Annotated in this window: 113 protein-coding genes and 1 pseudogene (1 of these 114 cut by a window edge); 53 read left to right on the top strand and 61 right to left on the bottom strand. The window is 67.2% G+C overall.

What is annotated here, in order from left to right:
• The 5 genes from ACXJJ9_RS08410 to ACXJJ9_RS08390 form a co-directional block, all read left to right on the top strand.
• A protein-coding gene (locus ACXJJ9_RS08410; protein WP_457096752.1) for an RNA polymerase sigma factor crosses the window boundary here: on the top strand, window positions 1-136 show its final stretch. 584 nt of this gene lie to the left of the window's left edge; only the last 136 of its 720 coding nucleotides appear in the window; its start codon lies off the left edge, out of view; the stop codon is at window positions 134-136.
• Between the two features lie 81 nt (window positions 137-217).
• The gene (locus tag ACXJJ9_RS08405; RefSeq protein WP_310055386.1) at window positions 218-562 is read left to right on the top strand and encodes a hypothetical protein; all 345 of its coding nucleotides are present in this window, start codon (window positions 218-220) and stop codon (window positions 560-562) included.
• Window positions 559-1,020, top strand: coding sequence for a DUF2231 domain-containing protein (locus ACXJJ9_RS08400; protein WP_457096751.1), 462 nt, complete (start codon window positions 559-561; stop codon window positions 1,018-1,020). The genes ACXJJ9_RS08405 and ACXJJ9_RS08400 overlap by 4 nt, the downstream gene beginning before the upstream one ends.
• A 90-nt stretch (window positions 1,021-1,110) precedes the next feature.
• A complete protein-coding gene (locus tag ACXJJ9_RS08395) occupies window positions 1,111-1,509 on the top strand; it encodes a YciI family protein (RefSeq protein ID WP_457096943.1) in 399 nt (132 codons plus the stop codon).
• A 9-nt stretch (window positions 1,510-1,518) separates the two neighbouring features.
• Window positions 1,519-2,181, top strand: coding sequence for a YceH family protein (locus ACXJJ9_RS08390; RefSeq protein ID WP_457096750.1), 663 nt, complete (start codon window positions 1,519-1,521; stop codon window positions 2,179-2,181).
• A 40-nt stretch (window positions 2,182-2,221) separates the two neighbouring features.
• Here the strand turns inward: ACXJJ9_RS08390 and ACXJJ9_RS08385 are convergent, their stop codons facing one another.
• The 5 genes and pseudogenes from ACXJJ9_RS08385 to cysK all read right to left on the bottom strand — a co-directional run.
• Window positions 2,222-3,199 (bottom strand): quinone oxidoreductase family protein, encoded by a 978-nt coding sequence (locus ACXJJ9_RS08385; protein ID WP_457096749.1) that lies wholly within the window; start codon window positions 3,197-3,199, stop codon window positions 2,222-2,224.
• A gap of 151 nt (window positions 3,200-3,350) precedes the next feature.
• Window positions 3,351-3,713 (bottom strand): hypothetical protein, encoded by a 363-nt coding sequence (locus tag ACXJJ9_RS08380; RefSeq protein WP_457096748.1) that lies wholly within the window; start codon window positions 3,711-3,713, stop codon window positions 3,351-3,353.
• Between the two features lie 154 nt (window positions 3,714-3,867).
• Window positions 3,868-4,620, bottom strand: a complete 753-nt coding sequence (locus ACXJJ9_RS08375) for an alpha/beta hydrolase (protein ID WP_457096747.1) — start codon at window positions 4,618-4,620, stop codon at window positions 3,868-3,870.
• 99 nt (window positions 4,621-4,719) lie between these two features.
• Entirely contained in the window at window positions 4,720-5,157 is a 438-nt protein-coding gene (locus ACXJJ9_RS08370; protein WP_457096942.1) for a glutaredoxin domain-containing protein, read from the bottom strand.
• Window positions 5,158-5,229: 72 nt separating this feature from the next.
• A pseudogene (gene cysK / locus ACXJJ9_RS08365) lies at window positions 5,230-6,252 on the bottom strand (cysteine synthase A); the annotation flags it as partial.
• Window positions 6,253-6,472: 220 nt separating this feature from the next.
• Here cysK and ACXJJ9_RS08360 point away from each other — a divergent pair.
• Window positions 6,473-6,820 (top strand): RcnB family protein, encoded by a 348-nt coding sequence (locus ACXJJ9_RS08360; protein ID WP_457096746.1) that lies wholly within the window; start codon window positions 6,473-6,475, stop codon window positions 6,818-6,820.
• Window positions 6,821-6,930: 110 nt separating this feature from the next.
• On the opposite strand, the gene ACXJJ9_RS08355 is transcribed toward ACXJJ9_RS08360, so the two are convergent.
• The gene (locus tag ACXJJ9_RS08355) at window positions 6,931-7,491 is read right to left on the bottom strand and encodes a YaeQ family protein (protein WP_457096745.1); all 561 of its coding nucleotides are present in this window, start codon (window positions 7,489-7,491) and stop codon (window positions 6,931-6,933) included.
• A 106-nt stretch (window positions 7,492-7,597) separates the two neighbouring features.
• Window positions 7,598-8,344, bottom strand: coding sequence for a glucose 1-dehydrogenase (locus ACXJJ9_RS08350; RefSeq protein WP_457096744.1), 747 nt, complete (start codon window positions 8,342-8,344; stop codon window positions 7,598-7,600).
• Window positions 8,345-8,545: 201 nt separating this feature from the next.
• Between ACXJJ9_RS08350 and ACXJJ9_RS08345 the strand changes: the two genes are divergently transcribed.
• The 5 genes from ACXJJ9_RS08345 to ACXJJ9_RS08325 all read left to right on the top strand — a co-directional run bounded on the left by ACXJJ9_RS08345 (window position 8,546) and on the right by ACXJJ9_RS08325 (window position 11,299).
• Complete coding sequence (locus ACXJJ9_RS08345; protein WP_457096743.1) at window positions 8,546-8,836, top strand: I78 family peptidase inhibitor; 291 nt, start codon at window positions 8,546-8,548, stop codon at window positions 8,834-8,836.
• Between the two features lie 184 nt (window positions 8,837-9,020).
• Window positions 9,021-9,290 carry a hypothetical protein gene (locus ACXJJ9_RS08340; protein WP_310055363.1) on the top strand — a complete coding sequence of 90 codons (270 nt, stop codon included), beginning with the start codon at window positions 9,021-9,023 and terminating at the stop codon, window positions 9,288-9,290.
• A gap of 153 nt (window positions 9,291-9,443) precedes the next feature.
• A complete protein-coding gene (locus ACXJJ9_RS08335) occupies window positions 9,444-9,827 on the top strand; it encodes a hypothetical protein (RefSeq protein WP_457096742.1) in 384 nt (127 codons plus the stop codon).
• Window positions 9,828-9,841: 14 nt separating this feature from the next.
• A complete protein-coding gene (locus tag ACXJJ9_RS08330; protein WP_457096741.1) occupies window positions 9,842-10,438 on the top strand; it encodes a hypothetical protein in 597 nt (198 codons plus the stop codon).
• A gap of 108 nt (window positions 10,439-10,546) precedes the next feature.
• The gene (locus tag ACXJJ9_RS08325; RefSeq protein WP_457096740.1) at window positions 10,547-11,299 is read left to right on the top strand and encodes a hypothetical protein; all 753 of its coding nucleotides are present in this window, start codon (window positions 10,547-10,549) and stop codon (window positions 11,297-11,299) included.
• A gap of 57 nt (window positions 11,300-11,356) precedes the next feature.
• Here ACXJJ9_RS08325 and ACXJJ9_RS08320 read toward each other — a convergent pair whose 3' ends face one another.
• Complete coding sequence (locus ACXJJ9_RS08320; protein ID WP_457096739.1) at window positions 11,357-12,028, bottom strand: SDR family oxidoreductase; 672 nt, start codon at window positions 12,026-12,028, stop codon at window positions 11,357-11,359.
• A gap of 237 nt (window positions 12,029-12,265) precedes the next feature.
• On the opposite strand from ACXJJ9_RS08320, the gene ACXJJ9_RS08315 reads away from it, so the two are divergent.
• The gene (locus tag ACXJJ9_RS08315; protein WP_457096738.1) at window positions 12,266-12,559 is read left to right on the top strand and encodes a GYD domain-containing protein; all 294 of its coding nucleotides are present in this window, start codon (window positions 12,266-12,268) and stop codon (window positions 12,557-12,559) included.
• 34 nt (window positions 12,560-12,593) lie between these two features.
• Here ACXJJ9_RS08315 and ACXJJ9_RS08310 read toward each other — a convergent pair whose 3' ends face one another.
• The 4 genes from ACXJJ9_RS08310 to msrB form a co-directional block, all read right to left on the bottom strand.
• Window positions 12,594-13,073, bottom strand: a complete 480-nt coding sequence (locus tag ACXJJ9_RS08310; RefSeq protein WP_457096737.1) for a GNAT family N-acetyltransferase — start codon at window positions 13,071-13,073, stop codon at window positions 12,594-12,596.
• A 180-nt stretch (window positions 13,074-13,253) separates the two neighbouring features.
• Window positions 13,254-15,794, bottom strand: coding sequence for an NEW3 domain-containing protein (locus ACXJJ9_RS08305; RefSeq protein ID WP_457096736.1), 2,541 nt, complete (start codon window positions 15,792-15,794; stop codon window positions 13,254-13,256).
• Window positions 15,795-16,260: 466 nt separating this feature from the next.
• Window positions 16,261-16,785 (bottom strand): peptide-methionine (S)-S-oxide reductase MsrA, encoded by a 525-nt coding sequence (gene msrA / locus ACXJJ9_RS08300; protein ID WP_457096735.1) that lies wholly within the window; start codon window positions 16,783-16,785, stop codon window positions 16,261-16,263.
• On the bottom strand, window positions 16,782-17,225 hold the full coding sequence (msrB, locus tag ACXJJ9_RS08295; protein ID WP_457096734.1) for a peptide-methionine (R)-S-oxide reductase MsrB: 444 nt from the start codon (window positions 17,223-17,225) through the stop codon (window positions 16,782-16,784). Before msrB ends, msrA begins: the two co-directional genes overlap by 4 nt.
• Window positions 17,226-17,610: 385 nt before the next feature.
• Between msrB and ACXJJ9_RS08290 the strand changes: the two genes are divergently transcribed.
• Genes ACXJJ9_RS08290 through ACXJJ9_RS08280 form a run of 3 tightly spaced genes read left to right on the top strand, consistent with a single transcriptional unit; the run spans window position 17,611 to window position 19,599 of the window.
• Window positions 17,611-17,877: a hypothetical protein gene (locus tag ACXJJ9_RS08290; protein ID WP_457096733.1), complete on the top strand. Its 267-nt coding sequence runs from the start codon at window positions 17,611-17,613 to the stop codon at window positions 17,875-17,877.
• A gap of 48 nt (window positions 17,878-17,925) precedes the next feature.
• Window positions 17,926-19,254 (top strand): DUF6895 family protein, encoded by a 1,329-nt coding sequence (locus ACXJJ9_RS08285; RefSeq protein ID WP_457096732.1) that lies wholly within the window; start codon window positions 17,926-17,928, stop codon window positions 19,252-19,254.
• Between the two features lie 30 nt (window positions 19,255-19,284).
• Window positions 19,285-19,599: a hypothetical protein gene (locus tag ACXJJ9_RS08280; RefSeq protein WP_457096731.1), complete on the top strand. Its 315-nt coding sequence runs from the start codon at window positions 19,285-19,287 to the stop codon at window positions 19,597-19,599.
• 115 nt (window positions 19,600-19,714) lie between these two features.
• Here ACXJJ9_RS08280 and ACXJJ9_RS08275 read toward each other — a convergent pair whose 3' ends face one another.
• On the bottom strand, window positions 19,715-21,037 hold the full coding sequence (locus ACXJJ9_RS08275) for an amidohydrolase family protein (RefSeq protein ID WP_457096730.1): 1,323 nt from the start codon (window positions 21,035-21,037) through the stop codon (window positions 19,715-19,717).
• A gap of 145 nt (window positions 21,038-21,182) precedes the next feature.
• Here ACXJJ9_RS08275 and ACXJJ9_RS08270 point away from each other — a divergent pair, with 145 nt between their 5' ends.
• The 6 genes from ACXJJ9_RS08270 (at window position 21,183) to ACXJJ9_RS08245 (ending at window position 26,914) form a co-directional block, all read left to right on the top strand.
• A complete protein-coding gene (locus tag ACXJJ9_RS08270) occupies window positions 21,183-23,099 on the top strand; it encodes a M14 family zinc carboxypeptidase (protein ID WP_457096729.1) in 1,917 nt (638 codons plus the stop codon).
• A 27-nt stretch (window positions 23,100-23,126) separates the two neighbouring features.
• The gene (locus ACXJJ9_RS08265) at window positions 23,127-23,768 is read left to right on the top strand and encodes a hypothetical protein (RefSeq protein ID WP_457096728.1); all 642 of its coding nucleotides are present in this window, start codon (window positions 23,127-23,129) and stop codon (window positions 23,766-23,768) included.
• A 284-nt stretch (window positions 23,769-24,052) separates the two neighbouring features.
• Window positions 24,053-25,165: a class I SAM-dependent methyltransferase gene (locus ACXJJ9_RS08260; protein WP_457096727.1), complete on the top strand. Its 1,113-nt coding sequence runs from the start codon at window positions 24,053-24,055 to the stop codon at window positions 25,163-25,165.
• Window positions 25,166-25,322: 157 nt separating this feature from the next.
• Window positions 25,323-25,610, top strand: coding sequence for a hypothetical protein (locus tag ACXJJ9_RS08255; RefSeq protein WP_457096726.1), 288 nt, complete (start codon window positions 25,323-25,325; stop codon window positions 25,608-25,610).
• Between the two features lie 201 nt (window positions 25,611-25,811).
• Complete coding sequence (locus ACXJJ9_RS08250) at window positions 25,812-26,237, top strand: DUF1810 domain-containing protein (RefSeq protein ID WP_457096725.1); 426 nt, start codon at window positions 25,812-25,814, stop codon at window positions 26,235-26,237.
• 425 nt (window positions 26,238-26,662) lie between these two features.
• Window positions 26,663-26,914, top strand: a complete 252-nt coding sequence (locus ACXJJ9_RS08245; protein WP_457096724.1) for a UrcA family protein — start codon at window positions 26,663-26,665, stop codon at window positions 26,912-26,914.
• 19 nt (window positions 26,915-26,933) lie between these two features.
• On the opposite strand, the gene ACXJJ9_RS08240 is transcribed toward ACXJJ9_RS08245, so the two are convergent.
• Window positions 26,934-28,025 (bottom strand): DNA glycosylase AlkZ-like family protein, encoded by a 1,092-nt coding sequence (locus ACXJJ9_RS08240; RefSeq protein WP_457096723.1) that lies wholly within the window; start codon window positions 28,023-28,025, stop codon window positions 26,934-26,936.
• Between the two features lie 288 nt (window positions 28,026-28,313).
• Between ACXJJ9_RS08240 and ACXJJ9_RS08235 the strand changes: the two genes are divergently transcribed.
• Window positions 28,314-28,766: a hypothetical protein gene (locus ACXJJ9_RS08235; RefSeq protein WP_457096722.1), complete on the top strand. Its 453-nt coding sequence runs from the start codon at window positions 28,314-28,316 to the stop codon at window positions 28,764-28,766.
• A gap of 152 nt (window positions 28,767-28,918) precedes the next feature.
• Here the strand turns inward: ACXJJ9_RS08235 and ACXJJ9_RS08230 are convergent, their stop codons facing one another.
• Both ACXJJ9_RS08230 and ACXJJ9_RS08225 read right to left on the bottom strand, forming a co-directional pair.
• Window positions 28,919-29,173 (bottom strand): hypothetical protein, encoded by a 255-nt coding sequence (locus tag ACXJJ9_RS08230; protein ID WP_457096721.1) that lies wholly within the window; start codon window positions 29,171-29,173, stop codon window positions 28,919-28,921.
• Entirely contained in the window at window positions 29,170-30,294 is a 1,125-nt protein-coding gene (locus ACXJJ9_RS08225) for an MBL fold metallo-hydrolase (protein ID WP_457096720.1), read from the bottom strand. The genes ACXJJ9_RS08230 and ACXJJ9_RS08225 overlap by 4 nt, the downstream gene beginning before the upstream one ends.
• Window positions 30,295-30,443: 149 nt before the next feature.
• Between ACXJJ9_RS08225 and ACXJJ9_RS08220 the strand changes: the two genes are divergently transcribed.
• Entirely contained in the window at window positions 30,444-31,064 is a 621-nt protein-coding gene (locus tag ACXJJ9_RS08220; RefSeq protein WP_457096719.1) for a TetR/AcrR family transcriptional regulator, read from the top strand.
• A 9-nt stretch (window positions 31,065-31,073) separates the two neighbouring features.
• Here the strand turns inward: ACXJJ9_RS08220 and ACXJJ9_RS08215 are convergent, their stop codons facing one another.
• On the bottom strand, window positions 31,074-31,460 hold the full coding sequence (locus tag ACXJJ9_RS08215; protein WP_457096718.1) for a YajD family HNH nuclease: 387 nt from the start codon (window positions 31,458-31,460) through the stop codon (window positions 31,074-31,076).
• A gap of 107 nt (window positions 31,461-31,567) precedes the next feature.
• Here ACXJJ9_RS08215 and ACXJJ9_RS08210 point away from each other — a divergent pair, with 107 nt between their 5' ends.
• Entirely contained in the window at window positions 31,568-32,266 is a 699-nt protein-coding gene (locus tag ACXJJ9_RS08210) for a glycosyltransferase (RefSeq protein WP_457096717.1), read from the top strand.
• Between the two features lie 76 nt (window positions 32,267-32,342).
• Here the strand turns inward: ACXJJ9_RS08210 and ACXJJ9_RS08205 are convergent, their stop codons facing one another.
• Entirely contained in the window at window positions 32,343-32,624 is a 282-nt protein-coding gene (locus ACXJJ9_RS08205) for a hypothetical protein (protein WP_457096716.1), read from the bottom strand.
• A 690-nt stretch (window positions 32,625-33,314) separates the two neighbouring features.
• Between ACXJJ9_RS08205 and ACXJJ9_RS08200 the strand changes: the two genes are divergently transcribed.
• Window positions 33,315-33,773, top strand: coding sequence for a fasciclin domain-containing protein (locus ACXJJ9_RS08200; RefSeq protein WP_457096715.1), 459 nt, complete (start codon window positions 33,315-33,317; stop codon window positions 33,771-33,773).
• 123 nt (window positions 33,774-33,896) lie between these two features.
• On the opposite strand, the gene ACXJJ9_RS08195 is transcribed toward ACXJJ9_RS08200, so the two are convergent.
• From ACXJJ9_RS08195 to ACXJJ9_RS08125, 15 genes are all read right to left on the bottom strand, one after another.
• Complete coding sequence (locus ACXJJ9_RS08195) at window positions 33,897-35,573, bottom strand: diguanylate cyclase domain-containing protein (protein WP_457096714.1); 1,677 nt, start codon at window positions 35,571-35,573, stop codon at window positions 33,897-33,899.
• 10 nt (window positions 35,574-35,583) lie between these two features.
• Window positions 35,584-37,089, bottom strand: coding sequence for an RAD55 family ATPase (locus ACXJJ9_RS08190; protein WP_457096713.1), 1,506 nt, complete (start codon window positions 37,087-37,089; stop codon window positions 35,584-35,586).
• Window positions 37,086-37,508 (bottom strand): hypothetical protein, encoded by a 423-nt coding sequence (locus ACXJJ9_RS08185; RefSeq protein WP_457096712.1) that lies wholly within the window; start codon window positions 37,506-37,508, stop codon window positions 37,086-37,088. Before ACXJJ9_RS08185 ends, ACXJJ9_RS08190 begins: the two co-directional genes overlap by 4 nt.
• 133 nt (window positions 37,509-37,641) lie before the next feature.
• Window positions 37,642-38,346 (bottom strand): NnrU family protein, encoded by a 705-nt coding sequence (locus ACXJJ9_RS08180; RefSeq protein WP_457096711.1) that lies wholly within the window; start codon window positions 38,344-38,346, stop codon window positions 37,642-37,644.
• A gap of 148 nt (window positions 38,347-38,494) precedes the next feature.
• Window positions 38,495-38,674: a DUF1801 domain-containing protein gene (locus ACXJJ9_RS08175; protein ID WP_457096710.1), complete on the bottom strand. Its 180-nt coding sequence runs from the start codon at window positions 38,672-38,674 to the stop codon at window positions 38,495-38,497.
• Window positions 38,671-38,832: a hypothetical protein gene (locus ACXJJ9_RS08170; protein WP_457096709.1), complete on the bottom strand. Its 162-nt coding sequence runs from the start codon at window positions 38,830-38,832 to the stop codon at window positions 38,671-38,673. Before ACXJJ9_RS08170 ends, ACXJJ9_RS08175 begins: the two co-directional genes overlap by 4 nt.
• Window positions 38,833-38,946: 114 nt before the next feature.
• Entirely contained in the window at window positions 38,947-39,288 is a 342-nt protein-coding gene (locus ACXJJ9_RS08165) for a BON domain-containing protein (protein WP_457096708.1), read from the bottom strand.
• Between the two features lie 212 nt (window positions 39,289-39,500).
• Window positions 39,501-41,273, bottom strand: a complete 1,773-nt coding sequence (locus ACXJJ9_RS08160) for a TIR domain-containing protein (RefSeq protein WP_457096707.1) — start codon at window positions 41,271-41,273, stop codon at window positions 39,501-39,503.
• A 194-nt stretch (window positions 41,274-41,467) separates the two neighbouring features.
• A complete protein-coding gene (locus ACXJJ9_RS08155) occupies window positions 41,468-41,659 on the bottom strand; it encodes a hypothetical protein (RefSeq protein WP_457096706.1) in 192 nt (63 codons plus the stop codon).
• A 117-nt stretch (window positions 41,660-41,776) separates the two neighbouring features.
• Window positions 41,777-42,625 (bottom strand): hypothetical protein, encoded by an 849-nt coding sequence (locus ACXJJ9_RS08150; protein ID WP_457096705.1) that lies wholly within the window; start codon window positions 42,623-42,625, stop codon window positions 41,777-41,779.
• 103 nt (window positions 42,626-42,728) lie between these two features.
• Window positions 42,729-43,184 (bottom strand): hypothetical protein, encoded by a 456-nt coding sequence (locus ACXJJ9_RS08145; RefSeq protein ID WP_457096704.1) that lies wholly within the window; start codon window positions 43,182-43,184, stop codon window positions 42,729-42,731.
• Complete coding sequence (locus ACXJJ9_RS08140) at window positions 43,184-44,053, bottom strand: FAD:protein FMN transferase (protein WP_457096703.1); 870 nt, start codon at window positions 44,051-44,053, stop codon at window positions 43,184-43,186. The genes ACXJJ9_RS08145 and ACXJJ9_RS08140 overlap by 1 nt, the downstream gene beginning before the upstream one ends.
• Window positions 44,054-44,058: 5 nt before the next feature.
• Entirely contained in the window at window positions 44,059-44,598 is a 540-nt protein-coding gene (locus ACXJJ9_RS08135) for an FMN-binding protein (RefSeq protein ID WP_457096702.1), read from the bottom strand.
• 19 nt (window positions 44,599-44,617) lie between these two features.
• Window positions 44,618-45,481 (bottom strand): DUF6662 family protein, encoded by an 864-nt coding sequence (locus tag ACXJJ9_RS08130; RefSeq protein ID WP_457096701.1) that lies wholly within the window; start codon window positions 45,479-45,481, stop codon window positions 44,618-44,620.
• Between the two features lie 167 nt (window positions 45,482-45,648).
• Window positions 45,649-46,869, bottom strand: a complete 1,221-nt coding sequence (locus ACXJJ9_RS08125) for an RCC1 domain-containing protein (RefSeq protein WP_457096700.1) — start codon at window positions 46,867-46,869, stop codon at window positions 45,649-45,651.
• A gap of 639 nt (window positions 46,870-47,508) precedes the next feature.
• Between ACXJJ9_RS08125 and ACXJJ9_RS08120 the strand changes: the two genes are divergently transcribed.
• Window positions 47,509-48,120 (top strand): hypothetical protein, encoded by a 612-nt coding sequence (locus ACXJJ9_RS08120; protein WP_457096699.1) that lies wholly within the window; start codon window positions 47,509-47,511, stop codon window positions 48,118-48,120.
• 102 nt (window positions 48,121-48,222) lie between these two features.
• Here the strand turns inward: ACXJJ9_RS08120 and ACXJJ9_RS08115 are convergent, their stop codons facing one another.
• The 9 genes from ACXJJ9_RS08115 to ACXJJ9_RS08075 all read right to left on the bottom strand — a co-directional run bounded on the left by ACXJJ9_RS08115 (window position 48,223) and on the right by ACXJJ9_RS08075 (window position 55,003).
• Entirely contained in the window at window positions 48,223-49,278 is a 1,056-nt protein-coding gene (locus ACXJJ9_RS08115; protein ID WP_457096698.1) for a serine hydrolase domain-containing protein, read from the bottom strand.
• A gap of 82 nt (window positions 49,279-49,360) precedes the next feature.
• Entirely contained in the window at window positions 49,361-50,206 is an 846-nt protein-coding gene (locus ACXJJ9_RS08110; protein WP_457096697.1) for an AraC family transcriptional regulator, read from the bottom strand.
• A complete protein-coding gene (locus ACXJJ9_RS08105; RefSeq protein WP_457096696.1) occupies window positions 50,203-50,436 on the bottom strand; it encodes a hypothetical protein in 234 nt (77 codons plus the stop codon). Before ACXJJ9_RS08105 ends, ACXJJ9_RS08110 begins: the two co-directional genes overlap by 4 nt.
• Before the next feature lie 170 nt (window positions 50,437-50,606).
• Window positions 50,607-50,933 carry an MmcQ/YjbR family DNA-binding protein gene (locus tag ACXJJ9_RS08100; protein ID WP_457096695.1) on the bottom strand — a complete coding sequence of 109 codons (327 nt, stop codon included), beginning with the start codon at window positions 50,931-50,933 and terminating at the stop codon, window positions 50,607-50,609.
• A 138-nt stretch (window positions 50,934-51,071) separates the two neighbouring features.
• Complete coding sequence (locus tag ACXJJ9_RS08095; RefSeq protein WP_457096694.1) at window positions 51,072-51,752, bottom strand: hypothetical protein; 681 nt, start codon at window positions 51,750-51,752, stop codon at window positions 51,072-51,074.
• Between the two features lie 123 nt (window positions 51,753-51,875).
• Window positions 51,876-52,400 carry a hypothetical protein gene (locus ACXJJ9_RS08090; RefSeq protein WP_457096693.1) on the bottom strand — a complete coding sequence of 175 codons (525 nt, stop codon included), beginning with the start codon at window positions 52,398-52,400 and terminating at the stop codon, window positions 51,876-51,878.
• Window positions 52,401-52,648: 248 nt separating this feature from the next.
• Entirely contained in the window at window positions 52,649-53,638 is a 990-nt protein-coding gene (locus ACXJJ9_RS08085; RefSeq protein WP_457096692.1) for a patatin-like phospholipase family protein, read from the bottom strand.
• A gap of 158 nt (window positions 53,639-53,796) precedes the next feature.
• Window positions 53,797-54,210, bottom strand: coding sequence for an SRPBCC family protein (locus tag ACXJJ9_RS08080; protein WP_457096691.1), 414 nt, complete (start codon window positions 54,208-54,210; stop codon window positions 53,797-53,799).
• Window positions 54,211-54,397: 187 nt separating this feature from the next.
• Complete coding sequence (locus ACXJJ9_RS08075; RefSeq protein ID WP_457096690.1) at window positions 54,398-55,003, bottom strand: dihydrofolate reductase family protein; 606 nt, start codon at window positions 55,001-55,003, stop codon at window positions 54,398-54,400.
• Between the two features lie 324 nt (window positions 55,004-55,327).
• On the opposite strand from ACXJJ9_RS08075, the gene ACXJJ9_RS08070 reads away from it, so the two are divergent.
• The 6 genes from ACXJJ9_RS08070 to ACXJJ9_RS08045 all read left to right on the top strand — a co-directional run bounded on the left by ACXJJ9_RS08070 (window position 55,328) and on the right by ACXJJ9_RS08045 (window position 60,603).
• Complete coding sequence (locus tag ACXJJ9_RS08070) at window positions 55,328-55,795, top strand: hypothetical protein (RefSeq protein WP_457096689.1); 468 nt, start codon at window positions 55,328-55,330, stop codon at window positions 55,793-55,795.
• Between the two features lie 409 nt (window positions 55,796-56,204).
• Window positions 56,205-56,393: a hypothetical protein gene (locus ACXJJ9_RS08065; protein WP_457096688.1), complete on the top strand. Its 189-nt coding sequence runs from the start codon at window positions 56,205-56,207 to the stop codon at window positions 56,391-56,393.
• Complete coding sequence (locus ACXJJ9_RS08060) at window positions 56,390-57,295, top strand: tetratricopeptide repeat protein (protein ID WP_457096687.1); 906 nt, start codon at window positions 56,390-56,392, stop codon at window positions 57,293-57,295. The genes ACXJJ9_RS08065 and ACXJJ9_RS08060 overlap by 4 nt, the downstream gene beginning before the upstream one ends.
• A gap of 260 nt (window positions 57,296-57,555) precedes the next feature.
• Window positions 57,556-58,113: a hypothetical protein gene (locus ACXJJ9_RS08055; RefSeq protein ID WP_457096686.1), complete on the top strand. Its 558-nt coding sequence runs from the start codon at window positions 57,556-57,558 to the stop codon at window positions 58,111-58,113.
• A 126-nt stretch (window positions 58,114-58,239) separates the two neighbouring features.
• On the top strand, window positions 58,240-58,497 hold the full coding sequence (locus ACXJJ9_RS08050; protein WP_457096685.1) for a hypothetical protein: 258 nt from the start codon (window positions 58,240-58,242) through the stop codon (window positions 58,495-58,497).
• Between the two features lie 300 nt (window positions 58,498-58,797).
• Window positions 58,798-60,603, top strand: a complete 1,806-nt coding sequence (locus ACXJJ9_RS08045; protein ID WP_457096941.1) for an FAD-dependent oxidoreductase — start codon at window positions 58,798-58,800, stop codon at window positions 60,601-60,603.
• A gap of 289 nt (window positions 60,604-60,892) precedes the next feature.
• Here the strand turns inward: ACXJJ9_RS08045 and ACXJJ9_RS08040 are convergent, their stop codons facing one another.
• Window positions 60,893-62,062, bottom strand: coding sequence for a restriction endonuclease (locus ACXJJ9_RS08040; RefSeq protein WP_457096684.1), 1,170 nt, complete (start codon window positions 62,060-62,062; stop codon window positions 60,893-60,895).
• A 385-nt stretch (window positions 62,063-62,447) separates the two neighbouring features.
• Window positions 62,448-65,138, bottom strand: a complete 2,691-nt coding sequence (gene aceE / locus ACXJJ9_RS08035; protein WP_457096683.1) for a pyruvate dehydrogenase (acetyl-transferring), homodimeric type — start codon at window positions 65,136-65,138, stop codon at window positions 62,448-62,450.
• Between the two features lie 329 nt (window positions 65,139-65,467).
• Between aceE and ACXJJ9_RS08030 the strand changes: the two genes are divergently transcribed.
• The 4 genes from ACXJJ9_RS08030 to ACXJJ9_RS08015 all read left to right on the top strand — a co-directional run bounded on the left by ACXJJ9_RS08030 (window position 65,468) and on the right by ACXJJ9_RS08015 (window position 70,021).
• The gene (locus ACXJJ9_RS08030; protein WP_457096682.1) at window positions 65,468-66,634 is read left to right on the top strand and encodes an O-antigen ligase family protein; all 1,167 of its coding nucleotides are present in this window, start codon (window positions 65,468-65,470) and stop codon (window positions 66,632-66,634) included.
• Window positions 66,635-67,000: 366 nt separating this feature from the next.
• Window positions 67,001-67,945 carry a UDP-glucuronic acid decarboxylase family protein gene (locus tag ACXJJ9_RS08025; protein WP_457096681.1) on the top strand — a complete coding sequence of 315 codons (945 nt, stop codon included), beginning with the start codon at window positions 67,001-67,003 and terminating at the stop codon, window positions 67,943-67,945.
• Window positions 67,942-68,841 (top strand): glycosyltransferase family 2 protein, encoded by a 900-nt coding sequence (locus ACXJJ9_RS08020; RefSeq protein WP_457096680.1) that lies wholly within the window; start codon window positions 67,942-67,944, stop codon window positions 68,839-68,841. The genes ACXJJ9_RS08025 and ACXJJ9_RS08020 overlap by 4 nt, the downstream gene beginning before the upstream one ends.
• A gap of 43 nt (window positions 68,842-68,884) precedes the next feature.
• On the top strand, window positions 68,885-70,021 hold the full coding sequence (locus ACXJJ9_RS08015; protein WP_457096679.1) for a glycosyltransferase: 1,137 nt from the start codon (window positions 68,885-68,887) through the stop codon (window positions 70,019-70,021).
• A gap of 250 nt (window positions 70,022-70,271) precedes the next feature.
• Here ACXJJ9_RS08015 and ACXJJ9_RS08010 read toward each other — a convergent pair whose 3' ends face one another.
• The 4 genes from ACXJJ9_RS08010 to rsgA all read right to left on the bottom strand — a co-directional run bounded on the left by ACXJJ9_RS08010 (window position 70,272) and on the right by rsgA (window position 76,161).
• Window positions 70,272-71,222 carry a polysaccharide pyruvyl transferase family protein gene (locus ACXJJ9_RS08010; RefSeq protein ID WP_457096678.1) on the bottom strand — a complete coding sequence of 317 codons (951 nt, stop codon included), beginning with the start codon at window positions 71,220-71,222 and terminating at the stop codon, window positions 70,272-70,274.
• Window positions 71,223-71,293: 71 nt separating this feature from the next.
• Window positions 71,294-73,567 carry an NADP-dependent malic enzyme gene (locus ACXJJ9_RS08005; RefSeq protein ID WP_457096677.1) on the bottom strand — a complete coding sequence of 758 codons (2,274 nt, stop codon included), beginning with the start codon at window positions 73,565-73,567 and terminating at the stop codon, window positions 71,294-71,296.
• 107 nt (window positions 73,568-73,674) lie between these two features.
• Window positions 73,675-74,943: a flavohemoglobin expression-modulating QEGLA motif protein gene (locus ACXJJ9_RS08000; protein WP_457096676.1), complete on the bottom strand. Its 1,269-nt coding sequence runs from the start codon at window positions 74,941-74,943 to the stop codon at window positions 73,675-73,677.
• A gap of 84 nt (window positions 74,944-75,027) precedes the next feature.
• Window positions 75,028-76,161, bottom strand: a complete 1,134-nt coding sequence (gene rsgA / locus ACXJJ9_RS07995) for a ribosome small subunit-dependent GTPase A (RefSeq protein ID WP_457096940.1) — start codon at window positions 76,159-76,161, stop codon at window positions 75,028-75,030.
• A 184-nt stretch (window positions 76,162-76,345) separates the two neighbouring features.
• Between rsgA and ACXJJ9_RS07990 the strand changes: the two genes are divergently transcribed.
• The 3 genes from ACXJJ9_RS07990 (at window position 76,346) to ACXJJ9_RS07980 (ending at window position 79,175) form a co-directional block, all read left to right on the top strand.
• Window positions 76,346-77,596 (top strand): pyridoxal phosphate-dependent aminotransferase, encoded by a 1,251-nt coding sequence (locus tag ACXJJ9_RS07990; RefSeq protein ID WP_457096675.1) that lies wholly within the window; start codon window positions 76,346-76,348, stop codon window positions 77,594-77,596.
• A 251-nt stretch (window positions 77,597-77,847) separates the two neighbouring features.
• Window positions 77,848-78,480, top strand: coding sequence for an SGNH/GDSL hydrolase family protein (locus tag ACXJJ9_RS07985; RefSeq protein WP_457096674.1), 633 nt, complete (start codon window positions 77,848-77,850; stop codon window positions 78,478-78,480).
• Entirely contained in the window at window positions 78,477-79,175 is a 699-nt protein-coding gene (locus ACXJJ9_RS07980; protein WP_457096673.1) for a methyltransferase domain-containing protein, read from the top strand. The genes ACXJJ9_RS07985 and ACXJJ9_RS07980 overlap by 4 nt, the downstream gene beginning before the upstream one ends.
• 107 nt (window positions 79,176-79,282) lie before the next feature.
• Here the strand turns inward: ACXJJ9_RS07980 and ACXJJ9_RS07975 are convergent, their stop codons facing one another.
• Window positions 79,283-80,101, bottom strand: coding sequence for a polysaccharide deacetylase family protein (locus ACXJJ9_RS07975; protein WP_457096672.1), 819 nt, complete (start codon window positions 80,099-80,101; stop codon window positions 79,283-79,285).
• A 155-nt stretch (window positions 80,102-80,256) separates the two neighbouring features.
• Here ACXJJ9_RS07975 and grxD point away from each other — a divergent pair, with 155 nt between their 5' ends.
• Window positions 80,257-81,186 carry a Grx4 family monothiol glutaredoxin gene (gene grxD / locus ACXJJ9_RS07970; RefSeq protein ID WP_457096671.1) on the top strand — a complete coding sequence of 310 codons (930 nt, stop codon included), beginning with the start codon at window positions 80,257-80,259 and terminating at the stop codon, window positions 81,184-81,186.
• A gap of 100 nt (window positions 81,187-81,286) precedes the next feature.
• Here grxD and ACXJJ9_RS07965 read toward each other — a convergent pair whose 3' ends face one another.
• The 5 genes from ACXJJ9_RS07965 to ACXJJ9_RS07945 form a co-directional block, all read right to left on the bottom strand.
• Window positions 81,287-82,678 (bottom strand): cryptochrome/photolyase family protein, encoded by a 1,392-nt coding sequence (locus ACXJJ9_RS07965; protein WP_457096670.1) that lies wholly within the window; start codon window positions 82,676-82,678, stop codon window positions 81,287-81,289.
• A gap of 30 nt (window positions 82,679-82,708) precedes the next feature.
• The gene (locus ACXJJ9_RS07960) at window positions 82,709-83,245 is read right to left on the bottom strand and encodes a DUF924 family protein (RefSeq protein WP_457096669.1); all 537 of its coding nucleotides are present in this window, start codon (window positions 83,243-83,245) and stop codon (window positions 82,709-82,711) included.
• Entirely contained in the window at window positions 83,242-83,826 is a 585-nt protein-coding gene (locus ACXJJ9_RS07955) for a lysozyme inhibitor LprI family protein (protein WP_457096668.1), read from the bottom strand. Before ACXJJ9_RS07955 ends, ACXJJ9_RS07960 begins: the two co-directional genes overlap by 4 nt.
• Before the next feature lie 138 nt (window positions 83,827-83,964).
• Window positions 83,965-84,372, bottom strand: coding sequence for a GFA family protein (locus tag ACXJJ9_RS07950; RefSeq protein ID WP_457096667.1), 408 nt, complete (start codon window positions 84,370-84,372; stop codon window positions 83,965-83,967).
• Window positions 84,373-84,434: 62 nt separating this feature from the next.
• The gene (locus tag ACXJJ9_RS07945) at window positions 84,435-85,211 is read right to left on the bottom strand and encodes an AMP nucleosidase (protein ID WP_457096666.1); all 777 of its coding nucleotides are present in this window, start codon (window positions 85,209-85,211) and stop codon (window positions 84,435-84,437) included.
• A gap of 262 nt (window positions 85,212-85,473) precedes the next feature.
• Here ACXJJ9_RS07945 and ACXJJ9_RS07940 point away from each other — a divergent pair, with 262 nt between their 5' ends.
• On the top strand, window positions 85,474-86,913 hold the full coding sequence (locus ACXJJ9_RS07940; protein ID WP_457096939.1) for an amidohydrolase: 1,440 nt from the start codon (window positions 85,474-85,476) through the stop codon (window positions 86,911-86,913).
• Window positions 86,910-88,220, top strand: coding sequence for an amidohydrolase family protein (locus ACXJJ9_RS07935; RefSeq protein ID WP_457096665.1), 1,311 nt, complete (start codon window positions 86,910-86,912; stop codon window positions 88,218-88,220). The genes ACXJJ9_RS07940 and ACXJJ9_RS07935 overlap by 4 nt, the downstream gene beginning before the upstream one ends.
• Before the next feature lie 74 nt (window positions 88,221-88,294).
• Here ACXJJ9_RS07935 and ACXJJ9_RS07930 read toward each other — a convergent pair whose 3' ends face one another.
• Window positions 88,295-89,995, bottom strand: a complete 1,701-nt coding sequence (locus ACXJJ9_RS07930) for a sensor domain-containing diguanylate cyclase (RefSeq protein ID WP_457096664.1) — start codon at window positions 89,993-89,995, stop codon at window positions 88,295-88,297.
• Window positions 89,996-90,101: 106 nt separating this feature from the next.
• On the opposite strand from ACXJJ9_RS07930, the gene ACXJJ9_RS07925 reads away from it, so the two are divergent.
• From ACXJJ9_RS07925 to ACXJJ9_RS07910, 4 genes are all read left to right on the top strand, one after another.
• Complete coding sequence (locus ACXJJ9_RS07925) at window positions 90,102-90,497, top strand: DUF1761 domain-containing protein (RefSeq protein ID WP_310055167.1); 396 nt, start codon at window positions 90,102-90,104, stop codon at window positions 90,495-90,497.
• A 9-nt stretch (window positions 90,498-90,506) separates the two neighbouring features.
• Window positions 90,507-91,133: a DsbA family protein gene (locus ACXJJ9_RS07920; protein WP_457096663.1), complete on the top strand. Its 627-nt coding sequence runs from the start codon at window positions 90,507-90,509 to the stop codon at window positions 91,131-91,133.
• 110 nt (window positions 91,134-91,243) lie between these two features.
• Entirely contained in the window at window positions 91,244-92,191 is a 948-nt protein-coding gene (locus tag ACXJJ9_RS07915; RefSeq protein WP_457096662.1) for a DegV family protein, read from the top strand.
• A gap of 143 nt (window positions 92,192-92,334) precedes the next feature.
• The gene (locus ACXJJ9_RS07910; RefSeq protein WP_457096661.1) at window positions 92,335-92,679 is read left to right on the top strand and encodes a hypothetical protein; all 345 of its coding nucleotides are present in this window, start codon (window positions 92,335-92,337) and stop codon (window positions 92,677-92,679) included.
• Between the two features lie 38 nt (window positions 92,680-92,717).
• On the opposite strand, the gene ACXJJ9_RS07905 is transcribed toward ACXJJ9_RS07910, so the two are convergent.
• Window positions 92,718-93,353, bottom strand: a complete 636-nt coding sequence (locus ACXJJ9_RS07905; protein ID WP_457096660.1) for a LuxR C-terminal-related transcriptional regulator — start codon at window positions 93,351-93,353, stop codon at window positions 92,718-92,720.
• 122 nt (window positions 93,354-93,475) lie between these two features.
• Between ACXJJ9_RS07905 and ACXJJ9_RS07900 the strand changes: the two genes are divergently transcribed.
• Complete coding sequence (locus tag ACXJJ9_RS07900; protein ID WP_457096659.1) at window positions 93,476-94,156, top strand: Dph6-related ATP pyrophosphatase; 681 nt, start codon at window positions 93,476-93,478, stop codon at window positions 94,154-94,156.
• A gap of 29 nt (window positions 94,157-94,185) precedes the next feature.
• On the opposite strand, the gene ACXJJ9_RS07895 is transcribed toward ACXJJ9_RS07900, so the two are convergent.
• On the bottom strand, window positions 94,186-94,602 hold the full coding sequence (locus ACXJJ9_RS07895; RefSeq protein WP_310055159.1) for a hypothetical protein: 417 nt from the start codon (window positions 94,600-94,602) through the stop codon (window positions 94,186-94,188).
• Window positions 94,603-94,721: 119 nt separating this feature from the next.
• Between ACXJJ9_RS07895 and ACXJJ9_RS07890 the strand changes: the two genes are divergently transcribed.
• Both ACXJJ9_RS07890 and ACXJJ9_RS07885 read left to right on the top strand, forming a co-directional pair.
• Window positions 94,722-96,380 carry a tetratricopeptide repeat protein gene (locus ACXJJ9_RS07890; protein ID WP_457096658.1) on the top strand — a complete coding sequence of 553 codons (1,659 nt, stop codon included), beginning with the start codon at window positions 94,722-94,724 and terminating at the stop codon, window positions 96,378-96,380.
• Between the two features lie 148 nt (window positions 96,381-96,528).
• Window positions 96,529-97,284 (top strand): tetratricopeptide repeat protein, encoded by a 756-nt coding sequence (locus ACXJJ9_RS07885; protein WP_457096657.1) that lies wholly within the window; start codon window positions 96,529-96,531, stop codon window positions 97,282-97,284.
• A 71-nt stretch (window positions 97,285-97,355) separates the two neighbouring features.
• Here the strand turns inward: ACXJJ9_RS07885 and ppc are convergent, their stop codons facing one another.
• Window positions 97,356-100,196: a phosphoenolpyruvate carboxylase gene (gene ppc / locus ACXJJ9_RS07880; RefSeq protein WP_457096656.1), complete on the bottom strand. Its 2,841-nt coding sequence runs from the start codon at window positions 100,194-100,196 to the stop codon at window positions 97,356-97,358.
• Window positions 100,197-100,463: 267 nt separating this feature from the next.
• Window positions 100,464-101,828 (bottom strand): glutamate--cysteine ligase, encoded by a 1,365-nt coding sequence (locus ACXJJ9_RS07875; protein WP_457096655.1) that lies wholly within the window; start codon window positions 101,826-101,828, stop codon window positions 100,464-100,466.
• Between the two features lie 94 nt (window positions 101,829-101,922).
• Between ACXJJ9_RS07875 and ACXJJ9_RS07870 the strand changes: the two genes are divergently transcribed.
• The 3 genes from ACXJJ9_RS07870 (at window position 101,923) to ACXJJ9_RS07860 (ending at window position 106,406) form a co-directional block, all read left to right on the top strand.
• Window positions 101,923-103,512: a peptide ABC transporter substrate-binding protein gene (locus ACXJJ9_RS07870; protein WP_457096654.1), complete on the top strand. Its 1,590-nt coding sequence runs from the start codon at window positions 101,923-101,925 to the stop codon at window positions 103,510-103,512.
• Window positions 103,509-104,426 carry an ABC transporter permease subunit gene (locus tag ACXJJ9_RS07865; protein ID WP_457096653.1) on the top strand — a complete coding sequence of 306 codons (918 nt, stop codon included), beginning with the start codon at window positions 103,509-103,511 and terminating at the stop codon, window positions 104,424-104,426. Before ACXJJ9_RS07870 ends, ACXJJ9_RS07865 begins: the two co-directional genes overlap by 4 nt.
• A 132-nt stretch (window positions 104,427-104,558) precedes the next feature.
• Window positions 104,559-106,406: a glycoside hydrolase family 13 protein gene (locus ACXJJ9_RS07860; RefSeq protein ID WP_457096652.1), complete on the top strand. Its 1,848-nt coding sequence runs from the start codon at window positions 104,559-104,561 to the stop codon at window positions 106,404-106,406.
• Between the two features lie 30 nt (window positions 106,407-106,436).
• On the opposite strand, the gene ACXJJ9_RS07855 is transcribed toward ACXJJ9_RS07860, so the two are convergent.
• Entirely contained in the window at window positions 106,437-107,072 is a 636-nt protein-coding gene (locus ACXJJ9_RS07855) for a tetratricopeptide repeat protein (RefSeq protein ID WP_457096651.1), read from the bottom strand.
• A 239-nt stretch (window positions 107,073-107,311) separates the two neighbouring features.
• On the bottom strand, window positions 107,312-107,941 hold the full coding sequence (gene yihA, locus ACXJJ9_RS07850) for a ribosome biogenesis GTP-binding protein YihA/YsxC (RefSeq protein WP_457096650.1): 630 nt from the start codon (window positions 107,939-107,941) through the stop codon (window positions 107,312-107,314).
• A gap of 261 nt (window positions 107,942-108,202) precedes the next feature.
• Here yihA and ACXJJ9_RS07845 point away from each other — a divergent pair, with 261 nt between their 5' ends.
• Window positions 108,203-108,985: a c-type cytochrome gene (locus tag ACXJJ9_RS07845; RefSeq protein WP_457096649.1), complete on the top strand. Its 783-nt coding sequence runs from the start codon at window positions 108,203-108,205 to the stop codon at window positions 108,983-108,985.
• Window positions 108,986-108,988: the final 3 nt, after the last annotated feature.

Below are 108,988 nucleotides of genomic sequence, written 5' to 3'. Positions count from 1 at the left end.
CACCGCGCTGCACGACACTCTGGCGGGCACGCTGACGGATGCGTTTCCGTTCCTGGGGCCGCGCTGCGATCGCATGACCCAGGCCGTGCTGGCGCGCGTCGAAGCGCACCCCTCAAACCCGGCCGAAGGCGCTTGAGGCCTTGGCCACGTCACACCCGCCGAACTCCATCCCCTGCGACATCGTTCCGTCACGTCCCTTCATCCTGAGGAATTCGCCATGTTGACCACTGCCCTTCTGATATTCGCTGTCGCCGCCCTGGGCGGCATGATCCTCGCGACCAATGTGCTGCGCGGCCGACTCGCACCGTGGGCCCTGTCGGTCGCACACGCCCTGCTCGGTGCAACCGGACTGGTGCTGCTGATCATGATCACCCTGCAGGGCGCGGGCACCGCACGCGTCACCGCCGCGCTGGGCGTGCTGGTCGTGGCCGCACTCGGCGGCTTCTACCTGGCCTCCATCCATCTGCGCGGCAAGCTCGCACCCAAGGGAGTGGTGTTCGTCCACGCCGGTGTCGCCGTCGCCGGCTTCCTCACGTTGTTGAGCGCCGTGCTCGCGGCATGAAACACCCCCTGCACCCGGCCCTGGTCCACTTCCCGGTCGCGTGCTGGTCGTTGGCGACGCTGGCCGATCTGGCCAGCCTGCGCTGGGCACCGGCCTGGCACTACGCCGGCCCCCTGATGGCGGCCGGCGTCGTCACCGCCCTCGCGGCTATGGCCGCGGGTTTCGTGGAACTGCTGAAGCTGGGGGACGACCATCCCGCCAATGCCGACGCCAACCGCCACATGCTGTTGGCGATGACCGCCCTCGGCTGCTACGGCGCCAGCCTGTTCCTGCGCCTGGAGGGGATGACATTCACGCGACCCGATGCGATCGGGATCGCAATAGGTGCGGCCAGCTTCATCGCCCTGTGCCTGACGGGCTGGCTGGGTGGAAAGCTCGTGTACGTACACGGCGTGGGCGTGGGCAGGACCCGCGCTCCGGCTAGCAAGGACGGCGACCACCCGCACAGGACCACCTGACTGCGCAGGGGCGGCACCCGCGCGCATTCACGCACGACGCCCGCGGGCCGAGCAGGCATCATGGCGCCCTCCCACATGGAAGGCGCGCACATGCAGTTCCTGATGCTGGTCTACACCGACAACACCCTGATGGACGCCATTCCCGAGGCCGAGTACGCCGCGATGATGCGCGGCTGTTTCGCGCACGCCGACGAACTGCGCGAAGACGGCACGCTGCTGGGTTCGCAGCAGCTCGAACCCGCTCCGACTGCGCGCACCATCCGCACGCGCGATGGCCGCACCAGCATCGTCGACGGGCCGTTCGCCGAGACCAAGGAAATGCTCGCCGGTTTCAACCTGATCGAAGCGGACAGCCTCGAGGAAGCCGTGCGCATCGCGGCGGAGTTTCCGTGGTCGCGCACCGGCAGCATCGAGGTCCGGCCCATCCGCGACATGGACGCAGTGCGCCGGCATGTCGGCGCCGCCATGCCCACGGCCGCCAACGCCTGAAGGGAGCGCATGCGCATGGCCAACACCGTTCCCGTACTCACCGTGGCGCAGGCGCGCGCTCTGGGCTGCCTGATCGAAAAGGAAGCCACCACGCCCGACGCCTATCCGCTGACGATCAATGCCGTGCAGGTGGCCGCGAATCAGAAGACGGCACGCGATCCGGTGCTGGCGCTGGAGCCGGGCGAGGTCCAGCACGCTCTGCGCACGCTGGAAACGCAGCGATTGGCGAAACAGGTGTTCTCCTCACGCGCCGAACGCTACGAGCATTGCGCCGGGCAGTACTTCAGCCTGCCGCAGCCGCAGGTGGCGCTGCTGGGATTGCTGCTGTTGCGCGGCGCGCAGACCGCGCACGAGCTGCTCACGCGCAGCGAGCGGCTGGCGAAGTTCAGTGACGCCGACGACGTGCGCCATCACATGGAACGCCTGATCCAGCGCGAGCCGGCCCTGGCCGTGCTCGTGCCGCGCGGTCCCGGCCAGCGCGAAGACCGCTATGCGCACCTGCTCAGCGGCCCTGTCGACGTGGCGGCGATCGCCGCGCGCATCGGTGTGCAGGCCGGCGAATCGGCAACGCCGCAGACGGCGGCGCTGGAAGCACGCGTGGCCGCACTGGAAGGCGAAGTGGCGGCGCTGCGCGAGGAAATCGCGGCGCTGCGCGGTGATCGCGCTTCATAAGGCCGTTGGGAGCAATCACCGCGATCCCACACGCCTCTCCTCACGGAATCAGCAGCACCTTGCCGGCGCTGCCGCGTCCCTCCAGCAACGCATGGGCGCGCGCGCCTTCGCGCAGCGGCACGCGCGCGGCGATCGCCACCGCGAGTCCGCCGGAGCGGACCGCGGCGAACAGGCGGTCGGCGCGCTGCTGGCGGGCATCCGCGCTGGTCAGCACGTTCCACAGGTCGCCGCCGACCAGCGTGAGCGAGCGGTCCATCAACACGCGCGGATCGACCGGATCGGGATCGCCGGCGGCCATGCCGTAGAAGACCACCGTGCCGCCCGTGCGCGCGAGCGCGAGGCTGTCGCCGAGCGTGCGTCCCACCGAGTCGTAGACGACGTCCACACCGTCGGGGACGAGCGCGCGCACGCGTTCCTGCCAGCCCGCGCCCGCATCCACCGCGTCGGTGGCGCCGGCGGCGAGTGCGGCGTGGCGCTTGGCGTCGCTGGAGGCCAGCGCGATCACGCGGGCGCCCTTGCCGCGTGCCAGTTGCACCAGCAGCTGGCCGACACCGCCGCCCGCGGCATGCACCAGCAGGGTTTCGCCCGCCTGCACCGCATGGCTGTCCTCGAGCAGGAACTGCGCGGTCAAGCCCTGCAGCAGCAGCGCCGCGGCGGTGTCGAAGTCGATGTCATCGGGCAACGCGATCAGCTTGTCCAGCGGCACCGCCACCTGTTCGGCATTGGCGAACGCGCTGTCGGCGAAGGCGACGCGCTGGCCGACGCGGAAGCGCGGCGACGGCTGGGCCGAATCGTCCGCGGCCAACGCGACGATCTCGCCCGCGCCCTCGTAGCCGGCGATCCACGGCGGCGTGCCGGCAAGGTGGTAACGCCCCTGCCGCCGGTATACGTCGGCGAAATTCAGGCCGATCGCGCGCGTGCGCACCACTGCGACGCCCGGCGCCGGCTGCGGATCGGGAAGGGTGGTCCACTCGAGGACCTCGGGGCCGCCGAAGCGGGAGAATGTGAGTGCGTGCATGCGCACCATTGTCAGGCCGCCGCGGTGGCGATGCCACGCGCTGCGACCAACGGCGCAGCAATCCGCTGCTCTGCAGCGCGCGAGGACCCTGCATCGCGCACCGGATCGCACCGATGCACGACGGAGTGCGCGGAACGCGAGCGCTGCGCGGCTACTTGGCCTTCAACTCGATGATCAGCGCTTTCGCCGGAGTCTTGCCGGTGTTGGTGGTGTCGTGCGTGACCGGCCCGCTCCAGAGGGTGTCGCCGGCCTTGGTGTGCCGGGTCTTGGTCGTGCCGTCCGCCATCGTCTGCGATGAATCGCCGTCGGCGAGGAAGTAGACGACGTTGTCGCCATGCGAATGCATGCCGGTCTTGCCGCCCGGGGGAATCACCAGTTCGATCACCCTCACCTTGTCGTTGTCCAGCAACACCTTGGCATTGCTGCCGGCCGTCGTCGCCAGGTCCTGGCTGGCAACCGAGAACGGCACGGCCACGGCCAGCAGGCAGAGGGCCGACGTGATGGATCGCTTCATGGAAATCTCCCGATTGGGTCGCTGAATGGGCGCGGGGCCGCGCCATCGCGTTAGATCACGCCGGAGGCGGGACGGACCATCACCCCGATGGGTGCTGCCAGGCTGCAGCCTGCGCCGCGATGGCAACCCGATCGCGGAACATCCCCACCAGCATTCAGCCGGTGCGCGCCGCGCCCAGGCTTTGCAACGCGTGCACCACCGACGGCCACGCCGCGCTGAGCGGATCGATCAGGGCGAAATGGCCGCAGCCGGCCAGCCGCTGCAACTCGACCTCGCGATGCGTCGAAACGTACGAAGCGGATACCTCGAACGGCACGACGTTGTCCGCGTCTCCGTGCAACAGCCGTGTCGGGACTGCTGGCGCGGGACGCCGGCACGGATCGAGTTGCGGATGCGCGTGCGCATCACCATCCAGGAAATCGGATACCGCATTGCTTCCCAGTCCGAGTTGCTGCGCCAGCACCAGGTCGGCAGCGGGCGCCAACGCCAGCACGCCGCGCAGCGACGGTGGCGCCGCCCCCGTGGCGGCGAGCAGGGCCAGGTGTCCGCCGGCCGAATGGCCCACAACGATGACGTCGCCGCGATGCCTGCGCACGCGTGCCGGGAGCAGCGTCAGCGCGGCGGCGACATCGGCAACACTCGGCTGCGGCGTTCCGGGCACGCGGCGATAGCCGATCGCCGCCACTGTCCAGCCCGCTGCGGCAAGTGCCGCCGACATCGGCCCGGTCTGGTCGCGACCGTACTGCGGTCGCCAGAAGCCGCCGTGGACGATGACGAGCAACGGCCGGGTTCCGGCATTGCCGTGGCCATGGCGGACATCGGCGACTTGATCGACGGCGTCGCCATACGCGACGGTGTCATCCGGCGCGGGCGCCGCGCGGGTCAATACGGATTCGTCTTCGTGCATGCGGAATTGACGGCGGACGTCGCAAGCGGGCGCCGTAGCGTACAAGCGTGCACGCCGTCCATGGAACCGGCCGCTGGAATGCTGCGTGCGATGGACCGATCAACGCGGATGCAGCCACGCCGGCAGCAGGCTCTCGGGCTCGACGCGCGCGGCCTCGTCGAAGGCGACACCGTGCGCGCGCAGCAGTTGCTGCAGGCGGCCATCGCGGAACATGTCGAACGTTTCCGTGCAGCCGCCGATGAACTGTCCGCCGACGAACACCTGCGGGATGGTTCGACTGCCGGTGCGCGCGGCCAGCACGGCGCGGATCTGCCCGCCGCGGTCGTCCCGCTGGTACGCCGTCGAATCGAGGTCGACCGAGCGATAGGGCATTGCGCACTGCGCGAACAGCTTGCGCAGCGACCAGCAGAATTCGCACCACTCCAGGGCGAACAGCACCAGCGGCTGCGCGGGATCGGCGAGCAGTTGCGCGACGAAGGCCTCCACTTCGGCCGACGCCGCGGGCGCCGCGACCTTGTCCTCGCCGCTCGCCGTCATAGTTGCCGCCACCGGTGGCGGCGTTGGCGTCGCCGCATCGAAGCGGCACCCGGGCGTCGAGCGCGACAACGCCCATTCCTCGTCGGACATGTCGACGCTGACGCCTTCGAACAGCGGCGTGCTCAGGTAACGCTCGCCGGTGTCGGGCAGCATGCACAGCACCGTGGCTCCGTCCTCGGCCGCGGCTGCCAGCTGCAGCGCCCCGGCTAGTGTCGCGCCTGCGGAGATGCCGACGAAGATGCCTTCGCGCTGCGCCAGTTCGCGGGCCAGCCGCACCGCATCGGCGCCATTGATCGGCAGGACGCGATCGACGAGCCGTGCGGTCAGCGCGTCCTCGGTGAGCTTGGGGATGAAGTCGGGCGACCAGCCCTGCATGAGGTGCGGGCGGAATGCCGGGTGGCTGTCGCTGGGCGTGCCGTCCGGCCGGCGTGCCTGAGCGATGCCGCTGCCCAGGATCGGCGAGTTGTCCGGCTCGCACACCACGATCTTCGTTTCCGGGCGTTGTGCCTTGAGCACGCGAGCGACGCCCTTGAGCGTGCCGCCGGTGCCGTAGCCGGTGACCCAGTAATCCAGGCGTTCGCCGGCGAAGGCGTCGAGGATCTCCGGCGCCGTCGTGCGCGAGTGCATGTCGGCGTTGGCTTCGTTGTCGAACTGGCGGCACAGGAACCATCCATGCGCCTGCGCCAGTTCCACCGCCTTGGCGAGCATGCCGCTGCCCTTCTGCGCGGCCGGCGTCAGCACGACCTTCGCACCGAGGAACCGCATCATCTTGCGGCGCTCGACGCTGAAGTTTTCCGCCATGGTCACTACCAGCGGATAACCCTTGACCGCACACACCATTGCCAGCCCGATGCCGGTGTTGCCGCTGGTCGCCTCGATCACCGTCTGTCCCGGTTTCAGCGTGCCGCGCTGTTCCGCGTCCTCGATGATGCCGAGCGCGAGCCGGTCCTTGACCGAACCCATCGGGTTGAACGCCTCGACCTTGACGTACACGTTCACGCGTGGCGGCGCGAGCTTGTTCAGACGGACGATCGGCGTGCGCCCGACCGTCTTGAGGATGTCGTCGAACTTCGCGTTTCCGGGCTGGCCTGGCATGGGAGCGACCTCCGCGATAGATGGGCGCGCTCGGCATCGGGGCGCCGCAGGCGCACAGTCGTCCCGTTGCCGGGGACTGTCAAACATCGTGTCCGCGCGAGGCGTGGCCTTCACGCCCTCGCGGCATCGCTGAACCGTTGCGATGCATTCATCGCGGCGCGCCGCCGCATTCATCCCGGTCTGCCTAAGGTGCGCACACCGTACGAGCAAGGAGATCGACATGAGGAAGCTGATCATCGTCACCCTGGCCGCCGGCGCGTTTGCGGCCGCGCCCGTGCTGGCTGGCCATGGCGCCGAACACAAGGACCACGTCGCCACCGCCGGCCACGGTCCGAAGGCCGAGGGTCACCACGACAACGGCCTGCATCGGGGCTGGCAGAAGCAGGCATGGAAGCGCGGCGATCGCATCGCATGGACGGAAGTCGATCCGCGCTATTATGTGAACGACTACCGTGCCTACCGCCTGAGCGCCCCGCCGGCGGGCTATCGCTGGATCCGTCCGATGGATGACCGCTACCTGCTGGTCGACGCGGCAAGCGGCATCGTCGCCCAGGCGCTCGGCTACTGATCCATCTGCAAGCGGCCAGCCGATTCGGCCAGCTGATCCACTGCATCACGCGAAGGCCCCGCAAGCGGGCCTTCCTTTTGGCCGGACTGATTCGCCCGGCCGAAGCCGGGCTACACCGGTGTCGCCGTCGACGACGCCATCCGCACCGTCGGACGCAGCGCGACGGTGTGCTCGGTATTCATCAGCTGCAGTTCGCCGTCCTGGATCATCGCGGTCATGCGCATGCTGCGTTCAAACAACGCGGTGACCGCGGCGACGCTGTCGGCATCGATGTCGATCACGGTGAGGTTCTTCAACCGCGCCAACGATGCCGCGTTCTTGTTCCACCACACGTCGGCGCCGTGGCCGCTGTAGGTGATCACGATCACCTGTTGCGCGCGCCCGCAGGCCTTGCGGATGCGCGACTCGTCGGGCTGGCCGAGTTCGATCCACTGTTCGATCTCGTCGGTGTAATCGCGGCGCCACAGCGCCGGCTCTTCCTCGTCGCTCAGGCCGCGGCCGAATTCCAGCCGCGTATCGGCGTGGAGCGCGAATGCCAGCAGCCGCACCATCAGGCGTTCCTCGGTCTCCGATGGATGCTGGGCCAGGATGAGGTTGTGCGACGCGTAGTAGTGCCGGTCCAGGTCAGTGACCTGCAACTCGGCTTTGATGACGGTGGCCTTGGGTGCCATGGATCTGCCTGGCTGCAAGGCCGGTCGAAAGGGGCTTCATTCTAGGCGCATGCAGCGGAGGAAGACGGCAATCCATCGATTGCCGTCCTCCCGCTTCAGGTCCGTCTCAGCGCAGGCCGCCGCTGGCCAGCACCTGTTCCCCGGTGAGCCAGCGCGAATCGTCGGAGGCCAGGAACACAGCGAGCGCGGCGATGTCGTCGGGCTGGCCGACGCGGCCCAGCGGCGTCTGTGCGACCGTGCCTGCCTCGAACTCGGAACCGACGAAGCCCGCGGTGTGCGTGCCCTCGGTTTCGATCATGCCGGGGTTGATCGCATTGACGCGGATCCGGCGCGGGCCCAGTTCACGCGACAGCACGCCCGTGATCGCGTCCACCGCGCCCTTGGTGCCGGTGTACACCGCGCTGTGCGGCGGCGTGATGCGTGAAACCACCGAACTGATGTTGATGATGCTCGCGCCTTCGCCCAGGTGCGGCGACGCAGCCTGTGTGGTCAGCAGCAGGCCCAGCACGTTGATGTTGAAGTGGCGGTGGAAGTCGTCTTCGGTGATGGCCTCCAGCGGGGCGAAGCCATAGACGCCGGAGTTGTTGACCAGGATGTCGAGCCGGCCGAATTTCTGCACTGCGGTATCGACCAGGGCCTTTGCTTCGACCTGCTTCGAGACGTCGCCGCGCGCGGCGATGGCTTTACCTCCGGCAGCATTGATGCGGGCGACGACCGCTTCGGCGCCCTCCTTGCTGGAGGCATAGTTGACGACGACGGCCGCGCCTTCAGCGGCCAGTGCGGTGGCAATCGCGGCGCCGATGCCTTTGGATGCGCCGGTGACGAGGGCGACTTTGCCGGTGAGCTTGCTCATGGTGGTTCCTGTGAACTGAGGGAGGTCGGGCGACGACGGCGCATGCAGCACGCACGGCCGATCGGTGCACACACGACGTGGAGGTGGCCCGGCCCGGCAAAAGTGCGGAAATCAGGGAAGCAACATCCCGTCGGCGGGACGCGCCGGCCGGCCGGCGAAGTGCGCGTACACTTGCCAGCGAACTCCAGCCCCGGAGGCCGCATGAAAGCTGTCGCAATCACGACCCTGTCCGTGCTGACACTCGCCTCCGGTTGCGCCAGCACCGAGCCCACACCGCATGTAAGCAGTGGTGCCTGCCAGACGGATACTTTGGGCTGGGTCATCGGGCTTCCTGCGAACGAAGAAAATGGCCGTCGCGCCTTTCGCGAAAGCGGGGCCGGGTTGTGGCGCACCGTCTCGCCGACGCAGGCCATGACCAAGGACCGGCGCCCCGATCGCCTCACCGTCCGCGTGGATGATGCCAGCCGGATCATCGACGTGGGCTGCTACTGATCGATTCCTGCTGCCGCTTTCACGCGGCGAGCGGCTGTCCATCGCATTCAACTTGCGCGCGACGCGTGTCGCGCATCGTCCATCCCCCGACCGGGGGAATGACAGCCCGCGGTCGCAACGCCTGAATAGACCCAGCGCACCGTGGTCTGCGCGTGCGCGTCAATGGTTTCCCGTGAGGTGTCTGATGAACCTCATCTATTCGCACAGCTACAACAGTGCGCGCGCCTTCGCCATGCACCACGAGTTCATGCCAGGCGACTGGAAATGGCTCCGCGATCCCGACGTGCTGCTGCACAACCCGCGCTCCGATGTGTTCAAGGTGGAACACTGGGAAGAAAATCCACAGCGAGACAAGATCGACGAGGCCATGGAGCGCTTCCAGCGGGCGCATCGCCTCGGCACCGTTGTCGATGTGGATGCCTTCCGCGGAACACTGGGTGTCTCCGGCACGTAATGGATCGCGGCGCTCGCGCGGATGCGGGCGCCGTGGATGATTTCCGCACGGGCGGCGACGGGTTCGCAGCATCGCGCACCTGTGACAGATGACGTGGATGGCGGTCTGCGATCCATGGAGAATGTGCGCTCCGTTTTCATGGCGCACTCCCCCATGCTCCGAGCTCCTCGCTTCCTGAAGGCTGTCCCCCTGGCCGCGATCATCACGACGATCGCGGCGCTCTCTGCCTGCGCCACCACCACACCGGCGGCAACCCCGCTGGTGGTCGGCGAACAGGCGACGATTGCCGGTGAAGTGATCCGCGTCGACACCGGCCCGTGGTCCTACGACGGCCACGCGGTGGTAAGCGTTGCCACCGCCGCGGGCACCGTCAACGTGCAGCTGCCGGCGCGCTGGAACCTGTGCAAGGCTCCGCCGCCCGGTGACGTGCAGGCCTTGAAGCCCCACGATCGCGTCGAAGCGGTCGGCACCGTGACCGCGGCGGATGCGCTGATGGTCTGCCAGCAGCCGCAGCATCATCTGCGCAAGCTGGACTGATCGTTGCCGAGGCCATGAGCTCCGATGCCGAGTCCCGTCGCCTCGCGCTGTACGCCAAGCGCGAGGCGCTGCGCGCGCAGCAGGCCGGACGCATGGCGCAGCAACAGCGCGCACGGGAAATTGCCGCCTTCCAGCGCCATACCGGCGGCGCACTGCAGGCGGCGGGCGTGCACTACGAGATGCTGTGGCCGGAAGACCCGAGCCGACGCGGCCCGTTACCGACCTATCCCATCGGCCTGGCCAGCATCCACTGGCCGCTGGTGCCGACCGCCGTCAGTGCATACGGCGGTACCGAAAATGCGTTGAAAGCATTGTTCGACGAGGCACTGCGCGCATTGCAGATCGCGCCCGCCTCGGCGGTAATCGCCGACTGGTGCATCGGCGGCATGCCGCGCGTCGCGCTGTCGGCGGCCGACGCATCCACGCAGGCCATCACCCTGATGCACGCATCGTCGGACCTGTGGGTTTACGCCGCCGACGCGACCTGGGTGATCGAGGTCTATCACGAGGGCACGCTGACCTACGCGGATCGACCTGGCTCRCCGGAGCATGCCGGCGACGGCTGGCGGCCGCGCAAGGGCTCGCCGCAGAGTGGCAATGCCGATTGCTGACTGCGTGAACAGCAGGTGAGACGCCTCCGACGGCCGCTTAACCCGCATTTCGCGGGGTCCTAGCAGGCGCGCGCCTACGTTCAAGTCTCCCCGCCCAGAGTCATCTCGATGAACACGATCCAGTGCGCGGCCGCCGCCGTGCTCGTCGCGACTGCCGCCCTTCCCGCGCAGGCGGGCGAACTCATCCTGCCGAGCTTCCACCTCTCGGACTTCCATGCGCCGCTGCGCATCGACAACCCGCTCTCGCAGATGAAGGCGGGCACGTTCACGGTGGCGCACGAACTCGAGGACGGCGAGTGCAAGGTCAACGACGTCATCGTCACCAATCGGGTCAAAAGCGACTTCATCGCCCCCTACGCCGGCCTGTCCGCGCGCGTGGTCCGCGACCTCGTGTACCTGGATGAGGAGTGCAACGGCAAGCGTGGCCTGCTGCTCGAGGACACCTCCGACTTCTACGGACAGGACGACAGCGGCAATGTCTGGTACTTCGGCGAAGAGACGGTCGAGTACGAGTACGACGACAAGGGCAAGCGTATCGGCAGCAGCACCGAAGGTACGTGGGAGGCGGGACGCAACGCCGAGGCCGGCATCGTGATGCTCGCGAACCCGCAGGTGGACATGCGCTATCGCCAGGAATTCTCGCCGGGCGTGGCCGAGGACGCGGCGAAGGTCAAGGCGATCGACATCCACGTGAATACCGCGCTGGGCAGCTTCAAGGGCTGCATCAAGACACGCGAGACGACGGCCCTGTCCCCCGGTGACGTCGAGTTCAAGTACTACTGCCCCAACATCGGCCTGGTGAAGGTGGTGTCGCCCTCGGTGGATGGCGGCGCGGAGACGGTCAGGCTCGGGGTGCACTGATTCGCTGTTTGCTCCGTAATGTCCGCGCGGCCTCTGGTCGCGCGAACGTCATCGCGGCTACCAGGGCAATGCGCTGCCATTGGCGTGCTGGAAGCTGCCGCTCTGCGCGAGCGTGAGTGCGTCCAACCGTGCGATCAGCTGCGACGCGGCCTGCGCCGGACTGACATCGCCATTGCCGCCGACCATGTCGGTGGCGACGTAACCCGGATGCAGGAGCACCACGGCGATACCGCGCGATTCCAGATCCAGCGCCAGCGACTTGCCGATTGCATTCACCGCCGCCTTCGAAGCGCGGTAGCCGTAATAGCCGCCGGAACCGTTGTCCGCGACCGAGCCCATGCGGCTGGTGATGATGCCGATCTTGCCGCCCTCGGCCATGCGGTCGTGCAGCGCCTGGGCCACGCGTAGCGGGCCCAGCGCGTTGACTTCGAACTGGCGGCGCATGCGCTCGAAACCGGCCGCGTCGATCGTGCCCAGCGACTCCTGGCCCAGGATGCCGGCATTGAGCACGAGCGTGTCGATGCGCGTGTCGGCCAGGCGCGTCGCGAGCGCTTCCACTGCCGCACCGTCGCTGACATCGACGCCCGCTTCCACGGTTGCAGCGGTGGCATCCAGCGCCGGACTCGATTGGCGGCACACCGCGATGACGTGGTCGCCGCGAGCCGTGAACTGCTGTGCCAGGGCGAGGCCGATGCCGCGGTTGGCGCCGGTGATCAGGACAGTGCGCATGACAGGCTCCTGTGGGAATGGGGATCGTGGACCGGTGCACGTAATGCGCAGGCGAAACCTCAAGCACCCGGGCGGGGGACCGGTTGCGGAGACCGGCTCCCGCGTGCCGGGGCGTTGATACGAGAGGACCGCAGGCAATGCCTGCCGACGACCAGCGCCACGGACCCGACGCTCGCCCGCTTTCAAAGGGTCCGCCCCAGGGTCCATTCCCAAGGGTCCGCACAGGAGCAACCAACCATGGCGACGTACATCGCACTGTCCACCTTCACCGACCAGGGCATCCGCAACGTCAAGGACACCACCAAGCGCGCCGCCGCCGTCAAGGAAATGGGGAAGAAATTCGGCGCCGACATGACCCAGATCTACTGGACGCTGGGCTCGTACGACCTCGTCGTGATCATCGAGGCACAGGACGAACAGGCGGCGACTGCGTTTGCCATGGCCATCGGTGCGGCAGGCAATGTCCGCACCCAGACCCTGCGCGCCTTCAATGCCGAGGAAATGAACGGGATCATCGGCAAGATGCCCTGAGTGTGATGCGGACTGCGACGCACGGCCGTCGGCGCTAACTGGCGCCCTCGACTCCCGTCGACCCGAGCACCTTCTCGAGACGCACCGCGTCGACAACGCCGCGGTAATAGCCTGGCACCCGGCTTCGCGCGCCATACCCCAGCGCCGCATAGAAACCGATGGCGCCGGGATTGTCGGCCCTGACCTCGACGCCGATTTTTTCCAGTCCGGCCGTCAGCGCGCATTGCTCGAGCCACAGCAGGATGTGCCGGCCCAATCCGCGGCGACGTTGCGCCGGTTGCACCCCGAGAAGGACCAGGTGTGCCGCCGTGTCGCCGTAATCCATGATGCCGACGGCAAGCAGGTCGCCGCGGTCTTCGATCACTGCGACATTGGTGGTCCTGCTGCGGATGGCACGCAGGATCCGTTCCGGCGTGTAGCTCCAGCCAAGGCCGTATTCGATGAAGTCGCGCGACAGTCCGGCAATGGCACGAGCATCGCCCGGGGTCGCGAGCCGAACGGAAGGAATCGCCAACACGAGGATGATCTTACGCTCGCGGCGACGGCGCGGAGCATGCGCACGTTCGCATGGCCATCGCACTGGCGTGCGTGCGCCGCATCCGCTCGGCGCCACTCCCCAAAAAAGAAGCCGGACCGCGTGGGCGGTCCGGCTTGATTCACGCGTCGATCGCTCCTGGAGCGATCCCGCACACGGTTACTTGGCGACGGTGAAGCTGCTGGTTGCCTGCGTGGTGAGGCTGCCGCTGGTCGCCGTGGCGGTCAGCTTGTAGGTGCCGATCGAGCTCTTGCCCGTGCCCGACGTGAACGAGACCTTGGCATAGCCATTGGCATCGGTCGTCCCGGTCAACTTGACCGTGTTGATCCCGTTCGGCTTGAGAGCGTTGAAGCTGACCGTGGCACCGGCAACCGCGACGTTGTTCTTGAGGACGCGCGCGGTCATCGAAACCACCTCGCCCGCCTTGTAGCTGCTCTTGCTCGTGGCCACGGTTTCCGTCAGGACGGGCGGCGCGACGACATAGGTGCCCGCGGCATTCGCGGTATGGGCGCCGCCCACGGTGCTGCTGGTGCCCACGCCGATGGCGTTGCTGCCGGCGGCGGCATCGGCGGACGAGGTCACGGCGAGCGTGGCACTGCCGCTGGTACCCGGGGCAAGCGCGAGCGACGGGGCCGACAGTGCGCCGGTCCAGCCCGAGGGAACGCTCCCGGCCAGGGCGAACGTGGTGGTGCTGCAGCCGCTGCTGTCGTTGTTCTTCACGCTGACGGCATAGCTGTTGGTGGTACCGGCGGCGACCGCGGTGGTCGGGCCGGTCAGGGTCAGCGTCGGCGCGGCGCGGGTGCAGACCGGCGGCAGGACCGCATAGGTGCCCGCGGCATTCGCGGTATGGGTGCTGCCCACGGTGCTGCTGCTACCCACGCCGATGGCATTGCTGCCAGCGACAGCATCGGCAGGCGAGGTCACGGCGAACGTGGCGCTGCCGCTGGCACCCGGGGCGAGCGCGACCGAGGGGGCCGACAGCGTGCCGGTCCAACCCGAGGGAGCGCTGCCGGCCAGGGCGAACGTGGTGTTGCTGCAGGCGCTGCTGTCGTTGTTCTTCACGCTGACGGCGTAGCTGTTGGTGGTACCGGCGGCGACCGCGGCGGTCGGACCGGTCAGGGTCAGCGTCGGCGCGGCGCGGGTGCAGACCGGCGGCGGGACCGGGGCCGGGGCACCGGCGCCGTACTCATACGCACCCACGTCATTGGCGGCACCGGTCGGACGCGCGCCCATGACGAAGTCGGTCGTGACCGCGCTGATCATCGGCGCCTTGTCGATCACCGGGCTGCCGGCGAGCGGCTCGGCATCGAAGCCAGCCAGGGTCGCATTGGTCAACTTCGGGTCGCTCGCGCAGGTGGCGCCGGTCGGGCAGGTACGCACCTTCCAGCCCATGTTGCCGGAGAAGCTCTTGGCCGCGGGAGCACCGCCGCCACTGAACAGCGTCTGCTTGGTCGTGTCGGCGTAGTACGGGAAGCCGACCACCAGGTTGTTCTGGATGTAGATCTTGTCGGTGGACGTGCCTTCGCCATAGGCGATCTGCGCGTCACCTTCGCCGGCGATGGTGTTGTGACGCACGGTCGCGACGTCGTTACCGGTGAGGATCAGCAGCAGCGAGCTGCCATAGGCGCGGCACAGATCGCCGTCGACCATGAAGTCCCTGCCGCGGAAGTAGGTGCAGTTGCCGACCAGCACCGAGTTCTCGATCAGCGAGTTGCCCTTGAGCTTGACCTGGTTGCCGGCATTGGCCACCGAGTAGATGCGACGCAGGGTCACCTTGGTGGTGTCGGCACCGTCCATGTAGCGCAGGTCGATGCCGTCGGAGGTGTTGTGGTGGACGAACGCATCCTCGATCAGCCAGTCACCGCCGGTGTCGGTGGTGCCCATGCCGTCGCCGTAACCGCCGGCCTGCTGCGCCCAGCAAGCCCACGGCTCGCCGGTCGCGACGCGCTCGCCGCAGCCGTTCCACGCGATCTCGATGTCGCGCATGGTCATCTTGCCGGAGTTGGACGCACCGGTACCGATGTTGCCGTCCCAACCGGCAGCGCCGTTCTTGTTGAGCTTGAAGTGCTCCATCGTCCAGTTGCTGAGGCCACCGGCGTTCATGCCGTTCTTGGCCATGCCGTGGATGTTGACGTCGTGCACCCAGACGTTGCTCGAGGCACGGGCGTACAGGCCCACGCGCGCCCACGGCATGCTGCTGGTGCAGGCGGCCGCGGCGTTGGAATGGTTGTAGACGCAGTCGCTGTTGTCGGTGACCTCGAAGTTACCGAGTTCGACATTCGAGCTGCCGTCGAGGTTGAGCACGCGGTGCACGCCGCCGACGCCGATGAGCTTCGGGGTCGTGCCCGGCTTGCCCAGGACCTTGGTCGGGGCCGAGCTGGTGCCGCTCGGGATCGGCTGCATGTAGCCGCCGCTGCCAATCTGGTAGCTGCCGGCACCGATCATGAGGGTGTCGCCACCCGCGATGCGCAGCGCGCCGGAAGGCGGCAGGGCGATGTTCGGATTCTTCCACGCGCAGGCCTGGGCGGTGCCGCTGCCCGGATAGGCAGCATCGGCGCGGCCGTTGCACTGGCTGGCATCGCCACCGTCGGCGCGCACGTAATAGGTTGCCGCCTGGGCGGAGCCGATGGCGGCAAGGCCAGCCGACAGCGAGAAGAGAAGCTTGGGCAGCTTGCGGCTGCGGAAGGGAACAGACTTCACACACGGTCTCCGTAAGACATAAGGGGCAACCAGGAGCTCCCTCAAACTCCTGATGGGCGCGGACTCTAAGAAGGGGGGGGTCGGCGTCGTTGTGCGGTTGGACACAGTTCGTGCCGACCCCACGAATGCGTGCGCCAAGTGCGACGCACGTCGCTTGACGGGCGCGCATTCATGTAAAAGGGACGTTAAAGGCGCGAAGACCTGAACAGGGCTTCGCCTATTCAGGTTTTGCCGACGCTGTCCGATTGCGCGAAATTTCCGGCCTGCGCAGCGGAAAAGGCGCGGTCAGGAAGCGTGGCGCGCATCACGCTTGCAAGGGCGTCGGCTCAAACCGTGCCACCGCATGCACCAGAGGTCGTCACCCGATCTCCTCGCAAGTCGCCCCCGCCCAAACGGAAAACGCCGGCGCGGGGCCGGCGTTTTCTTCGTCGTAACTGTCAGGCGAACGAGGGGTGAGCTGATTCCGCTATGCCTTGGCGCGACGACGCGGCAGTTTCCACTCGGGACGCACGAAGTGGCAGGTATAACCCTCGGGATAGCGCTGCAGGTAATCCTGGTGCTCGGGTTCGGCTTCCCAGAAATCACCGGCCGGCGCGACTTCGGTGACCGCCTTGCCCGGCCACAGGCCGGACGCATCGACGTCTGCGATGGTGTCCAGCGCGATGCGCTCCTGCTCGGGCGTGGTGTAGTAGATCGCCGAGCGGTAGGACGTACCCAGGTCATTGCCCTGGCGGTTGCGCGTGCTCGGGTCGTGGATCTGGAAGAAGAATTCCAGCAGGTCGCGATAGCCGATGCGCGCGGGATCGAACACGATCTCGACCGCCTCGGCATGGGTGCCGTGGTTGCGGTAGGTGGCGTTGCGCACGTCGCCGCCGCTGTAACCCACGCGCGTGCCGACGACACCGTCCATGCGGCGCAACAGGTCCTGCACACCCCAGAAGCAACCGCCGGCGAGGATCGCGCGCTCCAGTCCCGTCATTTCGTTGCTCATCGCACATCCTCCACCTGGTCCAGGTACGCGCCGTAGCCGGCGGCTTCCATCTCCTCGCGCGGGACGAAGCGTAGCGATGCCGAGTTGATGCAGTAGCGCAAGCCGCCGCGATCGGCCGGGCCGTCGTCGAACACATGGCCCAGGTGGCTGTCGCCGTGCGCCGAGCGCACTTCCTTGCGGATCATCCCGTGTGAGGTGTCGCGCAGCTCGCGCACGTTGGCGATCGGCTTGGTGAAGCTGGGCCAGCCGCAGCCGGAGTCGAACTTCGCCGACGAGGCGAACAACGGCTCACCCGAGACGATGTCGACGTAGATGCCGGGGCGGTCGTTGTGCTCGTACTCGCCCGTCCCCGGACGCTCGGTGGCGCCTTCCTGGGTGACGCGGTACTGCTCGGGGGTCAGCCTGGCGAGGGCTTCGGGGGTCTTGCGGTAATCGCTCATGGGGGCTCCTGTGAAGCCGGGTCATCGGCAAGGCATGGAACGGGGTTCCGGATAGATGGGGCCCGGCGGCGGGGACTCCAAGGCAGGGGAGACACCGGGACATGAATCATTTCGTTAGTCCGCCGTAAAAGCGGCCTGTGCATTCCGTGAATCGAGGCCCGTTCGTCTGCCGACTGGCCGACGCACCGCTGTCGAGGCGTTGTGATCGATGAAGCATCCCCGGCAAAACGGAGGCTTCACCGAGCGGAGCACCTGTCCGCTCAACCAAGTGCGCTCGCGCACAAGGAGCCGACGCCCGGCAGTAGATGCCACCGTCGGTTTGGTGTCCTGGTCGCGCGAGATTTTTCATGGAGCATCAACGCAGTTCGACAATCGGAGAACTACCGTGATCAAGGATCAGGGAAAGCTGGCTGGAATGGATCGGGAAGTGGTTCAGGCGCTGCTCGACAGCGGCGCCGTGAATTTCAAGGCCATTGGGGAAGCCGTCGGAAAATTCGGACCCAGCATCGTGCTCAACGGTGATGGAGAGGACAACTTCTGCTGGACGATGCGTCTGTTCATTCGCATCTTCAAGCGTCCGACGCCGTGGGGTGAACTCGATGAGCTCGGTGAACTGCGCAAGCACGCGGCACCGGAGATACGCGGAGGCTGAAACCGTCGCCATCGCTTGAAGGATCTGGACGAAACAAGGACTTTTCGCATGCACTGGAATGCACGGGACCTCCAGCGACGACTGGCCAGGGCCCTCGAGGTGGCAGAGCGGGCCATCGCCTTTCTCGGTGATGCCGGCTGGCGCGCGGGGGAAGCCGACGGCGTACGGCCCGAGAAGGTACTGTCGGAAACGGCCCTCTTCCTGTTGGCAACGCGCGATGCCTGCGAGCGGACGCCGGAGCTTGCCGGCCTCCATCGCAGCATTGCCGTTGCCCTGGTTCCTTTTGGCCGCAACGAACGCAGTGCGGCGCTGATTGCGCTGGAGCCCGTGGTCGCGCTCGACCATGCCCTGATGCATCTGTGCCTGTCACGGATGGGCATGGCCGACACGCGCTTTGACCGCCTGCTCGCCACGGCCCTGTCCAGCCAGGGCGCGGCCGGCCGCGAACGCCTGCCGCATCGCGCCATGGAGCAGCAGTGGCTGCTGCGTATGACGAATGCGTCGCCAGCGCGCTTGGCGCGCACGCGCGACTGCATCCTCGACCACCCGCTAGATGCGATAGCGCCCACGCCCGACGATCTCTACGCCTTCACCCATTGCCTGCTGTTCGGCACCGACCTGGGCTTGCGCGCGGCGCGCTTTGGGCGTTCCGGCGCTGCGCTCGCGACGGATGCGGAAACCGCGCTGGCACGGTGCCTGGACATCCAGGACTTCGATGTCGCCGGCGAACTGTTGATGACCTGGCCGATGCTGCAGCGGCGCTGGAGCAACGGCGCCTCGTTCGGATTCCTGTGCCTGGCGCATGCGGAGGACGAAGCCGGCTTCCTGCCGGCACCCGGCATGTCGCTGCAGCCGCTGGCCTCGTTGAGCGGCATCGATCGGACCCGCCACTTGCTGGCGACGAGCTATCACACGATCTATGTCATGGGGCTGCTGTGCGCGCTGGCATTGCGCACGGGAGTGACACCGCGATCGTCGCTTTCTCCATCCACGCGGCGCGTCCTCCCGCGTCCACGCGAGGTTCTCGATCCCGCACCGGGCGATTCCCGGGTCTGGTGCAAGGTCTTCGATGGCCTGCCCACGGCGGCGCAGGAAGCGCTGACGCCGTTCCTGCTTACCGTGCAGATTCAGCGCGCCGCGGCGCGGCGCGACTTCGCGGGCATCCAGCGCCTGCTCGGCGTCGCTGCAGGCTTCGATCTGCTTGGCATCCCGGCGGCACGCCAGGGCCTCGAGCTGCTACAGCGCGCGGCCATGCTCGGCGCGATGGCCGTCGCGACGGACAGCGACAGCACGGCCATCGGCGCACGTGCGCCTGGCCAGTCACTCCATCGCCGTTCGATTCCTTCGATCGAACCCACGGTGATCGCGCGACCGTGAAGTCGCGCGCCAACTCAAATGGAGGTTTCCATGCACAAGATCATGATCCCGGCCCTGGTTGCCCTCGGCTTCGCCGCTTGCCTGCTGGCGCCACCCGCTCGCGCGGCGCGCGTCGAAGACGTGGTGGCCGCTTGCGACAGGATGGACGCAGCCAAGCCCGGAAGCTGCCGCTATGTGGTCACGGACAAGGGCCTGGGCGGCTGCACGAGAGTCGGCTGCTTCTATTGCCCGGCCGATGGCAGCCGCGATTGTTACGCGATGCGCACGTCAGGGAAGGCCCAGCAGGTCGATGTCGACAAGATCCAGATGAAGTGCAATCGCGGTGCCGAGGGCTGGTGCAAGTAGGCGGCAAACGCGCAAGGTGGGCTGCCCCCCATCTTGTGCATTTGAGGAACGCAGCGTCCGCGCGCTCGCGAGCGAAGCCAGCGCGCTGGTGAGCGAAACCGGAGCGCGGGCGGGCTTACTCCCCGCCACGCACGATCGCGCCCTGCTTCATCACGAACGTCGGGTGCTCGGTCGCACGGATGTGTTCGAGCACGTTGCCGGGCACGGCCACCACGTCGGCGAACTTGCCGGTTTCGAGCGTACCGGTCTCGCCATCGACGCCGAGCAGCTTCGCGGCGCCCTGGCTGCTGGTCATCAGCGCGGCCGCCGGGGCCATGCCGAGATCGACGTAGTCACCGAATTCCTGCGCGTTGAGTCCGTGCGGGAACACGGCCGCGTCGGTGCCGAAGGCGATGGGCACGCCGATCTTCAGCGCGTTGCGGAACATCGCTTCATGCGCGGTGCCGGCCGCGCGCGCCTTGGCACCGATCTTCGGCGGATAGGTATTGGCCTTTTCCAGCACCCACACCTGGGTCATGCGCGTCGGCACCAGGTACACGCCCTTCTGCTTCATCAACTGCAACGTCGCCGGCTGCAGGAAGCTGCCGTGCTCGATCGAATCGACGCCGGCCTCGACCGCCTGCTTCGCGGCGAGATCGCCGTGGGCGTGCGCGGCTACCTTGCGGCCCCAAGCGTGTGCTTCGCTCATGATCGCGCGCAGTTCCTCGGGGGTCAGCTGCGGCACGTCGACCGGATCGGACTCCGACAGCACGCCGCCGGACGCGCAGATCTTGATCACGTCGGCGCCGAACTTCATCTGCTGGCGCACTGCGAGGCGGCACTCTTCCGGACCATTGCACACGCCTTCGAGCGGACCGGACGGCTTCACCCGCTCGGGCGGAAACGGCGAGCTGTCGCAGTGGCCACCGGTCGAGCCGATGGCGTGGCCGGCCACGAGCATGCGCGGCCCCTGCGTGATTCCGGCATTGATCGCGTTGCGCAGGGCGACGTCGACGAAATCGGCCGCACCAACATTGCGCACGGTGGTGAAGCCCGCATCGAGCGTGACCTTGGCATTGCGCCCTGCATGGAAGGACTGCTCCACCGGGAAGCGCAGCATGTTGTCGTAGAAGCCCTGCGCCCAGTTGTCGTCGTGGTCGTCGGCGATGTGCACATGGGCATCGATGAAGCCGGGCAACAGCGTGGCATCGCCGAGATCGATGACGCGACTGCCCGCCGGCACGTTGGCGCCCGCGCCGACGCCGGTGATGCGTCCGCCCTGCACCACCACCAGGCCGGGCTCGCTGAGGCGGCCGCTGCGACCGTCGAACAGGTGCGCGGCCTTGAGCACGATGGCGGCCGGCGCGGGCGCACTGGCCGGTGCCGTGGCGGGCGCCTGCGCATGGCCGGCGAGCGCCAGCACCAGGCCTGCGGACAACGCTGCAATACGAAGCTTCATGCGAACCCCGATCGATGTGGTGCGCCGAGTGTAGTGACGTCCCGCCGAAAAAATGAACCGCCCCCCGTTTTACCGCCCCCGGCATGGCCGCCCCGCTCGGCCGCCGTCGTTGTCACCCAGTGGCTGGCACGCAAGGAGCGCTGCGATGAGCACCCGCGAAGGACCCGCGCCGAGGCATGGCATCCGGGCGGTGCTGCCGGTCTTCCTGCCAATCCTGCTGCTCTGCACCAGCGCCTGCGTGCGCTTCCCCGCCAAGCCCACCGGGAGTGCCTGGGCGGCGGTGACCACCGACGCCAACCGCACGTTCACCCCCGGCGCCGATCGCGACGGTGACGGCATCGGCGACGAGCGCGAGCAAGCACTGCGCAGCAACCCCGATGCACGCGACAGCGATGGCGATGGCTTCGACGACGGCTACGAGGATCGCCTGGCGCCGTTCGGCTTCGACCTGGTACGCGCCGATGCGGATCGCGATCGCGATGGCCTGACCGATGCGCGCGAGGCGCAACTGCACCTCGATGCCGGAAAGGCCGACAGCGACGGCGACGGCTGGAGCGATTTCGACGAAGTGTTCAACGGCGGTTTCGGCTTCGATCCCGCCACGCCCACCGCCGACGCCGATTTCGACGGACTCGCCGACCCGCTCGAGTTACGCCTGGGTTCCTCGCCCGCCAAGGTCGACAGCAACGGCGATGGTGTCAGCGATTTCCAGGCCTATTCCGCCGACCAGCCGCCCAACGGGCCACCGCTCACGGGCGGCCTCGACGAACTGATCGCCACGCCGTACAGCCCGGCCATGGACGCCGCGTTGCAGGGCATGCGCAAGGGCGCGCGTTTTCCGGATGCGCTGGCGGCGGAACTCCCATATCCGCTCGTGACGGCGGCGCTGGCCGCGCAGGGGCTGCAACCGTCGGCCGCACTGATGCAGCGCGCATTGGCCAATCCCCGGCATTCCCCGCCGGTGTACCCGCCGTATCTCGAGATCGAGCAGGCACTGTTCACGCTGGCCCAGCAATACGACGGCAGCCCCGGCGCCGACATCGCGCGCCTGTTCTACTGGACCGGGCAGACGCAGGACAACTGCAACCAGGAAACGCGACCGGGCCGGAAGATCTACGCGATGAAGATTTCCGCCAATCCGGCCGCGAACGACCCGGAGCCGGAAGTCGCCTTCCTCGGCGTACACCACGCGCGCGAGATGATCAGTGGCGTGGCGACCATGCATCTGCTGCGCACGCTGGCCGACGGCTACGCCGCCAACAAACCGCAGATCCGCAAGCTCGTCGACACGCGCGAGGTGTGGGTGATCCCGGTGGTCAATCCCAACGGTTACGACCGCGCCGCCATCGACAACATCGCCTGGCGCAAGAACACGCGCTGGGAGAAGGGCCAGATGAAGTTCTGCGGTGTCGACATCAACCGCAACTACGCCTTCGACCACGTCACCAACTTCCCCGCCGCGCAGCGCGCGCAGCTGCCGAGCGTGGGCAATACCGGCGTCAATGCCGACGGCAGCCTCAACATCGAATCCGAGACCTACCCGGGCAAGGCCGCGTTCTCGGAAGTGGAGTCGCAGGCGGTGCGCGGACTCGCCAGCAGCCAGTTCGCGTCGCGGAAGAAGGAAGTCGACGGCCTGGTCTGTTCGCTGTCGTGGCACGCGTTCTCCGGGCTGGTGATGCATCCGCTGGCGCACGCGCCCATCGCGCCGGACATCGGCGTCGAACCGGCCGACGTCGGCACGCTGGATGCGCTCACCCAGGCGCTGGCCACCGCCACCGGCTACCGCGACCTGCAGGATGATTTCCCGACCACGCCCAACGTCGACGGCTGCGGTCTTGGGGGCTACCACAGTTACGGCGACGCCAGCGACTGGCTGTACAAGAACTACCGCACGCGCGCGCTGTCGATCGAGGCGTACAACGCGACCGAACGCGGCGGCTGCCCAGCGCAGAACAGCTGGAACTACAACTTCGGCCCCATCGATGCCACCAAGCGCGACGCCGTGGCCGACAACAACGTCCAGGCGGCGCTGGCGCTGCTGCGCGACTGCACGGCGCCGTAACGCATTGCAGCCTGCCAGGAGGCAGCCATGAACCCACCGCTGACAGCAAACGACACCCTCGTGCTTTCCTACCTGAGCCTGCGCAAAGCGGTGGGAATGATCGGCATGGCCCTGCCGTTCGTGCTGGCCATCGGCAACCTGCTGGTGGCAGGCCCGGGCCTGCGCGGCTCGATGAGCAGCTACTACTACACAGCGATGGGCGACGTCTTCGTCGGCAGCCTGTGCGCCATCGCCGTGTTCCTCATGTCGTACCGCGGTTACGAACACCGCGACGACCGTGCCGGCAACATCGCCTGCATATCCGCGCTGGGCGTGGCCTTGTTCCCCACCACTCCCGAAGTGGGGGCCCTGCCACGCGACCATCTGGTGGGCACGCTGCATCTGGTCTTCGCCGCGTGTTTCCTGCTGACCCTTGCCTATTTCTCGCTCGCCCTGTTCCGCCTGATGGCTCCGAATCCCACGCCCGAGAAGCTGCAACGCAACAAGGTCTACACCGCGTGCGGTTACACCATCCTGGCCTGCGTCGCGCTGTGCGTGGTGGTGAAGTTGCTGCCAGGCAATGCGCTGCTGTTGAAGTTCTCCCCGCTGTTCTGGCTCGAAGCCGTGGCCGTGTTCGCGTTTGGCGTGTCCTGGTTGACCAAGGGCGAAGCCATCCTGGCGGACAAGTAACCGGCGCAAGCGTGGCGAGAACCACGCGCCGCATGCGCGTGCGATCGCAATCGTCACGCGCAATGAATGAACCGAAGCCCCTGATTCCGGCATCCATCAGCATGGTCGTCGCGCGACCGGGCGCTCGCGCATCTTTCCGCGCCTGTTCCCGGTTGCGTCTTGCGTCGTCAAGGTCGGAGATCCATTCAACGAACAGTGGACGCAATTTGCGAGCAATCGCCTGTTTATGTTCGCAACACGTCGCGATGTTGACAGCGAATGGAGCCGGTTCCATCGCGTGATGAATGCATAACGAGTTGTCACGTGTAAGGCACGTGACCCCTGAGGGTTGGCGCTCGCGTTTGATAGGAATGTGTCGAGTGCAACTCGCACCTGCGCCGTGTTCAGTGGCTTACGTCAGTGAAGGTGCCCCTGCCCAAGGAAAAGGAAAACACGTAGTGATCGAGCGCAACAAGGACGAGACGAGTCGCCGCGAGGCCGGCACTGTCTGTCATGACTTTCCCCTCATTCTTCCCCGGAACGGTTTTCGCCGCTGGCTCAAGGTCACGGTGGGCAGGAGCGTGCTGCACGCGCGGCCGCAGCTGGTGAACCGTTTCGAAGCCGGCGAATTGCCGCGGGGCCACTTCCTGGAACGGGCCGCACTGGCCGCCCTGGCCGATCAATACCGCAAGGCCGGAACCCTGGATCGACTGGCCATCCAGCACGCCCGGTTCTGGTCGCGACAGGACCTGGGCGAACTGTTCTATGACCGCACCGCCGAACGCCTGCAGCGGCAGCTCTTCAGTGGCCGCCATCGACCGGCCCTGGACACGATCGAACACGAGCTGGCAGCGGGGGGCTTTCATACGCTCGTCGAGATCGGCTGCGGAACCGGGGATGTGCTCGCACACCTGCAGGAGCGACTCCCCGGCCTCAAGCGGTGCATCGGCCTGGATCTCAACGGCGTCCAGATCGCACGCAATCGCAGGCGGTTCGCCGCGCGCGCGCAACTTGAGTTCCTGGCCGAGGACGCGGGCGATTGGATCAAGCGCAACGCGCAACCCGGCATCGCCTATTTTTCCTATGGCGGCGTTTTCGAATATTTCACGCAGGAAAAATTCCAGGACCTGCTTGCCGCGATCGCCGACGGACCACCGGTGTTGCTGGCTCTGGTCGAACCGATCGGCATGAACCACGACATGGACTCGGCCATCGCCTCGGTACCCTTCGGGCGCGAGATGTCGCACAGCCATGCCTACCCGATCCTGCTGGAAGCGGCCGGATTCGAGATCGCCTGGCGACAGGAGAGCGCCGACCAGCGCTCGCGCTGGATGATGCTCGTTGCGCAGAAGCGCGCCCGCCTGGTGGCTGCCTGCTCGAGCCTGCTGAGCCCGGGCCTGCTCAGCCTGCTGGTCTAGTCGCGGGGGCTCAATCCACGCCCGTTGGTCCGAAGTTCGCTGGCGACCGCGATTTCCCCAGTCTGTCCACGGCTTATCCACAGGGTTATCTGCAGCCCCTCCGGTCGCAGGGGAGTAGCGTGCACACGCTGCATTCCCCCTCACGAGGTGTGTGCCCATGAATTGGAACGCGACGGCCAGCAAGTACTACCAGGGTCCGATCGACCGGGTGTTCGTGTCCATGCGCGAGGCGCATGACGTCGACTTCTTCATCGACGAATACCTGCGCACGCGCCGGTTCCCGCTGGACGACGCCAACCGGCGGATGGTGGGCGAGAAGCTGGAAGCGTTCCTGGGCCGCGTGCCGTACCTGTGGGGCGACCTGGCGGCCTACCTCGATTTCAGCTGGCGCACCGAGCACGGAAGGGTTCCGGGCATGAGCGGCGCGCGCCAAGGCGGCCGCTGACCGCTGCGGCCGCTGTCACAGGTGGCCCACCCACCGCGCGCTAGATTTCCGCCGCCGGGGAGTGACGCCCCCGGTGCTCAAAAGCCCCGGTGCGGACTCCGCCTTGCCTGCGCCGGGGCTCAATGCAATCGGGACTTGCTCCGCAGGGACCACGTCCACGCGCGCCGAATTGCACGATCCGCAACCAGCCCCGCTCGCGCCATGACCGATCCCTGGAACCTGCAACGCTTCGTCGATGCCCAGGCCGCCGTCTATGACGACGTCGTCGACGAACTGCACCACGGCCGCAAGGCCAGCCACTGGATGTGGTTCGTGTTCCCGCAACTGCGTGGGCTCGGCCACAGCCCGACCGCGCAGCACTACGGCCTGGCGTCGCTGGACGAAGCGCGCGCCTATTTCGCCCACCCGCTGCTGGGCGAGCGCCTGCGCGAATGCACCCGGCTCGCGCTGCGGGCCGGCGACGATGCGCACGCGCTGTTTGGCGCGCCGGACGACCTCAAGTTCCGCTCGTGCATGACGTTGTTCCGGCACGCCGCCCCGGACGAGACACTGTTCGCCGATGCCCTGCGCCAGTACTTCGGCGGCGCCTCTGACCCACGCACGGATGCGCTGCTGCGCGAGGGCTGACGGACTTCCGACCCCTGGCGCGCGGCCAGCGCGCCTGCTGTTTCGCAAGCCTGGCCCCTTTGTTCCGGTTTCGTGAAAGCGGCCTTTGCATTGCCTGGCGCGCGGCCGCGACCGCCCCCCATTTCACGCGGTCAGGGCACCGCTTCAGGCATCGTCTGTCGATCGTCTGTTGCTATCGCACCTTCCGGGAATAGCGTCCCAAGACCATCCCATACGGAGTGGGAGCGTTGGATGGAGGACATGCCGAGGAGAAACGATCATGGCTGACAAGAGCATTGCGGTGAGGGGCCGTTCCGGTCGGGCTATTGCTTGCACTGGCCAGCGGAGGCGTCGCCATCGCCCAGGGAACCACGCCGACCGAGGTCAAGGAAATCACCGTCGTGGCGCCGCGCATCACGTATCAGACGAAACGCTAAGGCGGGTCGGTGATACCGAAGGAAGTGGCCATCGCGAAGAAGACCGCGCTGGTGAGCTACGCCGACCTCGACCTGAGCCGGAGCGCGGACCTGTACGCACTGGAAGACCGTATCGCCAAAGCCGCGGCCACGGTGTGCGAGGAGCTGGCCCAGGAACTCCCTGACGGCGAGCCTGCCACCGCCGTCTGTACCCGTCGCGCAACCGATGACGCCATGGCCCACCTGCGGATGATGACCCGGAGCATGGCGACGCGGCCGTAAGCGCACGCGTGCGAGCGACTCAGTCCAGACCCAGGAACTCGCGCATGCGTGCGAGCTCGAGGTCGAGACCCGCGCGAAAGGCGGCATCGCGCGGCGCGCGGCCGTCGATGTAACCGAAGTCGCTGGCGAGCGCGCCGTCGGCCACGGCCAGGTTGCCCCAGCCGATCACGCGGTCGTGCCAGAGCAACGGCAACGCGTAGTAGCCAAGCTTGCGTTTGGCGGCGGGCGTGTAGGCCTCGAAGCGGTAGCTCCAGTCCCAGAAGAGCGCGAAGCGGCGCCGGTCCCACACTACCGGGTCGAAGGGCGTGAGCAGGCGCACCGCCGCATCGGGTTTCCAGCGCGTCGAGGCCGGTTTCTCGTCGGCGGGCCAGTACCAGTCGACACCTTCCACGCGGGCATGGCCGAGGCGCTGCTTCGCCCGCGCCAATGCCGCCGCGCGCTGTGCCGCCCATTGCGGCGCACCGCCGCGCAGGTAGCTGACGAGCTGCACGAGGCTGGACGCAGGCAGGGGTGCGTATTTGCGCACCACCAGGTCCACTAGGGCGTCCATGCGCGCATTCGCCGTGATCGCATCCGGCGGCGTCGCGTCAACCGCATGGGTCGCATACACGCGCGTGCCGCCCTCGCGGCGCGCGACCCGCAACAGGCCGCGGTAATGCATGCCGTCGAGCAGTCGCGTGCTGGCATTCGACGAGCCACCGAACCAGTTGGTGACCTTGCCGTGCGCGAAGTGGGCGTCGACGTCGCGCGGATGCACCGCGCCGCGCGCGGCGATGAAATCGCGCACGGCGTGCGCCTGCTTCCAGCGCGCCGGCGTCCAGGCCACGCGCGGCGTGCGCGGATGCATCAGGTGATGGTGCGCGCGCGGCAGGAAGCCGTAATTGACGAAGAAATCCTCTTCCAGCGGCAGTTTTGGATAGCGCCGCTCGAGGTCGCCGGCGCGATAACCCACGACGCGGTGGCGCAGAGTCAGATCCTGCGCACGGGCGGGCGCACGGATCGGATCCGCCTGCACGAAGCCGAGCCGCTCGATCGCGCGCGCAAGCGTGGTCGGCTTGAACAGCGAGCGGGCGACGGCGTAGCGGCGCAGTTGGTCGAGGGTGATCGCCATGCGTGAAGTCTAAGGGATCGACTGCTGAGCGCAGACGCATCAGCGGAGCAAGGGTCGGGCTCACTACCAGGCGCCATGCAAAACCTGCTTCTTTTTCGAGCATCCATCTTGCGCGGCGCGATGCGCTCCATTGCGTCCTGCGTGGTCTTCATTTCACGCCACCATGATTTCCCGTGCCCCGACCTGAAGCCGCGGCAGCGATATCAGCTTCGTACCCATGCAGTTCAGTCAGCGGCATCGAGACTGGCGCCGCTTCAACACGAGGCTGCTCAACAACAGGAGGTCGCAATGAACAGGACATCCCTACCGCTGCTCGCCGTACTCGCTTGTGCGCTGGCTACCGCTGGCACATCACCGGCACAGGCCGCCCATCGCGAAGTCGACTGCACGTTGCACTACAGCCTCACAGGCTGGTCGCTGCTCTATAAGCACACCACCGGCAATGGCCGCATTACCTGCGACAACGGCCAGTCGATGCCGGTGAGCGTCAGTGCCAAGGCCCTGGGCGTGACCGCCGGCAAGTGGCACATCGACCATGGCAAGGGCCATTTCACCGACGTGAACAACATCAATGAAACGCTGGGCCGCTATGTACAGGCCAGTGCCAATGCCGGTCTGGTCAAGTCCGGCGAGGCGCAGGTGCTGAGCAAGGGACCGGTAACGCTCGCATTGGCGGGTGCCGGTGCCGGTGTGAACCTGGGCGTGGATGTCGGTGCGTTCAACATCAAACCGGCGCGATGATTGCCTGATTGCCGTGCCTGATTACCTGATAGCGGCGCAGTGAGTCAGACACTCTCAGCCCAACTGCAGTAACAAGGCCCGGCGAGTGCGCCACTCGCCGGGCCTTCTGCATGTTGGTGTTGGCAACCGCGCGTGGGTGGCGATGCCGGGCTTCAGAACGCGAGGACGTCGCGCCGCGCAGGCCGGGACACCGCGTCGCGGAGTGTGCCGTCCACCACCGATGCCACCTGGTAACCGCCGCGCGCGATCGCCGCCTTGGCGTCGGCCAGGGTGTAACGCCCTTCGATGCGCACCAGTTGCGCGTCGAGGTCGAAGTTGACGCGGCCGCCGATATCCACCTGCAGCAGCGCGTGGGTGATGCGGCGGATACCGTCGTGGTCCTGGAGACCTTGCAGGCGCAGCTTCATCGTTCTGGCCCCCAGTCGGCCACGACTACCGTGGCATCCGCGGGTTCGGCGACGCCGTCCATCTCGCGCCACCATCGCGCCGCCGGGTGCGGCGCGGACAGGTCCAGGCGTTCGCCCATGCGCGGCGTGGTCAGCGCGATGCCGCGTTGCGCGCTTAGCGTGGACACGCGCTCGAACGGTTCGGTCCAGGCGTGCATCGCCAGGTCGAAGGTGCCGTTGTGGATCGGCAGCAGCCAGCGGCCACGCAGGTCCAGGTGGGCCTGCACCGTGTGTTCGGGTTGCATGTGCACGTACGGCCATTGCGCGTCGTAGGCGCCGGTCTCCATCAGGGTCACGTCGAAGGGACCGAAGCGGCGGCCGATCTCCTTGAAGCCGTCGAAGTAGCCGCTGTCGCCGCTGAAGAACACCCGCAGCGTATCGGCCGGCGCGTTCGCATCACCAGCGGCGTCCACGATCGTCCACGACGCCCACAGCGTCTTGTTGCCGTCGAACATCCCACGTCCGGAGAAGTGCTGCGCCGGCGTCGCGGTGAACTGCACGCCATCGATGGTCGTGCCCTGCCACCAGTCGAATTGCCGCACCTTGTCCGCGGCCACGCCCCAGGCGATCAGGCGGTCGCCCACGCCGAGCGGAGTGAGGAAGACGTCGGTGGTCCGTGCCAGCTGCACGACCGTGTCGCGGTCGAGGTGGTCATAGTGGTCGTGCGAGAGGATCACGCCGCGCAGCGGCGGCAGGTCCACCAGCGCGATCGGCGGCGCGTGGAAACGCTTCGGCCCCATCCATTGCACCGGCGAGGCGCGCTCGGCGAACACCGGATCGGTGATCCAGAAGCCGCCGCGCAATTTGATCAGCACCGTCGAGTGCCCGAGCCGGAACAGGCTCCGGTCGGGCGCGGCCTCCAGCTGCGCGCGGGTCAAGGCGAGCACCGGCGGTGTGGCCGCCGGCGCCGCATGGGCTGGCTTGTTGAGCAGGACGTTCCAGATGATCCCCAGCGTCTTCAGCAGGCCGTCGGCCGGTTTGGGCACGGGGTTGCGGAACACGCCGTCGGCGAATTGCGGCGAGTCGGCATGCGGGCCGACGGGGGGATGGGGCTTGGCGGCGGACAGCAGGCAGGCACTCATGATCGGGGCAGCTCCGGACAGGGCGACGAGGCGAAGCGGGCGGGTAAAGCGGGCCCGGGCGCCGTGCATTGGGGGCGGTCAAGGAAGTACACGACACAGTGTAGTTTCTATTCCAGCAAAAAGTAAACCCCTCGGTGTAAACTTTCCGCATGAGCAGCCTGCCCGCCCCCGCCCGCCTGACCGACCGCAAGCGCGCGGCCATCCTCGATGCCGCCGTGGCCGAGTTCCGCCAGTCCGGGTACGAGGCCACCAGCATGGATCGCATCGCCGCGAGCGCCGGCGTCTCCAAGCGCACCGTGTACAACCACTTCCCCAGCAAGGAGGCGCTGTTCGCGCAGATCCTCCAGCAGCTGTGGGAGCGCAGCATGGACGGGCTCGACCTCGCCTACCGCAGCGACCGCCCGTTGCGCGCGCAGCTGCTGGAACTGGTGAAGCAGAAACTGAGCCTGCTGCAGGACACCAACTTCTTCGACCTGGCCCGCGTCGCGATCGCCGCCAGCATCCACTCGCCGGAACGCGCGCAGGAGATGGTCGCGCGCATGGGCGACCGCGAAGAAGGCCTCACCACCTGGATCCGCGCCGCTGCCGCCGACGGCCGCCTGAAGACCGACGACCCGCTGTTCGTCTCGATGCAGCTGCAAGGCCTGGTGAAGGGCTTCGCGTTCTGGCCGCAGATCACGCTGGGCCAGCCACCGCTGAGCGCCGCGCAGCAGAAGCGGGTGGCGGAAGCGACGGTGGACATGTTCCTCGCGTATTACGGCCAGGCGTAGCCGGGCCGATCAGTCGTCGCGTTCGCGCTTCAGCAACGCCTTCAGGTTGGCAAACGGATTTCCGGTCGCCGCGGCCGGCGTGTCCTCCGCGGACAACGCCGAACCGGCGGCGTGGTCGATATGGCGCGAGTGCTCGTTGTCGTGGCAGTACACGCACAACAACTCCCAATTGCTGCCGTCGGGCGGGTTGTAGTCGTGGTCGTGGTTGCGGTGATGCACGGTCAGCTCGCGCAGGTTCGCGCGGGTGAATTCGCGCCCGCAGCACCCGCACACCCACGGATACATCTTCAGTGCCCGCTCGCGATAACCCTGCTCGCGCTGCTCGGCATCGCGCCGTGCCTCGGCTACGACGCGATCGAGTCTGGCGCTGTCCAGCGTCGGTTTGCGGGTGGCCATCGGCAGTCTCGTCAGGCGCGGTTGCGCTGCGTCGACACTATCGCAAATCCGCGTCGCGTCGCGCCACAGTGCCATCGCGCCCGCCCTGGTTCTGCGATGATCGTGCGGTGATTTCCTTCATCATTCCCGCCCACGACGAGGCGCGCCTCATTGGCGCCACGCTCGTGTCGATCCAGGCGGCGGCGGATGCGCTGGGGCTCGCCCATGAATGCATCGTGGTCGACGACGCTTCCGGCGATGACACGGCAGCGATTGCCCGCGGCCTGGGCGCGCGCGTGGTCCGTGTCGAGTACCGCCACATCGCGGCCACCCGCAACGCCGGTGCGCGTGCCGCGCGCGGCCAGCGATTGTTCTTTGTCGATGCGGATACGCAGGTCGATGTCGAGCTCGTCCGCGCCGCCTTGCAGGCGCTGGATGCGGGTGCGGTCGGCGGTGGCTGCAGCGTGCGGCTGCACGGTCCGCTGGCGTGGCACGAACGCCTGGCGGCGGCCGCAGCCGTGGCTGCGCTTCGCCTTGCGCGCATCGCGCCGGGTTGCTTCCAGTTCTGCACGCGTGCCGCCTTCGAGGCCACCGGCGGCTACGACGAGCGCTGGTTCGCCGCCGAAGACATCGTGATGAGCCGCGCCCTGGCCCGCGTCGGCCGGTTCGTGCTCCTGCGCAATGCGGTGCACACCTCCAGCCGCAAGCTGCACACCTTCGGCCCGCGCGAACACGGACGCCTGCTCTGGCACTTCCTGCGGCACGGCCGCGCCATGCTGCGCTCACGCGACCGCTTGGCGCTGTGGTACGAGAAACGCCGGCACTGATCCGCAGACGCACCGCGCGAGGGCGAGCCAGGCGCGTACGGGTCTTGTCACGACAGCGAACGTCGCGGGCGGGCTATTAGCTCGCGGCCGCGTGCGCGCCACTGAACGGCGGTGTCAGGGTGCCGTAGCGGTCAAGGGACGCCCCCAGCAACACCAGCCCCAGGTCTTCGGACAGGCTGGCGAAGGAATGCCGCTCCCACTCCGACCAGATGCGCGTCCAGATGTGGGGCGACAGCAGGTGCGAGTGGATCGTGCCTTCGAAGATCAGGTGACCATGGATGGCGGCCGCGTGGTTCGGTCGCACGCGTTGCGGTACGACCACCCAGGAAGCGATGCCGGAATAGAGGGAAATGAGCATTGTCGGGTCCTGCTTTGCAGCGAGCTGCACGGAGGCCCGTAAAGCACGACGAAAGGTGGAAATCGTCGAGTGCGAACTAGTGGCCCGGGGGCATCACCGCGGGCAGAAAGGCGGGGAACAGTGCAATCGCATCCTTGCTGACGTGACGCGTCGCCATGGGCTGTGGCCGTTCCGGAGGCCAGCCCTCATTCTCAGCAGATTCGATGGCTGCACCGCGACGATCACGGCCGCTGGCAACCATGGCTGCGCCCTGGCGAACGATGCGGTGATTCTTGATGGGATGCATCAGAGGGTCACGCTTGAGCGGACACGATCCCGTTTGAAGTGAACACCGCAGCGTTGCCGGTGGTTTTCAACCTAACACTTTTCGAACGGAACGACACAACTTTCGGACCCGTGCCAACTTTGACCCTGCGTAAGAGTCGATCGCCATCGCCATCGGCGAATGCACGCCAGATGACTGGTTGCGGCGATCGTCTGTCAGATTACGAATAAGTAACAATCATTGGCGCACTGTGCGCTGGCACTACGACGCAATGTCGTAACGGCCACTCAGCCGCGCTGCACTTTCCCTTCCTTCTCCGCACTGAGCCCCGCGTCCCCGCTTTCCGCAGGGACCACGGCTTCGGCCGCTTTTCGATTTCGCAAATCCGCGAATCACACCCAAAAGGTACACATTCCATGAACACCATGAGCACCCCGAGCATCAACACCACCCCGAGCAGCAAGAACCTCCTCGACACCGCCGCCGCCAACGGTTCGTTCAAGACCTTTGGCAAAGCCATCGAACGCGCTGGCCTCGGCGAGACCTTGCGCGGCGCAGGACCGTTCACCATCTTCGCCCCGACCGATGCCGCGTTCGACAAGCTGCCGGCCGGCCGCCTGGAAACCCTGTTCAAGCCGGAGAACAAGGAAGAACTCGCTTCCCTGGTGAACTACCACGTCGTCACCGGCCACAAGATGCTGGCTGACATCGGCAAGTGGGAAGCCGCCAGGACCGTCAATGGTCAATCGGCGCCGATCAAGCTGACCGACAGCAAGGTCAGCATCGACGGTGCGATGGTCACCTCGCCCGACATCGATTCGAGCAATGGCGTCCTCCACGGCATCGACAAGGTCAATATTCCGACCAAGCCGACCAAGCAATAACTCGTTAATGAGTTATGGAGCGGCGGGGCTCCGGCCCCGCCGTTTTTTTGTCCGGCGCCCTCGCGCCGCCCTTGCGTGGTGCGTCACCTGTTCCAGCCGCAGAGCATCGCCTTCGACCAGCCGCTAAGTCACGCGCCTGGGAGCTGAGCGCACGCGTGCTGCTGCAGGCCTTCGACGCGCTTTGGATGGCTGCCTGGGTGCAATCAAAGGCAGCGTGACGACGAACCGACTGCCCCGTCCGGTGCCGGCACTGCTCGCGACCACGGTGCCGCCATGCGCTTCGACCAGCTCGCGCACCACCGTGAGCCCGATGCCCAGGCCCGCTCCGCAGAAACCAATGGCATGCGGTTCCTGGACAAACGGCTCGAAGACCCGGGGCAGGGCCTCGACGGTAATCCCGATCCCGCTGTCGGACACGGTCATCACGATGGCATCGCCATGCACCACGACCGAAAGCCCGATCTCGCCACCCTTCGGCGTGTACTTGGATGCGTTGTCGAGCAGATTCCTGAGGATCTGCGCCAGGCGGACCGGGTCTGCGTCCACGGCGAGAGGGCCTGGCGGCACCTGCACGCTGAAGTGCTGCATGCGTGTGTCCATCGCAGGCCGGCAGGCAGCGACCGCCTCGTCAATGATGCTGGTCAGGTCGACCACCTGGCGTTCCAGCCTCAGTTTGCCGGTGTTGACGCGCGAGACGTCGAGCAGGTCGCTCACCAGGCGCACCATGTGCTCTATCTCGTTCTCGATGATGGCTTGATAGCGCGGCATTTCCTCCGAACCCACCCGGCCCAGCATTTCGGCCGCGATGCGGATGGGGGTCAGCGGGTTGCGCAGTTCGTGCGCCACCACCGCGAGGAATTCCTTCTGCTGCTGTTGTGCCTGTTCTGCCGCGGCTTGCAGCTCCTGCGCACCGAGTGCGGCCAACACCAGTTCCCCATTCGCTTCGCGCAACTGCACGTGCCGGCGCTCGTACTCGGCCGCTGCCAATTCGTAATGGGTCAAGGGTTGCGTCAGCGATGCGAGCGCCGGCGCCTGCTCGCTCGCCAGGTCGTCGCCATGGAAGACGAAACTGCCGAGCCCCTGCCGCTTGGCGCGGTACATGGCGGCGTCCGCCCGGTCGATGAGCGCCTCGGCATCTTCGCCATCATCGGGGTAGACGCTGATGCCGATGCTCGCGGTGAGGCGAAGCACGTGATCGCCCACGCGGCTGGGGACACCGAGCGCGGCGATCACCTTGTCCGCGACGAGGCTTGCGTCCGATGCCTGGGATATCTCGGTGAGCAGGATCAGGAACTCGTCGCCACCGTAGCGACTGACCGTGTCCTCTTCACGAACCAGGGACGCGAGGCGTTGCGCCGCGAGCTTGAGCACCTCATCACCGACCGCGTGTCCGAGCGTGTCGTTGATCTGCTTGAAGTTGTTGAGGTCCAGGAACAACAGCGCCATCCGGCCGCCACGACGCCTTGCACGCGCGATGGCGCCCGCGAACCGGTCGAGCAGTCGCACGCGGTTGGGCAATGCGGTCAGCGCGTCGAGTCCGGCCGACCGCAACAGTTCTTCCAGCGCCCGCGAAGCGGCCTCGGTGTCGCTCTGGGCACGCAGCACGGCAAACACCAGCTGTTCGTTGGCCTCGAGCAGCCGGGCCGACTGGCTGCTGTCGAGCAGGCCCTCGGCCTCGACCACGTTCCGGCGCAAGCGCGCCAGCGCCGCGCGCGCCTGCTCGGCTTGCTGCTGCAGCGTGGCGAGTTCGCTCGCCGCCTTCACCGCGGCGCGCCCTTTTCCGCGAGGGGTCCTGGTCATGGCGACATGCTCAACTATCGTCAATACCGCTGGCCGGGATCGACGAATCGGCGGTGCGCTTTCCCGTCGGCCTGCCGCCGAGCAGTCCTTCCTGGTCGGGAAGCATTCCGCCGATGCGGATGCCCTCGTCGTCGATGCTGAACTCGCGCAACTCGTCCGAATGGGCGCTCGCCCGCACCTTGACCACCGCCATTACGCGCCGCAACCGGCTGTCGACCTCGATGTAGCGCTGCACGATGATCGCGTCGGTCAGGAACGCGGTGCCGTACGGGCTGAAGCGCAGATCGGTGTAACGATCCTCGAGCTCGGATGTCATCAACACGGTGACGCCGGCGCCCGCCAGCGCGGTGACCAGGCGCAGCAACGACTCGCGGAAGTCTTCGCGAAAGGTCGGCGCCAGGGCGAGTTCGAAGGCCGAGAGCGAATCGATGACAAGGCGGCTCGCATCGAGCCGTCGGATCTCGGTGAGCAGCAACAGCACGATCTCGTCAATCGACAGGTCCGGCGCCCGACTGTCTACCAGGCCCACGCGGCCGCTTTCGACCAGGTCGGCGAGCACGCGGTTGCGCGAGCGGTTGGGACGCTGCTCGAAGACCGCGATGACGCCGGTCTCGCCACAGCGTGCACCCTCGGCCAGGAAGGCCGCGGCCAGGATGCTCTTTCCCGATCCCGACGGGCCCGCGACGAGCAGCGAATAGCCTCGCGGCAAGCCCCCGCCCATCATGTCGTCCAGGCGCGGCACACCCATCAGCAGACGCGAACCGAGCGGTCCCGGAGTCGGTTCGGTGCTCGCGGGCAGCGCCGCGTGCATGGGTGCGAATACCTCGAGGCCGGCCGTGCCGATGCGGAACGTGTGCAGTCCCGGCAGCGTCGCTTGGCCGCGCATCTTCATGATCTCCATCTTGCGGACCATGGAGTTGCGCTGCACGCTCTGGCGCAGCCAGATCAATCCGTCGGCGACCGTGAGTACCGGGTTGGCATCCGTTTCGGTTTCGGTTTCGGTGAAGTACTCGCCGATCAGGAAGGTCGTGGCCTGCCAGCTCGTCATCAGCATGCCCAGCTGCTGCACGAACTGCTGCAGATTGTTGTGCGGGTTGCCCTCGCCCCGGCTCGCGTGCACCACGGAACGGAAGGAGTCCACGAAGACCAGCGCAGGACGGTGCGCTTCCACCTCGGCGACGATGCGCTGCAGCACCTGGTCGAGATCCCCCGCCGACGCGTCGTCAGACAAGTTGACGAAATGTATCGAGCGGTTGATCAGTTCGCTGTCGAAGAAGTCGAACTGCTGCTGGTAGCGCAGCATCTTCAGGGGCGGCTCGCCCAGTACCGTGAAATAGAGCGCCGGACGCTCGGGCGTCGCCAGCGCGAACATCATCTGGTGCGCCAGCGTGGTCTTGCCGCAACCGGGCGGCCCGGCGATGAGGTTGAACGAGAACTCCGGCAGTCCGCCGCCCAGCACTTCGTCCAGCCCCGGCACGCCGGTCGCCAGGCGGTTGATGGTCACTTTGGTGGTCATGGCGAGATGTCCTGGGCGGGCGGGCCGCTTGAAAAGTGGGCCCATGCGGAACGAAGCAGTCGCTCGGTGAGCGAAGGCCCGACCAGGCTGGACAGCAAGTCGTGGAACGTGTGCAGGAAGGCACCGCCGGCGGCGGCGGCGTTGGCGCTGCTGCTCTGCTGCGCAAATGCAGACTTCAGTGCCGCCAGGTCGACGCTCGCCTGCTTCCCTTCGTGCATGCCCGCCAGCCACGGATGGGCAGGACCGATGAGGTAGAGGCTGCGCTTGTAGAGCATGGCGACACCCAGCTGCCCGATGATCGGGCTCAGGACCGCGTCGATGTCCTGCCATGTCGAGACCATCGTGTCGGCGACTTGCCCGGCAGTCTCTGCCCGGCGCGCCAGGGCCGCTGCGATGCGTTGGCTTTCCTGGCTGTCCACGGGTTCCGCTAATGGCCGACGACGGATCCCGATAGTACTCCCCGGGGATTTCTGCCGCTGGAGCGCCATGATGCACCCAGCTGGCCATTACCCTGCCCTACCCATCGACGTAAGGAATCGGTCTCCGATCCTGTTACGAGAAGTACCGCCACGGATTCACGCCGTAGACCGGCGGATGCAGCGCGATCAGCACGAACCAGAGCAGCATGCCGGCGGCAATGCGCCACCACCCGATCTCGGTGAAGGCGAAGCGGTTGCGGCCTTGACTGATCGCGGCGAACGGCAGGATCGAAGTAGCGCGCGCGAATGCAGCCCATTGCCCGGGTGCGCGCCTCGCGTATTTGGCGTCGAGGCTCAACATGCCGGCGACCGCCACGACGAGGAAGGCACCGGTGAAGATCGCGCCGCCCAGCGTGCCGATGACAATCAGGTGCGCGGCCGCCCATAGCGCGAACGACCACAGCATGGGATAGCGTGTCACGCGCAGGATGCCGATCGCCTGTGCCTTGGACAGCAGTGCGTGGGCACCGGCGACCGACGTGGGATTGAGCACCGTCAGCGAGCCGACCAGCAGGATGCTGGCCGGAGCCAGCAGCAGGATGCACAGCACCGCCAGCCAACCCGGCGCCTGCCACAGCACGCGCACCGGCCCGGCCGCGGCGTAGGCCAGCCCGAGCCAGACGATGTTGGCAACGGACAGCACTGAGAACGCACCGCGAAAGCCGCGCTCCCCCAGCACCCTGACACACCGGTCACGCAGCCGCGTACCGGCGATCCCGATATGCACGAAGACCCACACCACAGCGGCGGCGATTAGCGAGGCGAGTTCCGGTGTCATGGGCGGAGTCCGCGCGGCCTGGTGACTTGCCGGTAATAACGTGCGTGGTTGACGGAGGCGGACGGAGTGTCGGTCCTGGCGCAATCGGGCGGGTTCCAACCCGCCATCTTTGCGCCCGAAACGGCGGCTCAACCCCGGCCTACGAGATCTACTCTGCCGGGATGCGCCGTTTCATGTCGGCGTATGCAATGGGGACGAGCTCTCTCAAGGCCGCATCATCGATCTTCTGGCCGGGCCTGAGCTTGACGTGCCGCATGAACTTACCCGTACCTTCCAGCAAGCCGCTTGCATCAGGGAGCTCGGCACCACGAAAGAATCCGACGTTCACGTGATCCTGAACGCATTGACGTAGCCGAATGCGGCATCTCCGATGCACGCCGTGGGATGACCATCGTGCAACAGCTCCCGTACGTCGTCTCCGCAGGCACGCATGACAGCGAACCAGTACTGGGCGATCTCCCCCAACCCGCCGGCATGCTCATGCATCCAGTCCGCCTGGTGCAGAACCCGTCTGCATGCACTATCGCGCATGAGTGAGCCGGCGGGTAGGCGAACGCAAAAAGGGCGGTTCCACCGCCCTTTTTGCTGACCCAGAGAAAGTCACTTGCGCACGGGTTCAACCTTCAATTTGGACGTCACGTGCTTCACGCCCTTGATGGTCTTGGCGTGGGCCACTGCCTTGTCCGCCTCTGCCTGGGATTTCACGGTGCCGTTCAAGGTGACCGCGCCGTCCTTTGTATCCACGTCGATCGCCATCCCTGGGGTTTCATGTGCGGCGAGCAGATCTGCCTTGATCTTCGACGTGATCCAGGCATCCGAGACAACTTCGGATGCGTCATTGCTGGTTTGATGTTCAGTGGATCCTGCTTGTTGCGCAAACACAGCTCCCGTGGACACGGCGAGGGCAATCGCGACACTCATGGCAACAGGTTTCATGTTCATGTTTCACCTCCGTCGCCAGAACGTACGAGCCAAAGAGGTAATCGTGCGTGAAATGGACGCACCACGGAGCGCAGTTCCATGTTCAGGCTGTGAAGCGTTCAGTCGTTTAGCAAAACATCCACACGGACTGCAGGCGGATGTAACGGCGCGGCGTGCCTGCCATCGCGACCTGCGCGCGGCGCCAGGCGGATCGGGTGAAAGAAAGTTGCCCCCTACTGCTCCGCCGCAAGGCGTGCTTCGGCGGCGGCGACCATGGCCTGGAAGCGTGGATGGTCGTGGAGGGCGGTCAGGTCGGGATCGACCTTGGCGTAGTTGAGGATGCCGACCGTCGCCTTTTCGAACACCGGGGCGAGCAGGTCAAGGGCCGCCTCCAGCTCCTGCAGGAAGATGATCAGCACGCAGGAGAAGTTGTAGCGCATGTTCCAGTTGTCCGGATCGATCAGCAGCGCGCGGTTCATCCGCTCCTTGGCACGCTCGGCCTCGCCCAGCGCGGCATTCGCATAGCCGCTGTAGCCCAGTACCGTGCCGTTGTTCGGATCCTGCGTCAGTACCTTCTCCGAGCGCGCCAGGGTCAGTCGTGCCGCGCGCTGCGTGCCCTGGGCATTGCCGACGGTGTGATAGCAGCTCACCAGCATGGCGGCCGAATTCAGATCCGAGTCCATCAGCGCCGTCGACTTCTCGAAGTAACGGACGGCGTCGTCGAAGCGGTTCTCCCGGTAGCTCAGGTACCCGGCCCAGCGGTTGACTTCGTAGGACTCCGGATCGAGCTCCAGGGCAATATCGATCTCGGCCGTCGCCTCGCCCCGGCGGTCGGTTTCCCCGAGGATCCTGGCTTTCACCGCATGCGCCTCGGCCAGGCTGGGATCCAGCACCAGCGCGCGCTCGGCCGCGGCCAGGCCGTCTTCGCCGCCGCGTCCCAGCACGAAGCGCGAGGTCATCTGCCCGAAGGCCATCAGCGCCCAGGCGCGTGCGTAGCCGGGGTCGAATTCGGTGGCGCGCACGCACAGGCGGATGATCGCTTCGGCCCGGCGCGCGTCGCCTTCGTGGCCAGTGACGTAGAGCTGGCGTGCCATCAGGTAGAGGTTGTACGCCTCGACATTGACGGTGCCGCGCTGTTCGATCGCCTTCTTCTCTTCGGGCAACAGCTTGAGCTTCAGCGCATTGACGATCGCCTGGGAGATCTCGTCCTGCAACGCGAAGATGTCGTTGAGGTCGCGGTCGTAGCGCTCGGCCCAGACATGGTCGTTGCTCGTACCGTCCACCAGCTGGGCGGTGATGCGCACGCGGCCGCCGGCCTTGCGCACGCTGCCTTCCAGCACATGGCTGACATTGAGCTCGCGCACCACCTTCGGCACGTCGACCGGCTTGCCCTTGAACACGAAGGCACTGTTGCGCGAAGTCACCGCCAGCGCCGACACCTTGCTCAGGTCGGTGATGATGTCCTCGGTGATGCCATCGCTGAAATATTCCTGCTCCGCATCGCCGCTCATGTTGACGAACGGCAGGACGCAGATCGAAACCCGCGCATGCGCGGGCGGGCCGGAATGGCTCGTCGCCACCGCGTTCGCGCGCGGCGTCGCCGCGGCAACGCCGCTGCCGGCGATCATCGCCTCCAGCGCGCGCAGCACTTCCTGCAGCTGCGGACTGCGGGCGTCGCCCGCCACCCCGTCCAGGTCGGTGGTATGGAAGGTGCGCACGTCGATGGGCAGGCTGGCCTGCTCGAAGCGCACCGGCACGAGGATGCCGCGCTCGGCCGCTTCACGCGCCTCGCCGCGCACCCAGCGCGATTCCACCGATTTCGGGGTCCACACCACCAGTACCGACTTGGCGAGCTTGAGCTCGGTCGCGATCTGGCGGTCGAAGTCCTGGCCGGTGGCAATGTCCGGGTCCCACCAGACCGACCAGCCCTGCGCCTCGATCGCGGCGACCAGCGGCGCGACGCGCCCTTTGTCGCTGCGGGCGTAGGAAACGAAGACGTCGGCCATACGGGGACCTCATGCCGGAGCGGTCCTGGCGATCTTACGCCTCGATGCGGCGCGGTCGGGCTGCGCGGTTGGGGGTGCTGACAGGTACCGCGCATGACGCATGCATGCGTTGGGAGCGCACCGGCTCGAGATCAGAGGTTCCTCGAAGAAGCCCCGCACTTGGCGGGGCTCTGGTGCTTGTACAGCGGACCTATTCACTCGTGCGCTGACAACAACCTGGTCCGACGCTGCAAAAACACCCCCGCAGCCGTTCCCAGCGCACCAAACACCAAGGATGAGATTGCGAGGGCAACAGCATTCTGGCTCCACCCGGCGGCATATCCAATGATCGACATCAGAGCGAAGAAGCCGCTTGATAGAAAGAATGCGGCACCTACAAGCTTCATGATTCAAGTAAGGACGCAGCGAGACGCTGCGCCCCGAAAGCTAACCGGCGCGAGAACTCGGTGCGCGAGGCAAGACACGAACATGAAGTTGCGATTTTGCGAACGAACGCCCTTCGCTCAGAGGTCAGTCACGCCGGCTTGTCCCGGGCCTTGCGCTCCCGACGCAGTCGCTGGGGCCTGACCGCCCGAGGGCTTGGCGGGAGGCAGGTGCAGGCCCAACAAGGCCTGGCGGGTATCGATGTCGATGCGATTTTCCTCGCCGCCCTGGCGATAGGTGATCGCCACGGTATTCGGCGACGGCATGATCGGGTAGAACAGGTCCAGCATCTTCTCCTCGCCCGGCGCGAGCGTGACCGGCAGCGGCGTGTGCCGGGCGCGGATGCGCTTGTCCATCTTGTGGGCGCGCACCGCACGCACAACGCCGACGGTGCCCAGTACGGGGCCGGTCACCATCAGTCCGGCCGCGGTACCCAGCGCCGCGGAACTCGAACTCGCGCCGCCCATGATGCCCAGGCTCAAGGTGCTGCCGTAGGCGAGGCCCGCGACCGTCGAGCCCATGCCCAGCGCGGTCATGCCTGCGCCACCCAGGCCGGTGTAGACCGCAACGCCCTGCTCCTTGTAACGCTTCGCCGTTTGCTTCGACGCCTTGATCAGGGCGCTGCGCGAATCCATGGTCATCGCCACCTGACCACTCGAGTCCTCCACCATTACGCCGCTGATTTCGACCGGCAGCGACGAGACGTTGCGCACGCGGACGAGGTATTCGTCCCACACCGCTTCCTCGGCCCACGAGCCGGGGCTTTCCGACACCAGCACCCAGGTCACCTGTGCCTGCAGGTGCGGCGAACTGGCTTCGGCCACGACGCGGTCCGTCGGCGGTAGTGGTGCGTTCTTGACGATCTTGGCGCCACAGGCGCTGAGCACCAGCGCCATCAACAGCACGGCGCCGTGCAGACGGATATTCATGGTTGCCCCCCCAGGCAGCGACGCGTCGATACGCGTCGCCCGCATCCTACGTCAGAACCAAGGGCCACCGGCCAGCAACGGCCCCGGCCTCGATGCGCATCTCCTATCCGCGCCTCGCCTTCCGACGCCCTACCCAGATGTGGAACGGCAGCCAGAACGCGGCGAACAGGCCCAGCGACCAATGCGCGAGGCTCACCCAGCCGCGCCACTGCTCATCGCCCAGGTAATAGAGTCCGGCCGCGCTCACGGCGAGCCACAGCATCAGCGCGGCCATGGTGCCGCCGACCCAGCGGTGCCGGGGCTTGCTCCAGCCGCGCCGCACGTGCGGGAACCACACTAGGCCAAGCACCCACAGCAACAGGAGTCCGCACACGCCGTGCATGACCAGGCTCGGGTGCTCGAGCGGCGAGGCTTCCGGACCGAACTGACCTTCGCGACGAACGAAGTGGTGCAGCAGCAACCAGGCGGCACCGCTGAGCGCGCACAGCGCGCCGGCGACGTAGACCCAGGCGCGCACCCATGCAGGCAGGCGCAGGCGTTCGTGTCCGTGGTGTTTCATCACGACAGTGTCCGCACGTGGCCGGTGGAGTCAATCAGCGCCGCGTGCGCGCGCAGGCGCCGCAGCAAGGGGAGCGCGCCGTCGGGGTCGACCAGCACGACCTTGGTCAGCGCATCGGCCCACAGCGCGCGCGGTGCGCAGACGCTGGCCGACATGCCGTGCCCGAGCGTGCTGTCGCTCCGCGTGTCGACCAGCGCGCTGCGGCCGTGGCGGGTGCTGAAGTATCCGGCGCTCGTCGCGACGGCACCCTCGCGCACCTGCAGCAGCGGCAGCGAGCGCGCGGGATCGCGCGGGTCGCGCACGTGTACGGTTTCCTGGGCCGTACCGAAGACGCGCAGATCGCCGCCGGCATTGACGACACCCGAGTGCACCCCGTGCTGGCGCAGCACGGCGACCGCACGATCGACCGCATGACCCTTGGCGATGCCGCCGAAGTCGAGCCACACCGGGCGGTGGAAGCGCACGCGCTGGTGTGGAAGCAGCTCGATGTCGCGCCAGGTGGCGTCCGGGTCGGGCGACGGTGCGTCGGGCCGGGGCAGATGCCCGGAGTGCACCAGGCGCGCCGCGATGGTGGGATCGAAACCGCCATCGCTCGCGCGCGCCAATGCGAGACTCGCGCACAGCACGCGCCACAGGTCGGCACCGACGCGCTGCGGCGAGATGGCCGCTTCGCGGTTGGGGCGTGCGAGTTCCGACGTGGCGTCGTGGAAACTCATCGCACGATGCACCGCCTCGATGCGCGCGAACGCGGCAGCGAAGGACGCGTCCGGATCGCCATCGCAGGCGTCGATGCGGATCGCGACGAACGTGCCGAGCAGTGGCCGGACGCGATGCGTGGCAACCTCACTGCTCGCGCCGTTCGCGCCCACGGCCTCTATGTCCCCGCGACGACGAGTTGGTGCGTTGCCAGCAGGCGACGCACGCCTTCGGTGACGTGCGCGCTCGAGATCGTGGCGCCGGACAGGTTGACGATGTCGACGTCGAGCTTGAGCGGCGCGCCGAACTTCTTGCCGATGAACTGCGCACGCCACTTGGGATTGCGCACCTCGCCGCCGTAGGTTTCGCGGTAGTCGAGGATTTCCAGCCCGGCCACGGCACCACTGGCATCCAACGCCAGCGCGTAGGTAATCATCTCGTGCTTGCCCAGCACCTGGTCGACATAGAACCAGGCGCCGTTGGCCGCGCGCCATACCTGCAGCTTCGGTTCGCGAACGCGCAGTCCGCTGGCCTTCTGCACGGCCTTGGCCTGCGCCGGCGTCAGCGTGATCGCGACCGGTGTCAGCGCCTGTCCGGGAAGCAGCTTCTGCTGCGCCTGTTCGACAGTGAAGTACGTCGTTGCCATTGCCGGCGCCGCGGCGAGCACGGTGGCGGCAGGGAGCAGCCATTGCACGTGGAAGTCGCGGCGCATCGTCATGGCCTCGCTTGATGGCAGATCAGAAGTTGATGCCGGCCTTCAGGCGCACTTCGTTGCGTTCGCGCTCTTCCAGGTGCAAGCGGTCGGAGCGCTCGGCGTCCGTCGGGCCGCCCTTGATCTGCGGCATCCAGGTCAGCGTGGCCCAGTACTTCTGGCCGCCGTAGTGCAGGGTCGGACCGACGTACCAGGCCCAGAATTCGCGCGAGCCGTATTCGGGATAGGCCATGTCCACGCGCGTTTCGAGGCCGGCGAACCAGTTCGACGCGAAGCGATAGGACGCACCTGCGCTGTTTTCGACGTACAGCTCCGACTCCCACGCGCCGTCTTCCTGCTCCCACTCGGGTTCGAGGGTGAGGTTGTAGGCGGTGACGACCTGGCCGTCGAGGAAATTCTTCTGCAGGATCAGCTTGGTTTCGATGCCGACTTCCTTGAAGCGCTCGCCATCGGGACGATGCTGCGTGAGGTATTCGGGCTCGAGGTACAGCGCGAGGCCGTAACCGTTGCGCTCGGGGCTGCGCAGGCTCCACTTCATCGACGCCTTCACGCCGTCGAAGTCGAGGTGGCGATCCAGGGTTTTGGCTTCGCCGGTTTCCTCATCGACGATCGCGCCGCCGGAGTAATCGTAGGCGCGGCCGGTGAGGTAGAACGAGGTCTGGAACGTGTCGGTCCAGCCGTGCTCGTATTCCAGCTGGACGTCGTTGGCGCGGTAGTCGCCTGCGCCCTTGCCGGTGCGCTGGGTCCACCAGAGGTAAGCCTCGTTGCGTCCGGCCGGCAGGGTTTCCGAGCCGTAGGAGTAGCCGAAGTAGTTTTCGTCGGCCTGGGCGGCGCCGGAAAATGCGAAGAGGGACAGCAGGCAGGCTGCAGCAAGGCACCGCGCGCGCATCAGGACACCTGGAGGGGGAAGTTTCAGATGCGAATCATTCGCATTTATTCCGCCAGTGTCAATCGTGATCAGTTCGAGCTTCAAAAAGCATCACGTCAGCGGGGCCAGAGCAGGTTCCTGGAAGGACCGGCACTCTGACCCCTGTTTCCTGTTTTTGCCCTCGACCCTTAAAGGTCGCGCCAATGTCCGCAACCCATCAGGTGAAGGACGTCGCGCGTCTGCGCTATGAGATAGAGCACGCGGTCCGGATAAATAATGACGTCGGGAGCAGCGGCCAGCTCGGCAAACGAGCGCATCGCCGTGCACGCCAGCGGAGTGCGATGGGCGCCCACGGCCCATGCCGCCAGGTCCAGGTAGCCATTGAGTGAGCTGCGGTTCGCGTCCTCGATCGCCAGCAGCGAATCCAGGTCCACGCGCATGTCGGCAACCGCTTCGCCCGGCGTGATCGCACCCGACACCAGCGCGAAGTTGACGGCGAAGCCCATCGACAGCTTCATCACGTTGCCCAGCCCGGGCGGCAGGGACTTGCCTTCCTGGAACCCCCATTCGCGGATCGTGCCGTCGCGCAGCACCACCGCGGCCTGGCGCCATTCGCCGGCACCCAGCGCACGCACCGGCGGCAGGTCCAGCGGCACCGGGCGCGGGTAGTCGAAGATGTCACCCCACGCCACCGCCGTGCCATCGGCCTGCAGCGCCAGGTTGTAGGCGTTGCCGACATCGATGGCGACCACGTTCGCCAACCCGGGGGGAATGTCGAGCTCACCGTCGTTGTTGCTGCCCCACGCCACCACTTGGCCGTCGGATCGAAGCGCGAGCGCGTGGCTGCGGCCGGCCGCGATCGCTATGACGTTGCTCAATCCCGCCGGCACATCGGTCTGACCGGACGTGTTGTCGCCCCAGGCCACGACGTGCCCGTCGGAGGTGAGCGCCAGGCCAAAGTTGGCGCCGGCGGCGATTGCCACCACGCCTGAAAGATCCGCCGGCAACGAAGACTCGCAGGAGGGGTCGTCGCCCTGGGCAGCCACCGTGCCATTGCGGTTTAGGATCAGCAGGCAACGCAAGGAAGCGGCAATGGCCTTGGCGTGCCGCGCCCGCACCACCGGCGGCATGGTGCCGATCTCGATCACTTCGCCATTGGCCCGCAGGACGAACGGCACTGCAATATCGACCGCGTCGTCCAGGGAATAGGGGATATCGAGCTGCCTGTTGCCGACTTCACCGCCCCAGGCGACCACGCGGGTCCTGACGGCGGCGGCGAACGCAGCGGAGGAACACAGCAGCAGGCAGACCGCCAACGCCCCGCACCACGCCCGAAGACGCGTGCGGCCCGGCCCGGCTCGACCGGCGGGGGCGGTGATTGCGATCGTTGAAGTGGCATCCGTCGACATGGCGTCTCCTCCATTGAGGTGGTCCTTGGCACAGGGCCGGCAGTCCTTGCTGTGGATGCTGTCTATCCGACTGCCAGATCGATTCGATTACGCGAAGCGATGCCTGAAATTACGCAGGAATCCGGAGACACCGGTCACTGTGGTGACGATGGAATTCCTGAACCGGCTGGAACACTGGGTCGCAGTGCGAAGTGGCACTGGAGTGCAAAGAAACCTGAAGCCTTCACCAAGTCTGGTAGCGTTGGTCGAAGTCCGAATCGCGTGTTGAACATCGACCTGCTCCCCAGGTCGAGGGCGATGCCGGCGCGGCGGTTTGATTCCCGCACCGATCGATGGTGCAGAACTTGCGCTTGCCGTAGCCGCGCACGAGATCGTCACCGACCCTCTTCGATTTTTCCTTCGGGCTGATCGCGCATGGAACGGGTTGCACAGCGGCGCTCGTGCAAACCCTTGCATCGACTGCAGTGCCTGGCGCCCGCGGGTAGAAGGCGACCGTGCGGGCCAACCCCCATCCGGGCCATATCGAAGCTCTCGCAGCCCGCGTAGAAGAGCGGCACGGCAGGCCTCCGGTCAGACGAGGCCACCGTCCAGAGGGGGCCGACATCACGACAGTCACTCGAACTGTCAAGGGAGACACCCGTGTTTACGATGAACCCTGTCCGCGCCTCGCGGCACGTCTCTGACCGGCTGCGAGCCACGACACTCTCGGCTGCCGTGGCGGCATCGGTGTTTGCAGTCCTGGCGATGCCTGCGAGCGCGGGAACCACGCAGGTCTCCGGAATCGGCGTCTTCAACATCACGTGTCAACCGCCGGCCGGGAGTCCGCCTGCCAACACGGGCGATTACCCACCGATCGATCTCTCCGGGAGCCTGGACGGTTGCTGGTACACCTACGTCTCCGCATCCAAGTTCAACCCGAGCGGCACGTACATCGAGCAAGGGACCGAGATCTTCGTCGGCTGCCTTAACGGCACGACATGCGGAACATTCGAGACGACCTATACCTTCACCGGGAAGTACACGGACGACACGTTCTCGGAGGAGATCCACGGACGCTGCGAACACGCGATCGTGGGTGGCACGGGGGACTTCGCAGACGCGAAGGGCGCGATCAAATTCAAGGACGACGTCGTCAACCTGAAGTTCGACTACCGGGGGCACATCAGCCTCGCGTCGCCCGGTGTGCAGGGCGCCGCAAACGTACGTCAAGCCGCAACGCAGGTTGAACCAGCTGCCCACAGCGGTTGCTAGCTGCATGGCGCCTTTGATCTGGTGCGGCGCAGAACTCTCTAAGGGCCGTAGGCTGGGTTGGCTCCACCAACCCAGCGATGTACTGGACCGGATGCCGGGCCGCTATCGGATGCCCGGCAGGATCTGCTCCATCAGCAGCTTCGCCGTGATCCGATGCGGCTGCGGCACGTTGTAGTTGGTGGTGGTGATCACCACCACCACGCGTTCGGCGGGAAAGACCTGCACGGAGTTGCCGCCGCTGCCGTTCATCGCGAATGACTTCCAGACCTTGTCGCCTACCGGGAACTGCATCAGCCACCACAGGTAGCCGTACTCGACGCCGTCGTCGACGCGGGCGTGCGCGGTGGTCGAAGCCTGCACCCAGGCGTTGGGCACCAGCGTCTTGCCATTGTGCTTGCCGCCATCGAGGTACAGCTGGCCCAGGGCCAGCAGGTCGCGGCTGCGCAGGCCCAGGCCACCACCTGCCTGCGGCAACCCCAGCGGGGAGAACTGCCATTCCGGTTTGTCGATGCCCAATGGCGCGAACAGGCGGCGTTGCGCGTAGGCATCGAGGCGCTCGCCGACGGCACCCTGCAACGCGGCGCCGAGCGTGGTCACGCCTGCCGTGCAGTAGCGGAAATTGCGCCCATACGGCGACTTCGCCGGCGTCGGCATCCACGCGGGGAAACCCTGGATCGGCAGGTCGACGTAGAACTTCACCCAGTCCTCGACCAGGTACATGCGCTCTTCGTTGCCGCGCGAGTATTCGTTCTCGTCGTGGCATTCCAGCAGCGAGGACATGGTCATGACATCTTCGAACGTGATCTTCGCCTTGCGCGGATCATCGTTCTCGATGGGCTTGTTGTAGTGCAGGTACGGCAGCACCGGAACCTGCACGTTCGGCAGCTTGCCGTCGGCGATGGCCAGGCCCACCAGCATCCCGGCGACGGTCTTGGTGGCCGAACGGGTGTTGCGGCGTGCTTCGGCACCGCCATCGTCGAAGTAGTGCTCGTAGAGCAACTTGCCGTCGCGGGCGATCAGGACGCTGGTGATCTGCTTGAACTCGCCCGCGGCCACTGCGCGGGTCATGTTGTCGAATGGCGCCTCCCCGCTGGCAGCCGTTGCCACCAGCGGCGCTGCCAACAGGCACGCCGCGAACACAACTGTTTTGATGCACATAGCAAGCTCCGATCGGGAATGCGCGAACCGTAGCAGGCGCGTCGCGCCGTGCCTTGTATGTTCTGAACCTGTTGCTGGTACGTCAGCCCAGCGCGCGGTATTGCGCGGGTGTGCAGCGATGCTGGCGCCGGAACGCATGGGTGAAGTGGCTCTGGTCGACGAAGCCGCAGGCCGCGGCGATGTCCGCCAGCGCTTTGCTACGGTCGTGCAGCAAGGCGATCGCGCGCTCCATGCGGCAGCGGCGCAGGTACTCGCCCGGCGAGCAGCCGTAGCGCCGGCGGAACGCGCGCGCGAGATACACCGGATGCACGCCGGCGGTATCCGCCAGCTCTGCCAGATCGGGCGTGCGGCGCCACTCGTCGTGGAGTTGCTCGCGCGCGCGTTCGAGCCACATCGGGCCGTCGCGTTCGCGCGGACTTTGTTGCGCGACGGCATCCAGCAGAAGCTGCAGGCCGGCCTCGATGGCCAGCGGCGATGCGCCGTCCCAGTTGCGCAATTCGTGCCATAGCCGCGTGGCCAGCACCAATGCAGTCGCGGGCAAGCGCATCGCGTCCTGCGTCAACGTTCGATATTCGGTCGCCGCGCGCCACGCACCGGCGGGAATGGAGAGCGTGAAGAAGCGTCCGTCGAGGCCGCGAAAGCAATCGCGATGCGTCGTCCCCGGCGGGTTGAGCACGAGCGCCCGCGTCGTGCACACCTCGGGCATGCCGCGCGCCGTGCTCAGATACTTGCCCTCCAGCAGGAGCAGGAAGTGGGCGTCGTCGTGGGTATGCGTTTGGACGTCGTGCTCCGGCACCGTCGGACGCATTTCAGCCAGCGCAAGAGGGCCGACAAGGCGCTGCTCGCGGTAGTCGCCGTAGAAGGCGCCGTGTCCCAGTCGCGAACCCCGATGCACGCCAGCCGATGGGACGTCCACAAGGGCAGTCACGCCGCCGCGCGATGCGTGTGCCGCGGTCCGGAACGCCCGCCCAGGAGGCGGGCAGGAAGCAACAGCAGCGCCTGCAGGAACGCGAACAGCGCCGAGAACGTGATGCCGACCAGGCGGAACGGCAGGGCCAGCAGCCAGATCACCGGCCACAGCACCAGGACCAGCAAGGCGAGCGGCCAGCACAGGACGAAGAGCAGGCACCAGGCAACGACCGCGAGCAGCGTCTTCATCGGGGGTTCTCCGCGGCCGGGGGATGCCGCACGGGATGGACCGGCACACGTTGCGACCCTTGGAGTCCCCGGGCAACCGACCTGCGACGAACCCGCCCCGGCACCCGACCAAGCCGCGAATACGGCGACGAAACGCGTCGTGTCCGCTTCGTCTTCGTTTGTCGCTGGCCTCAACGGCGCGGCAGCCGCCCAATCGGCTCCATGCCCGCCATGTCGCCGGCCAGTTCCCGCTGGCGCTTGCGGCTCAATGAGCCCAGGGCGCGCCGGTAGGACCAGGTCACCAGCTCCGTCAGGTAAGCCTCCGGCATCCGCCTGACATCCACGATGGTGACCCAGTGGAATCGCGCCATGAAGCGGGCGGGTTTGACGCCGGGCATGTCGGTCAGTTCAAGGAACCGATCCGGCGTGACACGCACGCTGAAGCGCCAACGCTCGGGTTCACTGGTCTTGAAATAGGCGAAAGTCTTTTCGCCCAGGTTGTAGACCAGGATGTTCATCGGCGGCCGCCGCAGGTGTGCGACCGCACCGGGAACGACGCACACAGGCGCTGGACGCCCTCGATATCCATCCCGTGGATTCTGCCGCAAGGAGCACGAGCTTGAGTCGCAGGGACGCAACACTCGCTGCGTTGCGACTCAGAGCTCCACTTCCTCGTCCAGCATCAGCAGGGCCGCGGCGGCGGCGGCCAGGTACACGCGCTCGTCGGCGGGCAACCCACCCTCGAAGTGCACCCGCCCCGCATTGAGCCGATCGACCAGCGCCACCGGCCGTTGCCCGCGCACCACTTCGAAGCCGTTCGCCACCGACGAAGGGATGCTGGACCCTTCGAAGCCATGCACGCTGCGCACCGTGTATACGCCCCACGGCGATGCCAGGCGGCCGTGGAAACCCGTGCCGTCACGCGCGAGTTCCAGCGGCAATGCCGCCCCGTCATCGAAGCGCAGTCCACACGCCAGCATCGGCCCCGCCAACGCGGTCAGGTCCAGCTCAACGCTGCGATCGCTGTCGCCGCCGAACGTCCAGGTACGAGCGCGGCACTGCACTTCGACCGGCGCCTGCTCGCGCGCCACCAGGGTGAACGCGAACGGCCGGGAACGCCGCCCCAGGTCCGCCACGCCGAGCGGAATCGCCCAGGCGAACGTGCTGCCCTCGCGCATTTCGAGCGCGCTATACGGGCCGAAGCGCACCGGCTCGTTGAAGCGACTCGGCGAATGCCCGCTCACTTCGTAGCTATCGGCCTGCCCCGCGAAACCATCGGGAATGCGCATCTGCGCCGGCACGCATGCGGCCAGGCCCAATGACAGCAGGCCAGTCATTGCCCAGCGGGAGTGGGGTACGGATTGGATTGGCTTCATGGCGAACCAAGGAGATTCCGAAGGAAAAAGGGAGCAGCGCCGCTGCTCCCTTCTTCGTTGCCTATCTGGCGACTGACTTGTCGCTCAGGGCGTCAGCAGCACCTTCAGGGCGCCGTAATTGGCATAGAGACCGCCTTCGCCGCCCGGCAGCAGTTCGACGCTGGTCCACACCCCGCCGTGGCCAGGATTGCCCGGGCACGGGCCACCGACCACCGGCACCTCGCCGCTTTCGCTGAAGTCGCCGCCGAACCCGGTGAGGTTGAATCCGGTCACCTTCGATTGCGGGTTGCGGCGCAGGCTGACATTGACGGTGCTGGAGACATCCATCTCCTCGGAGTGCGGCACGTTGTGGATCTTCTCGCCGCGCGTGCCTTCGCCGGTAGTGAACGTGCACACCGCCTGGTACACGGCGGTGTAGCCGTAGGTGAAGGTCACGCCCGTGGCATGGAGCTGCAGCCCGGCATCGTTCCAGCCGAACGCGTCCTGCACGTCGCCCTTGCCGACGAAGCCGGTGCCCGTGGTGGGATTAAAAACGACTTCGGCCAGCGCCGAGGTGCTGGCCAGTGCCAGCGCGAGGCCGAGCATGGCCCGGCGGGTGGAGCGCTTCATGGTGGTTCCCCTGGATAGTGGCCGCCGGGATGGCGGCCGACCCCTTCCCCCATAGCGAAGCACATTTTGTGCCACACGTCACACTTCGTTGCTGCGCGGCGCCGGCGCGCACATGGCGCCCGGCCCTCCCATCCCAGCTGACCCGGCACGTCAGGAAGTGGCACGGCAGGTCCGGCCCAGGGGCGGATGACGGTCTCCACCCTCGCCACGTGGCGGGGCGTTTTGAGAACGAATCCGCAAGCCCGCGCTTAGTTGGCGGGGATTGAATAGGTTGCACGGTGTCCGAGCGCCGAACCATGCGCAATCAGCCATTCGTCGGCGCGCTCCCGCCCTAGTGAACACAGAGCCCGCAGCATCGCCGGGCGCGTATCGAGCTTGGCATTCACACCGGCATCGGCGAGTGACCCGCCGGGCTCGATCAGATGCAGTCGCAACGACTGAAGACGCCTCCCCAGCGCGGTCGATGCCAGCTTTCCCCTGATCAGTCCCTGGCTTTTCGCCAGGGTTTCCAGTTCGCGCAAAAAGGTGGCCGAGAATGCGAAGTCCATGGCCCGTGCTTCGATCTCGCGTGGGCTGACCGGCAGGCGCGGCCGCTGCAGTGGTTGCACCAGGATGCACAGAAGATCAGGGGCCCGCGCTTCATAGAAGAGCGGCGCCAGCGCAGGATTTCCGGCATAGCCGCCGTCCCAGAAGGTTTCACCCTCGATCTCCACAGCATGGAACAGCTGCGGCAGGCATGTCGATGCGAGGACCGCATCGCGTGTCACCTGATCGCCGCCGAACAGGACCAGCGCACCGTCACGCACGCGCGTGGCCGCCAGGTGAAGCCGGAACGGCCGCATCGCACGCAGGCGATCGAAGTCGATCAATTCGTCGAGCAAGTCGGCCAGGGGATTCAGGCCCAGCGGATTGAATTGCGCGGGCGTGAAGTGACGCGCGAGTTCATCCAGCCACGCGCCGCTGACCGATGGCGCAAAACCCCACGACGCCAGCGCACCCTTCTCACCAATGCGTTTCCACATGCGCGCGAGGTGCGCGCGCGCTCCCTCCCGTCCGCCCTCGATCCAGCCGTGAGCCATCGCTACGGCATTCACGGCCCCGCTGCTGGTCGCGCTGATCGCCTCGATCCCGATGCTGGGTTCTTCCAGCAGACGATCGATCACACCCCAGGTGAAAGCGCCATGGGCACCACCGCCCTGGAGCGCGAGCAGGAGGTCGACGGATCGCGGTCGCGGCATGGTCTTTATGAGCTTCTGACGGCAGCGAAGGGGACTCGTCCAACTAGCATGGTTTGAGTTACGGAACGATCATGCTGCCCAACCACCGGACGCTGGACGGAGGCAACTATTAAATCCCTCCGCCCCCTTTGTTGGGACGCTACCGATAGGCGTCCGCCCTAGGCAGACCCACCCGCCGCCGCGCCTTCCAGGGTCTGCTTCATCGCTGCCATCCCCTGATCGATCATCGTTGCGACGCGGTCCGCCAGCGCATGCGGCAACAGGTCGGCGATCCATACCAGCCGCGTGCGGCCGCCACCTTCGTCGAACGCCTGTACCGAGGCGTTGTAGTGCTCGAACGGCGCGTCCGCCACGGCCCAGGCAACCCGGCGCTGCGCATCGTCGACATCGACGATCCGCTCGCGCACGGTCATGCCGTTGGCGAACGTGACCACGCGCGCGTCGCCGTCGAGACGGCAGTCGGTCACGAAGCCCCTTACCAGCCGCTCGTGGATGCGGCCGACGTCACGCAACGCATTCCAGGCACGATCGGTCGCGACGGCCACGTGGATTTCCTTCCGGATCGACGCCATGTGCGGACTCCCTACGCGGCGAATGCCGCGTTCGATGTGGTGCAACTTTGAACCCGGCTCCGTCATGGTCAGGTAGTCGCAGGCTGCCGATCGGCATGCCGCAGATCGACATGCGGGGCGTCGGGCGCGCCTCAGATCCAGAGGGGTCAGGTTCAATTACTCGATGCGAGCAAACGAACCTGCCCCCTTATGTTTGGCTGTCGGGGGCCATAGCGGGCCGGGCCTGCGAACAGTGGTACTCCAGCACCACGAAGCCCTGCGTATATCCACGGATGGACAGCAACTCCAGCGGGCGCCGGCCGAGATCGGGGGGAGCGAAGGAGCGTCCGGCGCCGATAAGCACAGGCACGATGCGGAGGCGCAGCAGGTCGACTTCGCCTGCGCGCAGCAGCGCATCGGACAGGGTCAGGCTGCCCCAGATGATCAGGTCGCCATCGACGCGTCCACGCAGCGCGCGCACCGACGCCGTGCCGTCGCCGCGCAGGACGGTCGCCGCATCTCCGCGCTTGCCCCAAGGCGCCTCGTCCAACGTGTTCGACACCACGTATTTCGGGATGGTGTTGAGCGGCACCGCCACGGGCTCCTGCGCCGGGTCGGCCTCGGGCCAGTAGTCGGCAAACATGCGATAGGTCGTGCGCCCCAGGACGATGGCGCCCACGCCTTCCAGCAGGCGCAACTGGTCCTGGTCGGCCTCGTTGATGCCGCGCGCATCGACGAAGAAGCCGATGCCGCCGTCGAGTTCGGCCGCGTAGCCGTCGGCGCTGATGATCTGCTCCACGATGAGCCTGCCCATGTCCGTTCTCCGTTGGGGGATCCTCTGATTGCAACGAACGAAAGGGGCGGCGATCGACATCCGGGTCGCATGACTGCGAAAGGAGCGAACGGAGTGAATTGACGCTTCAGGCGCTAATCCACTCTGGCCCCTTTCTCCACGGCCAATTGCCTGCTCGACTGGCGAACACGGCACCGCCTCTGCGACACTCACCCCGCTCCCTCGCCGACGTGTCGGCATCGCAGCAGAGTTTCACCGCCCGCACGGAACGCGGCGGAGCATGGACCGTCCGGCCCAGCCCTTCATGGCATGCCCGGACTCGCTAATGGACGTAAGGAATAGCCAATGCAGAATCTTGTTTCGTTGAACCTGTCGGCGCAGGACCTCGCCGATGTCGATGCCGCCCTCGTCACGCTGCGCCGCGTGTTCGCCCCGATGATCGCGTTGCAGCCGGAGCAGCGGCGCGAGCTGTACAAGATGGGTGACAAGTCGGAGGCCTTCTGTCGGCAGACGCTGAGCGTGCTGGCGGCCAATCCGCAGATCGTGCCGCCCAACCTGGGCCTGGCCGAGGCCCAGGCCGACCTCGCCGCGCTCGATGCACTGCGCCCGCGCCTGCTGCAACTGCAGCAGCTGGTCGAACGCGCCGAAGACACCGAGACCGCGCTTGGCAGCGACATCATCGGCGTCGCCCTGGAGGGCTACGGCCTGCTCAAGGTGTCCGGCAAGGGCGAAGCCCTGAAGGGCGCGCGCCAGGCCCTGTCGGCCCGCTTCGCCAAGTCCCGCCGCGCCCCGGAGCCGGCGACGGTGGATTGATCATGCGGTAAGTGCCTGATGCCGCTGGATTCCGGCGGCATTGCGGTGCGGAGCCTGACGGGTGAGGCGGGGTGTCTCATCCGTCAGGCTTTTTTTCTCAGGGATGAGGCGTTTGTGCTTGGGCGTTGAGGCGCCGAGCCTGGCGCGTGAGGCTTTTTGCCTCATCACAACGCGGTTTTTGGCGTGGGCGTGAGATGCAGGCGCTCGTCGATGAGGCGGAGCGGGACAACGCCGAGGCTTCGCGCCTGAGGCTGGAGGCAAAACGCCTCGACGTTGAGTCCCGCGGACTCAACGGCCTGCCTGCGTAGCCCGGAACCGTTTTGCCTGGCGTTCCGGCCCATGGCGATTCCCCCGCCACGATGGGCGGTGATACCGTTCGGTCGTCGCATTTGGGCATGGGGGGTGTCCGATGATGACCCCGCAACGCGCCGCGCTGTCCGGCGCGCTGGTTGTCTCGAGCGAATCCGCGGCCGCAGAAGGCGACGGTCTCAATGCCGACGCCGGTCGTCACGGCCGCAAGCCGATGCCCGCGAAAGTGCACCCCGACCGCCTTTGCGGCGCCGGGATGTTGATGCCCATGACGGAACGAATTGCATGACAGTGAAATGGTTGTTCGGAGCGGCGCTGCTCCTTTGCTTCAACTCCGCCGTGGGCTGCGTCAATACCGTCGGCACCGGCCATGACGGTCGCCGCTTCCGTCCCGACGGGCCCATGGGTGAGGAGTTGGCGGCAAGTATCAACAATCCCGCCCCCGGGCACTACGTGCTGGCCGATGCGAAGGACATCATTGCGCGCGCCAGCACCAAGCGGGATTTTGGCGCGCTGACCGATCTCGGCGTCCTGCTGATCTACCAGGGCCAGTACGCACAGGCGATCCGGTTGTTCCTGACCATTGAGCGCCGGTTTCCTGGGCACCCTGAAACCGCCGCCAACCTGGGCACGACGCTGGAACTGGCGGGACACGACGCGACCGCCCTGCAGTGGATTCGCATCGGCATCCAGCGCAATGCCGAGGAACACGACGGCACGGAATGGCTGCATGCGCGCATCCTCGAAGCGAAGCTCGCCGCGGCCAAGGACCCGACGTATCTCGACCGCCATTCCGTAGCCGGCGTCACCTTCGAGGACGTCCTGGTTCCCGCCATTCCTGGCGACCTTCCGGCAGGCAACAGCGGCAAGCCGGTCAAGCCGTGGGAACTCAATATTGCGTTCGCCTATCAACTGCAGGAACGCACCGGTTTCGTAAAACCACGCGACCCGATCGTGGCCAACCTGCTGCGCGACTGGGCGACGCTGAATCTCGCCGGCGGTCCGGTCGAGAGCGCCGATGTGCTCTACGACTTCGCCCTGACCTATGGCGCGAAGCCGGATGCGCTGATGCGCAACCGCCAGGCCTATATCAAGCGCGTGCTGGCGCAGGCTGGGGATGCGGAGCCCGAGGACGATGCGACCTGTGCGATCTGCTGGCGGGAGCGGGATCTTGATGAAAGTGCACTCTGACCCTGTTTCCCCTGTTTCCTGCAACCATCGCCTTCACAAAGGGGGAAGCCAATGAAGAAGATCGCGATCGCCTGGGCCCTAGTCCTGGGCCTGGGGCCGCTGCACCGACCAGCTTGTCATCCCATTCGTCGTGGGTGCCGGCGCCTCCGCCCTGGACAACCATGCCCTGAAGTGACTCCCTAAGCACCCACGCATCGGCGGGTGCTGCCACCCGCCGGCATCGCTACCACACCCTTTCCATCCCGCACCGGAGCCTTTGCATGCGCCACCCGATTCTTACCGCGATGTTGCTCGCCGCGCTCGCCCTGCCCCTCGCCGCCTTTGCCCAGGAGGCCGACGCCGAAGACGCCAAAGTCGACTCGATGGTGGAGATGATGAAGAACGCCGAAGGCTTGCCGCAGGCCAACCTGGGCGAGAAGGACAACGGCTGGTTCTTTGTGCGCAAGGACGGCGTGTGCCGCATGTTCAGCTTCAACGACCCGCTGACGATCCAGGCCGACCCGTCCGACCCGCTCGGCACGCAGTTCCAGTTCCTCATGATCGACAGCGTAATCCCGGAAGCGCAGGGCGCCCAGATCCCGATGGTCATCGCCATCCGCGGCAAGGACGGTGACGAGTTCAATTTCTTCAATGCGGTGGTCATAGCATCCCGCAACAGTTACGTCATGCCGGTGCCGCTGGGCGAGCTGGTCACGCACTATCCCAACGGCTTCCAGTTGGTGCTGCTGGACAAGGACCAGAAGCGGATCATGCAATCCGACACGCTGGGCAGCGCCAAGCACCTGGCGGCGCTCGCGGCGTGCAGCAAGGGCAGCTGAGGCCACGCGCTACAGAAGGGGGCCGAGGTAATTAGCTCTGCTAATTATCTCCGTCCTCTTTGTCAGTACTCTGACCCATGTTTCCACATTGATCGCATCCGATCACGCGAGGCCGCGCCCATGGCAATGTCCGAATCCGATATCCAGAAGGGCTGGATCTACCGCACCAGCCATCAGCAGGAACGGCTGGTGTTGGGCTGGGACCGCGACGGCCGCATCGTCTACGTGTCGAAGGGCCACGACGCGGCCGCGCCGTTCCAGAACTGCCACGTCCGCATCACCACCAAGAAATTTGCGCAGCGCGTGATCGGCAAGCTGAGCTATGTCGAGGATCTGCAGCCCTACGTGATCGCCAACAAGGCGACGACGGTCGTGGTGCGCTGACACAGCGTAACGCCGCGAAACAGGGGTCAGAGGCGACTTTCGCAAAAGTGCACTCTGACCCCTGTTTCTGACGCTGGAGCGAGTGCATGGCGTCGGCGCTCAATCCACGCCAGGCACGGCGACCGGGATCAGGCTTCTGATAAAAGAACCCGGCCCCCTTTTCCGGAACCTTTTCGTCTCACGGTTCGCCCCTTGATCTCCGCGATGGTCACCGGCTCGCCGCCATTCATCCCCAGGCGCTGGCGAGTTGCCCGCGCCGTATGGGAACTTCTCATCATCCAGATCGGCCGCAGAGCAAGCATGAAAAGACGAGACGTCCTGAAGACAGCAATCGCCGTACCGCTCCTCACAGGCCTGTCATTAGGCGGGTGGAGGTCGGCCCTTGCCGCGGCTCCGGGTAGATCGCGCGTACGTCCGGGCAACCCTGGCTGGCCCTCGCCTGCCGACTGGGATCGGCTGAAGGCCGACGTCGGCGGTCGCCTGCAGAAACTGGAATCGCCATTCGCCGGGTGCACCGCGACGCCAATGAGCGCCGCATGCAGTGAGGCGCTCCAGCACATCAAGAATCCCTACTACCTCGGCGACCAGCCGGCATTGACCCAGACCAGCGGCTGGCTGGACGCATGGACTTCAAAGCCAAGCGCGTATGCGGTCGCCGCCGAGACGACCGCGGACGTGGTCGCGGCGGTCAATTTTGCACGCGAGCACAACCTGCGGCTGGTCGTGAAAGGCGGCGGACACAGCTATCAGGGGACGTCCAATGCACCCGACTCGCTGCTGGTGTGGACCCGTCGCATGCATCGCGTGACCCTGCACGACACCTTCGTCGCGCAAGGATGCGAAGGCAGGGCGCCACAACCGGCCGTCACGATCGAAGCCGGTGCCATGTGGGTCGATGCCTACAACGCCGTGACCACGCGCGGCGGTCGTTATGTACAAGGCGGCGGCTGCATGACCGTCGGCGTGGCCGGGCTGGTGCAAAGCGGCGGCTTCGGCAGTTCTTCCAAAAACTACGGCTCGGCGGCGGCGGGCTTGTTGGAAGCGGAAATCGTCACCGCCGACGGCAGCGTGCGCATCGCCAATGCCCGTACGAACCCGGATCTGTTCTGGGGCATCAAGGGCGGTGGCGGCGGCAGCCTCGGCATTGTCACCCGGCTGACGTTGCGCACGCGTGAGCTGCCGGAATTTTTCGGCGCAGTCATGGGCGAGATCACGGCGTCGACCGAAGAGGCGTATCGCGCCTTGATCGCAAAGGCGATCGCTTTCTACCAGGACGCGCTGTTCAACCCGCACTGGGGCGAGCAACTGGTATTCAAGCGCGACGCGTTGGAACTGTCGATGTTGTTCCAGGGATTGACCCAGCAACAGGCCGAACAGGTCTGGGCACCGTTCATCGCATGGGTGCGCGCGGATAAGGCCTATGTTTCGGACGAAATCAGGTTCCTTGTGCTCCCGGCGCGACACATGTGGGACGCGGAATTCTTCGCCAAGAATGCGCCGGGCGTGATGGTGACGGACGATCGTCCCGGCGCGACCCGCGATCGCGTGCTGTGGTCGGGCAACGTGGACGAGGCCGGACAATTCCTGCACGCGTATCGATCGGCATGGCTGCCTGCTTCGCTGCTACGCGAGGATCGTCAGGCGGAGTTGGTCGATGCCTTGTTCGCCAGCACGCGGCAATGGCAGATGTCGCTGCACTTCAACAAAGGCCTGGCCGGAGCGCCACCGAGCGAGATCGCCGCTGCGCGCGATACGGCCACCAATCCCCAGGTGCTGGATGCGTTTGCGCTCGCGATCTGCGCGGGCGAAGGTGCCCCCGCCTTTCCTGGCATGCCGGGTCCCGCACCGGATATCGCCAAGGCCCGTCGCGCTTCGGAGCGCATCAACAAAGCCATGGACGCACTGTTGAAGGTTGCACCAGGCGCCGGTTCGTACGTCTCGGAAAGCGATTATTTCGAACGCGATTGGCAACGCTCGTTCTGGGGCACCAACTATCCGAAGCTTGCCGCGGTGAAACGCAAATACGATCCCGACGGCCTGTTCTTCGTCCGCCATGGCGTGGGCAGCGAAGCGTGGACCGACGATGGATTTACGCGCCTGCGATAAGGCGTCGCCCCTGGCCGCCTGGACTGGCCGCCATCACCGCGCGGTGCGCGTCGACTCCGGCCGAGGTCAGCTTGCCGTCGTGATCGTGTCGGCGGCTTCGAACGCCCGGCAGGGTGGGCTCAAGCCCACCTGCACCGACACCTCACTCGTTCGTTGATTCCACGCGAAAGCAGGGGTCAGAGTCGACTTTCGCAAAAGTGCACTCTGACCCCTGTTCCTTTTGTCGTCTTGCGCCACACGTAAGGGTTTGAGTAAATGAACCTGCCCCCTTTATCCGTCAGGGTTCCTCTCAATCCCAGAGTATTTCCTCGGGCCTTCTCGCACTGACTTGCTCTTCGTAGGTTGCGTCCACGTGCTCCAAGAAGGCGTCAACACTTGAGAATCCGGAGGCCAGTCTGAGCTTAGTAACCTCGCCAGCCAATCCGGCGCCGTTTAGCAAGAGAACTGGATACTGGTCTTCATAGACCTCGCGCTGCACAGGTTCGGAGAAGAAGGAAGTCGTGACGTAGGCCCCTACCCAGCCACGCCGAAGTCTCGCAACGGTTCTCGCAATATGATTCCCGCCCGTCGCGACGTCGATCTGTTCGCACTTCGCTTGTCCAAGGACGACAAGCTTAGTTTTTGACAGGCCCTCGCCAATGTCGATTCGGCCTACGAAGTCCAACCCCCCGTCACCGGTTCCGCGAGTGAGCCAGCCACGCAGATAGTTTGCGCCCGTGTTCTTGATCATCGACTCGCAAGCCAAACTTGCCAGCGCCTCGAAGCGGTGTTTCCTCCCGTCATAGAACTCGTAGATTGTTTCAAGCACCTCCCGCTTTTCGGAGTCAGGGGGTGCCACTTGGGCGTTCTTCGGTACGATGTGGTAGCGAGCCACGCGCCGCTTAAGACGCTCCAGCTCTGAGCTTCCGTACTTGATCCAGTCGAGCCAGGCTCTAGGAGCCATGGCATTCGCAATCTTCGCTTCGACATTCGGGTTCCTTCGGTCGCCAATCCAGAGCATGGCAACGCTTTCGTCCTCCTCCGTCAGCGACAGGATCGCCAGATCAAATAAGTAGTTTGTGAAGAACCCGCCATTCTTCTCGGAGTATTGCGTTACGCGGCGAGCTCCTGTGATTAGTGCGAGCCCGGCAAACTGCTTGAATCCCTTCTTTGAAGATGTAAACAACAAGATGGGGGCAGCGAGCTCGCGCTTGCCTCGTTCTGGCGAGGTATGAAGCTCAAACTGCCTTAGGAGCGTTCTATTGCCCTTGACTGTGCCAGGGTCGACGTCTGGCGTTCTGTTGTCGCCAAAATAGCGGGCGAATCCCTCGTCTGGCTCGATAGTGTCGTGCCATGGGTTCTCGGCTGTTCCAAGCTTGTTCTCGTTGCTCGCCAAGAGAATCACGCTGGTTCGCTCGCCGTCCGGCGCCCGTGTAGACGATGGAGCGTTAATTCCACGTTCCAGCTGCAAGCTGGGCATTCCATCCATCGAAACGACGTAGTGAAAATTGGCTAGACCGTCGATCGCTTCGGGATGAGCCGAGGCTGGCCGCGCATACCGATACAAATGCCCTATGCGAAATCGCTTCACGGCCCTACCCCCAATAAGGTCGTCAAGGATTATGCGGGATTGTGTGAGAACTCACATATCGCGTGACCTACTCTGTGAGGCCAGCGGATGACGGCGCGTCGGGGGAAAGGTCCCGTCCTCTCATTGAAGGCGCATGAGACTCATCGCCGCCCCTGTCGTAAAGCTATACAAATCGAGTGGTCCGCCTTTTAGGTGGAATCTTGCCACATGAAAAAGGCGGCCCTACGGCCACCTTTTTCTTATCCCACCGCCACCCATGAGCGGGAGAGGCTGCTCAAACCCCAATCGGATTCGGCTTCTCGCTATCAATCTTGTACTGCTTGATAGCCCTGGCCACATCCTTCGCCGTCATCTTGCCATCCGCCGCCAGCGCCGCGATCGCGGCGTGGGCGATGTGGAAGCGGTCCACTTCGAAATGGCGGCGCAGGTTGGCGCGCGTGTCCGAGCGGCCGAAGCCGTCGGTGCCGAGCACGATGTAGCGCATCGGCACGAACTCGCGGATCTGGTCGGCGTAGATGCGGATGTAGTCGGTGGCGGCGATGGCCGGGCCCTGGCGGCCTTCGAGCAGCTCGGTCACATACGGCTTGGCCGGGGTCTTGGCTTCCGGGTTCAAACGGTTGGTGCGGGTGGCGTCGTGGCCGTCGCGCGCGAGTTCGTTGAAGCTGGGGCAGGACCAGATGTCGGCGCTGACGCCGAAATCCTTGTCGAGCAGTTCGGCCGCGGCGATGGCTTCGCGCAGGATGGTGCCGGAGCCGAGCAGCTGCACGCGCAGTTCGCCCTTCTTCGGCTTGCCCGCGTCCTGCAGCAGGTACATGCCCTTGATGATCCCCTCGGCGCTGCCTTCGGGCATGTCCGGGTGGGTGTAGTTCTCGTTCATCAGGGTGAGGTAGTAGTACTCGTCGCGCTGCTCGGTGAGCATGCGCTGCATGCCGTGCTGCATGATCGTGACGACTTCGAAGCTGAAGGTCGGGTCGTAGCTGCGGCAGTTGGGGATCAGGCCGGCCTGGACCATGCCGTGGCCGTCTTCGTGCTGCAGGCCTTCGCCATTCAACGTGGTGCGGCCCGCGGTGGCACCGAGCAGGAAGCCGCGCGCGCGCATGTCCGCCGCCTGCCAGGCGCTGTCGCCGATGCGCTGGAAGCCGAACATCGAGTAGTAGATGTAGAACGGCAGCATCTGCAGGTTGTTGGTGCTGTAGCTGGTCGCGCAGGCCAGCCACGAGGAGAACGCACCGGCTTCGGTGATGCCTTCCTCCAGCACTTGTCCTGCGGAGTCCTCGCGGTAGTACATGAGCTGGTCGCGGTCGACCGGCTTGTACTTCTGGCCCTGCGGGGCGTAGATGCCGAGCTGGCGGAACAGGCCTTCCATGCCGAAGGTACGCGCTTCATCCGCGACGATCGGCACGCAGCGCGGGCCGACGGCCTTGTCGCGCAGGGTGATGTTGAGCATCTGCACGAACGCCATGGTCGTGCTGATCTCGCGGTCGCCGGTGGTCTTGAGCAGGCGGTCGTAGGCTTCGAGCTTGGGGACTTCGAGCGACTCGACCGACTTGCGGCGGCGCTGCGGCAGGTAACCGCCGAGGGCCTTGCGGCGCTCGTGCATGTATTCGACTTCCGGCGAGTCCTTGCCGGGGTGGTAGAACGGCACCTGGTGGTCGGTGAGCTGGGCGTCGGTGACCGGGATGTTGAAGCGGTCGCGGAAGAGGCGGACGGCTTCGTCGTCCATCTTCTTGGTGCCGTGGGTCGGGTTGAGCGATTCGCCCGAGGCGCCCATGCCGTAGCCCTTCACCGTCTTGGCGAGGATCACGGTCGGCATGCCGGTGACGTTGCGCGCGGCCTCGTAGGCGGCGTAGACCTTGTGCGGATCGTGGCCACCGCGGTTGAGGCGCCAGATGTCGTCGTCGCTCATGTTGGCGACGAGCGCGGCGGTCTCCGGGTACTTGCCGAAGAAGTTGTCGCGCGTGTACTTGCCGCCGAAGGCCTTGCAGTTCTGGTATTCGCCGTCGACGGTTTCCATCATCAGCTTGCGCAGCACGCCATTGGTATCGCGCGCGAGCAGCGGATCCCAGTAGCTGCCCCAGATGGTCTTGATCACGTTCCAGCCGGCGCCGCGGAACTGGCCTTCGAGTTCCTGGATGATCTTGCCGTTGCCGCGCACCGGGCCGTCGAGGCGCTGCAGGTTGCAGTTGACGACGAAGACGAGGTTGTCGAGGCCTTCGCGACCGGCGACGGAGATCGCGCCGAGGGATTCGGGTTCGTCGGTTTCGCCGTCGCCGAGGAACGCCCACACCTTGCGGTCGGTCTTGGGCAGCAGGCCACGGCCTTCGAGATATTTCCAGTTGCGCGCCTGGTAGATCGCGGAGATCGGGCCCAGGCCCATCGACACGGTCGGAACCTGCCAGTAGTCGGGCATCAGCCACGGATGCGGGTAGGAGCTGACGCCGCGGCCGTCGACTTCCATGCGGAAGTGGTCGAGCTGGGATTCGCTGATGCGGCCTTCGAGGAAGGAGCGCGCGTAGATGCCGGGCGAGCTGTGGCCCTGGACGCCGATGAGGTCGCCGGGGTGGTCGCCTTCGGGGCCGCGCCAGAAGTGGTTGAAGCCGACGTCATAGAGCGTGGCGGCCGAGGCGAACGAGGCGATGTGGCCGCCGAGGTCGCCGGGCTTGCGGTTGGCGCGTACCACCATCGCCATCGCGTTCCAGCGGATCAGCGAGCGGATGCGCCACTCCATCGCGGCGTCGCCGGGCGACTTGGCCTCGAGGTGCGCGGGGATGGTGTTGATGTATTCGGTGGTGGGCTGGAACGGCAGGTGCGCGCCGGCGCGGCGGGCGACTTCGACCATGCCTTCGAGCAGCTGGTGGGCGCGCGGGTTGCCTTCGCGGTCGATCACCGCCTGCAGCGATTCGACCCATTCGCGGGTCTCGGTGGGATCGGGATCGTTTGCGAGAAGCTCGTTCAGCCAGTTCATCGTGGGGGCTCCGCGCAGCGCGCCGGCTACGCTGTGGGTCTTTGGATTAGAGCCGCGATTCTAACAGGCGGACGGATTCGGCCGACCCGACCGAGGTCAAGCGGCCCGTGCGAATACGTTTCCAGCGCGCGGCGCGATGCAGCAGTGGTTGCGGCCATGCCGGCGCGCCCCCCCTCACGTGGCGGCAACCACCGTGGCGGGATCATGCCGGACCCGCCGGCGGCGCGGTGACATGCCGCGCGACCAGGAAGCAAGGAGCAATGCAGACCAGGGCAAGCCTATGGCGCACGCGCGTCGAGTCAGGAGCCACGCGCGTCGAGTCAGGAGCAATGCCCCTGGCACGTGCACTGCTGGGCCTTGGCCTCGGCTGGCTGATGGTCGGCATGGCGATCATGCCGGCCAACGCCTCGCTCGGGCCGGGCCATGCCTTCATGGCCGGCCTGATCGTGCTGCTGTTCCTGCCCGCCTACTACGTCGCCTTCGCGCAGCAGGCGCGTGTGTGGCGACAGCTGTGGCCGCTGCCTGCGTTCGGCGTGTTCCTGGCGCTGCTGGCCTGGGCGGCCTTGTCGCTGTGCTGGGCCACGCTGGCGAAACCGTTCGATGGCCTGGCGGCGCTGCTGAGCGTGCTCGCATTCGTGCTGGGCTGGCACGCCTTTGCGGCCAATGACGCGGGTCGGATCCGCTCGCTGCTACTGGCCACGGGGCTGGGGCTGTCGCTGTGTGCGCTGGGCTTCACCATCCGATACGTGGTCGCGCCAATGCCGGACGGGCGCATCATCGGGTTTGGCACCATCGCCACGGCCAACTACGCCGCCATGCTGATGGGCGCAGTAGCGCTGTGGTTGAGCCAGCTGGACGTTCCCGAGCGCGGCTGGTCGGTATTGCGCTGGGTGGCGGTCGGCTTCCCGCTGGTATTCATTGCCCTGACCCAGAGCCGCGGCACATGGCTGGCGCTGGGTGTCTGCGTCCTGCTGATGCCGCTGTGGCGGCCGGAACGGATGGTCCGCTGGCTGGCGCTGGGCGTTCTGGCGCTGGCCATGGTGGCGCTGGTGGCCGCCGCGGCAGGCTGGACCGTGCTGCTGGACCGGGGCACGTCGCTGCGCCCGGGCCTCTTCACCGAGGCGGGGCAGCTGATCGCCGCGCATCCGGTCCGGGGTCTGGGCCTGGGCGAACCCTTCACCCTATGGGTGGAGGGCCAGCCCTATGTGCATACCCACAACGTGTTGACCCAAGTGGCCGTGGAACTGGGGCTACCGGGTCTGCTGCTGGCCGTGGCCGTGTGGCTGCCGGTGGCGTGGCAGGGCTGGCGGCACCGCGGCAGCCCGCAGGGTCGCATCGTGCTGGCGCTGTGGACGTATGCCACGATCGCGCTGCAAATCGACATGCCGCAGGTGCTGGGCAGCGCACGCCCGACCTGGCTGCTGGTCTGGCTGCCGTTCGCGATGGCGCTGGGACTGGCCGCGAATGGAAGTCGGGCGGATAAACGCGCTCGTTGAAACCGAGTAGGCGGCCAACACGCCGGTGAGGACGGAAGTGGGTTCTGTGAACGGCGGCGCGGGTCGGGAGTGCAAGCCTTTCGGCCAAACGCTGCGAAGGGCATGATGCGCAAGTGCCAGATGGCGCTCATCACCACAACGGACTCCGATGCAAAAGATCCTGGTCACCGGCGGCCAGTACGTGCCAGCGGTGGAACAGGGCTTTGCGGGAACCGATCTGCTGGCGCCCCCGGCCGGCACGTACCCTGCGCGCGGGCCGGTTTGTGACCGGCCCGCGCGTTTCGCGCCTTCCCGCTATCGGCCAATTCAGGCAAAGGGCAGGATCATGCCGCGACCAGCGTTCCCTCGTGCTTTCCCCCAGGACCCATGCTCAAGACCCTAGTGACCGGCGGTGCCGGCTTCCTCGGCTCGCACCTTTGCGAGCGCCTGTTGCGCGACGGCCACGACGTGCTGTGCGTCGACAACTTCTATACCGGCGGCAAGCAGAACATCGCCCACCTGCTGGGCAATCCCTACTTCGAACTGATGCGGCATGACGTCACCTTTCCGCTGTACGTGGAGGTCGACCGGATCTACAACCTCGCCTGCCCCGCGTCGCCGATCCACTACCAGTTCGATCCGGTGCAGACGACCAAGACCAGTGTGCACGGCGCGATCAACATGCTCGGGCTGGCCAAGCGCCTGAAGGCGCGGATCCTGCAGGCCTCGACCAGCGAGGTGTACGGCGATCCGGAGATCCACCCGCAGACTGAGGACTACTGGGGCCGTGTCAATCCGGTTGGCATCCGCGCCTGTTACGACGAAGGCAAGCGCTGCGCCGAGACCCTGTTCTTCGACTACTACCGCCAGCACAACCTCGACATCAAGGTCGTGCGCATCTTCAACACCTACGGCCCGCGGATGCATCCCAACGACGGCCGCGTGGTGAGCAACTTCATCGTGCAGGCGCTCAGGGGCGAGGACATCACGATCTACGGCGACGGACAGCAGACGCGCAGCTTCTGCTACGTCGACGACATGATCGAGGGGTTCGTGCGGATGATGGACACCGAACGCGGCTTCACCGGGCCGATCAACGTCGGCAACCCGTGCGAATTCACGATGCTGCAGCTCGCCGAGGAAGTCCTGAAGCAGGTGGGCGGACGCTCGAAGCTGGCGTTCAAGGCACTGCCGGCCGACGACCCGAAGCAGCGCCAGCCGGACATCACGATGGCGCGCGACAAGCTCGGCTGGGAGCCGACGGTGCAGCTGGAAGACGGGCTGCGCGAAACGATCGCGTACTTCAGGCGGACGCTGGAGATGGTCGCATGAGCACCTCCTTCTCCGTCATCGTCACCAGTTACAACTACAAGGCCTTCGTCGAGGAGGCCATCGAAAGCGCGCTGGCGCAGACGCGCGCGCCGGCGCAGGTCATCGTGGTGGACGACGGCTCCACCGACGGCAGCGTCGAATTGCTCAGGCAACGCTACGGCCACGATCCGCGCGTCACGCTGCTGTGCGGCGAGAACGGCGGGCAGCTGGTGGCGTTCCAGCGCGGGGTCGCCGCGGCAACGGGCGACGTGCTGTGTTTCCTCGATGCCGACGACCGCTGGACACCGGATTACCTGCTGCAGGTCGGCGCGATCTTCGACGTGCGGCGTGATGTGGGTTTCGTGTTCAGCGACATCTGCCTGTTCGGCAACGAACAGCGCACGGTGGGCTATGCGGACCGGCCCATGGACCTGGGCCACACCGCCATCAGCACCTACGTGCTCACGTACTGGTACGGGGCGCCGACCTCGGCCCTGTCGCTGCGCGCGGACCTCGCGCGGCGCTGCCTGGAGCTGCCGGCGGACTACACGCGGACGTGGCGGCTGTCGGCCGACAACTGCCTGGTCTATGGCGCCAGCGTGCTGGGCGCGCGCAAGTACTACCTGCCGACCGGCAGCGTGGGCTATCGCATCCATGGCAACAACGGCTGGTGGTCGAACCGCACGCAGACGGCGAACTACCTCAACCGCCTGCATTCGCGCGCGCTGGTCGGGCATTACGCGCGCGTGGCCGGCCTGGACGATTCTTGCCTGGAGCTGGCCAAGCTGGAATACCGGACCAAGCCCGATCCGTCGTGGGCGGAGAAGAAGCGCTACGCTTCGCTCGCGCTGCGCGGCGCGGCGCCGTGGTGGAAGCGGTATGAGCGCGCACTGAGCGTCCTGACCGACCGCAAGTAAGCGTCGTGGCACCAAGCCCCCGCGGCCCGACAGGTACTCCGGCATGAAACTGCTGTACACCAATTTCCACGACGGCGACGGCGGTGGCCATACCACCTATGTCGTCACCCTGGCGCGTGCGCTGGCGACACGGCACGAAGTGCATGTCGCGGCGCCGGCCAGCAGCCGTCTGCTGCGCGAGGCGCAAAGCCTGGCCGGCGTGCACGTGGCGGCGCAGGAATTCCCCAATGGCCTGAAGCATTTGCGTTCGCGGCGGCGCGCGCGCCGCGCGCTGGCGGCGTTGCTGCGCGCGCACGACTTCGACGTGGTCCACGTCAACGGTTCGGCCGACCACCGGCTGGTGCTGGCGGCCATGCGCGGGCTGCGCCGGCGGCCACGGATCGTGCTGACCAAGCACAACTCCAAGCCGATTACCGGCCTCGGCCAGCGCTTGCGCGCTCGCTCGACGGACCAGGTGATCGCGGTGTGCGACTACACGCTACGCGAGTTGCAGCAGTCGGCCTATCGGCGCTGCCCTCTCGAAACGGTGCACAACGGCATCGACATCGCGCACTACACGCCATGGCCGGACGATGCGGCCAGCGCGGAACGGCAGCGCTGGGTCGGTGATGCGCCCGTCCTGCTGATCGGCAGCATTGCGGGCACGGCCCTCTACAAGGGGTGGATGGACCTGGTGGAGGCGCTGCCGTTGCTGCCGGCGCCGCTGCGCGAGCGCGTGCACGTGCTGGTGGCGGGCAAGCCGCCGGCCATGGAGCAGCGTCAACGCATTGCCGCGCTGGGCCTGACGGACCGCGTGCATTTCCCGGGCATGTTGACCGATGTGAGGCCTCTGGTCGCGGCGTTGGATGCCGGCTTCGTCCTGTCGCACGACGTGGAAACGATCTCCTTCGCGTGTCGCGAGATGATGGCGATGGGCAAGCCGGTGCTGCTGACGGACTACGCGGGGCTGCCGGAGAACATCACGCCGGGGCGCGAAGGCTGGGTCGTGCCGGTGCGCGATCAGGTGGCCCTGGCGCAGGCCCTGCAGCACATGCTGGAACAGCGCGAGCGGCTGCCTACGATGGGCGCGGCCGCGCGGGCGCGGGCGGTCGCCGGATTCGGCATGGGACCTTTCATTGCCAAGACCGAAGGGATTTATCAGCGGCTGTTTCAGGCTGGGGGGGCGGCTGCTGCGGGATGAGGACGTGGGCTTCGTGCCGCTTCCCGGCCCCGTGCCCCCTCCCCAGCCCTCCCCCGCGTTGCGGGGGAGGGAGTGCAATCTGTCCCCGTCGTGCCCCCACCCCGGCCCTCCCCCGCGTTGCGGGGGAGGGAGTGCAATCTCCCGACCCAGGCTCCTTCCCCCGCGTGGGGGGAAGGTTGGGATGAGGTACTGGAGTGTCAGGCTCCTTCCCCCGCGTGCGGGGGAAGGTTGGGATGGGGGTACTGTGGTATCAGGCTCCTTCCCCCGCGCGCGGGGGAAGGTTGGGACGGGGGTGCGGGCGCAGGAATTGCAGCCCATGGTCAGCGGCAAACCGCGCGCAGGCCTCGCCCATCCGCTCCTGCTGGCGGGCGCGAGCGGCGGGGTCGCTGAGGACGAAGGCGCCGGTCTCGCTGGCTATGCTGATCAGGTCCTGGCGCACGCGTTCGACGTCGGACGCCGTCGCGGCGCGCACGGGGCGCAGGTGGTTGCGCTCGTCGGGGCCGCCGGCGAATCGGGCGAGGCGGTTGCCGATGGCCTTGCCGGTCGGCAGCTTGCGCTTGAGTTCGACGTGCACCTCGGCGGTGTGGAGCTTCATGCCGAGGGTGTCGAGCCAGTCCTGCCACTTGAAGTCGTTGAAGCGGCGCGCCAGCACCAGTGCGCGCCACGGCACGCCAAGGGTGTCGGCGAAGATCGCGCCGTGCAGGGATTCGGTGAGCACGCGCTCGCAACCGGCGATGGCGTCGGCGACGGCCTGCGGCGACTGGCGCGGATCGATGGGGTAAAGCCCCGCTCCGCGCGCGAGCGCGTCCCAGTCCCAGCTGTCGTAGCTCTTGTGATGCGGGACGAGGCCGATGCGGCCACTGACGACGGGTAATGGCGTGCGATGCAGCGGCGGCCACAGCACCGCGGCATCGCCGAGGCCGAGTGCGGGATCGAGATGGCACTTGGCCGCGGTACCGGGACCGCGCACCCAGTACACGCGCCAGTCGCTGCCGAGTTGCGGCGTGCCGCGATAACCACAACCGGAACCGAGCACGACCTTGGGGCCGTCCGGCTGGGTGCCGCCGAGGATGGTGCCGATGCCGTAGAGCCAGGTGTCGGGATGCTGCGCTTCGAGGTCCGGGAACAGGGCGGGCCACAGTTCCAGGTTGAGGTCATCGCCGAAATTGCCCTGCGGCAGCTTGCAGTACTTCAGGCGCATGCCCTGCTCTCCGTATTCGGCTTCATCCCGTGGGCATCGCGTCGCGACGCGATGCCCGTGGCGTGCCCTGCCTACTTCCGTGCCGCGCGGATCTGCGCATCCACCGCGGCGATCGCGGTCATGTTGACCACGCGGCGCGGGGTCGAAGCCGGCGTGAGGATGTGCGCGGGCTTGTCCAGGCCCATCAGGATCGGGCCGATCGCGACGCCATCGGTCATCACCCGCACCATGTTGTAGGTGATGTTGGCGGCGTCGAGATTGGGCATCACGAACAGGTTGGCGCGGCCCTTGAGCGTGGAGTTGGGGAAGATGCGGTGGCGCAGCTCTTCGTCCCACGCGGTGTCGGCCATCATCTCGCCGTCGACCTCGAGCTTGGGCACGCGCTCGCGGATGATCTGGTACGCCTTGCGCATCTTCGCCGCGGAGGCATCGTCGTGGCTGCCGAAGTTGGAGTGCGACAGCAGCGCGACCTTGGGCTCGATGCCGAACAGCTTCATGCGATAGGTCGCCTGCAGCGTGGCCTGGGCGATCTGTTCGGCGCTCGGGTCGAACTGCACGTGGGTGTCGAGGAAGAACCACACGCCCTGGTCGTTGATCACGCCGGTCATCGCGGCGGTGCCGGTGACGCCCTGCTCGAAGGCGAACACGCTGCGCATGTAGCCGAGCTTCTTGTGGAAGCGGCCGACCAGGCCGGAGATCATCGCGTCGGCTTCGCCACGCTCGACCATCAGCGCCGCGATCAGGGTGGGGCGCGAGCGCAGCAGGTTCTTCGCCGCCGCCGGGGTGACGCCGCGGCGCTCGGTGAGGGCGTGGTACTGCTGCCAGTAGGAGTCGAAGCGCGGATCGGAATTGATGTTGGTGAGTTCGAAATCCTCGCCCGCCTTCATGCGCAGGCCCAGGCGCGCGATGCGCGTCTCGATCACCTCGGGGCGGCCGATCAGGATCGGATAGGCGAGCTCCTCGTCGATCACCGTCTGCACGGCGCGCAGCACGGTCTCTTCCTCGCCTTCGGCATAGACCACGCGCTTCTTGTCGGTGCGGGCGCGGTCGTACACCGGCTTCATCAGCAGGCCGGTGCGGTAGATGAACTGGGCGAGCTTCTCCTCGTACGCCTTCATGTCGAGGATCGGGCGCGTGGCCATGCCCGAATCCATCGCCGCGCGCGCCACGGCCGGCGCCAGCATCACCAGCAGGCGCGGGTCGAACGGACGCGGAATCAGGTAGTCGGGGCCGAACTTCGGGATATCGCCGCCGTAGGCACCTGCCAGGTCGGACGATTCCATGCGCGCGATCTGGGCGATGGCGCGCACGCAGGCGAGCTTCATCGACTCGTTGATCTCGGTCGCGCCGACGTCGAGCGCGCCGCGGAAGATGTACGGGAAGCACAGCGCGTTGTTGACCTGGTTCGGGTAGTCCGAACGGCCGGTGGCGATGATGCAGTCCGGGCGCACTTTCTTCGCGTCTTCCGGGAGGATTTCCGGATACGGGTTGGCGAGCGCGAGGATCACCGGCTTGTCCGCCATCGTCGCCACCATCTCCGGCTTGAGCACGCCGCCGGCGGACAGGCCGAGGAAGATGTCGGCGCCGTGCATGATGTCGGCGAGCGTGCGCTTGTCGGTGTCGCGCGCGTAACGCTGCTTGTCCGGGTCCATGTGGCCGCGGCCGGTGTAGAGCACGCCATCACGATCCACCGCGAGGATGTTCTCCGGCTTCATGCCCAGCGCCACGAGCATGTCGAGGCAGGCGATGCCGGCGGCGCCGGCGCCGGAGGTGGCGAGCTTCACCTCGCCGATCTTCTTGCCGACGATCTCGAGCGCGTTGAGCACGGCCGAGCCGACGATGATCGCGGTGCCGTGCTGGTCGTCGTGGAACACCGGGATGTTCATGCGCTCGCGCAGCTTGCGCTCGACGATGAAGCACTCCGGCGCCTTGATGTCCTCGAGGTTGATGCCGCCGAAGGTCGGCTCGAGCGAGGCGATGATGTCGACGAGCTTGTCCGGGTCCTTCTCGTCGACCTCGATGTCGAACACGTCGATGCCGGCGAACTTCTGGAACAGCACGCCCTTGCCTTCCATTACCGGCTTGCCGGCAAGGGGGCCGATGTCGCCCAGGCCGAGCACGGCGGTGCCGTTGGAGATCACCGCGACCAGGTTGCCGCGCGCGGTGTACTCGCTGGCGAGCCGGGGATCGCGGGCGATCTCCTCACATGCGTAGGCGACGCCGGGCGAGTACGCCAGGGCGAGGTCGCGCTGGGTCACCATCGGCTTGGTCGCGGTGACCTTGATCTTCCCGCGCGGTTCCACGCGGTGGTAGTCGAGGGCGGCTTGTTTCAGGTCGTCGGACATCGCGGGCTTGAATTCGGCGGGGCTCGGGATTGTAGCCTGCCCCCTGCGGCGGGTTTTGTGGCGGGTTTTGCGGCGGCAAACCGCGGATTCCGGCCCAGGGGCCGGCTTCAGACGTCGAGGTCGAAGAAGTCGCCACCCTTCGCCACCGCATCGAGGCGGATGCGGTTGGCGAACAGCGAGAAGGCGAGCATGCCGGCCAGGCCGTTGGCCCGACGGATCCATTGCGGCATCCAGCGCGGCGGCACCAGCACGCCCTGGTCGAACAGGGGTTCCAGCCGCTGCACGTCGCCCAGGGTCATCTTGCCGGCGAACAGGCGCCGGCACAGCAGCAGCTTGCCGTGGCTCATGGCCCAGCGGAAGAAGGTGTGCACGCTGATCAGGCCGCGCAGGTACACGGTGTCCTTGGTGAAGGCGGAGCCACCGGTGGGCGGCACGCCGCGGAACACGCGCTGCGCCGAGGTGAAGCTGTCGGCGTCGTTCTGGCCGGCGGCGCGGAAGTAATGGAACACCTCCAGGAAGTCGGCGCCGTCCAGGGCCATCGCCACCGCCTCGATGCGCAGGCTGATGCGCTTCATGCGCTCGATGTCGATCGAGCCGGTGATCTGTTCGGCGAACACGGCCAGGCCTTCCTGGGTCGCGGTGGTGCGCGGCGAAGACAGCGCCAGGCTCTGCAGGTGCGGCTGCTCGCGGCCGTTGAGCGCGGTGAGCGAGTGCACGAAGGCCTCGTGTTCGATCAGCTGGTGGCGGTCGTAGTCGCTGAAGGCGGCGCCGTGGCGCAGGCGGATGCGGGTGGCGCCGGCGGCGGCCTTGGCGATGAGGTCGGGATCGAGCACGACTTCGATCACGCGCTGGTTGAAGAAATCATCGAGCGCGGATTGCAGCTGCAGTTGCAGCGCGGTGGCGGAGATCGACACGCATTCGGCGGGCGAGAGCAGTTCGCGGTCGAGCTCGTCGGCGATATCGATGAAGTGGCGCGCGGCCTCGCGCGTGGTCGGGCCCTTGCCGGGCAGGATCTCGTCGGGGCGGCCGAACAGCTCGATCGACAGGTCGCCGACGGCGTGGGTGCCCAGCACTTCCAGCAGGCCGGCGGCGACCGACCAGCTGCGCGCGGATTCGCAGATGTAGCGGCCCATCGGATGGTCGTGATCGGCCTCGTTGGCGACCGCATCGAGTTCGCGCCGTTCTTCGTGGAAGTCGTACTTGGGGTATTCGATCACCGGCATCGGGTAGCGGCCCTGCGCGGCTTCGTCGAGGAACGACTTCTGCACGCTGGCGGGCCAGCTCACCTGCGAGAGCAGGCGGATGCCCTTGGCGGCCTTGACCATGCGCGCATCGAGCGCGGAATGGTGGGCGACATCGGGGGTGAGTTCGGTCATGGGGTTTGTTCCTTCCCCAGCGGGGAAGGCCCCCACCCCGGCCCTCCGCGCCGCGGGGGAGGGGGTGCGGTGCGGGGGCGGCGGTCAGCGGCGCCCATATTTTTCGTCCGGGCGCTTGTTCGGCGTCTTGCCCGGGGCCTTGTCGTCGGCCTTCTGCGCGCGCCGGTTGGCGGCCTTGCTCGCGGCGGCGGCGACTTCATCGCTGAGCTTGAGGAAGTTGGCGAAGCGCTGCGGGTCGAGCTTGCCGGCCTCGATCGCGGCGCGGACCGCGCAGCCGGGTTCGCGCTGGTGCTTGCAGTCGCGGAAGCGGCATTGCTCGGCCAGCGCCTCGACGTCGCTGAAGTTCTCGGCGACGTCTTCCTCGCCGGTCGGCTTGAGTTCGCGCATGCCCGGCGTGTCGATCAGGCAGGCACCGGTCGGCAGCGGGATCAGCGCACGGTAGGTGGTGGTGTGGCGGCCGCGCGAGTCGCTTTCGCGTACCTCGGCGGTCTTCATCCTCTCCACACCAAGCAGGGTGTTGGTGAGCGTGGACTTGCCCGCGCCCGAGGAACCCACCAGTACCGCGGTGCGGCCCGGCTGCAGCCAGGCGTGCAGGGCTGCGACGCTGGCCGCGTCCTTGGCATTGACCGCGCGCACGGCCACGTCCTGCGCGGCGAGCTCGAGCACGGACACGGCGGCGGCGCTGTCGGTATCGGCGAGGTCGGACTTGGTCAGCACGACTACCGGCTCGGCACCGCCACCGCGCACCAGCAGCAGGTAGCGCTCGATGCGGCGCGGGTTGAAGTCGGCGTCGAGGCCACAGACGACGAAGACGGTGTCGACGTTGGCGGCGATGAGCTGCTGCTTGTAGTGCTCGCCGGCGGCGGCACGCTTGATCGAGGTGCGGCGCGGCAGCAGCTCTACGATCTTTGAATGCTTGATGGAACTGCCTTCGATCAGCACCCAGTCGCCCACGGCCGGGCGTTCTTCCGGGGCGCTGGCGCCCTTGCGGTAGGTGGCCGGGCGCAGCCATTCAGGCAGGGATTCGACCGAAAAGCTGTGCTCGGGGCCATCGGCAACGATGTACCCGCTGCGGTGCTGCTCGACCACGCGGGCCGGGCGGGCATGGGGGCGCAGGACCATGGCTTCGCGCCAGGCGAGCTCGACGGGCAGGCCGTCGTCGGCCAGTGGCCAGCCAATGGCCTGCAGGTCGGCGAGGCCGGGGGTCGCCGTCTCGATGCTCGACGTGCTCAAACTGGGACGCGGATGGAGGGCATGGCCCGATTCTAGCCGTCGCGGTAGCGGGAAAGGCCCTGCAGGCCTTTTTGGCCTGTGATGCCGCGCCCATTGCGCTGAACCCGTGCCGCTGAAGCGGCGGGACATTTCCGCTAGTCTGGCCCGCCCAGCCGAAATCGTTGCGCCGATGTCCCTGCCCCCCGTGAAGACCCGCGAACGCCTGTCCGAAGTCCGTTATGAAATCCGCGGGGAACTGGCCCGCCGCGCCCGCGAGCTGGAAGCCCAGGGCCGCCGGCAGATCAAGCTCAACATCGGCAATCCGGGGGCGTTCGGGTTCCGCGCGCCGGAACACCTGCAGCGCGCGATCGCCGAGCGCATCGAGCAGACCGATCCCTACACCCACCAGCAGGGCCTGCCGGCCGCGCGCGAGGCCATCGCCGCCTTCCACCGCCAGCGCGGCACTCCCAATGCGTCGCCCGAGCGGGTGTTCGTCGGCAACGGTGTCAGCGAACTCATCGACCTCTCGCTGCGTGCGCTGCTCAATCCCGGCGACGAGGTGCTGCTGCCCTCGCCCGACTACCCGCTGTGGTCGGCCGCGACCATCCTCAACGATGGCCGCCCGGTCTACTACCAGTGCAAGCCGGAGAACGGCTTCCTGCCGAGCCCCGAGGAAATCGAGTCGCTGGTGTCGCCGCGCACCCGCGCGATCGTGCTGATCAATCCGAACAACCCGACCGGCGCCGCCTACCCGCGCGAGCTGCTGGAGAAGATCGTCGCGGTCGCCCAGCGCCACAAGCTGCTGTTGATGAGCGACGAGATCTACGACTCGATCCTGTACGACGATGCGACCTTTACTCCGGTGGCACCGCTGGCCGGCGACCTTCCGTGCCTGTCGTTCGGTGGCCTGTCCAAGGTGCATCGCGCCTGTGGCTGGCGCGTGGGCTGGGCCGTGCTCAGCGGCGATCCGCTCGCCAGCGGCGACCTGCACCACGCGATGGACCTGCTCGGCGCGCTGCGCCTGTGCGCCAACGTGCCGGGGCAGTTCGCGATCGAAGCCGCGCTGCACGGCGAAGACACCATCGCGCCGCTGTGCGCGCCGGGCGGGCGCCTGTACGAAGCACGCCGCGCGGTGAGCGAAAGCGTCGCCGCGAGCCAGCACCTGGAACTGGTCGCCCCGGCGGGCGCGCTGTACGCCTTCCCGGCGGTGACCGGCGATGCGGCGATCGGCTTCGACGATCACCGCTTCGCCCTGGAACTGCTGGAAACCGAAGACGTGCTGGTGGTGCCGGGTTCGAGCTTCAACGTGCCCTACCGCAACCACTTCCGCGTCACGCTGCTGCCGCAGCCGGACGACCTGCGCGAGGTGTTCCGCCGCATCGAGCGCGTGCTGGACCGCTATGCCGAGCAGAACCGGGCGAAGCGCACTGCGGTCGCGTAAGGCGGCGTAGGCCCGCCCAGGCAGGCCCTCCTCTCTCGCTTGCGGGAGAGGGACAGCGTTGCGCAGCAACGCAGGGTGAGGGTCGTGCGGCGACATTCCCCGGTGAAGCGCCCCCTCGTCCGCCTGCCCTCAACGGCCTGCCGCCCGTTTCGACCTCCTCCCCGCAAGCGGGGAGAAGGAAGAAGGCGTCCCCTCCGCCGATGACGCTCCGCGCACGGCACCTTAATCCGGCACCCGCATAGAATGCGGGCATGGACGCAGCCAACAACGGCAACACCCTGAGCTACCTCGCCCTCGGCGACAGCTACACCATCGGTGAGAGCGTCCCGGAAGGCGGTCGCTGGCCGGTGCAACTGGCACGCGCGCTGCGGGACGAAGGCGTCACCCTGGGCGATCCGCGCATCATCGCCGCGACCGGCTGGACCACAGACGAACTGGAATGGGGCATCGATTCGGTCCCGGACCTGGGAAAGTTCGATTTCGTCTCGCTGCTGATCGGCGTCAACAACCAGTACCGCAACCGTAGCGCGGTGGCCTACGGCGGCGAATTCCACACGCTGCTGCAGCGCGCGATCCGGCATGCGAACGGCCGCGCCGGACGAGTGCTGGTGCTGTCGATCCCCGATTGGGGCGTGACTCCGTTCGCCGCCAACGACCAGCGCGATGCGGCCACCATCGGTAGCGAGATCGATGCGTTCAACGCCGCCGCGCGCAGGATGTGCGAGAAGGAAGGCGTGGCGTTCGTCGACATCACGCCGGTGTCGCGCGAACACGGCGCGAAAGCGGAGATGCTGGCCGCGGACGGCCTGCATCCATCCGCTGCGATGTACACGTTGTGGACGCAGGCGGCACTGCCGGTCGCGCGCACGTTGCTGACGAAATGAGCGACGCGACGGGCGCCATGCAACCGCTGCCGGGCGGACAGGTGCGCGCGATCGCGGACGCCTATCGGCCCGGACACGTGCTGGGCAATTACTGGGACTATTGCTACACCCGCGCCAAGCTCGGCAGCGATCCGCTGTATCCGGGCGTGTGCGAAGCGTTGCGCGATACGAGCGCGCCGCTGCTCGATCTGGGCTGCGGGCTGGGCCTGCTCGCGCATGCCCTGCGGGCACAGGGCATCGCCCTTCCGTATCGCGGCGTCGACAACGACGGCGGCAAGATCGCTCGGGCACGGCGCTCGGCGTCGCGGGCGGGGCTGCCGGATGTCGACTTCGCCACGATCGACCTGGCGCGCGAGTATCCCGCACACCGCGGCAGCGTCGCCCTGCTCGACGTGCTGCAGTTCATTGCGCCCGACGCGCAGGCGCGTGCACTCGATGCCGCGGTCGCGATGCTGGTGCCGGGCGCGAAGCTGGTGATACGCACAGGACTCGCTGATGGCAGCAAGCGCGCGCGGGTCACGCGCGCCGTCGATGTGTTCTCGCGCGCACTGGGCTGGATGAATGCCGGGCCGTCGCGCTATCCCGACGCCGATGACCTGCGCACGCGCTTCGCCGCGGCGGGACTGCAGGTCGAGTTCACTCCGCTGTACGGCAATACGCCGTTCAACAACTGGCGGGTCGTGGCGACGAAGTAACGTTCCCGGGCTGCGCCCGGGAAACCCCAAAATTTGCTGCGCAAACTTCGGGCCCCACCCGCGCTTCCACACCCCATTCGCGCCGGCGGCGCGAATCGCCCCCTGACTCAGGGGGCTTTGCATGACAGCGCGGGTGCGGCCTCCGCCGTTTCGAGGTCTTCCGGCAGCACAGTGCCGTAGCCCAGTGCCTCCAGGCGCTGCAGCAGCAGGGTCATCGCTTCCAGGTTGCGGCCGTGCGGGGATCCCTCGTGCGCCAGCACGATCGCGCCCGGCGCCAGCCCACGCTCGATGCGGGCGACCACCGCGTGCGGATCCGATGCGACCGCGTCGAAACCGCGCGCGCACCAGGCAACCCGTGCGAGGCCGTGTTCGCGCAGGGGCGCGGCCACGAACGGGTTGGCCAGGCCGACCACGGCGCGGAACCAGCGCGGCGCGGTGCCGGTGATGCCCGCCAGCGTGGACTGGTTGCGCGCGATCTCCTGGCGCAGTTGCCGTGGCCCCAGCGCCCAGAACCACGCCTGCGGATGGGTCTGGCTGTGGTTGCCGAGCGTGTGGCCGCGCCGCACGATCTCGCGGATCAGTTCGGGCCGCCGTGCGGCGCGGTCGCCGATGACGAAGAAGGTGGCGCGCATCCCGTGGCGATCCAGCAGGTCGAGGATTGCCAGGGTGTCGTCCGAAGGGCCGTCATCGATGGTCAGCCACACCTGCCTGGCGTCGATCGGCAGGCGCCGCAGCACCGGGCTGAATACGCGCGAATCCGGCTTCAGCGTGCCCCACCACACCGGCACGTGCGACAACAGCATCGCCGGCAGGCCCCAGTGCCAGCCCCAGCGCCACCAGACCAGCACCACCGTCAACTGCGACAGCAGCAGCCAGGCGATCCATACGTGCGGATGGCGTGGCGGGCGATGCAGGGGTACGGGCATGGCCGCGATGATGCGGCCCGCGCCTGCCCCACGCAACGCGACACCGTTGCCGGACGCCCGCGTCTGGCACGCAACGTTCCGGCGCGTCCGGCGAATTCAGCTGAAAGCGACGGCCGTGGCGCGTAAAATTGCGCATCCCCGTTCCGGAATCCCCCATGTCCCTCGATCCCATGCTGCGTTCGCGCATCGAAACCCTGTTGCAGGCGAACCGCATCGTGCTGTTCATGAAGGGCGACCCGCGTGCGCCGCAGTGCGGCTTCTCGGCCAAGGCGGTGGCGGCGCTGTCGGCGCTCGACGTCGACTACGCCCACGTCGACGTGCTGTCCGATCCCGAGATCCGCGAAGGCATCAAACAGTACGGCGACTGGCCGACGATCCCGCAGCTCTACGTCGGCGGCGACCTCGTCGGCGGCAGCGACATCATCGAGCAGATGGTGAACTCCGGGGAACTGCATTCCCTGCTCGGCCTGCCCGCCCCGGACCGCACGCCGCCGGCGATCACGATCACTCCCGATGCGGCGGCGATGCTGCGCGACGCGCTCGGCAACGCCGGCGACGGTTACGCGTTGCAGGTCGAGGTCGACGCACGCTTCAACGCCAAGCTGCAGCTTGCCCCGCTCGACGCCAACGCGATCGCGGTCGAGCAGGAGGGCATCCGCGCGCAGTTCGACATGACCAGCGCGCGCCGCGCCCAGGGCCTGCGCATCGACTGGGTCGACGACGAACGCGGCCGCGGCCTGGTGATCGACAACCCGAACGCACCGCCGAAGACGAAGATCATGACCGTGGTCGAGGCCAACGCGCGCGCCGCAGCGGGTTCGCTCACCCTGGTCGACGTGCGCCCGCCGGAAGAGCGCGCGCTGGCGGCGGTCAACGTGCCGTTCTCGGTGTTCGACGGCGATGCGCGCTCGCACCTGGAAGGCCTGCCGAAGGACACGCCGCTGGCATTCCTGTGCCACCACGGCGGCCGCAGCGCGCAGGCGGCGGAGCATTTCCGCGGACTCGGATTTCGCGACGTCTACAACGTCGAGGGCGGCATCGAGGCGTGGGCACAGGAAGCCGACGCGCACGTGCCGCGGTATTGAGGCGCGAACCAGCGGTTATTGGAGAAGGCGGGCACAAGCCCGCCTTTTTCGTGGCGGTGACTTCAGCAGCGACTGCAGCGTTGTCCGCAGCTCACTCGCGTCAGCGCCGGTTGCGCGCGAGCGCGTCCAGCGCGTCCCTGCGGCTCTGCGCCAGGTCCACGATCGGCGTGACGTAGTCGCGCGGAGTCACGCCCATCCACGGCTGGTGCCGCTGCGCTGGCGCCAGATCGGCCAACTCGGGGACCCAGCGCGCGATGTAGTCGCCGCGCGGATCGAACTTCTGCGCCTGCAGCACCGGGTTGAACACGCGGTAATACGGCGCGGCATCCGCGCCGGTGCCCGCCACCCATTGCCAGCCCAGCGTGTTGTTCGCGAGGTCCGCATCGACCAGCGTGTCCCAGAACCAGCGCGCACCGTGCTGCCAGTGCACACGCAGGTTCTTGCTCAGGAAGCTCGCCACGATCATGCGCACGCGGTTGTGCATCCAACCGGTATGCCACAGCTCGCGCATGCCGGCGTCGACGATGGGAATGCCGGTGCGGCCGCGCTGCCATGCCTGCAACTGGCGCACCGACGGCTGCGCCCACCGAAAACCATCGAAGCGCGGATTGAAGTTGGCGTCGGGCGTGTGCGGGAAATGATGCAGCAGGTGGTGGGCGAATTCGCGCCAGCCCAGTTCGCGCACGAAGGCATCGCGATCGGTCCCGGCGGGGACGGACTCGATCAGGTGCGCGACTCGCCACGGCGCGATCTCGCCGAAGTGCAGGTGCGGCGACAGCCGCGAGGTTCCGGCGAGACCGGGACGATCGCGATGGTCCTGGTAGCCCGCCAACGCGTTGGCGAAAAAACGCTGCGCGGCGGCGTGCGCACCATGTTCGCCCGGCGTCCACTCGGACCAGAAGCCCGCATCCCAGCGTGATGCCGACTGCAATCCCAACGCGTCGATGGATACCGCGCCTTCGATCGCAGGCGGCGCGGGCAACCGCGGCGGCGCGTCCACCAGGGCCGGCAGCCGCCATTGACCCAATGCCGTGCGCCAGAACGGCGTGAACACGCGGTAGGGATCGCCGTTCTTCGTCTGCAGCTGCCATGGCTCGAACAGCAACGCGCCGTTGTAGCTCTCGGCGCGTACTCCGTCGGCGCGCAGCGCGCGCTTGATCGCGGCATCGCGCGCCTCGATCACCGGTTCGTAGCGGCGGTTCCAGAACACGGCTTCCGCGCCCACTTGCGCAGCGAGCCGCTGCAACGTGGGCAGCGTGGGTCCGCGCACGACCTGCAGGCGCGAACCGCAGGCGCGCAGGTCGGCATCGAGGGCGAGCAGCGAGCGCTGCCGCCACGTGTCCGAAGCGGCGCCGGGCACCCACGCACCTTCTTCCTCCGGCGCATGGACGTACACGGGTACCGGCTCGAGTCCCGCCCGCAGTGTCGCCTGCAGCGCGGGGTTGTCGGCGAGGCGCAGGTCGTTGCGGAACCAGACGAGGGCGCGGGTCATCGTTCTACGATGCAGCGACACGCATGCGCATCAACCGTGGAAGCCGCCTTCGGCGAGAAAGGCGCGCTCCTCGCTCGTGGTGTCGCGTCCAAGTGCCGCATTGCGGTGCGGGAAGCGGCCGAAGCGGCGGATGATGTCGTAGTGGAGGCGCGCCCAGCGATCGCCGCCGGCTGGCAACCGCGAGAACAGTTCCAGTGCGCGCTCCTGGTCGGACATGGCTTCGGAATGCTCGAACGGCAGGTAGAAGAAGCTGCGCAGGTTGAGATCGACCTGCGCGTCGAAGCCCAGGATCAGCGCGCGCGAGGCGTAATGCCGCGCGAGACCATCGGTGGCGAAGGCGTGGCCGCTGCGACGGAACACGTTGCGCGGGATCTGGTCGAGCAGCAGCACCAGCGCCAGCGCCCCTTCGGCATCAGCCAACCAGTGTTCGAATTCGCGCCGCGCCGCGAGCAGGTGCGCCTCGAGGAAGCGCGTGCGGCATTCGCCGTCGAACGCGTCGCCACCGCCGAACCAGCGCTCCGGGCCGGAGTCGCGCCAGAAGCCGACGATATCGCTGGCCGTCGTCATGCCAATTCCTCCATCGCTTCGGTTTCGTCGTCGCCGAGCTGTGTTTCCAGCTCGGCGCTCCACGCCGCGGTGATGCTCTCCAAGGTAACCGCATGGATCAGCGGCTGGATCGCGCCGGCAGAATAAGACTGCGCGATGAAGCGGGCGTAACGCTCGCGGAACGCCAGCCACGCCAGGTGCACGTGCTCGAAGGCGGCCAGGTTGTCGCCATCGAGCTGGCGGCGCAGGTGCGCGACCACGCCATCGAGGCGCGCGTCCACGCGCTGGAAGGCGGCGACGGCCTGGATGCTGAGGTCGTCGTGTGCGGTGATCGCCTCGCCATGGCGCGCGACTTCGCCGGCCTGGCTGACGTAGCGGCCGGCGATCTTCACGGCGGCCTCCGCCTTGCCGATCAGGCGGCCCTCGAACTGGCGCAGTTCATCCAGGCTGGTGCTGGCCTGCTCCAGTCCCTGCTTCAGGTTCAGCAGCTTCTGGTTGCGCTCGATCACCTCGGTGGTCTTGCGCCGTTCCAGGCGCCGCTGGAGGAAGTACAGGCCCCAGGTGATTGCAGCCCCGATCAACAGATAGACGATCTTTTCCATTACCCCTCCGTCTTGGGGAGATAGTGTGCGCGCAGGGGGTCGCAGGGGTTGCGACACAAGCTCCCAAACCCGCTGTTTTCAGCAGAATTCGCCAGTGCCATCACCCGTGCCAGCGGGCGTGGACGCTGGCGGCACGCCCTACAGATGGCGGGTTTCAGCAGGCGTTTCGGCCCAGTTGTTGTTGCGGCCGTCGCAGTATCGGATGGGCGCGGCCAGCATTTCTTCCGGGGTGGCATCGTCGAGGCAGGTCACCTGCACGGAGACGTACTGGCCACCGGCTTCGGGGATGTCGCCGCGGCCGAAGGGTCGTACGCCGCAGGTCCTGCAGAACAACCAGTGCGCGCTGTTGGTGCCGAACTGGTAGTCCGACAACGCGGCCTCGTCGGTCAGCAGACGGAACGACTCGGGCTTGGTCATGACGGCCCAGTTGCGCGTCTTGGTGCATATCGAGCAATTGCACTTGCCGGAGCCTTGGCTGAGATCGAGGTCGGCTTCGAAGCGGACGGCGCCACAATGGCAACTTCCGTGGTAGGTCTTCATGGACATATCGCTGCTCCTTGCGTGGCTGGGACGGCGCACGATCGCCACGTGCGCCCGGGACTGTCTCGTTACTCGTCGAAGCGCAGATGCCGCACCGACTTGCCATGCCGGCGGATCAGCCGCAGCGCCTCGATCCCGACCTGGATGTGGTTGTCGACGAATTCGCCGGTGACCTTGGCGTCGGAGGCCTCGGTCTTCACGCCTTCGGGAATCATCGGCTGGTCCGACACCAGCAGCAGCGCGCCGCAGGGAATGCGGTTGGCGAAGCCGGCGGCGAAGATCGTCGCGGTTTCCATGTCGATCGCCATGCAGCGCAGCTTGCGCAGGTATTCCTTGAACGCCTCGTCGTGTTCCCAGACGCGGCGGTTCGTGGTGTAGACGGTGCCGGTCCAGTAGTCGTGGCCGAGGTCACGGATCATCGTCGACACCGCGCGCTGCAGGGCGAAGGCGGGCAGCGCCGGCACTTCCGCCGGCAGGTAGTCGTTGGAGGTGCCTTCGCCGCGGATCGCCGCAATCGGCAGCACCAGGTCGCCGAGCAGGTTCTTCTTCTTGAGGCCGCCACACTTGCCCAGGAACAGCACCGCCTTGGGCGTGATCGCGGTGAGCAGGTCCATCATCGTCGCGGCATTGGGGCTGCCCATGCCGAAGTTGATCATGGTGATGCCGTCGGCGGTGGCGCTGGGCATGGGCCGGTCGAGGCCGACCACCTGCGCGCCGGTGAGGCGGGCAAAGGTGTGCAGGTAGCCGCCGAAATTGGTCAGCAGGATGTGCTCGCCGAACTGCTCCAGCGGCACGCCGGTGTAACGCGGCAACCAGTTGCCGACGATCTGTTCTTTGTCCTTCATCCGGTCCTCCTCATCGTCATCCCGAACATGGTCCGGGATTTTGTTTCATGCAACTGCGGCAGAAGCCCGTCGTCGATACCCTGTCGGCCGCCGCCGCGGCCCTGCCTGTGCCGAATCTGGCGGTTTGTCGCGGGGCGATTCTGTCACGTGGGCCATGACCAACGTCAGGGCTTGGCGTCCGGGCCTCGCGGGAGCTACGGTGCAACGGTTGTCCATCCGTCATCCAGCTTCATCCCCGGGGAAAACCATGTCCTTACGACCCATGTGGGCCGGCAGCGCGCTGACGCTGCTCGTCGGCGTGCTCCAGCTCGGCGCGGCGCACGCGGCGACGCCCGCCACAGCGCCCAAGCAGTCCCGCTTCACCCAGGATCCGTATCCGAGCACCTACCGCGCGATCGCGGCGGGTCCGGTGCTGATCCAGCACGCAACCGTGCTCACCGGCACCGGCCAGCGCCTCGATGACGCCGACGTGCTGATGCGCGACGGCAAGATCGTTGCCGTCGGCACGGCGCTGGAAGCGCCCGCCGATGCCACCCGCGTGGACGGCACGGGCAAGTGGGTCACGCCGGGCATCATCGACGTGCATTCGCACCTGGGCGTGTATCCGAGCCCCGGTGTGAGCGCGCACAGCGACGGCAACGAGGCGACGTCGCCGGTGACGCCGAACGTGTGGGCCGAGCATTCGATCTGGCCGCAGGATCCGGGCTTCCTCACCGCGCTCGCCGGTGGCATCACCTCGCTGCAGGTGTTGCCGGGCAGCGCCAACCTGATCGGCGGCCGCGGCGTCACCCTGAAGAACGTGCCGGCCACCACCTACCAGGCGATGAAATTCCCTGGCGCGCCGTGGGGCCTGAAGATGGCGTGCGGCGAGAATCCGAAGCGCGTGTACGGGCAGAAGGGTGGCCCGTCGACGCGCATGGCCAACGTGGCCGGCTATCGCGCCGCGTTCATCGACGCCAGCGAATACCTGCGCAAGAACGCGCCCAAGAGCGCGCCGAAGAAGAAGCATTGGTGGAGTTCCAGCACCGGCAACGGCGCCGACAGCGAGAAGGACACCGGCGGCAAGCGCGACCTCAAGCTCGACACCCTCGCCGGCGCGATCAACGGCGACATCCGCGTGCACATCCACTGCTACCGCGCTGACGAGATGGCGACGATGCTCGACCTGGCCAAGGAATTCGGCTTCAAGATCGCCGCGTTCCACCACGCCGTGGAGGCCTACAAGATCAGCGACCGCCTGGCGCAGGAAGGCGTGTGCGGCGCGATGTGGGCCGACTGGTGGGGCTTCAAGATGGAAGCCTTCGACGGCGTCCAGGAAAACATCGCACTGGTCGATCGCCCGCAGAACAGCTGCGCGATCGTGCACTCGGATTCCGAGGAAGGCATCCAGCGCCTCAACCAGGAAGCGGCCAAGGTGATGGCGCACGCCAAGCTCGCCGGCATGGACATCGCGCCGGAACGCGCGATCCGCTGGGTCACCGAGAATCCGGCCAAGGCGCTGGGCATCCTCGACAGGACCGGCACTCTGGAGAACGGCAAGATGGCCGACGTGGTGCTGTGGAACGGCAACCCCTTCAGCGTTTACGCGAAGGCCGACCAGGTCTACATCGACGGCGCGCGCGTGTACGACCGCAACGATGCGACGCGACAGCCGGAGTCGGACTTCATGCTCGGACAGGGCGCGACGGGAGGTGTGCGATGAATAAGTCCAAGACCCTGAAGGCGTTGTCCGCCGCCCTGCTGCTGGCATTGGCGGCCGGCGCGAACGCCCAGGACGTGTTGATCCGCAACGCCACGGTGCATACCGCCAGTGCGCAGGGCACGCTGCAGAACGCCGACGTGCTGGTGAGCAATGGCGTGATCCGCGCGGTCGGCAAGGGCCTGCTCGCCACGGCGGACGTACAGGTGATCGACGCGCAGGGACGGCCGCTGACGCCAACCCTGTTCGGCGGCGTCACCGAGATCGGGCTGGAGGAAGTGTCGGGCGAAAAGAGCACGGTCGACGCCTCGGTCGGCCTCGGTGCCGGCCGCAAGGAGATGACGGTACGGCCGGAGTTCGACGTCACCCTGGCCTTCAATCCGGACTCGGTGCTGATCCCGGTCGAGCGCATCGAAGGCATCGGCTGGACGCTGCTGGGCGCGAACACCACCGACGGTGGTTCGATCATCGGCGGCCAGGGCGGCGTGGTGCGTTTGGACGGCAGCCCGGACCCGATCGGGCCGCCCGTGCTGTTCGTCAACCTCGGCAGCGAGGCCTCCGGCCTCACCGGCAATTCGCGTGCGGCGCAATGGATGCTGCTGGACCAGCTGATCGACGAAGTGCGCGGCCGCATCGCGCCGGATTCGAACATGGCCCTGCTGACGCCGGCGGGCCGTGCCGCGCTGGCGAAATACCTCAACGGCGGCGGCCGCGTGATGGTGAGCGTGCACCGCGCGGCCGACATCCGCCAGTTGTTGCGCTGGTCGGCGCGCCACAACGTGCGCATCGCGATCGAAGGCGGCTCGGAAGCGTGGAAGCTCGCACCGCAACTCGCCGCGGCGAAGGTGCCGGTATTCGTCAACCCGCTGGCCAACCTGCCCGCCAACTTCGACGAGATCAACGCGACCATGGAGAACGCCGCGCGCCTGCGTGCGGCGGGCGTGGCGGTGAGCTTCGCCCAGGACGGCGACGCCTCGCACAACGCGCGCAAGATCCGCCAGATCGCGGGCAACGCGGTCGCCAACGGCCTGCCATGGGAGGACGGCCTGGCCGGGCTCACGCACGTGCCGGCGGAAGCCTTCGGCATCGGCGACAAGTTCGGCAGCATCGCGGTGGGCAAGCGCGCCGACCTGGTGCTGTGGAGCGGTGATCCGCTGGAAGTGAGCACGGTGGCGATGCAGGTGTGGCTGGACGGCCGCGCGATCACGATGCGCAGCCGCCAGACCGAACTGCGCGACCGCTACCTGCGCGCGGCCACTCCGGCTGAAGTCGGGGGCATGCCGCGGGCGTATTCGAACAGCGGGCACTGAGCCACCGCCATGACGCACGAAAAAGCCCGCCTTCCGGCGGGCTTTTTCATGGCGGGGACTTCAGCGCGACGCGCTCACGACGTCACCGGTTCCGCCTGCTCGCGGACACCCTTGCCGTCCAGCACCACCACGCGATTGCGCCCTTCGTGCTTGGCCTGGTACATGGCCTCGTCCGCGCGCTGTAACAGCGACGTCGCGCCGTCCTGTGCCTGGCATTCGACCACGCCGATGCTCAGCGTGAGGGCCACGGGTGCGCCGCGCACGCGGGCGCAACGCGCTTCCACTTCCCGGCGGATGCGCTCGGCCAGGTCGCGCGCGTGGCGACGCGCCGAACCCGGAAGCAGCAGCAGGAACTCCTCGCCACCGGTGCGGCCCAGCTTCTGCTCGGGCTGCATTTCCTCCTCGATGGTCTCGGTGACGGCGCACAGGCAGGCATCGCCGATGGCGTGGCCGTGGGTGTCGTTGATGCGCTTGAAATGGTCGAGATCGAGGAACAGCACCGACAGCGGCAGCCTGCGTTGGCGACTGTCGGCGATGGCCTGGTCGAGTCGGCGCATCATGCCGGCGCGGTTGAGCACGCCGGTCAGGCCATCGTGTTCGGCATCCTGCTTGGCGGCATCGCGCTCGCGCTGGAACATGCGCATGCGATGCGCCAGGCCCAGCACCAGCACGACCGCGGCGAAGGCCTGCATCAGTGGCAGCCCGTATTCGAGCCACCGATTCAACGGCTGGCCGGACGCGAGCTGCAGCGTGCGCGCGGTCGAGACGAACACCAGCGGTACCCAGGCGATCAGCACGAAACCCGCCTGCCGTCCACCCCGCAGCCACACCACGGCCAGGGTGATGATCGCGAGGGCATTGGCCGCGAGCAGCAACGCGTTACCGATCGGTGGGAACCAGCTGCGGTCCGCGCCCGGCAACACACCCGAGACCATCAGTGCGCCCAGCAAGGCCGCCGGCAACACTGCGCCGACGATGGACAGGGCAGCGCTCAGGCGCGGCGCCCGCGGCCACAACTCGCCGAAGTCGAGCAGGAACAGCACCGTCACGATCGTCGAACAGGTGGCGATGAACCAGATGCCGGCGACGCCGAACGGCGCCAGCCACGCGAACATGCTGAGTGCATAGGCATCGCCATACGCCAGCAGCACGTACAGCATCTGCAGGGCCATGGTCGTGGCGAACATCAGGTACACGCGCTCGCGCAGCTGCACCCAGAACAGCAGCGTCACCAGCGACACGCCGATCAGGATGCCGAGGCTGAGCCACAGCACGCGGACGTGGCCGTAGTCCTCGACGCTGAAGTCCTGCGGGGAATGCACCGCGACCTGCAACGGATAGCGCGCATCTTCCACGCCGATATAGACCGGCTGTGCGGTATCTGGCAAGGCGAAGGTCAATGCCCGGCGCGAATGCCCGCCATCTAACGAGCGGTCGAAGATCGACTTGCGTTGCGGCCGGTAATCCGGCGGCGCCAGCACGGTCAGGCGCGCACTGTAGGGGTGGTAGACCAGCAGCAACCGCGCTTCCCGTGCCGTCAGCGCATGCAGTCGCCACCAGCCGCTGCCATGCTGCGCACCGGCCAGCTGGTGCGGCTCCCCGGTGGAGGTCCAGGCGCTTTCCGGTTGCAGGCGCACCTGCTCGGGCCGCGTGGCGGCGATGCCGTACTGCAGGCGTTCGATGCGGGCCACGCCGTTGCCGGCCTGGGCCTGTGCACCAGCAGGCGCCAATGCAAGCCAAGCTACGAGCAACACTGCCAGCCATGCTGTCTTCATGCGCTCCCTCCCTGCCGGGCCAGTGTCCCCTTCGGCGCATGGCACCGCAAGCCTGCACGGCCGTATGCTGGCGGCTTCATGGGGAACATTTGATCGGGGAACGTGCATGTCGATGGATATCAACTGGCTGGCCGTGGTCGCAGCGGCTGTTTCAGCCTTCCTGCTGGGTGGCATCTGGTACGGACCGCTGTTCAAGAACGCGTGGTGCCGTGAAGCCGGCGTGGATCCGAGCAAACCGGCGGGCCATCCCGGCCGCGTCTTCGGCAGCGCGTTCGTGCTGGCCCTGGTAGCGGCAATCGCGTTCGCCATGCTGCTCGGCCCTGCCCCGTCGCTGCACCTGGGCCTCCACCATGGAGCACTGGTGGGCTTCGCCTTCGTCGCCACCAGCTTCGGCATCAACTACGCCTTCGCCGGGCGCAGCCTGAAGCTGTGGCTGATCGATGGCGGCTATCACCTGCTGCAGTTCGTGCTGTACGGCGTGATCCTCGGACTGTGGCATTGAGGTAGGCGCATGTCGGCCCACTGGTACTTCGACTTCCTCTCGCCGTTCTCCTACCTGCACTGGCAGAAGGTGAAGGCGTTGCCGGCGGTGACGCCGGTGCCGATCGTATTCGGCGCCGTGCTCGCAGCGTGCGGGCAGAAGGGGCCGGCGGAAATTCCCGGCAAGCGCGAATTCACCTATCGCCACGTGCTGTGGCAGGCGCGGCAGGAAGGCGTGACCCTGCGCTTTCCCCCGGCGCATCCCTTCAATCCCCTTGCCGCGCTGCGCTTGTGCGTGGCGGCAGGCAGCACGCACCAGGCAGTGGATGCCCTGTTCGACTGGATCTGGGAGCAGGGCCACGCCGGCGACAGCCTCGAAGCGCTCGCGCCGGTCGCGGCTGCGCTCGGCATCGAGGCCGCCGCCGCGCAGGCCGAGACCGTGAAGGCGCAACTGCGCGCGAATACCGAAGCCGCCGTTGCGGCGGGTGTGTATGGCGTACCGACGCTGGCCTTCGACGGCGGACCCCTGGATGGCATGTTGTTCTGGGGCAACGATGCCCACGCCTTCGCGCTTGCTGCGCTGGACAATCCCGCTCTGCTCGCGGACCCCGAGATGCAACGCGTGTCGGCATTGCCGGTCGGCGTGCAACGGCGCTGACGCGCCAGGACGAGGACGCGTCACGACGAGCTTGGCAGCCACGGGCGCAACCCTGTTCCTCGGCGTATGCTGCTTCTACTTGATACGAAGACGCCACAGGGGAGGCTTCGATGCGTATTGGTCTTGTTGTCGATTCACCGTGCGACCTGCCGGACAGCTACCTCTCGGCGCATCGGATCTCGATCCTGCCCACCAACGTCCGCATGGGCGCGGCCGTCATCGACGACTACCGCAATCCCGAGGCGACCCTGCAGTTCCTGCATACCCACCTGGCCGAGCGCGGCTGGGAAGCGGAAAGCAGCCCGTTCTCGGTCGACCAGATCCGCGACCTGTTCCTGGGCAAGCTGGTCATCGATTACGACTTCGTCTTCTGCATGACCATGACGAAGACGCGCAGCCTCATCTTCGACAACGCGCAGCAGGCGAGCTTCGCCATCCTCAATGAATACAAGGCGGTGCGCGCCGCCGCCGGCAACCATTCGCCGTTCGCGCTGCGCGTGATCGACACGCAGAATGTGTTCGCCGCGCAGGGCATCGCCGTGGTCGAAAGCGTGCGCCTGCGCGACGCCGGCGAAGGCTCGCCCAAGATCCGCGCGCGCCTGGAGAACCTGGCGCTGCATACCCAGGGATTCCTGATCCCGCGCGACCTCAACTACATGCGCGAGCGCACGCGCATACGCGGCGACCGCAGCGTGGGCTTCCTCGCCGCCAAGCTCGGCACCGCCTTCGACATCAAGCCGATCCTGCATTGCAACCGAGGTGAAACCGGCCCGGTCGGCAAGGTCAAGACTTTCGACAGTGCAGCGCAGAAACTGTTCGAGCATGCCGTGCGCCGCATCGAGCGCAACGAACTGATGACGCCGACGCTGTGCGTCAGCTTCGGCGGCGAACTCGACGAACTGCACACACTGCCCGGCTTCGAATCGCTGCGCGCGGCGTGCAGCGCCCACAACGTGGAACTGTTCGAGTCGGTGATGAGCCTGAGCGGCATGGTCAATGTCGGCAAGGGCGGCCTCGCGTTGGGCTATGCAGCGGAAACGGCGAAAGTCGAACTGTAGGCCGGTGTTCGCGGGCCCGGGCGACACGGCCGGTCGATGCAACGGCGGTGATCGCGGCGATTGCCCATTCACATCGGCGCAATAGACCGGGTCCTAAGCTCGAATGCGTTCCTACTGAATGAGTTCCAGAAGGGGATTTCCGGATGGCGACCCGTTACTACATCAGCCTGCCCGAGCCGGCGCGCGCGCGCGGCAGCGATCCGGCACTCGCCTTCAGTGCCCATGGAGCGGATGAATTCGCCGCGCAGTTCCAGGACGCATTGCGGACCACGTCGCTGTTCGATCGCTGGCGCGCACGCCAGGACGATCCCGACGATGTCGATCCGTCCTTCGCCGCAACGGACCCCGATGCCACGGTGATTGGCCGACAGGATGACCTGCATGTGGTGCTGGTCGTCACCAGCTCGATTCCCGGCAACGTACTCAAGCAACGCCTGCGGCTGCTTGCCGGTGGTGGCTGGGAACTGCGCGACGTCACCGCGGCCTGAACAAGACGGGTCGCCCCACGGCCGCTGGCCGCGCCCGTCTAGACCATCGAGGCGTCGGCGGCGGCCTTCTGGTCGGGCCGATGCAGCGCCAGCAGGGCCACGCGGCCACTGATGCCTTCGCGTTCGAACACTTGGTGAAGGTGGCTCTTCACGGTCTCCGGGCTGATGCCCAGGCGGCGGCCGATCTGTTTGTTGCTCATGCCCATGGCCGCCCAATGGACGATCTCACGCTGCCGATCGGTGAGGTGGCCGAGGTTGTGCACCGGTGCCGGGGCACGCCGTTCCGCGGCCAGCGCGCGCATGAGCAGGGAACTGTCGACCGCGAACAAGCCCGATTCGACGGCGCGCAGGGCGCGCAGCAGCACCTCAGGGGGCGCCTGCTTCTCCAGGCAGCCGCTTGCCCCTACCCGCGCACAGCTGCGCAGGCTGGCCACGTCCGGATGCCGGAAGCAGTAGATCCGCTGGGACTCGCCCTCATCCTGGGGTAACCGAGCCGTACGCAGGTCGTCACCGTCCAGCAGCCAGATCGCCTGCCGGCTGACCGAAATCGGGGGCAGGGTCTCGGCGCTGAATACGCCGCACCAGTCGAGTTCGCCCCGCGGCCCGAGCACGCGCTGCAGATGCGCGGCCCAGCGGCGATCACGACCGAATGCGAGGACTGGCAAACCCGCCATTAACCGTTCCCCGGGCACGAACGCATGCCCCGTAAAGTGCATAACGCGCGCTGAACGCAGGGGCGGCCACTGGGCCCGGGTTCCGGGCGGCCATCGCCCCTAGCCCCGATTAAGCTGTCGCCATGCACCGACACCCCATCCTCCTGTCCTGGAGCGGCGGCAAGGACGCGGCCTGGACCCTGCACGCACTGCGCAACCGCGACGACGTCGAGGTGGTCGGCCTGCTGACCACGGTCACCGAGGGCTACGAACGCATCGCCATGCACGGCATTCGCCGCGACATCCTGCTGGCACAGGCCGGAGCGGCCGGACTACCCCTGATCGAGGCGCGCATTCCGCAGCAGTGCGACAACGCGACCTACGAAGCTGCCTTCGCCGACGCATTGGCGCAGGCGCGCGTGCGCTGGCCAGGACTCGAGACCATCGCCTTCGGCGACCTCTTCCTTGCCGACGTGCGTGCCTGGCGCGAGGCGCTGTGCGCGCGGCTGGGGTGGCGCATCGAGACGCCGTTGTTCGGTGCCGACACGAGCGCACTGGCGCAGGACATGATCGCCGGCGGGCTGCGCGCGATCTTGTGCTGCGTCGACACGACGCAACTCGCGGGCGAATACAGCGGACGTGAATTCGATGCCGCCCTGCTGGCGGAGTTGCCGGCGGCGGTCGATCCCTGCGGCGAACGCGGCGAATTCCATACCTGCGTGCACGCCGGACCGATGTTCGCGCACCCGCTCGTCCTGCGCAGCGGCGAGCGGGTGCTACGCGAAGCACGCTTCGCCTACACCGACCTGGAGCTGGCGGGGTAGGTGAAGCAGTTGCGCGAAGCGGTTGGACCTCAGCGCGGTTGCGGCACGCAGTGATCGACGTCCATCAGGAAGCCGGGGGCGCACTGGTCGCTGCTGCGCACCATCGTGCGGCACAGGCCGCTGACCGGCTCACAGCCGTAACCCGAGGCGGCGCAGTCGTTGCGCGCGCCGGCACTGGTCACGCTCAATGTCGGCGTCTCGCAGTAGGCGTGCACCAGGCTGCCGCCCTTGCGGGTCCATTCGGCGAGCTGCGACTGCAGTTGTGCATTCTCGTTGCGCAGCTGCTGGTTCTTGTCGCGTTCCTTTTCCCACTGCTGCTTGTAGTCGATCTGGATGGCGTTGACGTTGCCCGGTGCCATCATCGGTCTCACGTTGCCGACGTTCTGCGCCGACAGCGGCGCGGCGATCAGCAGGGTCAGCAGCATCCAGCAGGCATTACGCTTCATCGGACTCCCCTCCGTATTGGCCGCCGGCTGGCGACGCCGCAGGATAGCCTTCGGGCACGCCGCTGTCCGACCAGCGGCCGGGCCCGCGTTTATGCCCATGCCACCCGCAGGAGCCCGCCATGCGCCGCGCACCCGCTTTCCCCGCGACTCCCTTCGTGATGCTGTTGCTCGCGCTGCTGGCCGCGTGCGAAGGCAACACCCCGCGGGATACCGCACCGGCTTCCCCGGTCGCCCTGTTCGATAATTTCGGCGAACTGCATCGCGACATCGGCACGCGCGTCCCCGCCGCGCAACGCTACTTCGACCAGGGATTGCGCATGACCTACGGCTTCAACCACGAAGCCGCGGGACGCGCCTTCGCCGAAGCCTCTCGCCTGGACCCGTCGTGCGCGATCTGCGTCTGGGGCCAGGCCCTGGTGCTGGGGCCGAACATCAATCTCCCGATGCCTGCCGAAGCGGCCGCACCGGCCGCCACCCTGGCGCGGCGTGCGTTGGAGCTGGCCGCGAACGCGCAGCCGCGCGACCGCGCCCTGATCGAGGCGCTGCAGTTGCGCTATGCCGACCCCACGCCGTCGGACCGCATGCCGCTCGACCAGGCGTATGCGTCGGCGATGGCGGACGTGGTGCGGCGTTTTCCCGACGACGATGACGCCGCCACGCTCTACGCCGAGGCCTTGATGGACCTGTCGCCGTGGGCGTATTGGACCCGCGATGGCGCACCCACAGGACAGACCAGCGAAATCACCGCGACGCTCGAGCGCGTGCTCGCCCGCAATCCCGCGCATATCGGCGCGGTGCACTACTACATCCACGCGGTCGAGGCATCGAAGACGCCGCAGCGGGCCGAACGACTTGCCGACCAGCTGGCATCGCTCGCGCCCGGCTCGGGCCATCTCGTGCACATGCCCGCGCACATCTATATCCGCACCGGCCGCTACCACGACGCCACGCTCTCCAACTTCGCCGCCGCGACCGCCGACAAGGCGTTCCTCAGCGTGTGCAGCGGCAGCAATGGCCTTTATCCGCTGGGCTACGTGCCGCACAACTGGCACTTCGCAACGATGACCGCCGGCCTGCATGGTTCGCGCACACTGGCGCTGCAAGCCGCGGAACAGACCGCGCAACGCGCCGACCGTGGACGGCTCGCAGAGCTGGAATTCATGCAGCAGTACGTGGTGATGCCCTTGTTCACCCAGGTGCGCTTTGGCCAGTGGGACGCGATCCTCGCGCAGGCGCAGCCCCCCGCGGCGCTGCCTTATCCGACGGCGATCTGGCACTTCGCACGGGGCATGGCACAGGTGCGCAAGAACGAGCTCACCGCCGCTGCGAGTGAGTTGCAGTCGCTGCAGGACGTGGCCAGGCAACCGATGGAGAAGCCGAAGCCCGGCAACAATGCGGCCGGCCGCCTGCTGCCGGTCGCCGAAGCCCTGTTGCGTGGCGAACTGGCGCTGCGGCGCGGCGACACGCGCCAGGGCGTGGCCGCGCTACGCGAGGCCGCAGCCGCGGAAGATCGCCTCGACTACAACGAACCCGCGGATTGGCCACTGCCGGTGCGCCCCTACCTGGGCGCGGCCTTGCTGCAGGCCGGGCACGCGCGCGAAGCCGCGCAGGCCTATGCCCAGGACCTCGAGACCTATCCGGACAACGGCTGGTCGCTGTTCGGACTCGCGCAGGCGCAACGCGCCACCGGCGACACCGTGGCCGCCGCCGACAGCGAGCGCCGTTATCGCGCCGCCTGGCAGTGGGCGGACACGCCGCTCACGGCCTCGCGTTTCTAGGCCCACGTTGCTCCGTGCGGAGCACAGTGACCGCCGTCCCAACGAAACCACGCGCCCCGCCGCGAGCCCCTGACCCACCACGACCGGACCGCTACAATCCTCCGCCGCGGCGCGCCATCTCCGCGTGGTCATTTGGGGGAGAACCGGCATGCCAATCCTGGGCCTTGGCCTGCACGTGGTCATCGCGATCTTCTTTGCCATGCACGCCGTGCGCAGCGGGCAGGAACGCTACTGGCTGATGATCCTGTTTGCATTCCCCGGGCTGGGCAGCCTGGTGTACGCGCTGACGGTCTGGTTGCCGTCCATGCGCTACACGCGCCATGGCCACGCGCTGGTGCGCGGCGTGAAGCAGGTGCTCGATCCGACCCGCGAACTGCGTGCCGCGCAGGAGGCCTTCGAGGATTCCGCCACCACCGACAACCGCCTGCGCCTGGCCGATGCGCTGCTGGCCTCGGGTCGCGCGTCGGAAGCGGTGCCGCAGTACCAGTCCGCGCTGCGCGGCATCCACAGCGACGATCCGGACATCCAGGTGCGGCTGGCACGCGCGCTGCTGGAATCGGGCCATGCCACGCACGCGCGCGAGTTGCTCGACGAACTGATTCACAAGCGTCCCGACTTCCGCTCGCAGGACGGCCACATCACCTGCGCACGCGCAGCAGCCGCCGAAGGCGATCGCTCCCGGGCGCGCAGCGAATTCGAGACGCTGATCGGCTACGCCAGCGGTTTCCAGGCGCACGTGCGCTATGCCGAGGTCCTGCAGGGCTGGGGCGAGCTCGACAAGGCGCGTGGCGTGTGCGAACAGGTGTTGTCACGTGCCAGGCGCATGCCGGGCTACGCACGCCGCCTCAACAAGCCGGAACTGGATAGGTTGAAGCAGTTGTCGGGGCAGTTGGCTAAGGGGTGAGCCTCCGGCCCTTGCGCATAGCGCAAGGGCGTTCAGGCGGGCGTGCGCCAGTGGCGCACAAGCGCCCGCCTTCACCCAGTGTTCTGGATGCCCGCCGCGATGCCGTTCACCGTCGCGATCAGCGTTTGCAGCATGGCATCGTCCACGCTGCCGCCCGCGCGCCAGCGCGCGAGCAGGTCGACCTGGAGCACGCTGATCGGATCGAGGTAGGGATTGCGCAGGCGGATCGAGCGGCGCAGGCGCGGGTCGTCGGCGAGCAGCTCGGTGTTGCCCTTGATCGCGAACACCGCATCGCGCGTGCACTCGAACTCGGCGGCGATGCGCGGATGGAACTGCGCGTGCAGGTCGCCCTGCGGCAGTTGGCTCGCGAGCAGCGAGTACCGTTCGAAGATGCCGGGGTCCGATTTCGCCAGCACCATCTCGACGTCGTCGACCAGCGTGTTGAAGAACGGCCAGTCGCGGGCCATTTCCGCCAGCGTCTCGACACCGTGCCGTTGCAGCGCGCGCTGCAGCGCGGTGCCGACGCCGTACCACGCGGTGAGGCCGGAGCGGTTCTGCGCCCACGCGAACACCCATGGAATCGCACGCAGCGCGGCGATGCCCGGTGGCCGCACCACGCCGACGCCACCGGCGCGCTTGCTCGGCCGTGAGCCGATGCGCAGGCATTCGATCACGTCGATCGGGGTCGCCGCGCGAAAGTACGCGGGGAAGTCGGGATCGTCGTGCACCAGGGCGCGGTAATGCGCGCGCGAGTCCCGCGCGAGTTCGGTCGCCAGCGCGCGCCAGTCGTCCTCGCGCGGTTCGGGCACGCGCGGACGCAGGGTCGCCCGCAGCACCGCGCCGGTGGTCTGTTCGAGATTGCGCAGCGCGATCGCGCGGATGCCGTACTTGCGGTGGATGACTTCGCCCTGCTCGGTCAGGCGCAGGTAGCCGTCCACCGAACCGCGCGGCGCGGCGATCACGGCGCGCTCCGTCTTGCCGCCACCGCGGCTGATCGAACCGCCGCGGCCATGGAAGAACGCGATCTGCACGCCACTGTCGCTTGCGAGCCTGGTCAAGGCGACCTGCGTCCGCTGCAGCGCCCAGCGCGAGGCGAGCAGGCCGCCATCCTTGGCGCTGTCGGAATAGCCGAGCATCACCACCTGGCGCTGGCCGCGCGAGGCGAGATGTTCGCGGTACAGCGGGTCGGCGAACAGCGCGCGCAGTGTGTCCTCGGCGGCGTCGAGATCGTCCACGGTTTCGAACAGCGGGGCGATGTCGAGCGGGACGGCGCCCCGGGTTTCATTGGCCCGGGTTTCATTGGCCCGGGTTTCATTGGCCCGGGTTTCATTGGCCCGGGTTTCATTGGCCCGGGTTTCATCCACGCATCCGGCGATGCGCGCGAGCGCCAGCACCGACAACGCATCGGTGGCGTTGCGACTCATGCTGATGATGTAGGGACCGAAGGCGCGTTCGCCGTAGCGCGGCCGCAACGCCGCCACGGCGCGGAATACCTCGAGGCTGGATTGCGAGGTGGCATTGCCTTGCGAGGAAACCCCTTCGTCCCGCAGCAGGCGGTGCAGGCGCTGCGTGCGCGCCTCCACGCTGCGCCCCGACCAGTCCGCGTCTTCGAGCAGGGCCGCGATGGCCGCGTCGTGCGTGGCCGAGTCCTGGCGCAGGTCGAGGCTGGCGAGGTGGAAACCGAAACAGGCCACCCGTCGCTGCAGGCGCCGCACGGCGAAGCCGCCGGCGTGCTCGCCGCGGTGCGTGCGCAGGCTGTCCTCGATCAGCGCGATGTCGGCCGCGAACTCGGCGGCATCGCTGTAGGCCTCGGGCTCATCGTGCAGCGTCGCCCACAGGCGTTCGTAGATGAAGGTGAGCAGCTTGCGATACGGCATGTCGGCATGCCTGGGACGCAGCTTCGCCGCCGCCCGAGGCATGTGCTCGAGGTAGAAGCCGATGCGGGCGAGCAGTGCGTCCGACACGCCCACACGCGTGAGCGACTGGCTGAGTGCTTCGCCCAGCGAGAGCAGGTCGCGCCGGTACGCGGCGAGCACCAGCGCGCGCTGGCCGGCGAGCGCGGCGGTGATGGTCTCGGCGCCGACGTTGGGATTGCCGTCCATGTCGCCGCCGACCCAGCTGCCGAAGCCGAGCACGTCGGGTACCGGCGCGTCGCCATAGGTGTCGTGCAACGCGTCCTCGAACACTTCGTAGAACACCGGCAGCACGCGGTACAGCACGTCCGACAGGTAGTAGCCGACATGCTGGAACTCGTCGGCGACGCTGGGCTTGGCCGACGGCGCCTCCTCGGTCTGCCAGCTCGTGGTCAGCGCCAGGCGGATGCGCTCGTGGTCGGCGCGGCGTTCGGCGGGGGTGCGTCCGCGGTCGATGTCCCCGATCAGGCAGGTGACGATCTCGCGCTCCTTCTTCAGCAGCGCACGGCGCACGGCCTCGGTGGGATGCGCGGTGAACACGGGCTCGACGCGCAGGCGCGGCAGCAGCGCGAGCAGCTCCTCGCGACTGACGCCCTGGCGCGCGAGTGCGCGCAGCACCTCGCGCAAGCCGCCCGGCTGCGGCGCGGCGTCCCGACGCTCGTAGTCGCGGCGGCGACGGATGCGGTGCACGCGCTCGGCGAGGTTCACCGCCTGGAAGTAGGTGGCGAAGGCGCGGACCAGGTCGCTGGCGTGGTCGAGTTCGATGCCTTGCAGCACCTGGGCGATTTCCGCGACGGGCGCATTGCTTTCGCGGCGGCCGATCGCGGCGCGGCGCAGGCGCTCGACTTCCCCGAGGAACTCCGGCGAACGCTGCTCGGCGAGGATCTCGCCGACCAGCGCGCCGAGCATGTTCACGTCCTCGCGCAGCAGCGTGTCGGTGGCTGCGAATTCGACGGTGCGCAGGGGTTCCGGACTCATCGTGGCGTCAGGCTCGGTCATTCCACGAGTCTAGGACGGATCATGCTGCGTGGCAGCATGATTTTGGTTGAAACGATCGTTCTCCCTCTTCTCCCCGCCTGCGGGGAGAAGATGCCCGAAGGGCAGACGCCCCGAAGGAAGCACCCTTGGGGTGAGAGGGGAGGCGAGCGCAGCGAGCTGCTTGGTTGATTGAAGCGGATCAACAGCAAGAGCACGGCTCGCTACGCTCGCCGCCCCTCACCCGCCTTCGGCGTCCTCTCCCCGCATGCGGGGAGAGGGGAAATACATCTAGTAGGCGAACTCGCGGAACACGCGGTCGATGTTGCCGTCCCACTCGCCATGGAACATCGCGAGCTTGCGCTCGGCCGGGGTTTCGTTGGCCTCGGCGAACTCGATCAGCGGTTCGAGGAAACGGCTTTCGTCGGTGCCCTGGCTGTTCAGGCGCGCGCGGCGCTGCAGGCCGCCGACCGCGATCTTCAACGCCTCCAGCGCGAGGTCGCGCACGCTGCCACCACGGAACGGCAGTTTCAATGCATGCTTCGGCACGCCATCGCGCAGTGCATTGCGCTCGGCGAGGCTGAAGTCCTTGACCAGGTCCCATGCGGCATCGAGCGCGGCATCGTCGTAGAGCAGGCCGACCCAGAACGCCGGCAGCGCGCACAGGCGATTCCACGGACCGCCGTCGGCGCCGCGCATCTCCAGGTACTTCTTCAGGCGCACTTCCGGGAAGGCAGTGGTCATGTGGTCGGACCAGTCGCGCAGGGTCGGCAGCGCGCCGGGCAGCACGTCGAGCTCGCCGCGCAGGAACTTGCGGAACGACTTGCCGCTGGCGTCCACGTACTCGCCATCGCGGTAGGAGAAATACATCGGCACGTCGAGCAGGTAGTCGACGTAGCGCTCGAAACCGAAGCCGTCCTCGAACACGAAGTCGAGCATGCCGGTGCGGTCCGGATCGGTGTCGGTCCAGATGTGCGAGCGGTACGAGAGGTAGCCGTTGGGCTTGCCTTCGGTAAACGGCGAATCGGCGAACAGCGCGGTGGCGATGGGCTGCAGCGCCAGCGACACGCGGAACTTCTTCACCATGTCGGCTTCACTGCTGAAGTCGAGGTTGACCTGCACCGTGCAGGTGCGGGTCATCATGTCCAGGCCGAGATCGCCGCGCTTGGGCATGTACTCGCGCATGATCTTGTAGCGGCCCTTGGGCATCCACGGCATCTCGTCGCGGCGCCACTTGGGCTGGAAGCCCATGCCGAGGAAGCCCAGCTGCAGTTCGTCGGCGACGGCTTTCACCTCCTTGAGGTGGCTGCCGACTTCCATGCAGGTCTGGTGGATGTTTTCCAGCGGCGCGCCGGAGAGCTCGAGCTGGCCGGCCGGCTCCAGCGTGACCGACGCGCCGCCCTTGAGCAGCGCGATGGTGCGGCCGTGCTCGTCCACAGGCGCCCAGCCGAATCGGGTCAGGCCGGTGAGCAGCGCCTCGATGCCGCGCTCGCCGTCGAAGGTCGGTGGCCGCAGGTCGTCGAGGCGGAAACCGAACTTCTCGTGCTCGGTGCCGATGCGCCAGTCCTCACGTGGCCGGCTGCCACTGGCGAGGTACTCGACCAGTTCGCGGTGGTCCGTGATCGGTGATTCGGCGACGTTGCTGGGGCTCGACATGGGGCCGCTCTTCCTGGAGACGTGGGACGCTTCGACGAACACGATATGGGGCCGCTGCCCTAACATCGCAATCGATGAAGCATAGCCCGGCCCCATGACGCGATTGCCCGCCCTGCTGCTGTGGCTGTGTTCCAGCGCTGCGTTCGCCTCGCCCCCCGTGCAACTGGACGTGCAACTGGAAAGGGGCAACGGCCCCGAACCCGCCACGCTCGATGCGCATCGCTGCCAGGAAGTCGCCTGCGGCAACGTGCTGCGGGATCTGTACGAAGGCCTGGTGACCGAGGATGCGCGTGGCCGGCTGATCCCCGGCATGGCGGAGCGCTGGGCGGTGTCGCGCGATGGCCGCCTGTGGACCTTCACCCTGCGCCCGGGCCTGCGCTGGAGCAACGGCGAACCCCTGGATGCAGCGCAGGTCGTCGCCAGCTTCCGCCGCGCCTTCGCCCCGGCGACCGCGGCGCCGTTCGGCGAACTGTTCGATGCGTTGCACGGTGCCCGCGCCGTCCAGGCCGGCGAGCTGCCGCCGGCATCGCTCGGCGTTGCCGCGCTGGACGCACGCACGGTGGTGTTCACCCTGGACCGCAGCGCACCGCTGCCGGCGCTGTTGACCCTGCCGATCGCATTCCCGGTGTACCTGCCCGCGGTGGAGCAGTACGGCGCGCAACACACGCGCCCGGGGCGGCTGGTGTCGAACGGCGCGTACCGGCTGGCGGCGTGGACGCCGCAGGCAAACCTGGTGGTCGAACGCAACGCGTACTTCCATGGCGCGGGCGACGTGGCGATCAAGCGCGTGCGTTTCCATGTCACCGAGGATGCCGCCGCGGAGCTGCAGCGCTTCGCCGCGGGCGACCTGCACGTCACCGAGGTGGTCCCGCCGCAACCCCTGGAGGCATTGCGCACGCGCTTCGGCCCGCAGCTGCGGATCTCCCCGTACATCGGCGCGTTCTGGCTCGGCATGAACCTGACCCGGCCACCGCTGCGCGACAACCCGGCACTGCGCCGTGCACTGGCGCTGGCGGTGGATCGCGACAAGCTCACCCGCTACATCACTGGCCTCGGCGAACAGCCCGCGTACGGGATCGTGCCGCCGCGCATCGCGGGTTACACGCCCGCGTCGACGACGTGGGCAACGCTGTCGCAACCGCAGCGCGAAGCGCAGGCCCAAGCCTTGTATCGCGCCGCCGGCTATTCGGCTCGGCATCCGCTGGAGATCGAGCTGCGCTACAACACTTCCACGCCGCACCGGCGCATGGCATTGGCCGTCGCGGCGATGTGGCGCGACGTGCTGGGCGCGCGGGTGCGGCTGCGCAACGAGGAATGGAAGGTGTTCGTCGGCAACCGCAAGCAGCGCGTGATCACCCAGGTGTTCCGCGGCGGCTGGATCGCGGACGTGCCGGACGCGCGCAACTTCCTCGCCGCGTTCGGCAGCGACGGGCCGCTGAACTGGCCCGGCTATGACGATGCGGGTTTCCGCGAACGGCTGGCGAAGTCGGATGCCGCGACTACCGAAGCCGCGCGCAATGCCTGGCTGCGCGCGGCCGAGCAGCGGCTGTTGAATGCCGATGCCGTGGTGCCGCTGTACTTCTACACCTCCAAGCATCTCGTCAGCGCGCAGGTGCGCGGCTTCGAGGCGAATGCGCTGGACCGGCATGCGAGCCGCTGGCTGTCGCTGGGAGTGGCGCCTTGAAGCGCTTCGCCGCGGGCTGCCTGGAAGCGCTCATCACCCTGTGGCTGCTGGCGACGCTGTGCTTCGTGTTGCTGCGCGCCGCGCCGGGTGGCCCGTTCGACAGCGAGAAGGCCGCGCCCCCGGAAGTGCAGGCCGCACTCGCCACGCAGTACCGGCTCGATCGGCCGCTGCCCGCGCAGTACGGCGCGTGGCTGGGCGATGTCGCGCGCGGCGATCTCGGCCCGTCGTTCCAGTATCCCGACTACAGCGTCAACCAGCTGGTCGCGAGTGCGTTGCCGGTGTCCGCGCTCAACGGCGGGCTCGCCCTGCTGCTGGCGCTGGCATTGGGCATTCCACTGGGCATCTGGTCGGCGCTGCATGCAGGGCGCTGGCTCGATCGCGGGCTGATGTTCGTCGCCGGGCTCGGCCTGGCGGTGCCCAAGTTCGTCGCCGCGCCGCTGCTCGTGCTGTTGTTCGCGGTGACGCTGCACTGGCTGCCGGCCGGCGGCTGGGGCGAATGGAAGAACATCGTGCTGCCGGTGGTCGCGCTGGCGCTGCCCAACCTCGCCTACTGCGCGCGGCTCACCCGCGCCTCGATGCTGGAAACGCTGTCCGCGGACTACCTGCGCGCCGCGCGTGCGCGCGGCCTGTCCGAAGCACGCCTGTTGTTCGCGCATGCACTGAAGCCGGCGCTGCTGCCGGTGGTGGCGTGGCTGTCGCCGGCGCTGATCAACGTCGTCACCGGCTCGGCCGTGGTCGAACAGGTCTTCGGCATCCCCGGCATGGGCCGCTACTTCGTGCAGGGCGCGCTCAATCGCGACTACACCCTGGTGCTGGGCGTGGTGCTGGTGGTGGGCGCGCTGATCGTGCTGATCAACACGCTGGTGGATGCCGTGCGCGGCTGGCTGGATCCGCGCCTGGACACCGCGGACTGAGGCGAAATCCGACGAGACACGTGCGCGTGGCCGATGATTACGTTTGCAATGCCGCGGCCTCGCGGGGCGGACGCAGCGCGCGCCCCTAGAATCGGTTTGCGCCAATCCGGCGCTTCCCCGCGGGAATCGCGCATGAGGCTGCTGGTCACGCTGTGCCTGGCGTTGTTGTTCAGTACCGCCGCGAGTGCGCGCGAATTCGCCATCGACCACCTCGAACCCGCCAGCTGGTGGATCGGGATGAAGCACGATCGCGTCGAGCTGATGGTGCACGGCGACGGCATCGCGATGCTCATCCCGCGACTGACGCATCCCGGCGTGTCTATCACCGGCGTGGAAAAGACCGGGAACCCCAATTACCTCTTCGTCACCCTGGCCATTGCTGCCGACGCGAAACCCGGTGCGTTGCAGATCGAGTTCCTTGACGGCGCGAAGGTCGCGTTGCGGCATCCCTGGCGACTGGACGCGCGCGAAGCCGGTTCGGCGCAGCGCCATGGCTTCGATGCCGCCGACGCGATCTACCTCGTCACCCCGGACCGCTTCGCCAACGCCGAGCCGGGCAACGACAGCGTCGCGGGCATGGTGGAGCGCGCCAACCGCACCGATGCCAACGGCCGCCACGGCGGCGACATCGCCGGCATCCGCCGGCACCTGGATTACATCGCCGGCATGGGCTTCACCCAGTTGTGGCCGACGCCGCTGCTGGAGAACAACCAGCCCGGGTACTCCTACCACGGCTACGCGATCACCGACCTGTACCGCACCGATCCGCGATTCGGCAGCAACGAGGACTACCGCGCGCTGTCGCGCGAGGCGCGCGGGCATGGCCTGGGCCTGATCATGGACGTGGTGCTCAATCACGTCGGCGACCACCATTGGTGGATGGTCGACCCGCCGGCGCCGGACTGGTTCAACCGCACCGACGGCTACGTCGGAACCAACAATCGCCGCACCACCGTGCAGGATCCCCATGCGGCGCCGGAGGACAAGGCGCTGTTCGTCGAAGGCTGGTTCGTCAAGTCGATGCCCGACCTCAACCAGCGCAACCCGCACCTTGCCACCTACCTGATCCAGAACACGCTGTGGTGGATCGAATACGCGGGGCTGACCGGCATCCGCGAGGACACCTTCGGCTACGCCGACACCGCCTTCCTCAGTGCGTGGGGTCGCGCGGTGATGGACGAGTACCCGGACTTCGCGATGGTCGGCGAGGAATGGAGCGCGAACCCGGCGATCGTCGCGCACTGGCAACGCGGCAAGGTCAATCCGGACGGCCACGTGCCGTACATGCCGAGCATGATGGATTTCCCACTGCAGATCGCCTTGCGTACCGCGCTGGCGCAGCCGGAGGGATGGGACAGCGGCTGGATCGGGCTGTACGAAATGCTGGCCAACGATTTCCTGTATCCGGATCCGGGCCGGCTGGTGGTGTTCGCCGAGAACCATGACTCCGCGCGCATGCTCGCCCACCTCGGCGGCGATGTCGCGCTGTGGAAGCTGGCGATGGCCTATGTCGCCACGGTGCGCGGGACGCCGCAGTTCTATTACGGCTCGGAAGTGCTGGTGCAGGGTCCGCGCGAACGCAACGACGGCGAGCTGCGCGCCGACATGCCCGGGGGTTGGGCCGGCGATGCCGGCAACGCCTTCACCGGCAAGGGCCTGTCGCCGGCGCAGCGCGACGCACAGCAATACGTGCGCGCGCTGTTCAACTGGCGCAAACGCTCGCCGGCCGTGCAGCACGGCAAGTTGCAGCACTTCGCCCCGGCCGATGGCGTCTATGTGTATTTCCGTTACGACGGCCGGGACACCGTGATGGTGGCGCTGAACAGGAATCCCGGCACTACGTCATTGGCGCTGGGCCGTTTCGCCGATTTCATCCCTGCCGGCAGCCGCGGGCACGATGCCCTCACCGGCAAGCCCATCATGCTGGATGCAGCGCTGCCATTGGCGGGCAAGTCGGCGACGATCATCGAGATCGACTGATGTCGTCGCGCGCATGAGGCGGCTCGCCGGCTATCTGTTCGCCGGTACGTCGCCTGTTGCCGGTGCCGCCTTCTGGCGAAGTTGTGCGATGTAGGCGAGTTCGTTCTGAGCCAGCTTGTCGTCGCGGTCCAGCTCGAGGCACGCGCGGAATTTGGCCTCTGCGTCATCGAGGCGACCCAGTTCGATCAGTGCGAACCCGTACATGCGTCGCGCGCGGCCCAACGAACTCTTGCGCTCGGCTTCCGGCGAGAACGCCACGGCATCTTCGGCCGCGATCGCGCTACCCAACATGCCGGGCCAATCTTTAAGGCCTTGCTGCACGGCCGCCAATTCCGACAAGTACGCGCTGTTGTAAGGCGATATCGCAATGGCTTGCTCGAGTTCGGCCTTGGCTTCAGTCAGCCTGCCGCGTTCGACCAAGGCATAGCCCTTCAGGTAATGAGCCAGTGGCCAGGCATCGGATGGCAGGATCTTGGCGTTGGCTTTGTTTGCCCTACCAGCATCCATGTCAGTGGCGGCAAGCACCAGATAGGCGAGTTGCTCTCCTGAGTCGCGGGCGGCGTACCAGCGCGTAGGGCCGTTGCCGTAGCGCACCTGAAACTGTGCGAGTGCGGCGTCGAGCAGGGGCAGCGCCGCTTCGGGCTGGCCAGCCTGCAGCAGGCGCACTGGTTCGACCAACAGGGCGTCGTCGGCCTGCGCCTGGGCGGCGTTCTCGGCCTGGGCAGGCGCCGTTGGCGGCGCGCTGGTAACGGTCCCGGCTGCACGCTCAGGCGCGGCCAGCGGAGTGGCCGCCACAAGGGTCGGCACAAGCAGGAGACCCGGCAGCAGAAGTCGGTTCGGACGATTCAAGTGGAAGGCCCCAGACTGGAAGTAAATGATCGCGGTTGGATGGAGCGTATGGGCGGCTACAGCTCCAGCCAGCGCGCGACCACGGCGCGCGCCTCGTCCACGCCCTGCTTAGATTCGCCCGAGAACGTCTGCACGCTCACCGTGTCGCCGTAGGCGCGCGACAGTTCCATCCGCACGGCCTGCAGGGTGTTTCCGGCTGCGCCACGGCTGAGCTTGTCGGCCTTGGTGAGCAGCACGTGCGCGGGGAGGTCGCGACGCACGGCGTAACCGAGCATCTGCCGGTCGTAGTCCTTGAGCGGGTGGCGGATATCCATCACCACGACCAGCCCGCGCAGGGCCTGGCGGGTCGCGAAATAGCTCTCGATGAAGGCCTGCCAGTGCGCCTGCAGCTCCTGCGGGACCTTGGCGTACCCGTAGCCGGGCAGGTCGACCAGGTACTTCTCGGTGGCTGGATTGCTTGCGGTCGGCGTGAAATCAAAAAACACCAGCTGCTGGGTCCGGCCCGGGGTCTTGGACACCCGCGCGAGCGCGTTCTGCTGGCAGATCGCATTGAGCGCGCTGGACTTGCCGGCATTGGAGCGGCCGGCAAAGGCGACCTCGAGGCCACCGTCGGCAGGCAACTGGCGTGGGTTGTGCGCCGCGAGCAGGTATCGGGCGCGGGCGAAATGGTTGGGAACAGTGGCCATGCGGTACAGGATCGCACGCGGCCGCCCGCGAGTGACCCAATGAGCCGGCATGGGTGATGCGGCGCGCGCGGCCGAGGATGGCAAGGCGTCGGCGCTTCCCGCTGTGATCGGCCGACCGGACCGGCACAGCTGACCCACTGGATTGGCGCGGGCGGGTGCTCCGAGCTCTTCGGGTTTGACCGTCCCGCGGCCGGCAACGATAATTTCGCGGTTTCGACGCCCGCATCCGGGCGTCCCTCAAGCATTTCCGGAGCCCAGCTCATGCGCCACGCCCGCGTCCTCGGCCTCGTCGGTTTCGCTGCACTCGCAGCCGCCGCCGTTGCCTTCGCCCAAGCCACGGTCACCCCGGTGCCGGACAACGCACCCGTGCAGACCGCGCCGCTGGTCGAGAAGCCGGCGACCTGGGGCGACGTGAAGGCCGGTGCCGCCAAGGCCGGCACCTGCGCGGCCTGCCACGGCCTCGACGGCAACCCGACCGATCCGCAGTACCCGCGCCTGGCCGGCATGCCGGAGCGTTACATCGCCCACCAGATCGCGCTGCTCAAGAGCGGCGAACGCAACACCGGCATGGCCGCGGTGATGAAGCCGTTCGCCGACGCGCTGACCGCGCAGGACGCCCGCGACCTGGGCGCCTACTTCGCCACCCAGAAGGCCGGTGCCGGCGTCGCTGACGACACCGTGATCGCCAGCGGTCCGAACAAGGACAAGAAGTTCTACGAAGTCGGCGAGCAGCTGTTCCGCAGCGGCGACAAGGCCCGCGGCATCCCGGCGTGCATGGCCTGCCACGGTCCGGTCGGCGCCGGCAACCCGGGCCCGGCCTATCCGGCCGTCGCCGGCCAGCAAGCCGCCTACGTGCAGCGTCGCCTCGAGGAATACCGCGCCGGCACCACCACGCAGAAGGATGCGCACCTGTTCAAGGTGATGGCCACCGTCGCCGGCAAGCTGACCGACGAGGAAATCGGCTCGCTGTCGACCTACGTGCAGGGCCTGCACCCGCGCGCCGCCGAGGCGATGGCGGAAGCGGCGCCTGCCGCCGCTCACTGAACC

This window comes from Lysobacter sp. P5_B9 (assembly GCF_054049835.1).
The sequence above is the reverse complement of the archived record's forward strand: the minus strand, read 5'-3'. Positions and strand labels throughout refer to the sequence as shown.

Bases quoted from the DNA above. Each gene is read 5' to 3' on its own strand.
- ACXJJ9_RS08405 (WP_310055386.1), top strand. From the start codon at position 218: ATGTTGACCACTGCCCTTCTGATATTCGCTGTCGCCGCCCTGGGCGGC.
- ACXJJ9_RS08400 (WP_457096751.1), top strand. From the start codon at position 559: ATGAAACACCCCCTGCACCCGGCCCTGGTCCACTTCCCGGTCGCGTGC.
- ACXJJ9_RS08395 (WP_457096943.1), top strand. From the start codon at position 1,111: ATGCAGTTCCTGATGCTGGTCTACACCGACAACACCCTGATGGACGCC.
- ACXJJ9_RS08390 (WP_457096750.1), top strand. From the start codon at position 1,519: ATGCGCATGGCCAACACCGTTCCCGTACTCACCGTGGCGCAGGCGCGC.
- ACXJJ9_RS08385 (WP_457096749.1), bottom strand. From the start codon at position 3,199: ATGCACGCACTCACATTCTCCCGCTTCGGCGGCCCCGAGGTCCTCGAG.
- ACXJJ9_RS08380 (WP_457096748.1), bottom strand. From the start codon at position 3,713: ATGAAGCGATCCATCACGTCGGCCCTCTGCCTGCTGGCCGTGGCCGTG.
- ACXJJ9_RS08375 (WP_457096747.1), bottom strand. From the start codon at position 4,620: ATGCACGAAGACGAATCCGTATTGACCCGCGCGGCGCCCGCGCCGGAT.
- ACXJJ9_RS08370 (WP_457096942.1), bottom strand. From the start codon at position 5,157: ATGACGGCGAGCGGCGAGGACAAGGTCGCGGCGCCCGCGGCGTCGGCC.
- ACXJJ9_RS08360 (WP_457096746.1), top strand. From the start codon at position 6,473: ATGAGGAAGCTGATCATCGTCACCCTGGCCGCCGGCGCGTTTGCGGCC.
- ACXJJ9_RS08355 (WP_457096745.1), bottom strand. From the start codon at position 7,491: ATGGCACCCAAGGCCACCGTCATCAAAGCCGAGTTGCAGGTCACTGAC.
- ACXJJ9_RS08350 (WP_457096744.1), bottom strand. From the start codon at position 8,344: ATGAGCAAGCTCACCGGCAAAGTCGCCCTCGTCACCGGCGCATCCAAA.
- ACXJJ9_RS08345 (WP_457096743.1), top strand. From the start codon at position 8,546: ATGAAAGCTGTCGCAATCACGACCCTGTCCGTGCTGACACTCGCCTCC.
- ACXJJ9_RS08340 (WP_310055363.1), top strand. From the start codon at position 9,021: ATGAACCTCATCTATTCGCACAGCTACAACAGTGCGCGCGCCTTCGCC.
- ACXJJ9_RS08335 (WP_457096742.1), top strand. From the start codon at position 9,444: ATGCTCCGAGCTCCTCGCTTCCTGAAGGCTGTCCCCCTGGCCGCGATC.
- ACXJJ9_RS08325 (WP_457096740.1), top strand. From the start codon at position 10,547: ATGAACACGATCCAGTGCGCGGCCGCCGCCGTGCTCGTCGCGACTGCC.
- ACXJJ9_RS08320 (WP_457096739.1), bottom strand. From the start codon at position 12,028: ATGCGCACTGTCCTGATCACCGGCGCCAACCGCGGCATCGGCCTCGCC.
- ACXJJ9_RS08315 (WP_457096738.1), top strand. From the start codon at position 12,266: ATGGCGACGTACATCGCACTGTCCACCTTCACCGACCAGGGCATCCGC.
- msrA (WP_457096735.1), bottom strand. From the start codon at position 16,785: ATGAGCAACGAAATGACGGGACTGGAGCGCGCGATCCTCGCCGGCGGT.
- msrB (WP_457096734.1), bottom strand. From the start codon at position 17,225: ATGAGCGATTACCGCAAGACCCCCGAAGCCCTCGCCAGGCTGACCCCC.
- ACXJJ9_RS08285 (WP_457096732.1), top strand. From the start codon at position 17,926: ATGCACTGGAATGCACGGGACCTCCAGCGACGACTGGCCAGGGCCCTC.
- ACXJJ9_RS08280 (WP_457096731.1), top strand. From the start codon at position 19,285: ATGCACAAGATCATGATCCCGGCCCTGGTTGCCCTCGGCTTCGCCGCT.
- ACXJJ9_RS08275 (WP_457096730.1), bottom strand. From the start codon at position 21,037: ATGAAGCTTCGTATTGCAGCGTTGTCCGCAGGCCTGGTGCTGGCGCTC.
- ACXJJ9_RS08270 (WP_457096729.1), top strand. From the start codon at position 21,183: ATGAGCACCCGCGAAGGACCCGCGCCGAGGCATGGCATCCGGGCGGTG.
- ACXJJ9_RS08265 (WP_457096728.1), top strand. From the start codon at position 23,127: ATGAACCCACCGCTGACAGCAAACGACACCCTCGTGCTTTCCTACCTG.
- ACXJJ9_RS08260 (WP_457096727.1), top strand. From the start codon at position 24,053: ATGCATAACGAGTTGTCACGTGTAAGGCACGTGACCCCTGAGGGTTGG.
- ACXJJ9_RS08255 (WP_457096726.1), top strand. From the start codon at position 25,323: ATGAATTGGAACGCGACGGCCAGCAAGTACTACCAGGGTCCGATCGAC.
- ACXJJ9_RS08250 (WP_457096725.1), top strand. From the start codon at position 25,812: ATGACCGATCCCTGGAACCTGCAACGCTTCGTCGATGCCCAGGCCGCC.
- ACXJJ9_RS08240 (WP_457096723.1), bottom strand. From the start codon at position 28,025: ATGGCGATCACCCTCGACCAACTGCGCCGCTACGCCGTCGCCCGCTCG.
- ACXJJ9_RS08235 (WP_457096722.1), top strand. From the start codon at position 28,314: ATGAACAGGACATCCCTACCGCTGCTCGCCGTACTCGCTTGTGCGCTG.
- ACXJJ9_RS08230 (WP_457096721.1), bottom strand. From the start codon at position 29,173: ATGAAGCTGCGCCTGCAAGGTCTCCAGGACCACGACGGTATCCGCCGC.
- ACXJJ9_RS08225 (WP_457096720.1), bottom strand. From the start codon at position 30,294: ATGAGTGCCTGCCTGCTGTCCGCCGCCAAGCCCCATCCCCCCGTCGGC.
- ACXJJ9_RS08220 (WP_457096719.1), top strand. From the start codon at position 30,444: ATGAGCAGCCTGCCCGCCCCCGCCCGCCTGACCGACCGCAAGCGCGCG.
- ACXJJ9_RS08215 (WP_457096718.1), bottom strand. From the start codon at position 31,460: ATGGCCACCCGCAAACCGACGCTGGACAGCGCCAGACTCGATCGCGTC.
- ACXJJ9_RS08205 (WP_457096716.1), bottom strand. From the start codon at position 32,624: ATGCTCATTTCCCTCTATTCCGGCATCGCTTCCTGGGTGGTCGTACCG.
- ACXJJ9_RS08200 (WP_457096715.1), top strand. From the start codon at position 33,315: ATGAGCACCCCGAGCATCAACACCACCCCGAGCAGCAAGAACCTCCTC.
- ACXJJ9_RS08195 (WP_457096714.1), bottom strand. From the start codon at position 35,573: ATGACCAGGACCCCTCGCGGAAAAGGGCGCGCCGCGGTGAAGGCGGCG.
- ACXJJ9_RS08190 (WP_457096713.1), bottom strand. From the start codon at position 37,089: ATGACCACCAAAGTGACCATCAACCGCCTGGCGACCGGCGTGCCGGGG.
- ACXJJ9_RS08180 (WP_457096711.1), bottom strand. From the start codon at position 38,346: ATGACACCGGAACTCGCCTCGCTAATCGCCGCCGCTGTGGTGTGGGTC.
- ACXJJ9_RS08170 (WP_457096709.1), bottom strand. From the start codon at position 38,832: ATGCATGAGCATGCCGGCGGGTTGGGGGAGATCGCCCAGTACTGGTTC.
- ACXJJ9_RS08165 (WP_457096708.1), bottom strand. From the start codon at position 39,288: ATGAACATGAAACCTGTTGCCATGAGTGTCGCGATTGCCCTCGCCGTG.
- ACXJJ9_RS08160 (WP_457096707.1), bottom strand. From the start codon at position 41,273: ATGGCCGACGTCTTCGTTTCCTACGCCCGCAGCGACAAAGGGCGCGTC.
- ACXJJ9_RS08155 (WP_457096706.1), bottom strand. From the start codon at position 41,659: ATGAAGCTTGTAGGTGCCGCATTCTTTCTATCAAGCGGCTTCTTCGCT.
- ACXJJ9_RS08150 (WP_457096705.1), bottom strand. From the start codon at position 42,625: ATGAATATCCGTCTGCACGGCGCCGTGCTGTTGATGGCGCTGGTGCTC.
- ACXJJ9_RS08145 (WP_457096704.1), bottom strand. From the start codon at position 43,184: ATGAAACACCACGGACACGAACGCCTGCGCCTGCCTGCATGGGTGCGC.
- ACXJJ9_RS08135 (WP_457096702.1), bottom strand. From the start codon at position 44,598: ATGACGATGCGCCGCGACTTCCACGTGCAATGGCTGCTCCCTGCCGCC.
- ACXJJ9_RS08130 (WP_457096701.1), bottom strand. From the start codon at position 45,481: ATGCGCGCGCGGTGCCTTGCTGCAGCCTGCCTGCTGTCCCTCTTCGCA.
- ACXJJ9_RS08125 (WP_457096700.1), bottom strand. From the start codon at position 46,869: ATGTCGACGGATGCCACTTCAACGATCGCAATCACCGCCCCCGCCGGT.
- ACXJJ9_RS08115 (WP_457096698.1), bottom strand. From the start codon at position 49,278: ATGTGCATCAAAACAGTTGTGTTCGCGGCGTGCCTGTTGGCAGCGCCG.
- ACXJJ9_RS08105 (WP_457096696.1), bottom strand. From the start codon at position 50,436: ATGAAGACGCTGCTCGCGGTCGTTGCCTGGTGCCTGCTCTTCGTCCTG.
- ACXJJ9_RS08100 (WP_457096695.1), bottom strand. From the start codon at position 50,933: ATGAACATCCTGGTCTACAACCTGGGCGAAAAGACTTTCGCCTATTTC.
- ACXJJ9_RS08095 (WP_457096694.1), bottom strand. From the start codon at position 51,752: ATGACTGGCCTGCTGTCATTGGGCCTGGCCGCATGCGTGCCGGCGCAG.
- ACXJJ9_RS08090 (WP_457096693.1), bottom strand. From the start codon at position 52,400: ATGAAGCGCTCCACCCGCCGGGCCATGCTCGGCCTCGCGCTGGCACTG.
- ACXJJ9_RS08085 (WP_457096692.1), bottom strand. From the start codon at position 53,638: ATGCCGCGACCGCGATCCGTCGACCTCCTGCTCGCGCTCCAGGGCGGT.
- ACXJJ9_RS08080 (WP_457096691.1), bottom strand. From the start codon at position 54,210: ATGGCGTCGATCCGGAAGGAAATCCACGTGGCCGTCGCGACCGATCGT.
- ACXJJ9_RS08075 (WP_457096690.1), bottom strand. From the start codon at position 55,003: ATGGGCAGGCTCATCGTGGAGCAGATCATCAGCGCCGACGGCTACGCG.
- ACXJJ9_RS08070 (WP_457096689.1), top strand. From the start codon at position 55,328: ATGCAGAATCTTGTTTCGTTGAACCTGTCGGCGCAGGACCTCGCCGAT.
- ACXJJ9_RS08065 (WP_457096688.1), top strand. From the start codon at position 56,205: ATGATGACCCCGCAACGCGCCGCGCTGTCCGGCGCGCTGGTTGTCTCG.
- ACXJJ9_RS08060 (WP_457096687.1), top strand. From the start codon at position 56,390: ATGACAGTGAAATGGTTGTTCGGAGCGGCGCTGCTCCTTTGCTTCAAC.
- ACXJJ9_RS08055 (WP_457096686.1), top strand. From the start codon at position 57,556: ATGCGCCACCCGATTCTTACCGCGATGTTGCTCGCCGCGCTCGCCCTG.
- ACXJJ9_RS08050 (WP_457096685.1), top strand. From the start codon at position 58,240: ATGTCCGAATCCGATATCCAGAAGGGCTGGATCTACCGCACCAGCCAT.
- ACXJJ9_RS08045 (WP_457096941.1), top strand. From the start codon at position 58,798: ATGAAAAGACGAGACGTCCTGAAGACAGCAATCGCCGTACCGCTCCTC.
- ACXJJ9_RS08040 (WP_457096684.1), bottom strand. From the start codon at position 62,062: ATGCCCAGCTTGCAGCTGGAACGTGGAATTAACGCTCCATCGTCTACA.
- aceE (WP_457096683.1), bottom strand. From the start codon at position 65,138: ATGAACTGGCTGAACGAGCTTCTCGCAAACGATCCCGATCCCACCGAG.
- ACXJJ9_RS08030 (WP_457096682.1), top strand. From the start codon at position 65,468: ATGCCCCTGGCACGTGCACTGCTGGGCCTTGGCCTCGGCTGGCTGATG.
- ACXJJ9_RS08025 (WP_457096681.1), top strand. From the start codon at position 67,001: ATGCTCAAGACCCTAGTGACCGGCGGTGCCGGCTTCCTCGGCTCGCAC.
- ACXJJ9_RS08020 (WP_457096680.1), top strand. From the start codon at position 67,942: ATGAGCACCTCCTTCTCCGTCATCGTCACCAGTTACAACTACAAGGCC.
- ACXJJ9_RS08015 (WP_457096679.1), top strand. From the start codon at position 68,885: ATGAAACTGCTGTACACCAATTTCCACGACGGCGACGGCGGTGGCCAT.
- ACXJJ9_RS08010 (WP_457096678.1), bottom strand. From the start codon at position 71,222: ATGCGCCTGAAGTACTGCAAGCTGCCGCAGGGCAATTTCGGCGATGAC.
- ACXJJ9_RS08005 (WP_457096677.1), bottom strand. From the start codon at position 73,567: ATGTCCGACGACCTGAAACAAGCCGCCCTCGACTACCACCGCGTGGAA.
- ACXJJ9_RS08000 (WP_457096676.1), bottom strand. From the start codon at position 74,943: ATGACCGAACTCACCCCCGATGTCGCCCACCATTCCGCGCTCGATGCG.
- ACXJJ9_RS07990 (WP_457096675.1), top strand. From the start codon at position 76,346: ATGTCCCTGCCCCCCGTGAAGACCCGCGAACGCCTGTCCGAAGTCCGT.
- ACXJJ9_RS07985 (WP_457096674.1), top strand. From the start codon at position 77,848: ATGGACGCAGCCAACAACGGCAACACCCTGAGCTACCTCGCCCTCGGC.
- ACXJJ9_RS07980 (WP_457096673.1), top strand. From the start codon at position 78,477: ATGAGCGACGCGACGGGCGCCATGCAACCGCTGCCGGGCGGACAGGTG.
- ACXJJ9_RS07975 (WP_457096672.1), bottom strand. From the start codon at position 80,101: ATGCCCGTACCCCTGCATCGCCCGCCACGCCATCCGCACGTATGGATC.
- grxD (WP_457096671.1), top strand. From the start codon at position 80,257: ATGTCCCTCGATCCCATGCTGCGTTCGCGCATCGAAACCCTGTTGCAG.
- ACXJJ9_RS07965 (WP_457096670.1), bottom strand. From the start codon at position 82,678: ATGACCCGCGCCCTCGTCTGGTTCCGCAACGACCTGCGCCTCGCCGAC.
- ACXJJ9_RS07960 (WP_457096669.1), bottom strand. From the start codon at position 83,245: ATGACGACGGCCAGCGATATCGTCGGCTTCTGGCGCGACTCCGGCCCG.
- ACXJJ9_RS07955 (WP_457096668.1), bottom strand. From the start codon at position 83,826: ATGGAAAAGATCGTCTATCTGTTGATCGGGGCTGCAATCACCTGGGGC.
- ACXJJ9_RS07950 (WP_457096667.1), bottom strand. From the start codon at position 84,372: ATGTCCATGAAGACCTACCACGGAAGTTGCCATTGTGGCGCCGTCCGC.
- ACXJJ9_RS07945 (WP_457096666.1), bottom strand. From the start codon at position 85,211: ATGAAGGACAAAGAACAGATCGTCGGCAACTGGTTGCCGCGTTACACC.
- ACXJJ9_RS07940 (WP_457096939.1), top strand. From the start codon at position 85,474: ATGTGGGCCGGCAGCGCGCTGACGCTGCTCGTCGGCGTGCTCCAGCTC.
- ACXJJ9_RS07935 (WP_457096665.1), top strand. From the start codon at position 86,910: ATGAATAAGTCCAAGACCCTGAAGGCGTTGTCCGCCGCCCTGCTGCTG.
- ACXJJ9_RS07930 (WP_457096664.1), bottom strand. From the start codon at position 89,995: ATGAAGACAGCATGGCTGGCAGTGTTGCTCGTAGCTTGGCTTGCATTG.
- ACXJJ9_RS07925 (WP_310055167.1), top strand. From the start codon at position 90,102: ATGTCGATGGATATCAACTGGCTGGCCGTGGTCGCAGCGGCTGTTTCA.
- ACXJJ9_RS07920 (WP_457096663.1), top strand. From the start codon at position 90,507: ATGTCGGCCCACTGGTACTTCGACTTCCTCTCGCCGTTCTCCTACCTG.
- ACXJJ9_RS07915 (WP_457096662.1), top strand. From the start codon at position 91,244: ATGCGTATTGGTCTTGTTGTCGATTCACCGTGCGACCTGCCGGACAGC.
- ACXJJ9_RS07910 (WP_457096661.1), top strand. From the start codon at position 92,335: ATGGCGACCCGTTACTACATCAGCCTGCCCGAGCCGGCGCGCGCGCGC.
- ACXJJ9_RS07905 (WP_457096660.1), bottom strand. From the start codon at position 93,353: ATGGCGGGTTTGCCAGTCCTCGCATTCGGTCGTGATCGCCGCTGGGCC.
- ACXJJ9_RS07900 (WP_457096659.1), top strand. From the start codon at position 93,476: ATGCACCGACACCCCATCCTCCTGTCCTGGAGCGGCGGCAAGGACGCG.
- ACXJJ9_RS07895 (WP_310055159.1), bottom strand. From the start codon at position 94,602: ATGAAGCGTAATGCCTGCTGGATGCTGCTGACCCTGCTGATCGCCGCG.
- ACXJJ9_RS07890 (WP_457096658.1), top strand. From the start codon at position 94,722: ATGCGCCGCGCACCCGCTTTCCCCGCGACTCCCTTCGTGATGCTGTTG.
- ACXJJ9_RS07885 (WP_457096657.1), top strand. From the start codon at position 96,529: ATGCCAATCCTGGGCCTTGGCCTGCACGTGGTCATCGCGATCTTCTTT.
- ppc (WP_457096656.1), bottom strand. From the start codon at position 100,196: ATGACCGAGCCTGACGCCACGATGAGTCCGGAACCCCTGCGCACCGTC.
- ACXJJ9_RS07875 (WP_457096655.1), bottom strand. From the start codon at position 101,828: ATGTCGAGCCCCAGCAACGTCGCCGAATCACCGATCACGGACCACCGC.
- ACXJJ9_RS07870 (WP_457096654.1), top strand. From the start codon at position 101,923: ATGACGCGATTGCCCGCCCTGCTGCTGTGGCTGTGTTCCAGCGCTGCG.
- ACXJJ9_RS07860 (WP_457096652.1), top strand. From the start codon at position 104,559: ATGAGGCTGCTGGTCACGCTGTGCCTGGCGTTGTTGTTCAGTACCGCC.
- yihA (WP_457096650.1), bottom strand. From the start codon at position 107,941: ATGGCCACTGTTCCCAACCATTTCGCCCGCGCCCGATACCTGCTCGCG.
- ACXJJ9_RS07845 (WP_457096649.1), top strand. From the start codon at position 108,203: ATGCGCCACGCCCGCGTCCTCGGCCTCGTCGGTTTCGCTGCACTCGCA.